This is a genomic window from Nibrella viscosa, assembly GCF_039541875.1.
Taxonomy (GTDB): Bacteria; Bacteroidota; Bacteroidia; order Cytophagales; family Spirosomataceae; genus Nibrella; species Nibrella viscosa.
The window spans coordinates 1-106,167 of the sequence record NZ_BAABHB010000019.1 but is presented as its reverse complement, the minus strand read 5'-3'; the positions used below and the strand labels follow the sequence as shown (position 1 = coordinate 106,167).

Genomic DNA, 106,167 nt, shown 5'->3' with positions numbered 1-106,167 from the left:
TCTGCGGAGTTGCTGGATGAGTGGTCGGTGGCCATTGGTCAAAGCCCTTATTGAGCCTGGTAGCTACTCCATGGCCGCATAGTTACACATGAACAAAGCGCACTACGACACTTTGGAATGCACCCAAATCAAAACGGATCGGTTATTTTCCTTCGCTACCCATTTAGCGAATTCCCAAGTTTTAATCACAGGGGGATATGATGAAAATCAACGCGCCAGCGCAAATGCATGGCTGTATAGATATTCACCTGACAAAAATTAACTCAGATGCGATTGTTTAGTTTGCCCGTACTAATGATTGAGTAAAAGTATGTGCATACAAAGTGGGCTTGCTGCTATAGCGGGGCGGCAGAATTAACTTTGACTATGTGCCAGTATAAGCATCAATTCAGGCATAAGGAAGACATCGATCTTCCTATTAATTTATCAGCAATGCTGATAAATTAATAGTATTATTCGAAAATTATTTCAGTATGAGAAAGATAATAGCGGGCTTCGCAATAAGCTTAGATGGGTACATCGAAGGTTTAAGCGGAGAATACGACTGGATAATAATGGATAAGGATTTTGATTTTGCAGGACACATGGCAAAGTTTGACACTTTCTTTTTTGGAAGAAATTCCTATGAAAAGCTTAGAAAAGCTGGCAGTGTTTCCTTTCCGGGAATTAAAAACTATGTTTTTTCAAGTTCTTTAAACGTAGTTGACAATGACTTTACTGTTTTAAAAGGAGATATTAGAAAATTAGTACTGAACATTAAACAACAACCCGGAAAAGATATTGCTGTATATGGTGGTGCAAATTTGTTAGCCTCTTTGTTGAACGACAACCTTGTTGATGAATTAAATATATCTGTCATTCCTGTAATTCTTGGTTAAGGTAAACCAATGGTTACTGTATTGAACCATAGAGTTCATCTAACGTTACTTGAAACCAAAACATTTTCAAGTGGAACAGTTCAGTTGAAGTATCAAATTAGAAAACGGCAACAACGCAATTAATAATGGGCTACATGAATGGCGATAGATTGAAATTCTTAAAGCTTAATGTGGACATACCGTTTCCGGCAATGTACAGAAGATTTTCACTGTTCTGTTTTGTGTTTTTACAACTCTGTTGCTTTTCTAAAACTAATGATGCCCAACAGGTGATTAATTCAACCGCTTTGAAGCAAGACTTTGACATTTTACGAAAAACGTTGGAAGAAGCGCATCCCGGACTTTACTGGTACACCGACAGCGTTGTCATGGACAAATTTTTCGACAGCACAAAATTATTGCTGAACCGGGACATGACAGAAATGGAATTTTTTAAATTTCTTCTTCCAGTCATTGCAAATATTAAATGCGGACATACAAACCTAAAACCCTCTCACAATGAAGCGGCTTTTCAATTTACACGCATCTTGCCCTTTGACTTATTTTGTCAAGGTGAAAAGTTATACATCCGCAAAGATTTCACTAACAAAGGATATGAAGGAGTAGAAGTGTTGGCGATTAACAATATAGAAACAAAGAAAATAATCCAAACACTGTTAAACAGCATTCCGTCTGATGGATACAACCAAACTTTCAAATATAACCTATTGACGAAAGGTGCCTTTCGAGAGGGTTATGCCTTGTATTATGGTCAACCGGAGAAGTTTACAATTCAAGCCATCGATAACACCAAAAGTAAGTCTTACACTTTTACAGTTACAGCAATATCCCAAAAAGAAATTTCAACGGTTAAGACAAATCCTCCTCCCCCTTTCGACCTTAGATTCCAGCAAAACATCGCTATTCTTTCCATAAACACGTTTGAAATGAATACCAGACAGTTTAGTGATAGTATATCATCCATCTTCCGAAAGATAAAAGAGAAGAACTCCCAACATTTGATTATGGATTTACGGGAAAACGGAGGGGGTAGAAATGATAATGTTTCCTTACTCTATTCATTTATCGCAGTACGGCCGTTTCGTCATTTAAAAAGTGCAGAAATGAAAACTGGGTCGCTTACATATACTTACTTCATAACCAATGCCAGCAGCACAAACAACTCTACTGTTAATAAATCGGAAAATAAATTTCGTTTGGTGAATGATAGGTATGCTGGAACTCAAACAAAAAGTCCTGCGGTTGACAATGGATTTAAAGGAAATATAATCTTGCTGACATCAGGAACAACCTGCTCAGCGGCTTCGGAATTTGTAGCCATTGCCCATTTTCAAAAAAGAGTAGAAATTGTAGGTGAAGAAACAGGTGGTTGTTACTACGGAGCAACCGGTGGTAATTATCTTAATCTTAAACTGCCCAATAGTGGATTGGAAGTAACAATACCTACTATAAGAATATTAACTGCTGTCGACGAGGATTTTAGTCGTCAGCCAAAAGGACGTGGAACAATTCCTGACTATCAAATATCGCTAAATTTAAAAGATATAATCAGCTTGAAGGATAGACAGCTTGACAAGGCTGTTGAGACATTTAAGAATTATAACTACAGCCAACATTAGTATTAGCACAATATGGGCGGAAGAAAGAAAACATCAGCAGTAGCTCCTTATTCAGCACTGGCTCCTGGCATTATGTTCGCTGTTCAGCTTTTGTAAATAAACTTGTACTTTAGTTCAGCATTTGGCGGAAGTACCAGACAGATGAACCTTGAATACCCATACGGCGCCAATACTTGTCCGTTATGCGGCAAGCTTTGTACGAGTTCTCGATATAAAAAATTCAAATACTTAAAAACATGAAAACCAATTTTAAAAAGGACATTTTCACAATTCTTTTTTGGATAGTCGTTTTTGTCATATCAACTTACTTTTTCTTCAATAGTATATCTGATTATTTACTTGGCAAGCTTGAGGCAAGAAGGGCAAGTGAAAAATGGTGGTTAGTCGTTCATTTTACAGGTGCCGCTTGTACATTATTTCTTGGACCTTTGCAGTTTTGGGCACCTTTTAGAAACCGCTTTAGAAACTGGCATCGTATTGCAGGGAAGTTCTACATAGGGGGGTCAATTATAGCTGCAATTATGGTATTCTATTTACTCTCGAATTATCCTTTGCCGGGTGCCATTCCCTCTTTAGGATTACTTGCGATTATCTGGCTCTTTACTACAATTGTGGCTTTTTGGTTTGCAGTTAAAAAAAATTTTAAACAGCATAAGCAATTCATGATACGCTCCTACGTATGTGGACTCGCCTTTGTTTTTATAAGATTATTTTCAACGACTGATAAGTATACAGGTGTGTTTGGTTTTATGGAAAATAAAGAAGTTAGATTTACAGTTTATGAATGGTTATGCTGGGTATATCCTCTTATGATAACAGAGTTTCTTCTAGTTTGGTATCCATTATTATCGAAACAAAAAGAATCAGATGCTAAACCAGGAGCCAACATGGGTATTGCTGCAAGTTGGGCACGACGTTGGAGCAATCGGCTTCGGTTCGCTATGCAGCAGCGGTTTCGGCTTGACGAATAAAGCCAGGCTATTAGTTCTCAACTTCAAATTCAAAATAAAACCAGGCAGCAGTTGCGGGCAGGAAGTCATAAAATATCCCACTTGCAGCAATACCTGTCCATTAGCGGTAATTGAAGACGCAACAAGAGCATCTTAAATCAAAACAATGGAAAATTATATGGACAACCTAAACCTTGACGTAACTAAATTTCTTGACGACTTGCATCACCCTTTGAGAGCCGAAATAGAACTGTTAAGACTAACAATTTTAAACGCTGATGACAGTATAACAGAAAACATAAAGTGGAATGGACCAAACTATTGTTTTGAGGGCGAAGACCGAATAACAATAAGAATTCATCCACCAAAACAGCTTCAATTAATTTTTCACAGGGGCGTCAAGAAACAACCCCAGCCTAAGGACAAAATCATTGACGACAACTCAGGGCTTCTTGCTTGGAAAGAGAACGATAGAGCAATTGCCTCTTTTAAGGATATTGACAGCATAGAAAAATCTAAATTGAAATTGAAAAGCATTATAAATAGATGGATTAGAGCAACAAAGTCAGCCGTAACGAACCGCTAACAAAGTATTTCCATAAGCGGGGGCTGACGCAATGCTATTGAACAGATGGAAATTATTGAACATTAGTAACTCTATTAAACGGTAGTGCTAAAACTCCCGCCATCGCAAACCCCAAAACGTTAGCGGCAACTTGAAACAACCGTTTCCTATTTGAAAGAAATCTACAGTTTTCAAGTTTTTGTTGCAACTTATCTTAAGGTTCTATATACCGTTCCTTGCCGAATGAACATTGTATAAACTTAAATTTAAAGCTATGCACAAGAGCAACTTCTTTATTGGCATTTTCTTGGTATCGTTAGCCACTTTATTGTTGGAGCTATCGCTTACACGGGTAATGAGCGTAGCCTTATGGTACCATTTCGGCTTTTTGGTAATCTCTACTGCACTATTAGGCTTTGGTACTGCAGGTGTAGTACTGGCAAGCTGGAAGAGGTTACGAGAAGAAATGGATTTGAACAACACATCGGCATGGCTGTCACTGCTGTTCGGTGTAATTACGATTCTTTCCTATTGGGTGCTGCAACAAATTCCTTTTAATCCCTTTTCCGTTGCAACTGACAAACGGCAGCTCTATATTATGCCGCTGTATTACATTACTATTTCAGCTCCTTTTTTTGTTTCCGGCTTAATTATCTCTCTGCTTTTTACACGCCTTTCTAAAAACATGAGCCGGTTGTATGCCGTTGATTTAATCGGTGCGGCATGGGTGCATTTCAGAAATACCAACAAAAGGTACTCATTTTATCATTTAAGCCATACAAGACTCTACTTTCAACATAAATAGACACTATTCAGTCTCAAAAAACACTATGAACCCAGCGATTTTAAACGGATTGGGTTATAAATGAATGCATGCAAGAGTGTTGTTGGTAGTTTTGAAATGCACCCACTTGAATTCCGCTTATCGAAAGAGAAGTCGCCCGGCAATGCCGAATCGTTTTTAATGGTAAGGGCCCGCCCAGGCTTCAGTGGCCGCGACGGTGAAGTAGAAATAGAAGCAAAATTCCCTTCGCCACCTGGCTATATGAACAGCACTAAATGGGTGCCTGCTCCGGGCTTTTCCAATAATTAGAAACACAACCGGGTTACCGTTACCATCAAAAAAAAGGATGAAGACCTGCAGTTCTTTATTGATCAGCATAAAATAGCCGAGTACAAGAAAGCAATTCCGGCAGCTTCGTTCTTTAATGCTTTGTCATTTACTCATGGGCGAAGCGATAAAGAGACGGAAAATTTTTTTATCAGCAATATCAAGATTATTAAAGATTAGACAGTCGCCTAAGACTTACGCAAGGGATGTAAAGAAGAACGCCGAAAGCGAAAGACTGATAAACGTTACCATATCTCCTTTGTGGACCGTATTGTTGCGGACTCTACCCTCCAATTTTGTATTTCTGAGGTTCACGCCACCTCTGCCACAGCAGCAAGCTCTCTCCGTCACCCAGGTTACTGTGAACTTTTAAGCCGCCAAAACCTATTTTATTTGCTTCGTCGAGTAGGTTTACGTAAAATACGCTTCATATAGGAATCCTAATCCTTAGCCATAAATCTGCGATGAACAGAAAACGCATGGTCTGGTTGCCAGTTGTAACTCTTGTCATTTTATCAACACTACAGCTAAGTGGCCTTACAGCAGTTGCCCAGGGGCCGGCACAACGGCCCCCACTCCCGCCTATACCGCTGAAAAGCGACACAACTCATACCCTATCTAAACACTTCATACCAGCCGCTGCCGCCAAAAAAGCACCGGATGCCAGGGGATTTATTCAGCGGTGGCTGGTGCTGGAACCGGTCAAGAAAGATATTGTCCGAAATAATATCTTCACGGATAACTACCTCCGAACCACGTTTGCGGCCGATAATTTTTCCCCTGATTACACCGCCGTTCCTAAAAACGGCGCAACGGCAAACGTAGGCAATCAGGAACTGACATGGTATGCGCTGGACAGCAAGGCGTTTAACGTTAATTTGTACCATTTTACCTACGCCCTGAACAAGCCCAGATACGGCATACTGGTCTGGCTGGTCACGGTCATCGATTGCCCCGACGAAATCCAGAACGTCAGGCTGGCGGCCGGCTGTAATTCCGGCAGCATGTGGTGGCTGAATGGTCAGGAAGCCCTGCTGCTGTCCGGTGACCGGGATATGATTGCCGATAATGGTACATCAGCCCGGTTAACGCTCAAGAAGGGCAGGAACATCATCCGCGGGGCCGTCATCAACGGGCCGGGTATGGCTAACTTCTGCGTTCGTTTCGTAGATGAAAAAGGAGCGCCTGTGAAAAACTTCAGTATTCGTTACGAATGAGTGAAAGAGCGGGGTGCGTAGCCTGAAAGAGTGATAAATCTACAACCTTTTACATGAAACGAATGAAAGCCACTGGCCTGATAGTCTTATTCGCTTTATTGATAACCCAAACTGTACTAGCCCAGGTCGGAAGACCCTTTATCCATGATCCCTCAACCGTTGCTGAATGCGAGGGCAAGTACTACACCTTCGGCACCGGCGGGGGTGGATTGATTTCCGACGATGGCTGGACCTGGTACGGGGGCGGGGTCAGACCGGGTGGTGGAGCGGCTCCTGACGTTCTCAAAATTGGGGATCGGTACCTGGTCACCTATGGCGCAACCGGTGGTTCGCCCAGCCACAAAGGCGCTATTCTGACCATGTGGAACAAAACCCTGGACCCAAAATCCCCTGATTTTAAATACTCCGAACCGGTGGTGGTGGCTACGTCGGACGGCTACGAAGAGAACGACGCCATTGACCCCGGTCTGATGCTGGACCCGACGACCGGACGCCTTTGGCTCACCTACGGCACTTATTTTGGTTATACCCGCCTGATCGAATTAGATCCCAACACCGGAAAACTCAAGGCCGGTAATAAACCCGTGGATGTCGCTATCGTCTGCGAAGCCAGCACGCTGGTGTACCGCGACGGCTGGTACTACCTGCTGGCCACGCACGGGAGTTGCTGCGATGGGGCCAACTCTACCTACAATGTGGTGGTGGGGCGTTCAAAAACAATAACCGGCCCTTACCTCGACAATGTAGGCCGAAGCATGCTGGAAGGGGGCGGCAAGATGGTGGTGGCCACCCGTGGCGGCCTAATCGGTCCGGGGCATTTTGGGCATATCGTGCTGGAGAAAGGCGTCGAAAAAATGTCTCTCCATTACGAAGCCGATTTAGCGCAGGGTGGTCGAAGCGTATTAGGCATTCTGCCGGTGGTCTGGAAAGACGGATGGCCGGTTGCCGGAGAAAAATTTAAAGAAGGCACTTACCAAATAGAATCCGTACGGAGAGGCTATGCCTTAGAACTGGCCGTTGATTTTACCCGAATGCCCGTGGCACCACGCGGATTTGGCCAGCCCAACAATGACCCCATCAGGCCCGTTCCGGCTCAGCAATTGGCCGATGTCATCAAAACCTGGCCAACCGGTCCGATTAATTTGCGAATAGGCGACTATATGTCGCGTCCCCACCAGCAATGGACGATTACCGATGCGCCGGATACCACCGGGTATTTAGGCGGTCCCTATTACAAAATTGTCCTGGCGGGAACCGACCGGGCCTTAGCGGCCACGGCCGATGCCGAAGTCATAACTGTACCAGCCTTTACCGGCGCCCCCGAACAGCTATGGCGCATCGACCAACTGACGGATGGCACCTACCGGATAATGCCTAAGGTAGTACCGAATTCAGGAAAGAAATGGGCGCTGGTGTCGTCCGGAGACAGCACCCCGACATTGGCAGCATTTGATTTCAGCAGCGATAATTCCAAATGGAATTTCAGGGAGCACTAATTTCTAAGTACGTAGCCTATGCTTCGCGCGTTATTCACTGACCTGCTCATTCAGAATCAGGTAAGTTGCCATTTCGCATTCACTGAGTTGACCACCGGGAACCTGCATTACAGACTCACGGACGAGGCAGCATCAGCAGGATTCATTTACCGGCACATCGGCGAGACAATGAACCTGTTTGGCTATTTCTTTGGTTTTCCGCCCGATGTACCTAATACAACCATGGGCAAGACCGACACTGGTCAGGGTGAAGACCTGGCCGAAAGCCGCAGGTTGATCGAGAAAGGATATGCGCTCCTGCAGACTATCATCGAACAGACGTCCGACTCAGATTGGCAGAACGTCATTGAGACACCGTTTTTCGGTACCGTTACCAGGGCCAGACTATTTGCCCATGTGCTGTACCATACGGCATACCATGCCGGCCAGATTGGCTTAACGCTTAAGAAAGGAAGGAGTTCCCACTAGCCGATCAAGCCAATCACCTGATCCTGGAAGCCATTGATACGGGTACGCTGGTGCTCACGCGCTACCAGCGGGTAATTATCACGATCAGAGACAAACGATGACCCATATTCTCGATAATCCCATCTGGCATGCCCTGATCACCGGCAATAAACCATTAGCCTATGGAAGCGGGAACGCCAGGTATCTAAAACGAGATGTAGGCATATTTGCCGGACTGAAGACCAACAGTGACAGCGACTTAACTGACCTGCATGCGTTAATGCCCCCGAAAAGCCTGATTGTGCTCTTCACTGCAGATGAACTAACCATTCCCACCGGCTGGCGTGTGGAGCTGACCAAACCCATTTTACAGATGGTCTATCAGCCCCAACAGGCACAATTGGTTAAGGATATTGATCTGGTACGCCTGCGGGATCAGGATATTCCGGCCATGCTGGAGCTGACCGCGCTGACCAAACCCGGTCCGTTTCTTCCCCGCACCATTGAGCTTGGCAATTACGAAGGCATCTTTCAGGATAACAAGCTGGTTGCCATGGCCGGGCAACGCCTGCAACCCGACCCGTATACGGAGATAAGCGCGGTGTGTACGCACCCCGATCATACCGGTAAGGGGTATGCGGCCAGACTGGTCCGCAGCCAGATCGGCCACATAACCGCAGCCGCACACATTCCGTTTCTGCACCTGGATCTGGACAACACTGCCGCCCGCAAGCTGTACGAAAAGCTGGGCTTTCAGACAAGACGGCACATCAGGGTGTATGTTCTTGAAAAGGAACAACCGTAAATGAACAGACGATCCGAGATCCACGACATACCTCACTTACACAAGACAAGACCTTGACGACAGACAACAGCAACGACCAATCGGCAGAAGCTACCCACGACCTGCCTGCACAACCGTTTTATCACGGCACGAAGGCCGATCTGAAGCCCGGCGACCTGATCGAACCTGGTTTCCAGTCCAACTACGGTCAGCGGAAGAAGGCCAGCTATGTCTACCTGACCGCCACCCTGGATGCGGCAGTCTGGGGCGCCGAACTGGCCCTGGGCGATGGTCCGGGCCGGATTTATCTGGTCGGGCCGACCGGCCCTTTTGAAGATGACCCCAACCTGACGGACAAGAAGTTTCCCGGCAACCCAACCAAATCGTACCGTTCCCGGCATCCGCTTCGGGTCTTCGGAGAGGTCACCGACTGGCAGGGGCACTCCCCCGAGCAGCTTACCGCAATGAAGGCGCATCTGGAGCGACTGAAGCAGTTGGGAATTGAGGCCATTGACGACTAAATTCGTCAGCCGTACACCTTATCCCTGGTACAAACGTTTCTGCCGCAACAATCATTAAATCTTATCGAAAATGCAGCCAGTCACTGTTGCCGATATACGAAAAATAGTCGCTTTAGCCGACCTGCCCGACGAACATCTGCAATGGATACTGGACCATTCGGAGTACGGAGAGTATGAGGACGGAACACAACTAAAAAAAACGGGCGACGAGGCCGATGTCATGATCATGGTCCTCGACGGTAAGGTTAGCTTTTACTTTGATCACCACGGCCGTTTGGTGTATTATTTTTATTATGCCAACGATGCGCTAACGGGTGGAGTCGGCGGCTTATTTCCGTATTCCAGAATGAAAGTTTACCCCGGCTGTTCGTTTGCGGTCGGGCATCTGCGCTGCCTCAAACTGCATAAAAATTATTTTCACGAACTGGAGCAGCTCAATCCTGAGTTTATTCAGCGGCTCATCGGTTACATGACGGAACGGGCAAAACTCGTTGCTACCACCAAAACGCAGCATGAAAAAGTAAGTGCCTTAGGACAATTGGCCGCCGGCATCGCGCACGAACTCAACAATCCCGTAGCGGCTATTAACCGGTTTGCCCATGAATTGAACAAACGAATAGCCCGCAACTATGAACTCACAAAAAACCTGCTCTCAGGGCATTTAACACCCGACCATATTCAGCGTATCCAGGCCTGGGCAGAAAAAAAAGAGAGCGATTCCGCTCCAACAATAAAGCGTACGGCTCTTCAACGCATGGACTATGAAGACGAGTTGTCGGATTGGCTGGAAGACAACGGCATTGCCGAAAGAGAGCTGGCCGAAACGTTAGCGGAAGCTGGATTTTCAACAGAAGAACTCGAAAGCATCCACACCGAATTAGGGCACGCGGCATTTATCCAGGTACTACCGTGGCTGGAGAATTTAGTAAGCTCTCATAACATGTTACAGGACCTGTGTGATGCATCCAGCCGCGTCTCGCACCTGGTGGACTCCATCAAAAGTCATGTGCAAATGGACAGAAGCAATGCGTTGCAACCCACCAACATTCACCAGGATATTGACAATACCCTGACAGTTCTTGGGTTCAAAGTCCGTGAAAAAAACATTGAGGTCGAGAAAAAATTCTGTAGTAACCTGCCCTCCGTTCCCGCTTACGTTGGCGAACTTAACCAGGTTTGGACAAACCTGATTGATAACGCCATCTACGCCCTTCCGACAAACGGAAGGCTTACGATTGAAACGTCCTGTGATCCTAAAATCGTGACGGTTAGTATTGTGGATAATGGCGTGGGAATTCCGGAAGAGATCCGGTCGCGAATTTTTGATCCGTTCTTCACCACCAAAAAAGTAGGTGAAGGAACGGGTATAGGGCTGGACATTGTAAACCGGGTTGTTAAACTTCATAACGGTGAGATAACCGTTAATTCAACCCCCGGCCGAACTGAGTTTGTGGTTTCACTGCCCATTGTGCAGCAATAGGCGTCAAACAATACGCAGTTGAGCAACCCATTAACCTGTTTACGATGAAAGCCTTTACAAAAACGAAATACGGAGGTCCCGAAGTGCTTCAACTGGAAGAGGTAGAAAAGCCCTCGTTGAAAGATGGTCACCTCCTGGTAAAAGTTGTCGCGAATTCGGCTAATCCCGCAGACTGGCATATTCTTCGGGGAAAACCGCTGTTTGCCCGATTCACATTTGGCCTGTTCAAACCCACGAATAAAACTCTGGGGGCCGATTTTGCCGGCATTGTTGAGGAAACCGGCCCAGAAGTCCAGCATTTTAAGGCCGGCGACCGGGTATTTGGTGGGACCCTGACCAGTGGTGCCTTTGCGGAGTACACTTGTGTACCAGCAACTGCTTGCGGCCTGATGCCGGCAGGAGCCGGTTTTGCCGGGATGGCCAGTGTGCCCATCGCCGGCGTTACAGCCTTGCAGGCACTCAGTACGCATGGTCAGCTCAAAGCCGGCGAATCAGTGCTCATCAACGGCGCTTCGGGCGGGGTTGGTCATTTTACAGTACAACTTGCCAAAGTCTATGGGGCTCAGGTAACGGCCGTCTGTTCCAGCAAAAACACAGACTTTGTCCGGACATTAGGGGCCGATCACGTTATGGCCTATGATACTGAAAACATCCACCAACACCGGGGGAAATACGACCTCATTATTGATACCCACGGTAATCTTTCTTTTGCCGACTACAAACGCATGGGACAGCGCGGGGTTGTGGTCGGCTTTACCACCATAGGGCATATGCTTGCGTTGCAGATAAACGCCAAATTCAGTACCTTTCCATTAGCCCAATTTACGGCGGAAGCCAACACCAGTGATTTAGAGACCCTGGCCTCGTTGATTCAGACCGGAAAAATTCACGTCCATATCGACAAAACGTATCCGTATCAAGAAATTCCGGAAGCCATACGCTACATTGAAGCCATGCACACCAGGGGAAAAGTAGCGATGGTCTGGGAAAATTCAATCCCTTTTTACGTCACCCACCGCCATGACCGTTAAACTAATTGTTCTGGCCCTGCTCACCGCCGGGGCCGTTCAGGCACAGCCATCTGTTCCTAAACTTCCCTCCTCACCAACAGCTATCGTAGTCGACAGCAAGGATAACCTGGTCATTCACGCCTATATGGGTCGGGTACTCAGGCTGGCACCCGACGGCACCCTGTCAGTTATCACCGACGACATTCAGAAAGGAATGAGAGGAGCCCCCTACCCCAAGTGTTCGGCCATGGCCATCGACAGCCGGGATAATATCTACATGGCCAACAGTGATATCATCTGGAAAATGACGTCCGACGGCAAAGTCAGCCGCTTTGCCGGGGTACCGTTTATGGCCTCCGTCAAGGACGGTCCTATCGCCACGGCTCAGTTTCGCAGCATCGAGTACATCAAGATCGACGCAGCCGACAACATCTACGTGACCGAGCGGGACAACACCAACAAAGACAACCTCGGCGACTTTTACCTGATTCGCAAAATCGATACCAACGGTCTGGTGACCACGCTGCTCAACACCCGCGAAAACCCGGCTTTTAAATCCAAATGGATTGCCGGTATGGGCGTTGATCACAAAGGCACCCTCTACGTGAGTGATGGTGCCGGGCGGTGTATCAAGAAAGTAGAGCCTGACGGTACCATTACCACCGTAGCCGGCCTGTGCGGCAAGCGGGAGTTCCATCCCGTCTACGTGCAGGGCGACATCAGCAAGGCCGAACTAATGGCCCCGGAGGACATTCTCGTCAACCGGAACGGCGATGTTATCTTCGCCGATGGACGCCTGAATCGAATCATCAAAGTAGCCAACGGGGTGGTAGCGACTATTGCCGGCAACAGCGAGATTCAGTCCAACAGCGTTAACATGGGCGGGCGGTCGAAAGAAGGTTACCAGGACGGGAAAGCGCTGACGGCCCTGTTCAACTTTCCGCAACGCTGCGCCATTGCTATCGACAGCCGGCAGAATATCTACATCCTCGACGGCGGCAACAACTGCATCCGGCGCCTATCGGCCGATGGTATGGTTACTACGGTGGCCAGGTAACAAAGTCTAAAGGTAACGAACAGTGTCTCTATACGAAACATCGACAAGTTGACCCAAAAGCGTATGTGCCCCTTTGCCGGAGCATTGCGGACAACAACGTAAAAGTCTATTTAATGCTGAGACGATTGCCGATCTGCTCGTGGTCCGGCGGTTCAAAACGGGTATCCCAGCACCAGATCGCCAGTTACCCCTTTTGTACTGGTTGCCTGGCTAAAATACGACCGGTTTTCATCTGCTCGCTTTTTATTTACACTACACCCATCAGGAATTGGTTTACCCCACCCTTATTACGCCGGGTTTTCCGCTACCGCTGGCGCAAGGGCCTTTTTTGTTTGTATACACCTGCCAGCAAACTTCTCCTGCCCCATTTAAAAAAAGACAACTGCTTCATTTCCTGCCCATTCTTGTATCCTACCTGTTGTTTAGCAAGTTTTTCTTTTTGCCATTCGACCAGTAGGTTGAGGTATACCAATGAAAAGGGCAGGGCTTCGAAACGCCCATATTGATCAATTTATACGCGGTTTATCTATCAGGCATCGTTTATGTTATCCTCTCCCTGACTAGACTCCTCCGGTACCGGAAAAATCCAATGAACCAGTTTTCCAATACCGACCGGGTTAATGTTAACTGGCTCCTATACCTCATCATCTGGATTATAGGGATCTGGATTATTGCCCTCTTTGTTTAGGAAGACACGCTGATTTTTGGGGCTGCTGCCCTGTTTGTGCTGTGGCTGGGTTATTTCGGAATCAGGCAGGTACAGGTAATCAACCATGGCTCCCCGCAACCGCAGTTCGAGCCGTTGCCCGTTGCCGCTACGAAGGAAGAAAGCACCCATAGTGAGCCTGATGATAGTCTAACCACAGATTTTACCGCACCGGCCGATACAACCGGTGTAAAATACCAGAAGTCGACATTGAGTGATCAGCACGCGTCGCTGATTCATGAGCGATTGAAAGTACTGATGGCCGAACAAAAGCCGTATACTAACCCGGATCTCACCCTGACTGATTTAGCCAGAAGCCTGGGGGTACATCCCAACCACCTGTCGCAGGTCATCAATTCAAAAGAAAGCAAACGCTTTTATGACCTGGTGAACGAAAAAGGTTTTTCTGGTGGGACATTCCTGGGGCGGTATTCTGGCTACGGGCTATGCCGGTAAGTATCCGAATGGCCACCAGGGCCATTTTTCGTTGTATGCCAGAGGTAGTTCCGTCCATTGTCAGAATTTTTGTAGATTATGACGCAATGGTACTTCCCGTTTGGTTGGTACGCATTGATGTTGGGTAAAAAATAAAAAAGCGACTAAACCCATTATGCAGAACCCCCATCCTGATTCCCTCGGCGGAAGACGAACGTTTCTATTTTCAGTTTCCCGACTGGTCGGCACCTCCATGGTTCTGACCATACCCGGCATCGGTCTCGCAGCGCGTACGTGGCAGCCGAACGTTCAATATACCGTCAAACAGGTGATTGACACCATACTAAAAGAAATTCCGGGTGCGCCGTTTGCCAATACCGTCGATCAGTTACGATCCGGCCGTATGGATCAGGAGGTTACCGGTATCGTCACCACGATGTTTCCAACCATTGAGGTGATTGAGCAGACCGCTAAGGCTGGTGCTAATTTTATCATTTCCCACGAAACCCCCTTCTACAACAACCAGGACGAAACCGACTGGTTGAAGGATGACGATGCCTACCGGTATAAAACCAACCTGCTGAACAAACACAAGATCGCCATCTGGCGCTTTCACGATTACTGGCATGCGCACAAGCCCGATGGCATTGCCATGGGTAACCTGATAAAGCTGGGATGGGAAACGTATTACGATGCCAGTAACCCCAGATTGCTCACCTTACCCGCCCCTATGTCGTTAAAATCCATAGTAGCCCTTACCAAAAAAAAGCTGGGAATATCGACGGTTCGCATGGTCGGCGATTTAAATCAGAGTTGCCGTACGGTTTATCTGGCCTTTGGCTATATGGATAGTAAACGGCAGATAGCGGCTATCCAACAGTATAAACCGGATCTGATTCTGAGCGGTGAAACCAGGGAATGGGAGACTGTAGAACGGGTAAGGGATGGCTTACAGATGGGGCAGAAAACCTCTTTATTAATTCTGAGTCATGCGGTCAGCGAAGAGGCCGGTATGGCATATGCCGCTACATGGTTACAGCCCAAAATGCCCGCTATTAAGGTAACCCATATTGCGTCTACCAATCCATTTCAGTTTTTATGAGGTTAACTACCGCCACGACCTCGTGTAAAAACAGTAAGGACATCTATGCAGGCGACTATTCATACAGAAAGGCTTTCCCTCCACCTATTGCAAGCAAGTGACGCTGAATTTATTCGAAAGCTTGTTAACACAGCAGGCTGGCTGCGGTTCATTGGAGACAGAAACGTCCATTCCAGCGAAGATGCAATTGCCTATATAGGAAATATAAGCGCAGCGCAGCATTTAACGTATTGGGTGGTTCGCATTAAAGAACGCGATGTTTCTGTCGGTGTAATTACGTTCATAAAACGAACATATCTGGAGCACTTTGACATTGGCTTTGCCTTTTTGCCGGAGTATACCGGGCAGGGCTATGCGTATGAGGCTGCCCGTGAAATATTATCACTGGTAAGCCAACAGCCTGAATATGCTACGGTTCTTGCAACCACTTTACCTGACAATGTTAGCTCCATCAGGTTATTAACAAAGCTCGGACTGCGTTTTTGCAGGAAAATTGACGTGGGGAGTGACCAGTTGCATGTTTATTCAAATGCAATTTGAAGGCAGCGAAGAAAAATCAGCCCAAAGGAAGAATCACCGTAAACGTTGCTCCTACACCGGGTTTACCTTCGGCCCAAATCTTACCGCCATGGTTCTGCGCTACTTTTTTGCAGAGCGCCAGCCCGATACCGGTACCCGGATATGCCTGTTTGCTGTGTAACCGCTGAAACATTGTAAATATCTTCTGGGAAGCATCGGCATTGAACCCGATTCCGTTATCCTGAACGGCGATGGCAACGTACTGCCTGTGGGAGTCCAGATCCGGATGCTCCCTGATTTCCGGTCTACGCAGTTCCCGACAGGTAATCGTAACGATCGGGGCCACATCTGGCTTAGCAAATTTCAGGGCGTTGTTCAGCAGGTTATAAAACACCTGGTGCATCTGCACATTGACAGCCCGGATTGTCGGTAGTGTATCCGATCTGATACTGGCTTTCTTTTCACTGATGACCAGTTCCAGATCCGCCATAACCGCAGCCAGCACGTCGTTCAGATCTACCGGCGAAAGAAGATCCTCTCTGTTCAGACTGGCATAATTTAGAACATCTTTGAGCGCTGTGCTCATGCGACCGGCAGCATCAACAATTTTATCAAACAATTTCTGGGACGATTCCGACAACCGGTCGTAACTGTCTGATTTCACCATACCCGCAAACATGATGATTTTGCGCAGAGGCTCCTGCAGATCATGATGAGAGACGTAGGTGAACTGCTCCAGTTCTCTGGTTTTCTTTTCCAGCTCCAGTTGATTATGCTTCTGCTCGGTTATATCCCGGATAAAGGCGATAAAGGCAATATCACCGTTTTGGTAGGTAGGCGATATCGTTAAGGAGACATAAAACTCCTGACCCGATTTTTTAAGGGCAGTTATTTCAATTGTTTTATTCAATACCGGGCCCTCACCAGAAGCCAGATAATGCTCCATTCCCCTGGCGTGTGCCTCCCGATACTGGGCAGGTATAATGACAAACTGTAAGGGGTGGTTGATTACCTCCTCGGCTCTCCAACCAAAAACGGCCTCTGCTTTAGGGTTCCAGAAACGAATGTGACTCTCTTTATCGATGACCACCACCGCATCAGGTGCATTAATAAGCAATTGCTGTACGTTCTGTTCTCTTTCCTGTAATTCTTTATTTAAATGCTGTAGCTGCGCTTCATTCTGCAGGCGAAGCGTGATGTCCCGGAAAATCCCCCGCGTATACCAGGGTTTCCCACCATCCAGTTTGGCCGTAACAACGCCTTCGACACTGATCAGTCGGCCACTTTTTGTTTTCAGTTTGAACACAATAGGCTGGCCTGAAATGAGGCCTTCGATGACCTGCCTGCGATATTCTTTGTAGCGTGCCCGGTCACGTTCGTCGATAAACGTGTAAAGCGACTTTCCCTGAATTTCGGCCTGGGTATATTCCAGCAGCGTTGTCCACGATTTATTTACATAGATTAGCGTACTATCTAAGTGAACAATTTGAATAAGGTCATGGGCGTGGTCAAAAAGGTCTTTGAGCCACTCATCACTCGACAGACTTATATCCAGTTGGTTATCCATACGTACTCCGGTATAGGACGGGCAAGTTATGCATTTTGGGAGGAAGAGGAGTCCTCGTGCATAAGATTATCCGGCTACAGTCATAAACGCCCCGTGCGTCCTGCACGTAAAATTGCCCGTTTACTAAACCAGCTTTCCAATTCTGCGCCGAAACTGCCATTTTGCAGGATGGTCGGTCAAACGTTGCGTCTATATCGGAATGCGTACCGGGGCTTTTCGCCCTCGGTGTGGCTGCTGGCGGTGGTGATGTTCATCAACCGCAGCGGAACCATGGTATTGCCGTATCTGACGCTCTACCTGACCCAGCACTTGCACTATAGTGTTACCGATGCGGGCATTATCATGGCCGTGTACGGAACAGGGGCCCTGGCCGGCACCTTCCTCGGCGGCCGCCTGACAGATCGCTTCGGCTTCTACCAGATTCAGTTTTTCAGCCTGTTACTGGCTGGAATTTTTCTGCTGGTTCTCCAGTTCGTACACAGCTTTGCCGGTATCTGCGTGAGTGTGTTCCTGTTTACGCTGGTGGGTGATGCCTTCCGGCCGGCCAACTCAGCCGCCATTGCCTGGTACAGCAAGCCCGAAGACCGCACCCGTGCTTATTCGCTCAACCGGCTGGCTATTAATCTCGGCTGGTCCATCGGCGGAGGCATCGGCGGCTATCTGGCTTCTATCGATTACAGCCTGCTGTTCTGGGCCGATGGGCTGACCTGTATTGTAGCAGCCCTGGTGTTACGCAGCAGGTTGCCGGTGCCGACCGGAAAATCGGCAGAAGCGCATGAAGCCGGTGCGGTGCCGGTTTCTGTACGATCTCCTTACCAGGACCGCTTCTTCATGGCCTTTCTGGTCTTTACAACTCTGTTTGCCATGGCGTTCTTTCAGATATTTACCATGGCCCCGCTGTACTATAAAGAGGTACTCCGGTTAAGTGAGCGGACCATTGGTTTGCTGATGACGATGAACGGTCTGATGGTCGCTTTCATTGAAATGGCGCTGATATACGCCCTGGAGCGCCGGTATGGGCCGCGCAAGATGGGACTGATTGCCTATGGTTCACTGCTTACGGGCGTGGCCTATTTGCTTCTGATCGCCGGCCTATGGCCGGGTTGGGCGTTTATTTCTATGATCGTGCTCACCTTCAGCGAGATGCTGGCCATGCCCTTTATGCAGTCTTTTGCCGTGAGCCGGTCCGATGTTCAAAACCGGGGGCAGTATATGGCCTTATACTCCATGTCGTACGCGTTTGCTCAGATCACCGCCCCGGCTATTGGCTCTCAGATTGTGGCGCTGGCCGGTTTTACTACCTTATGGCTCGTACTGACCGGTTTTGCTACTCTTTCCGCTTTAGGTTTCGTGTGGCTGAGCCGGCAGTCACTTACAACGGCTCCAAGCGTTGAACCTTCGGCAGTGTAAGGAAGCGGAATTATTCTGTTTAGAAAAATCCCCTTTTTACCTGTCCGTTTCTGCTGCTAATTTTTAGCTTTGACCCAAAGAGTAACCGAGTTTCCCTAACTTTTACCCTTGATACTGATGAAAACCTTCAATGTAGGCATTATTGGCTACGGCTGGGTGGCGTCGGCCCATATTGCCGCCATCAATGCCAGTCCCCACGCCCAGGTTACCGCCATCTACTCCTCCCGCCCGCTCAACGATGCGGAGGTCAGCACCCAATGGGGATCAACCATCCGCACCTACACCGATCTGGACGCCATGCTGGCCGACCCTGATCTCCACATTGTTTCTATCTGCAGCTACCCGTATCAGCACAAAGACCACGCTATTGCCGCAGCCAGGGCCGGTAAGCACCTGATCATCGAGAAGCCGCTGGCCCTGTCTTGGGAAGACTGCCTGGCGGTAGAGGCCGTCGTGCAGGAAGCGGGCGTGAAAACCTGCTTCTGCTTTGAATGCCGGTATTCGAGTCAGTTCATGGCGACCAAAGCGGTTCTTGACGAAGGCCTGCTGGGTGAACTGCACTACGGTGAAATCGATTACTACCACGGCATTGGCCCCTGGTACAGCCCCTTTCGCTGGAACATCCGCAAAGATGCCGGGGGCAGTTCGCTGCTCACCGCCGGTTGCCACGCCCTCGATGCGCTGCTGCTCTGCATGGGTACCGATGTGGAAGAGGTAACCAGCTACGACACCAAATCGCGGAGCGAGTTCTTCAAGCCCTACGAATACCCTACCACCAGCGTCACTATCCTGAAGTTCCGGAACGGACGCATCGGCAAATGCGCGGCCGTTGTCGACTGCCTGCAACCCTACTACTTCCACACCCACCTCTGCGGGAGTGAAGGCAGCCTGCTCGACAACAAATTTCATTCGATGAAACTGAGCACCAACCGGAATGCCTGGAGTACGCTGGCCATGAACATGCTCGACTCCGGTGATGTCTCCGATCACCCGTACCTGACTCAGTTCAATACGTTCTTCCAGTCGCTGGAAGCCGGGGTAGATATGCCGCTCACTACCCTGAACGAAGCGATGAAAACTCACAAAATCATTTTTGCAGCCGACGAGTCGGCGGCAACCGGCAAGCCCGTGCAGATATAAGCAGACGATCGTATGAAAACGGCCATTGCCATTGCCGCCCATCCCGACGATATCGAGTTCATGATGGCCGGCACGCTCCTGCTCCTCAAACAGGCAGGCTACGACATTCATTACCTGAATCTGTCCGGCGGCAACTGCGGCAGCGTAGAATACGATTCGGAAACCACCCGGACCATTCGGCTGGCCGAGGCAAAACAAGCCGCGCAGGTGCTGGGGGCTCATTTTCACCCGCCGTTCTGCAACGATCTGGAGATTTTTTATGACCTTGAAACGCTGCGCCGGCTGGCCGCTATCATCCGGGAGGTAAAACCATCGGTGGTGCTGACGCATTCGCCGGTGGATTATATGGAAGATCACACCAATACCTGCCGGCTGGCAGTCACGGCCACATTCGCCCGCGGTATGCCCAACTTTACTTCCACACCCGCCCGGCCGACCGATAGTTACGACTGCACCCTGTACCACGCCATGCCGCACGGTCTGCGCGACCCCTTCGGACGGCTGGTGATGGCCGGAGCCTATGTGAATACCACAGCGGTTCACGGCACCAAACTGGAAGCCCTGAAATCCCACCAGAGTCAGCAGCATTGGCTTGATGTGAGTCAGAACCTGAACTCGTATCTGCAAACGATGGAAAATATGGCGCTGGAGGTAGGGCACATGTCCGGGAAATACCAATATGCCGAAGGCTGGCGTCGCCACTTGCATTACGGCTTCTGTGCACCCGATGCCGACCCGCTGCAAGAATTAGGAGACGACTATTCCATCAACCAAGACTTTTATACAACATACCATGCCCCGTAAACTCAGTTCCATTGCCCCTGACTGGTGGGATTATACCACACTGGATACCGCGCTTATCGAAGAAGCGGCCCAGCTCACGCCCGAACAGATGCTTACGCTCTCGCGGCCGGGTTTCACCGTCGTTTTCTACGACACCCTCGAAGAGTTTTATCTGGCCGAAGCACTTGAATACATTACCGCCTGGCAGCAATCGACGCCCGACAATCCGGTTGGTATTTGCGGGCCTATCGGTCCTACCGAGCAGTTACCCCTGGTGGCGCGGCTGGTGAACGAACTGGGCATCTCGCTTAAATCGGCTCATTTCTGGGGCATGGACGAATGGCTTATCGACGGGAAAGAAGCCTCACCCGATCACCCGCTCTCGTTTGAAAAGGCCGACCGGCAACTGTGCTTCAACCGTATCCGCAACGAACTGGTGATGCCGGACGAAAACCTCCATTTCCCCAAAGCCAATACCGAAGCGTACCGAAAAAGCTGGGAGAGTGTACGCTGCGCCGTGATGCAGGGCGGGCAGGGCGACATCAAGCACTGGGCGTTCAATGACCCGCCGAAGCGGGAAGGGCGTTATATTGATAATCCACCCACACCGGAAGAATACCGGCAACTGGCCACGCGGGTAGTCGACCTGCACCCGATTACCATTGCGCAGAACGCCCGCACTTCCGGTGGAGGCAATATCGCGCTGGTTCCCACTAAGGCCATTACCGTAGGCCCGGTTGAAACCTGGAAAGCCGATAAGGTATCTATCTGGCATGCCGGTATGCACGATAACCCGTTCGGACAACGGCTGACTACCTACATGATCTCGCAGGGGATCGTAGACACTTCCGTACCAATGTCACTGCTGGCCCACCACCCCAACGTACAGTTTAATTTCTATCGCCCGGGCATCGGCACCTGCGCCGTTGAAATGCACTAATGCTTGCTAATACTGTTCCGGATTGCCAATCCGGGGCACATAAATTTCATTTCTCATGGATACGCTTGCTAAAGAAATGGCTGCCGATAAGAAGAAGCAGCGAAAGGAACTCTACCAGTTGCTGGGCCGGCTGCCGGATCGCAACCGACCTATTTCTGTAAAACAGGTCTCCCAGCAGGAAACAGATGAGCTGATCACCGAAAAGCTGCTGATGGACATTAACGGGCTGGAGCCGGTGCCCGCCTATTTTACCAGGCCTAAAAACACCCAGGGGAAAGTGCCGGTCATCCTGTTCAATCATTCCCATTTCGGGCAGTACCACGTCGGCAAGGATGAATACGTGACAGGCCGGAAGGAGATGCAGACGCCCCCGTATGCCCTGGCGCTGGCGCGGGCCGGTTACGCCGGCTTATGCCTGGATAGCTGGTGCTTTGGTGAGCGGAAAGGCCGCACCGAGCTGGATATGTTCAAGGAAATGCTCTGGAAAGGTCAGGTGATGTGGGGGATGATGGTGTACGATAATCTCCGCGCTTTGGATTACCTGCAAACCCGCCCCGACGTAGATATGAAGCGGGTTGGGACCATGGGCATGTCGATGGGCAGCACCATGGCCTGGTGGCTGGCAGCCCTGGACGAACGCATCAAAGTCTGCGTCGACCTCTGCTGCCTCACCGACTATCAGGCACTCCTGGACGAAAAAGGGCTATCGCTGCACGGCATCTATTACTACGTGCCCGACCTGCTCAACCATTTCACCACTTCGCAGATCAACGCCCTCATCTCACCCCGCCCCCACTTCGGATTAGCCGGTCGTCTTGACCCACTGACGCCCCTAAAAGGCTTGGAGAAGATCGACAAAAACCTGAAAGAAACGTACCAGCGCGAAGGGGCCCCTGACGCCTGGCAGTTAAAAATCTACGATGTCGGCCATCTGGAGACCGCCGGGATGCGGGACGACATTCTGGCGTTTTTCAAGAAATGGCTGTAGACTGTAGCACGGATTGATAATCCGTGCTACTTCTCAAACTGAAAAATCTGCTCCATCAACACCCACTTTTCGCCGGGTTTGGCGTTTGGGAGGGGTTGCTGGAATTTCCACATTAGTTTCTCCCAGTCCTGTACGTGGGGATTGCCGGCATCCAGTTCGGCTTTCTTCTCGAAGGTAAAATCGTCGTCCGTTTCCAGGATCATAAACATACGGTTGCCGGTGCGGTAAATCTGAAGGTCCAGCACCCCGGCGGCCAGGTCGTTCTGCCGCACTTCCGGCCAGCCTTTGCCAGGGGCATGCCACGCTTCGTATTCTTTAATTAGTTCGGGATCGTCTTTGAGGTCGAGTGCCAGACAAAATCGTTTCATAGGGAATGGTTAGCGTTGAAGTAGATAGAAAAAAATTTATCCGAAATACTGCCGGTAGGATTTGATGGTCTGTTCGGCCGCAGCATCGGGGTCGGGCCAGGGAAAGGCTTCGGCCGAGACGTAACCAGAATACTTAAGCTCGCGCAGAGCCTCCGCAATACCGGCCATGGCTGTATGTCCTCCGCCAATCGGTCGACGGTTGCTGTCGGCAAAATGCACATGACCGATAGCCGTTCCCGCCGACCGAATGCTGTCCGGCATTGAAGCTTCCTCGATGTTCATGTGGAATAAATCGGCCAGGAGTTTGATATTGCGGGTCGATAGGCCGTTCAGCAAAGCAACGCCATCGTTGAGCCGGTTGATGAGGTTGGTTTCGTAGCGGTTCAGGGGTTCGTAGATCAACGGTACACCTTTGCTTTCGGCATAATCGCCCAGGGTATTCAGTCCCTCGGCCAGCCAGTTGAATGCCTGCTCCCGCTCTACGCCGGCGACCACATTACCCTGCATGGAGCCAATAATAGCCGGAGCTCCTACCTGTGCCCCAAACGCAATCATCTCCCGCACAAACGCTACTGCCTGCGCCCGAACAGCCGGGTCAGGATCAGTAAGCGTCAGCCCGTGAATGACCTTGCCGGCTCCGGTACCGACCGCAGCAATCGACAGATTATAACGCTGACATAATTGCTTAAGATGAGAGGGGTCAACCGCATCGGCCGAAGCCGTAAACAGTTCGACGCCGTCGAAACCCAGGCTGGCGGCTTTAGCCATACTCGCTGCCAGATCTTCCCAGTAAATCCAGGGGCCGGTCCTGATCGACGGCACCAGCGCAATAGTCACACAGGATTTCATAGTGCGTTAGGCCCGTTCCAGTTCAACCATGATTTTGGTAATCGGGCCGGGGTTCGCCGACCATTCGGCCAAAGCAGCACCCGCTTCGTCCAGTGATACGGTCCGGCTAATGACGGCATCGACCGGAAAGCGACCGGATTCCAGGTATTGTATCACGTCGGGGAAGTCGCCCAGGCAGTTGCGGGAGCCCAGTATCTCAATCTCTTTCCGCACAAAAGTTCCGGTCTGGTAGGGAACCGGTTGCTTGGCGTAGCCGATGTAAACAACCCGACCAGTATACGCCACTTCATCTACCGCAGCCCGGTACGTAGCCGCATTACCGACGGCCTCAATAACCACATCGGGACCATCGCCGTTGGTAATTTCCATCAGGGCCTCATGCAGGTCGGTTTTGGTAGTATTGATGGTATGCGCAGCTCCCGCTTTGCGGGCAATTTCCATTTTAGAATCGTCGATGTCGATAGCAATTACCTCAGCTCCCCGGCTGACTGAAGCCGCCACGGCACCCAGGCCAACAATGCCGCAGCCAATAACGGCCACCTTCTCCCCCGCAGCCACCCGGCCACGCGCAGCCGCGTGAAAACCAACCGTCAGCGGTTCCACCAGCGCCAGCTCGCGCAGGGACAGTTTGTCTGACGAAAACAGTTTTTCCCAGGGCGCTACAATATACCGGGTCATACCGCCGGGCCGGCGCACACCCATGGTCTTGTTATCCTGGCAGGCATTCGGGCGTCCCTTGCGACAGGCGATGCAGACGCCACAATTCAGGTACGGATTAACGGTGACCCGCATTCCCGGCCGGAAATTATCAGGAACACCCGGCCCGGTCTGCACAATGGTAGCCCCGATCTCGTGGCCCAGCACGTTTGGGTATTCCTGTAATTCGAAGAGACCCCGGAAGCCGTTCAGATCGCCCCCGCAGAAACCCACATGGCTTACCTGCAACAGCACCTCCCCTGCGCCGGGTTGGGGCATGTCAATCTCCTGAACTTCGGTGCGGCCGGGTTCAAGCAACACCAAGGCACGTATTTTCTCCATCAGACAGTCGTTGGTTTAGGAATATTATTGGCGGGTTTGCCTTCAAACCACATCTGGTTTTTCACCGGCGCTACCGCATTTTCAATTTGGTCAAGTAGGCCTTCGGGTATGGTAAAATCCAGCACCCGTACATTCTTTTCGACATAGTCCGGTTCGGCCAGCCCGACAATGGTGGTGGCAATAGCCGGATTGTTGAGCGCGTACCGCAGGGCCACATCACTCAGAGCCACACCATAGTCCTGACAAAGCGCCAGCAACTTCGGCTGCATGTCTTTGATAGCCTGCGGGGCATTATGCCAGGCCGGGATTGGTGCATCCGACAGAATGCGTTGCAGCAAGGGCGCGGCATTCATCAGCCCAAACCCTTTTTCACGAGACAACGGGGCGAGTTCGTCATTGATTTCGTCGTTTAGCAGCGTGTAATGGCCCCAGGAAAGCACCACATCTACCGGTACCGTACGGGCAATCTGCGCCAGATACCGGACAGGCAAGCCTGAGAAACCCACATACCGGGTTTTACCCTGCTCTTTCACTTTCAGGACAGCCGGAATAGCCTCGTTGAGTATCTGCTCCCGATCGCCAAACTCAATATCGTGGACGATGTACAGGTCGACATAATCCGTTTGCAGGCGTTTCAGCGACTCGTCGATGCTGCTGAGGACACGCTGGTAGGAGAAGTCGAATACGCCATTACCGTACCGGCAGCATTTTGTTGACAGAAACAAGTTTTGCCGTTTCGAAAGCAGCGCCTTACCCAAACGTTCTTCGGCCAGGGTATCTCCGTAAAAAGGAGCTACATCGAAAAAGTTGATGCCGTGGTCGATAGCGGTATGCACCGCCCGGATACCCTGCTCCTCCGGGTTAACGGTAAATACATTGCCGAGTGGTGAGGCACCATACCCGATAATGGAAACGTCCATATCGGTTTGCCCCAGTCGTCTATACTCCATTTACGATTGCGAATTGTGGATTTTGGATTGACTGCGTTGCCGGACGTACGGCCTTGATCATCCGAAACGCGACCTGTCACGGTATATCGCGTTGTTACCTGGTAAAGCGCAAAAAGCCGGTTTTATAACCTATCGCAAGGTAATTGTGGGGCTCTTACTGCCCGAACAGCAGGCTGAGCATTCGGGTAAACTCTGCCTGCAACGGTGCTGAAATGCTGATATCTTCCTGCGACAGCGGATGCCGGAAGCGAAGTGTCTGGGCGTGCAGCAGCATGGTATCCATCGCAAAGCGCTCTTTGAACAGCTTATTCTGCTTGTTGCAGCCGTGCGGCCGGTCACCGATAATCGGGTGCAGAATATGCGCCATATGCTTACGAAGCTGATGCATTCGTCCGGTGGTCGGTGTCAGTTCCACCAGCGAGTAGCGGGAGGTGGCGTGTTTACCGAATGGCAGATCAACTTCGGTGCGTTGGCGGGTTTTCAGGACGGTGAAGGCGTCCTGCAGTTCCCCCGCGCCGGCGTTCCGGTCCTCCCTCCTTAACGGGTAGTCAATTTCCTGATAATCGGCGGTGTAGCCGCGAACGATGGCCAGGTAGGTTTTGTGTACCCTGCCCTCGGCAAAGAGCGTTTGCATGATGGCGTTCATGGCTTCGCTGAGCGCAAAGAGGAGTACCCCGCCGGTTTTCCGGTCGAGCCGATGGACCGGATACACACGTTGGCCTAACTGGTCGCGGAGCAGTTGAACAGCAAATTCACTGGCATCACTAGCAATGGGAGAACGGTGAACCAGCAAGCCATGCGGCTTATTGATGGCAACTAAATCGGCAGATTGGTACAGTACGGAAAGCGACAAGCAGAATATGGTTTCGGTGATATTTCGGTTAAAGAAACCGATTTACAGCCCTTAAGTTCCCTCCTCCAACCGCAGGGTATCAAACATCCAGCGGATCTCGGAGAACGATACGTCTTCGCCCAGGCCGCTCTTGGCTTCACTCAACGAAGCCGGTTTGTGTTCGTCCAGATAGGCCCGGATATGGTCGGCCTTCTGGCGGGGAATCAGGTCATACACCGACAAATCACCGGTTTTGATGTACCGGCCCAGATGGCTCTCGATGGTTGATACGGTGAGGGCCCGTTCGGCGGCAATGTCGGCGACGGACTTACCGGCTTTAAACGCATCGAAGCTCACCTGAAACGTACTGCCTTTGGCGGGTTTCTCCGGCTTCTCGGCTTTCTGCCGTTTAGCCGAAGCCGGCGACTCCTCTTTGGTGACCCCGTTGGCGGTACACCAGTCGCGGATCAGTTGCAGCAGGTCATCGCCAAACTGACGGGTTTTAGTCTTGCCGAAGCCTTTTACCGCCTGCAATTCCTCCAGCGTCTGCGGCAGTTGGCGCACCAGTTCCTGCATGGTTTTGCGGGGCAGCACCATATAGCCCGACACATCACTCTCGGCTGCCAGGGCATCACGCCATTTCACAATAAGCTTGTAGAGCGCCGGGTGGGCAATTTCGTCCGATGCCGACGTTTGTTCGGCTTCCGGTACTTTGCCGATATTGGATTTAAACGTCAGCTCGGCCTGATTTCGGGCTTTCAGATAAGCCAGCGCCCGGAAACCGTCCTGGCAGTTTTCAAAGCAGGTCAGCTTGACGAACAGTTCTTTTTCCAGCTCCCGCAAAGACTCCAGCAACGCTTCCCGAACCTGTTTGTTATCACACTCGGTCGGCAGCCGGTGCAGGCTTTGCAGCAGATCGGTCCAGAGCAGTTCTTTAAAGTAGCCACCCGCTTTGGTCAGCCGCTCCTGCAAAGCCGCGTTCTCCTCGGGGGCTATACCGGCGGCAAAATACTGCGCCAGGCTGTTCTGAAAACGCCCGGTTACGTCCAGCACTTTTTCGCGCAGCACCGTGCCGATTCGCGCCAGCTCCGTCACCAGTTGGGCATCTACGCTGCTGGTATGCTCCTGCACCAGTTTCTGGGCTCGCTGGTAGGGGTAGGAAGTCGGCCGGAACGAAAATAGTTCGGTCAGCAGGTTTTCCTGAAACAGACGCCGGGAATTTTCCAGCTCCTGCTCTGAGGGGGTTTTCGTCTGCACCTCCTGGTGAAAATCGTCCAGCACCGACTCCGATTTGATGCTGTTGAGAGGAATGGGCGAGGTCAGCACAATGCCCTCCAGCGTTTTGCAGCGGCTGAGGGCCACGTATACCTGCCCGTGCGCAAAGGCGGCTCCGGCGTCGATAATGGCCCGCTCAAACGTCAGGCCCTGGCTTTTGTGGATGGTGATGGCCCAGGCCAGCCTCAGCGGGTACTGCCGGAAGGTACCCACGACTTCGGCGTTAATTTCTTTGGTTGCCGGGTCCAGGCTGTATTTATGATTGCTCCAGTCGACGGGCAGCACGGCAATCTCGTCGGCACTGTCGGCCGATTTCACGAAGATGACATCCTCCGCAATCTCGGTAATCCGGCCCAGCTTGCCGTTGTAGAACCGTTTCTCCCGCGACATATCGTTCTTGATAAACATCACCTGTGCCCCTACTTTCAGTTCCAGTTCGGCATCGGCCGGGTAGGCGTGGGCGGGAAAATCGCCGTCGATACTGGCCTCAAAGCGGACCAACGGCGTAGCCAGTTCCTGCAACCGGCGGCTGTTGATCTGCTGGGCTGATGCGTTATGCGTCGACAGGGTGATGTATGCGTCCTCCTCAGCAGGTTTGAAGTTGGGAAGGTGCCGCCGGTTCAGTTCTTCTAATTGCGGGGCGGTGATGTTTTTTTCCCGGACACCGTTCAGTATTTCGATAAAGCGGTTATCCGACTGTCGGTAGATATGCGTCAGTTCGATGGAGACATACGGCGTATTCTGCAACGCCTTGCTGCCGAAGAAATAGCCGCTGCTGTAGTGCGGACTCAACAGCGCCCACTCCTCATCGCGGATCACGGGCGGCAATTGCTGCATATCGCCGATCATCAGCAACTGCACCCCGCCAAACGGCTCCGGGCGGTGCCGGAACCGGCGCAGCACCTCATCGATACCGTCCAGCACATCGGCCCGCACCATACTAACCTCATCGATCACCAGCAGATCGAGAGTTCTCAGCAGATTGATCTTATCCCGGCCAAACTTCCGGGCCTCCCGCTGCGCCCCCGGTATCAGCGGACCAAATGGTAATTGAAAAAACGAATGAATGGTCACGCCCCCGGCATTGATGGCCGCTACGCCCGTAGGGGCTACTACCACCAGCCGCTTGGCCGTCTGCGTTTTAATGGCGTGCAGAAAGGTTGTTTTGCCGGTACCCGCTTTGCCGGTCAGGAAAATGTTGCGGTTGGTGTACAGGACAAAGTTGCGGGCGAGATCAAGTTTGGGATTTACGGGGGCAGCCATTATCAATTGGTATCGTTCGTCACGTTGAGACGTTAAAAGTCACTTTCAGGCCACAATCGCTTGAATTTTTACGATTGTGTCTACCAAATTTACGCATTTACCATGACTTTAGCACCTCCGCTACGGCAATCCCCAGGTAGCTGCCGATGGCGTTGCCGAGCGATCCGACCAGCACCGCCGGTAATTGCAGATCCGGTCGTTGCAGACTGCGGGCCAGCGCCAGCGCCGAGGTAGCGCCACCGATATTGGCCTGCGAAGCAATACCCAGCACATCCCAGTCCTGCCGGAACAAAGCCCCGATGCCGAACAGGATCAGCGCGTGAATACTTACCAGCAGACAGATCATGCCGAACAGCACGCCCGCCAGTTGCCCATCGCGCAGCAGGGCCGCAATATCGCAATATGCACCAATCACGGCCAGAAACAGGTAGACGCCAAAAAGGCCCAGCAGCCGGCTACCCCGCAGTTTATTCACCCACCGAAACTGCGCCAGCACCAGGGCAAGGGTGGTCAGGATCAGCACAAAAGGAATGGCCGAAACGAGAGCCGCCAGCCGCTGCGACAGGAAAATAGCGCCTACGCCCAGCGCCAGCAGGACCCCCAGATCTCTGGGGTTGAGGTCTTCGGTATCGTTGTACTGTTTTTGGGCTGCGCCGGGAATCGACGTAAACGTTGAGGGTACATGCCGGCGGGGCCTTACCCGCTGCAAATACTGCGGCAGAGCCAGCGTAGCCACCATCCAGACCGCCGTCAGGATATTATCGGCTGCGGTGGCGGCCGTGAAGAGCGTACCGGCTTTGGCAACCTGATAGTGCAGCGCCACGGTATGAAAATTGATACTGCCACCGATGTAGGTACCGGTAAACATCCCCGCCAGCGCATAATACAGCGTCCCCACCGTTTCAGGACCGGCAAACAGCCACATACTCGCCACCACCCCCGTTATAGTCCCCACCGCCCCGACCAGAAACATCGTCAGCATGGGTAAGCCTACCAACCGCAGATCTTTCAGGTTGACATTCAGCAGCAGCACAAAAAGCGAGAACGGAGCCAGATAGCTGAAAATGCCGTCATACAGGGGCGTATCGGTGGTGGGAATCAGGCCGAAGTTGGCTTCAATGGCGGTTAGGATAATCACCAGCAGCGCGGTGCCGAGGTGGCGGAGGAAGGGTTTGGTACTCAGCCATTCGCAGATGGCCACGTTCAGGCAGAGAACGAACAGAATAAACAGCGAGTCGGTCACGGCAGGTTACAATAGGTAGTTGGCAAAGCCGTTCAAGTTAGCGCCAAATGCGCAAAACCTCCTACCTTTGCCCCTCATATTCATTAAAACAACCGGGCGCTATTGAGTGCGTTTAACCTGGCGCGTCAGAAAATCACTCTTTCACTCATTCACTCATTCACTCATTCACCACTGTGAAACTCTGGCAAAAAGAAAATACCTCCACCGAATCCACGGCGGCATCTGAGCAAATTGAACGCTTTACCGTTGGCCGCGACCGCGAGATGGACCTTTACCTCGCTCCCTTTGACGTGCTGGGCAACCTGGCGCACGCCCGGATGCTGGAAACGATTGGACTCTTAGAGGGGGAGGAGTTAAGAATTATGAGTGATGAGTTAAGAGTTATTTTCGAAGAGATCCGGGAGGGGCGGTTTCAGATTGAGGAGGGGGTGGAGGATGTGCATTCGCAGGTGGAGCTGATGCTGACCCGCAAACTGGGCGATGTCGGCAAGAAGATTCACAGCGGCCGCTCGCGCAACGATCAGGTGCTGGTAGACCTCAAGCTGTTTACCCGCGACCGGCTCTGGCAGGTGGCCGAAGCCACCCGGCGGGTATTCGACCGGCTCATTATGCGGTCGGAGCAGCACAAGGCTGATCTGCTGCCGGGATACACGCATTTGCAGATCGCCATGCCGTCGTCGTTCGGCCTCTGGTTCGGGGCGTATGCCGAAGCATTGGCGGATGATATGCTGACGCTGCAAACGGCTTTCCGGCTGGCCAACCGCAACCCGCTGGGCTCCGGGGCCGGCTACGGCTCATCGTTCCCCCTCAACCGTACGCTGACCACCGAACTGCTCGGTTTCGAAGGTATGCACGTCAACGTGGTGTACGCCCAGATGAGCCGGGGCAAAACGGAGCAGACGGCGCTGACCGCCCTGGCCGCCGTGGCGGCTACGCTCTCGCGGATGGCCATGGACATCTGCCTGTACAACAGCCAGAACTTCGGTTTCCTGACCCTGCCCGACGCGCTTACCACCGGCAGCAGCATTATGCCACACAAGAAAAATCCGGATGTAGCTGAACTCCTCCGCGCCAAAACCAACCGGATGAAAGCCCTGCCGATGGAGGTCACGCTGGTGATGAGCAACCTGCCCTCCGGCTACCACCGCGATATGCAGATCCTGAAAGAAGTGCTGATGCCCGCCTTCGACGATATGCTGGAATGCCTGGACATTACCGACTTCATGCTGGAACACCTTCAGGTCAAAACCAACCTGCTCGATGATGCCAAATACGATTTGCTGTTCAGCGTGGAGCGCGTGAACGAACTGGTGTTGCAGGGTGTACCGTTCCGGGAGGCTTACCGGATTGTGGGCAAGGAAATCAACGACGGCACGTATACGGCCTCGCGGCAACTGAACCACACCCACGAAGGCAGCATCGGCAACCTGGGTAACGAGCAGATTGTGCAGCAGATGGAATCGGCCATGCAGGGCTTTGGCATGGAGCGGGTAAACAATGCTGTTGCCCGGTTGCTGGCATAAAAAATACAGCGGACGAAAGGGTTCGTCCGCTTTAGTAAACAATACGTTAGCCTGCCGGCTACTCCACCCGGTAGGCAATCAGCTTGTTACCGAGGAACGTCGGCACCACCAGCAGCTTTTTACTGCGGACATACTCCATATCGGCCGAATTTATTTTCTGCTCGCGGGTATCCAGTAGTTGCAGCTTCTGCCCGTCGGCGGTGATGTGAAAGATCTGCCCGGCCCAGTCCGATACAAAGAAATTGCCTTTACCGTCGGTCACAATGCCGTCTGTGTTTCCCATGCCGTCGGCAATGGTCATCATGGTTTTGGTATTGAGGTCCAGCGACCGCAGCGCCCCAATTTTGGTACTGCCGACCATCATCCGGTTTTTGTCTACCGCCAGCAGGCCGTTGGGCCGGTTGAGCTGTTCACCTTCCATCCAGACTTCCCACATATTATCTTTCAGCCGGTAAATCTTGTCGTTACGATTATCCGACACATAGACTGTACCGTCTTTGGCCACCGTTACATCGTTCAGAAATGCGCCCTTGCCCACGGCGTCGAACGTTTTTTCCGCCTGCCCGTTAGCCAGATTGATAACCACCAGCCGGTACACATCGGTTACGTACAGTTTACCATCGTGAATACCCATGCCCTTCGGCGCATTCAGGCCGGAGGTCCAGCGCAGGTTTTCAATTTTGCCGTCCAGTGACACTTTAGAGATAAAGCCGTTACCGTCCAGCTCATCGGCTTTACCGTTGATGTTGGCCACGTACAGCACCTTCCCTTTTTCGTCGTACAGCACCGATTCCGGTACGCGCAGGGTAGTATCGGTCTCCCAGGCCTTCACTAGTTTTACGGGTTTAGGTTTACCGGTGGGCAGAAACGCCATCAGGCCGCAGGCAAGCAGACCTGTCAGCAAGGCAACAGTCATATGTGATTTTCGCATGATCGAAAGGCTTTGGGAAGCAAAAAAATAGCAATAAACCAGCAGTTGCAAATTATTTGGTCAAAACCTACGCTGCACCAAAGAAAACAACTGCCTTTTTAGATTTTTCTAATGATTTCCCAAGTATGAAGAAAAACTAGTGAACAATCTGACAATGAGGGTGTTTAGATACGCACAACCTCAAATACCTTTTTATCAGTGTTATGGAGAACTATGCAACAGCAATTGCACGGCCCCATCGGCCTGCTATGCCCCTTAAAGACAGTATCCGGGACATGATCCGGCTGCAGCGCGACTATGACCTATCCGATGAGCTTTTCTGGGAGGTATTCAACAACCGGGTCTTGCTAAACAAAAAAATTAACGTTGAGGAGTTTCTGCGGGATGTCTACGGCCAGGGTGGCCTGGCATAAATGGTTGATTAGTTAATTGGTTCATTGGTTAACCTGTCGACGAATGAACCAGATAACCAATGAACCAATTAACTAATCAACCAACTCAACTCAGCTTCACCGAAAACAAATCCTTCGTCCGCCCATACACATACGCTACCACGAGTAGCGTAACCACCCCGCCCAGCATCACCGAGGGTACCGTACCGAACAGCCGGGCCGCTACGCCGGATTCAAACGCTCCAATTTCGTTAGACGAACTGACAAACATGCCGTTGACGGCCGCTACCCGCCCCCGCATATGATCGGGAGGAAATACCTGTAAAATGGTTTGTCGGATCACTACGCTGACGCTGTCGAATGCCCCCGTCAGGGCCAGGGCCAGCAACGAGAGGTAAAAGTTAGTTGAAGCTGCAAACACCAGCGTAAATACCCCAAAACCGGCCACGGCCAGCAGCATGTTGCGCCAGGCATTTTGCGTAGGCGGGTACCGGGCCATCAGCAGCATGGTTACAATAGCCCCGACTGATGGTGACGCCCGCAGGAAGCCCAGTCCTTTGGCTCCTACTTGTAAAATATCTTCGGCAAAAACCGGCAGAATGGCGATGACACCCCCAAACAGCACCGAGAACAGATCGAGGGAGATGGAGTAAAAAATAATCTTGTTATCGAATACGAACCGGAAGCCTTCTTTCAGACTGCTCAGCAGATTGCCCTGTGGCGTATCGCTGACCGGTACCGGCCGGCTCCGGATCATCGACAGCAGCAGGTAACAAACGCCCAGCATCCCAATCACCACCAGCAGCGAGTTGTCGAGGCCCAGCCAGTAGTACAGAAAGCCCGCTACGCCCGGCCCCACAATGGCCCCCGCCTGCCAGAACGAACTGCTCCAGGTAGAGGAGTTTGGGTACAACGCACGAGGCACCAGAAACGGCTTCAGTGACGAACTGGCCGGCGAGTAAAAACCTTTGGCCGCGCCAATCAACATTAGCACGCCGTATATAATGGCCAGCCGGGCAGCCTGCGAAAACCGGACCACCACCGTCGGCTGAAACACCAGATACAGAATAACGGAGCCCAGCAGGATTACGATCAGGCTGTTTTGCAGGATGCGCTTCTTATTACGACGGTCGGCCAGGTGCCCGCCAAACAAGGCGATGGCGATAAACGGCAGGGCTTCGGCCAGACCAACCAGCCCCAGCGCCAGCGGATCGCGGGTGATCCTGTACAGTTCATAACCCAGAATTACTTCCTGAATGAGCAGGCCGGCGGTAATGAGGAAACTGTTGGCAACAAAATAGCGAAACTCGGGTATGCGTAAGGCCGCGTATGGATCGTGCGGTAATTCAGTGTAGGTCATTCTAAACGGAAATGGGCCGGCAAGGTAAACAATCCGCCGGCACGCGCTTTCCCTTGTAATCAGAATCCCGAAAAATCAGTTCATTACTACCGGGAAAGTACTGTAAATTGGCGCATTAGTACCGCCCTGAGGCTATCAATAGCGGTTGATCAGATACCAGATATACAGTAATGACAGGAGCAGCGTCAGTACCGCAATCTGGAACCAGGTTCTAAACCGGCGTCTGCTTTGCGTAGAGCCGTCTAAGGAGAGTAATCCGAACGATAGCGGGATACCAGCTCCAATCAGCGAACCTACACAAAGAAGGAGGCCAAGTATATGCATTTGGATCAGACCCGAATGTAAATTTCCCATTTGACGATAACTGTTAGCATAAGTAACCAACAGGTACAAACTTTTTTTTGGATCTGATCCTGACGGGAAATCACCAGAACAGGTTCAGTTATTCGGCCTTCCGTTCAGGGTGGCCCGGATTTGTTTGCCAATCTGTTTGTAGCGGCTGCGGGCGTCGGTCATGGGTACCCCCGGCGGCATGTCGGGGCGTTTGTGACCGGTAAAAACCAGCCAGGCGTTTTTCATCATTGTCTGCCGCTCGCCCACCAACTGCCTTATAGTTTCTCCCCTGGGGTGTACCGCTACACTCGACTGTAGGGTAGCCGTGTCCGGAATAGGTTCGCCCAGGTACTGGAGTACCGCTTTCGCCATCAGCCAATGGCCTTGTTCTCCGGGATGTACCCCATCATTGGCCAGTTTAAATCCCGGATCGGTTTTGCGTTGCTCCTCCAGAAAGCGGGTCATGGGAAAATGGATGTCTGCCACCTCCCACCGCAGCGAGTCGCGCTGGGCCAGCAGCCAGTCGGCGTACCTATCCAGCGTGCGGTTATAGCCCTGTGTTCCCAGTGTTTTGTCATCATGCACCGGTGGGGTCAGCAACACAATCCGTTTGGCACCGCTCCGTTTCAATTCGGCATGCAGCCACAACATGCCCTCCCGGTAGGCTGTAAACCGGTCATCGGCCAGGGGCATATAAATCCCATCGTTCATGCCATAGCAGGCAAAGACTACATCGGGCCGGGTCTGGGCCAGCACCCGGTGCAGCCGTTCGCGCAGGTTGGGCCGGGGAAAACGGCCGTCGGCGTGGCCGGGCTCGCTCAGGCCGGACACCGTTTCACTGGGCAGACCGGCATTGATGAATTCATAATGCGAATCGGGGTGGTGCGTGAGCCAGTATGCTTCAATGGCCGCGACATAGGTACCCGCATACGTAATGCTGTTGCCCAGGAACAGGATGCGTTTGGTTCCTTTGGGGAAAGGCCCGGCCTGTGTCGGCAAAAAAACCAGCAGGCCGGGAACGGTCAGCGCCAGAAAAGCATTTTTTTTTGCAGCGGACATCCGGATGTATACGAGGAGTAGCAATAAAAAATGGTGCATTGGTGTTATCTGGTTGTGAGTTTGACATGCGTACAGTATATGATCCAACCGCTTTTGGTTTCGTTTTTAGTCTTTGCAGGCACTTCTTTTGTGCCTCCTGCCGTACCCACTCCCACCGCCGATGTCTGGGCTCTGCCAGCCGGTAACGCTGGTACTAAGCCGGCACCTGAGAGTGATTACAGTGTTATCGATAATTATGCCCGGAACACGCCCGAGCAATTTACAAAGGATCTGAACACCCTTAGTGTATACCTCACCTCGCCGGCCCGCAGCGATCTGGCCAAGGCCCGCTCGGTATACGCCTGGATACTCAGCCACGTGCGGTATGATGATGCCGTGTACTCCGGTCGCCGGTATCATTCCGAGGAAACGTACGCCAACGGAGTGCTGCGCAGCCGCCGGACAGTCTGCACGGGTTTTGCACTGCTGTACAAACACCTGCTCCGCCGGGCGGGCGTGGAGGTGGTCAGCGTTAAAGGGTACGCCCGCTCCGACGATGCTCAGGCCGGTGTGCCCGTCGGCCCTATCGACCACGAGTGGAATGCCGTAAAACTCGACGGCGACTGGTATTTGCTGGATCTCGCCTGGGCCGGCACGACCATGAAAAACGGCAAACCGAATGATTTTTACTTTCTGACGGAACCCCAGCGTTTTGTGGCGGCCCACTTTCCTGCCGATCCGCGCTGGCAGTTGCTGGGCTCGCCCGTATCCAAAGCGGAGTTCGACCGGTATCCGAAACTATACGATGCGTATTTCCGGCTGGGTTTTGATGATGATTTTCCCAAAGAAGGACTTATCCGTTCCGCCGAAACTGTTTCGCTGACGCTGACTAATCCCGAGCAGCCCGTTGAGTTCATGTGCTCCTACAGCCGGCCGGGCAACGGCACGGCGCATAACCTGCCGGTGTCGATTCGCCGGAGCGGCAATGCATACACGCTACAGGTGAAAATGCCGGCCGGCAAATCCACGCTTTATGTCTTTGCCAAACCCAAAAAGGCTTCTTTTGAACGGGTCAAGTCCTACGAAGGTATTGCCTCCTTTACGGTACTAAACGGCTAGCCTCCCCCGCAAAAAAAGAGCCCCGAATGTATTCGGGGCTCTTTTTTGTTACATACTATTTACTGATCAGCGTCTGCGCCGGGGAGTAGTTGTTCTCCGCTGCGGAGTTGCTCTGCGCTGTAACTGCGTCTGCGGCAGAAGCTGCGGAGCCGGTACCGTCATAGTGTTGGTACCCAGGTAGTCCAGCGTATAATCGTTGGTCCGGTTGAAATAGTAGAAGTTATACCGCTGCGCCGGAGCAACCGTGGTCTCGCCATTGCAAGGTCTGGTCTGCTCTATGCTGTAGCTGCCCCGGATCTCGTCGAAGACCACTCGTGGCCGCTTGCCGCGCAGGGCCGGATTGTTCTGGGCTGCCTGCTCAATGCGCCGGGCCAGTTCATCCCGGGTTGCCCGTACGGCCGAGTACGCTGCGTCGGTCAGGCGTGCCGTCGGATCAGTGGTTACGTAATCCAGCGTATCGCCCAGTTGAACAGTGATCGTGTTCGTTGTTGAGCTGCCGGTCAGGCCATCCAGACCGAGGCTGTTCCAGTTGTAGAACCGCCGGCGACCCCGTACCGTACCAATCGGCTGCCGCTCCTGACCCGGACAGTTACAGAATACCGTAAAGGTATCGTCGTAGGTCAGGTGGAACTTAAAGGTGAGCTGATCGTAGTTATGCCGGTATTCGCAGCCCTGCGGTGCCAGGAGCGCAAAGCTCGTGGTAGCCACCTCACTCATACAGGCTCCGCATTTGGCCTCCTGCCGGCTGTGAACCGTTACGTAATAGAAGCCCCGCAGCGGCAGCCCGGTCGCGTCGACATGATTAGTCGGGAAGGCCAGCGTTGTGCCGGTGGTGTTGACCGATTCGGCAATGATCCGGTCTGGTGTGCCGGCCAGCGAATCTGATTTGTAATGCAGACGCGCTGTAAAGGTTTCGTTACGCGGATTAACCGTGGTGCTGCGCCAGCTTATGACCGGCAGGATGTTCTGCTGCAGACTGTCCTGGCGCAGTGTTCTGCCAGCCAGCGATACATTATTGAGGCTAACCTGCAGTTCGGGTATCGAGTCGCAGGTTGGGCAGACAACCGGGGCGGTCGGGATCAGCTTCTTCTGAACAAAACCCTTGCGCACACCCAGGCCCACGTTGAAGCCGCCATGACGCCGGAAGTATTCGAGCAGCGAGTTGGGGTTGTTATTATCCGGATTCACAATCAGGTAATTCAGACCGGTATAAAATGCCTGCCCCTGTACACCCAGATGCCAGTTGTTCCGCAACGGGAAATAAACCCCCAGCGAGCCCAGACCCCCAAAATGGTACAGTCGGTCGCTGATGTTGACGTAGCGGAAAAGCCGGTTATTCTGCGAAGGCACATAAGCCGCAATGGTAGCCGCTTCGGTCCGGAAAAGCCCCCCCCGAATGGCAAACTCCAGGAACGAAACACAGCTCGGATTGCGCCGGCTGCGGGCAAACACCCAGGAGAGCATCGGACCAACGGTCAGGAACATATCTTCCGATGGCCGGTTCTTAAACACCAATTGGTTAGCAGGAATACCGGCCTGCACGGCCTGGGCGGTCAGCTCATCACGGTATTGGCGCCGGGTCCAATAATTCTGGTAGCCAAAAGCGGTTCCGAGGCCAAAGCGCAGACGCCGGGTGGACTGCGACAGGAGGTAATCGACGTTTCCTGTCAGGTTAAAGCCCGTACCGTTATACAGCGTACGGTCCCGGAAATTACTGCCGAAGGTATTATCCCAGGTGCCGCAGTAGGCAAAATTAGGACCGGCGAACAGACCAATACGCCAGGGCGACGGCCGCCGAACCAGCATAAAGGTTTGCATTGTTGTGTCGCAATCATCATTTATGGCGATGTTGCTGTTACGGGCCCGGAAATCGGACCTACGGACGGTATCCATGTATACTCCTTTACCCAGACGCCAGATCCTTTCAACGGGCTCACATCGGTCCCGTGCCATTGTGGTTGTGGTGTCGGCCCGTAAATCGGTTGTACGGACAGGGTCTGTCTGTTGAGACAGCGCCGGTAAAGTAAGTAACATACCCATCAAAAATACGCCGTGGGCGGGTCGAAGCAGGGATAATCTCTGCATAAATTGGACGCTGTTTGGTTAATACGTTGTGTCGGTTTACCCCAAAAACTATGCGTAATGAAAAAGGGCAGCTTTTTTTAGCCTATGGCCAAACATTCTTTTTGAACAAAAAAAGCCCTATGTAAAACGCTAACTACCTGACTATCAGCTTATATGAAACATGACGGTTTTCTAATGCACAATATTAGAATTTTGAATCAATCAGCCAAAGAGAAACTCTTAATATTATCATACGGGTAACTATGGAGTAGCGTTAAAGGCGAACATTAATAAACAAGTTACGGTTGGTGTCCATCCGGACATAGGTTTTCGGCTCAATCACAATCGTAGTCTCATCTTCCTCTATAATAACCGGCCCGGATAAGGTGTCGTTGGGTCGAATCCGGTGGCGGTCATAAATCGGGCAGGCACAGGGTACAGGGTCTCCCAGGTAATACACCTGCCGGTATCCTTTCAGGGCCGAAAAATCTTTGCCGCCAATTGAATATTTATTGAAAGCATCCACCCGCCGGGGGCCAAACCTCAGCGCCGGCATACGCACCAGAACCTGCCAGGCAACAGCCTCGATGGTGCGCCCTTCAACAACAAAGCGCCCCCGACGCCGGTACTCGGCAACAAATACCTCCCGGATAGCAGGCAGCGAATCCGGGCCTAGTTCACCGTCGGGCAGGGTCACATACACGACTTCAGCTATACCCAGCAACCGCATAAACCCCGCCCGCTCCACGGTAGCTGCGGCCACATCCAGACCGGCCTGCTGGAGCGCGGCCCGCCCTTCGTCGGCGATCTGCCGGAGCAATTCGTTCAGAAAACCCCAGTCTGTTGTATCCAGCGAACTAAAGTACTCCTGAATGCGCGCTGTCGCTACGGGTGCCACCAGACACCCCAGCGCTGAGGTCACACCGGCCCCGACGGGCACCATCACCTCGGATATCCGGAGTTGCCGGGCCAGTTCGCAGGCATGGACCGGCCCGCCCCCACCGATGGCTACCAGTTCGGCAGGCTCCTGCTCGGGACTCAGTTGAGTTAGAAGTTGCCGGGCCGCAGCGGCAATCTGTTCGTTCACCTGCCGGTGGGCGGCCATCGCAGCTTCTTCGACACTCATGCCCAGCGGCCGGGCAATCTGCTCATTGATGGCCTTGACGGCTGCGGCCCGGTTCAGTTCGATGACCCCACCCAGAAAAAATCGTTCACCCAGGTAGCCCAGCACCAGACTGGCATCGGTTAAAGTGGGCTGCGTGCCTCCTTTATTGTAACAGACCGGACCAAACTCCGGCAACACAATGTCCGGGCCAACCCGAAGTTCTCCCTGCTCGTTCAGGTAAATAATGCTCCGGCCACCCACAGAGACATCAACCACCTCGATCACCGGTTCGATAGCCGACCGGTTACCGGCCCCAGGCTCGTTGGGTGCCAGAGACTTCAGAATGAACTGTGGTTTATGCTGGATGATGAGCGAAAGTTCGGCGTTGGCACCACCAATATCAATGGTAAGCAGGTTAGCGTACCGCCCAATATGGCTGAAAAACGCGCCGGCCATAGCTCCCCCGGCCGAACTGGAGCGAAGCTGGGCCGCCGGCAACTGCCGGGCTTCCTCCGGCGCAACCAGCCAGCCCCCGGCAGTCATGAGCCAGAACTGACCCCGAAAGTCCAGCGCCCGCAGCCGGCTCTGTAAGTTGGCGATATCCAGTTGGTCGACCAGCATTGAGCCCAAATGAATCGCGTGTATTTCTAAAGCCTCCACCTCATTCCGCTCCAGCAATTCATCGAAACCCACCAGCACGCCCTGCGTCAGGTCATCGTGGGTAGTCAGTGTTTTGCCAAAGGCCAGATAACCGCTGAGGGTTTCCAGCAAAACGAAGTCGGTAAACGTATTCCCGATATCAATGCCCAGGTTGTACATGGTGTGTAGTGGGTAAACAAAGCACGCCGTTTATGGGCGGGTATAGCTAACCTGCGAACGACTGATGCGCCAGCGTCCGTCTTCGCCCTTAACCAGATTATTGCTGATGGTGCCGGTACCCGTTTCCGGCTCACGGCCTGCGGGTGTATAGGTATACCCGAAGGTCTCGGTAGCGGTGGCGTTGCGGTTCTCCAGGTCCAGCCGCCGAATCTGATGATTGCTGAGTTTCACCCGACCTGCCTCGGCCCGGTACGTGATGAGCAGGGGCGTCAGGGACTGTAGCGGCCGGCTGCCCATCTGGATGCCGGCATCGGCCGTTACGGTTTCCGGTAAGGCATCCAGCCGGCCTTCGTTCAGTAAGGTTATCCGCCGTTTTAGCAGACTGGTAATGGCATCCCGGTCTTTGTAAGCGGCCGGGGTGGTCGTGGTGGTTACCACTGTCCGGCTGCTCGGGCGCGTCTCTGTCGGTTGAGCTGCGGCCCCGGTCAGGAAGGTCAGCCAGCCGGCCAGGCCAATCAAGAAATTTTTCATAAACTGGTTGTTGTGGATGTCTGTCGTGGCTAAAGGTACTATACTCGACAAACTCACATCTAAAAAGTTTGTTAATGGTGCAGGTTTCAGCCCCGGCAACCGGCCAAAACCAAGGCGCCAGACTCCGTCAGCGGTACCGGAGAGTTGCATCCCGCAGCCTCAGAAATCCATTAAAAATCTGAACAACACCCAATCCGTCCTGTTCAAACCGGAGAGCTTGCCGGTATGGCAAGTCCAGCCAAATTGATTGTCAACCCAAAAATTTCATGTGTTATGAAGAACTTCAATGAGCTGCTCGAGCACGAGCTACAGGACCTGTACTCAGCGGAAACCCAAATTACCGAAGCCCTCCCTATGATGATTCAGCAAGTCAGCAACGACCAGTTGCGGCAGGCCTTTGAAATGCACCTGAAAGAAACCGAAGAGCAGATTCGCCGGCTGGAGCAAGCCTGCCAGATGCTGGGCTGCGAGCCTGAGGGTGAAACCTGCATGGGTATGCAGGGTCTGCTGGAGGAGGCCGAAAGCCTGATGTCGGAAATTGACGATGAGAAACTGCTGGATGCGGCCCTCATCGGAGCCGCCCAGAAGGTAGAACATTACGAAATCGCCGGTTACGGCACTGTTCGGACACTGGCCCAACTGGCCGGTAAGCAGGACATTGCCCAACTGCTGGAGCAAACCCTCCAGGAAGAAAAGAATACCGACGAAAAACTGACCCGCATCGCTACGGACAACGTGAACCAGCTGGCGAAGCAGGCTTAATGCCGTTTGAGGTTTGAGGTTTAACGTGGCTTCGCCTGTTAACCGCCGGGCGGCCCCGCTCAAACGGTAAACCTCAAACCTCAAACGAATAAAGCTGCTGCCCGGAACGTATTGCAATGCGCGTCGACAATATCAGCCAGGCGGGGAGAGTAGCCGCCACCCATAGAGACAGCAATGGGCAGGCCGTAGCGCCGGGCCTGTTCAAACACAAAGACATCGCGCTGCCGGGTTCCCTCTTTCGATACCTTCAGTTTTCCCAGCCGGTCGGTCTCCAAAATATCTACTCCGGATACATAAAACAGAAAATCAGGTTTTTCGCGCTCGATCAGGCCAGGCAGCGTTGCGTATAGGGTACTCAGGTATACCCCATCGGCGGTACCGGTCGGCATGTCAATGTCCAGGTCAGATGTTTCTTTTCTGAGCGGGTAGTTATCGCGACCGTGCATGCTGAAGGTAAACACCCGTCGGTCGTGCCGGAACATCACAGCCGTGCCGTTGCCCTGATGCACGTCCAGATCAATCACCATGATTTTCCGGACCTGCCGGGTCTCCAGCAGAAAATAAGCCGCTACGCCTATATCATTGAGCAGACAGAACCCTTCGCCCCGGTCGGGGTAGGCGTGGTGCGTACCGCCGGCTACGTTCAGCGCAATACCGTGCACCATAGCCAGCAGGCTACAGTCGATGGTTCCCTGGGTAATCACCCACTCCCGCTCAATCAGGCCCGGCGACAGCGGAAAGCCGATCCGGCGCACCATAGCTGCCGGCAGCGTCTGTTTTTTTAGCTGCTCCACATACGCCGGGGTGTGTACCCCCAGCACCCAGCGATCGTCTACCGGCGCCGGCGCAAAGAAATTGTCGGGCGTACAGGTACCCTCATACAGGAGTTGTTCATAGATCAGTTCGTACTTACCCATAGGAAAACGGTGGTGTTCGGGCAAAGGATGGCGGTAGACCGGCGAGTAAGCAATGCGCAGCATGAAGTCTGGTATCCGTTAGATAGGTTCTCTGATGAATAACCGGGAAAATCGTAAATCTGTTGCCAGGATCATGTACATTGCTCATCTTTCACGGATATAGATGAGGACAGTTATCGTAACGGGCGGAGGTCAGGGAATCGGCCGCATTACGACGGATTTTTTAGTTACGCACGGGTACCGTGTGGCCGTCTGGGAGGCCGATACCGACGCGCTGTCTGACCTGCAGCAAACCCCGAAAGCCGCAGCCGGACAGGTGCTGGCGCTGCCCTGCGATGTTTCGTCGGAAGCGCAGGTCCGTAAGGCAACCGAACGCACCATCGACCATTTTGGCCGCATTGATGCGTTGATCAATAATGCCGGCATCCAGGACGACAAACCCCTTGGCCTGCTCTCGCTCGACGAGTGGAACCGGGTGCTGGGTGTGAACCTGACCGGCGTTTTTCTCTGCACCAAATACGCGGCTCCGCACCTGGCAGAGCAAAAAGGCAGCGTGGTGAATATCAGTTCGACGCGGGCGCTGCAGTCGGAGCCCCAGACGTTTGCTTACTCGGCCTCCAAAGGAGGCATTCTGGCGCTGACGCACTCCCTGGCGGTTAGCCTCGGCCCCGATATACGGGTCAACTGCATCAGCCCCGGCTGGATCGATGTATCGGCGGTAAAGAAATCGGCGAATGCCAAACCCGAAAAGCTGCGGCCCGACGATCACGCCCAGCACCCGGCAGGCCGGGTGGGCCGCCCGGATGATATAGCCCGAATGGTCCTGTTCCTGATCAGCGAAGAAAATTCGTTTATCACCGGTCAGAACTTTATTATTGATGGTGGCATGACGCGCAAGATGATTTACGTGTGAAACACCTGGTCTTTTTTAGAGGTTTTAATAGTACTTTTTCTTTAATCTTCGTCAACACATGAACATAGCTACGTCTACTCCAGAAGATTTGCTACCGTATGAATTACTCGACGTTCAGGTCCAGTCCCGGCCACAAGCCGGTCAGTCCCTGCTTTGGGTACAGTTTCTCTGCTCGCGAAATAACCAGCCTGATCAAAAGAAAATGCCTCCGCTAACCTGGTTTGACGCCAATCAGTTACAGCAGTTTGTGCAGCAGTTAACGATTGATTCGCACCCCGAAAAGGTACAGGTTGACTTGCCCGATGCCGGTCTCCGGCTTACCAGCACGGGTGTAGCCGACACTACGATCCGCATTGAGCCCCTCCCTAAGGCGAAGGGAAATTTTGTTCCTTTTGCCATCCGGACGTCGGGCGTGGGTATTCGGCGGTACGCCCGGCTCCTGTACCAGCGTCTGTGGGAAGCCTTCTGTGGCTGATTCGCCGATCAATAGTTTTTCTGCCTCTTTTTCTGGCGGTATCGTTACTACGGAAGACATCTCAGGTCGGGATGTCTTCTTTTTATGGATAGGGCATTAACATGGAAACAGGTCATCAGAACACAATCGCGTCGGCCGCCGACCGGCGTTACACCCAATACCCGACCCCGCTGGCGGGCGAAGGTCAGAAGCTGACCAGGGAAGAAAAAAAAGATTTGTCCCGGCTGATCGACGAGGAGCGGTACCCGGGCAATATCCCCGGCCCGGAGACCACGCCCGGCACCGGCACCAGTCTGGGTAATAACGACGGCACGCAGGTCCTGCCAGACAGCAACGACATCGGCGAAGCAGCTCCTGGAGGCAATAACTTCGGCGAACGGCCGCCCGGCTACAATGATCAGGAACGCTGGAACGGCCGGTAGCCTGCCGCATAAAAAGAAAGGCACTTCGTAGAGAAGTGCCTTTCTTTTTATGCGGTTGCTTGTAGCTTACACGCCTGTCATACCACCCAGAGTCGGATCATTGCTGCTGGTGTTAGAGCCACCATACATACCCCGCTCCCGGTCACGATCACGATTCATATCGTCGGTGTCGCTATAGTTACCGCTGTACGACGATCCCGTTGAATAACCGGCGCGGTTTACGTTCGAATCCATATCGCTACTGCGGTTCATGTTGCTGTCGGAGTTCCAGTTAGTCCCCCGGTTCATATCGGTTTCACGGCCGCTGTAGGCGGTACCACCCATACTTCCGGCAGTTGTGCCGGCGTACATATCCCGGTCGTAATCGGTATGGCTGCGGCCGTATTCGCTTACATCCCGACCTTCGGCCTTCGCCTTCTCGTTGATGAATGACTCGGCAATTTCGGTCAGTTTGCGATCGGTATTCTTTTCTTCCCGCAGGGTTTCTTCCAGCAGGTTGGCAGCCTCGTTGTATCCCAGCAAACGAGCCATTGTATGCAACGAACCGTAGGTAGCAATTTCGAGGTGCTCTACCTTCTGGGCGGCCACAATTAGGGCTGCGTCGCGGCTCAGCGAACCAGATTCTGTAGCCGCAATCATTGTCTGCGCATCATCGACCAGACCATCAATGGCATCACTTTCCAGATCGTCTACTTCAACGCCGATACTGTCGAAAACCCGCTCCAGCCGGTTAATCTGATTTCGTGATTCTTCCTGGTGCTGCAAAAACGCGTTCCGTACCACATCGGTCGTAGCCGCATCGGCCTGCTCACCCAGTGCATCTACGGCCTGTTTTTCGCAATAATAAGCAGCCTGAAGCTCGTGGATGAACACGCCCCGTAAGCCGTCATCGATGTTACTATTACCTCCCGAGAAAAAATCTGCGATTTGCTTTCCTAATGATGCCATACTCGTTGTTAAGTTTTGGGGTTCAAAAACTATTGCACTCAGACAAGCCAAAATCTGTGCCAGATTAATATATGCTGATTCTGTGGATTTTATAGATTTTGTTATACGGCCCCTGTCTATCTTTTTCCACATCTGACGGTTATCTATGTCATCAATTCCCCATGCCAACCTTTAGAAATATGGGCCATAAGCTTAGCTTACGGGATTATAGTCTGTTCACTGTCAACTACTTACATATTAATATCTGAACCTTAAGGCAAATATCCCAGACTGCCCAGGTAGTATAGGCCGGGCTGGCGGGGCAACTCCTTTTTTGTTTTTGGCCCCGGTAATCGGGTTAGTTGACAGGTGTATGGTTTGTGGCGTATCTTCACCCCAGTCAATGCGCGGTGGAGGGCTCTACCCACAAAACAGACAGGCATTCCGTTCAGTTACTATAACACCACCTGAACAGGTTTGACCATTACACGCCTACCATGATTTTGATTGTCGATGACAGGCCGGAGAATATTCTTCCGCTGAAGAAGATTCTTGAACTGCACGGTTTTTTGGTTGATACGGCCGAATCCGGCGAAGAAGCCCTGCGGAAAATCCTGAAAGCGGCCTATTCGGTGATCATCCTGGATGTTCAGATGCCGGAAATGGACGGCTTTGAAGTTGCCAACGCCATCAGCGGCTTCAGCAAGGCGCGGGATACGTCTATCATCTTTCTCTCGGCGGTCAACACCGAAAAGAAGTTTATTACCAAGGGCTATACCGCCGGCGGCATCGATTACCTGACTAAACCCGTTGATCCCGATATTCTGGCGCTGAAAGTAAAAACGCTGCACAAGCTCTACGAGCAGCAGCAGGAGCTCCGCATGGTGCAGGATTCGCTCCGGCGGGAAATTGACATCCGGAAACAGGCACAGGAGCAACTGGCCGGTCAGTTGCGGGAGCTACAGGCCATTCTGGCGTCGCTGCCCGAAATAGCCTTTACCGTCACACCTGACGGCCGGATCGAGTACGTCAACGAACACTGGTATCGCTACGCGGTTGATGCAGCTACCTTTCCGGTGACCCACCCCGACGATAACCTGCGGATGGCGTTGGCTAAGGCCCTGACCGGCGGCACCGGGTTTGTGCGCGAGGTACGACTACGAGATCACCATTCCGGTGAATACCGGCACCACCTGCTACGCCTGATGCCAATCCGGCAGCATACGCAGCAGGTGTCCCGCTGGATCGGTACCTTCACCGATATTCACCCCCAGAAGCAGGCCGCCGAACTGCTGGAGCAGGAAGTGGCCCTGCGCACCCGCGAACTGCTGCTCAATAATGCTGAACTCGAACGGACCAATCACGAGCTACAGCAGTTTACCTGGGTGGTGTCGCACGATCTGAAAGAGCCCCTGCGGAAAATTCAGCTCCTGAACGACCATATTCGGGAGAAGTACCTGAAAGAAAACAACGAGGCCGTCTCCTACCTGGAACGCGTTATCCGGTCATCGGCCCGCATGGCCCGGCTGATCGATGACCTGCTGGCGTACACGCATTTATCGGCACCCGAGGTGTTCAGGCCCACCGACCTGAACGCCCTGCTGGCCGAACTGCTGCTCGACTTCGACGAGCCAATCCGCCGAAGCGGGGCAGAAATCATTATCGGCAAGCTGCCGGTAATCGATACCATACCGGTTCGCATCCGGCAAGTCTTTCAGAACCTGATCAGCAACGCGCTGAAGTTTGTCCAACCCGGTCAGCCGCCTGTTATCCGGATCCATGCCGAACGGATTGCGACCAAAGCAATCGACGGGGAGTTGGCCGCTACCGGTCCGTTTTGCCGCATTGTGGTGCAGGACAACGGCATTGGCTTCGACGAAAAGTTTCTGGACCGGATTTTTGTTATCTTCCAGCGCCTGCACAGCCAGACCAGCTACGAAGGGACCGGTATCGGGCTGGCCATCGCCAAAAAGAATATGGCGAAGCACCAGGGGCTGATCTCGGCGCAGAGCCGTCCCGGCGAAGGCGCTTCGTTTATCCTGATCTTACCCGTCCGACAAACCGATCCGGCTCAACACCCATAACGCTACGGAACCACCTACTCATGGATTCACCATCGACCCCAAACTTTGTTATCCGGCAGTTGCAGTTCGTCTTTGTCGTATCCACGATCCTGCTCCTGATCAGCCTGGTAGCTTCGTTTTACAGCATCCGGAAACTGATCGATAACTCCCGGCTGGTCAATCGCACGCAGCAGGTGCTGCTGGAATCGGAGAACGTTATTTCGTACCTGAAAGATGCTGAAACCGGCCAGCGCGGCTACCTGCTTACCCTCGACCCTACGTTTTTACAATACTATCAGGGCAGCTACGGCCGAACCACCGGTAGTTTCAACCGGGTCAACCAATTAACAAAGAACGATCCGCAGCAGCAGCAGAATCTGGCGCAGGTCCGGAACCTCTACGAGAGCCGCTATGCGCAGCTGGAACGGGTGATCAAGTTCCGGAGAAACCAGGCTACCCGAAACGATACCGCTATCCTCCGCCGGGAACTCATCCGGGGAAAACAGATCATGGATGAGCTCCGGGTGGTCATAAACCGCATCAAAGCGCAGGAACTGAACCAGTTGCGGACCCGCACGGCGCAGCAGGAGTTTTATAGTACCTACACGCCGGTGGTGCTGCTGGTTTCGGCCATTATCTCTATGCTAATTACGGCCTTTGCCTTCCTGCGCATCAAAAAAGACCTGGATCACCGCATTGCCCAACAGAAACTGGCCGAGGAAAAATACATTGAGACTGCCCGGCGGATTTCTCAAATGGAGGGCGTTACCCGCACCATAGCTTCCGGCGACTACAGCGTCCGCAGTCAGGATGATCGCGATGATGAACTGGGGCGTATTTCGATCGCGCTGAACCAGATGGCCAAAGCCCTGGAACAGACGTTTACCGAACTGCAAAACCGGGAGTGGCTGCAAACCGGCTCCGTAACCCTGAGCAACGCCATCCGGGGCGAGCGCAACCCCGAACGGCTGGCCGGCCGCCTGATCGATACGCTGGCCAATTACCTCAACGCGCCGATGGGAACGGTGTATCTGACCCAGAACGACAGCGATCAGTACACCCTGGCCGGCAGTTACGCAGTCCGCCAGGCTCCGGCCCTCATCCGAACCGGCGAAGGCCTGGTAGGCCAGGCCATTGCCCAGCAAAAACTAATTGTGGTCGATGACCTGCCGGCCGATTACCCCCGCATCAGCTCCTCCCTGGGCGAAACCCGCCCGACAGCCGTGGCCATTACCCCGCTGGTATACGGCAACGACTGCCTCGGGGCGGTAGAGCTGGGGTTACTCCGTAAACCGTCTTCCCTGGAGATAGCCCTGCTGGAAAACAATCAGGAGTCACTCGCCATTGGGCTCAATGCCGCCCTGAGCTACGGCAGGCTCCAGCATCTGCTGAACGAAACCCAAACCCAGGCCGAAGAACTACAGGCCCAGCAAACCGAACTGGAAGCCGTCAATGCCGAGCTGGAAGCCCAAACCCAGCGACTCCAGATTTCGGAAGAAGAACTGCGGGTACAGCAGGAAGAGTTGCAGCAAGCCAACAGCGAACTGGAAGAGCGCGGCTCTATGCTGGAAGAAAAAAATAAAGAGATCCAGAAAAAAGCCGGCGAACTGGAGCAGACCAACCGCTACAAATCGGAGTTTCTGGCCAATATGTCGCACGAACTCCGAACGCCCCTCAACTCCATTCTGCTGCTGAGCCGGCTGCTGGCCGAAAACGCCGACGGTAACCTGAATGCCGACCAAACGGAATACGCCAGAGTGATTCAGGCGTCGGGCAACGGACTGCTCAGCCTGATCGACGAAATTCTGGATCTCTCCAAGATAGAAGCCGGCCAGATGAAACTGGATTACCAGGATGTGCCGGTGACCGACCTTACCGATGAGCTAAACGCCCTGTTTGGGGTGATGGCGCGGGAAAAAGGCCTGGCCTTTTCGATAAGCGTTAATCCCGATATGCCCGCTACACTGCTAACCGACCGGCAGCGGCTGGGGCAGATCCTGAAAAACCTGCTGGCCAACGCCCTGAAATTTACGGCCGCCGGCAGCGTAACGCTCCGAATGCGCAGGCATCCTCACCAGGCCGGTCAGCTGAGCTTTACGGTAAACGATACAGGCATTGGCATACCACCCGAAAAACAACCCCTCATTTTTGAAGCGTTTCAACAGGCCGACGGCTCAACGAAGCGAAAATACGGCGGCACAGGCCTGGGACTCTCCATCAGCCGGGAACTGGCCAAGCTGCTCGGGGGCGATATTACCCTGACCAGCGAACCCGGTAAAGGCAGCGAGTTTACGCTGCACCTGCCCGTATCCAGCCTGAACCCGGCCCGGCCGGTCAACACGGGTACGTACGCGGAACGCCCCCCCCAGCCGGCTACCGATCTCCCCATCCCCACCATTCAGCCGGCCCCGGCCAAGCCGGATCGTTACCTCTCGACCGTGATTCCTCCACCCGTTCCCGACGACCGTGCCACCCTGACTGAGCAGGACAAAACCATCCTGATTATTGAAGATGATCCGTACTTTGCCCGGACCCTGCTCGACTTTGCCCGGCAGAAAGGCTACAAAGGCATTGTGGCCGTCCGGGGCGACGAAGGATTACAACTGGCTAATGAGTACCAGCCGAAGGCCATTCTGCTGGACATTCAACTACCGGTGATGAGTGGCTGGGAAGTAATGGATGCCCTGAAAGCCAACCGGCAGACTCGCCCCATTCCGGTCCACATCATGTCGTCGCACCGGCTTAAAAACGAAAGCCTCCTGAAAGGTGCCGTCGATTTTATGGATAAACCGGTAGGCGTTGAGCAGTTGCAGACTGTTTTTCAGAAAATTGAAGATGTGCTGAGCCGGAGCCCGAAAAAAGTGCTCATTGTGGAGGATAACCCCAAACACGCTAAAGCCCTGGCTTATTTTCTGGAGACCTTCCGGATCACGACGGAGCTGAAAAGCAACGTTACCGAAGGCGTAAACGCCCTACAGAATCAAAATGTCGACTGCGTGATTCTCGACATGGGTATCCCCGACAGCAATGCCTACGAAATGCTGGAAGAAGCCAAACAGAACCCCGGCCTGGAAAACCTGCCCATCATTATCTTCACTGGCCGCAGTCTGTCGATGGCCGAAGAACTAAAGATAAAAAAATACGCCGATTCAATTGTCATCAAAACCGCCCACTCCTACCAGCGTATGCTCGACGAAGTGTCGCTGTTTCTGCACCTGGTCGACGAACAGAAACAGCCCGACGGCGGCAACGGACTGCCCGACAGACTGGGTGCCCTCAGCCAGGTCCTGAGCGGCAAAACAGTGCTGATTGCCGATGATGACGTACGAAACATTTTCTCGCTGACGAAGGCGCTGGAGCAGTACGGCATGACGGTGGTTGCGGCCCTGGACGGTAAAGAAGCCTTGCAGAAACTGGACGAAAACCCACGAATTGACGCGGTACTGCTCGACATGATGATGCCCCAGATGGACGGCTACGAAACGGCCCGGCAGATTCGGCAGCAGCCCCAATACCGGTCGCTGCCGGTCATTGCCGTAACGGCAAAAGCAATGACCGGCGACCGCGAGAAGTGCGTTGAAGCGGGCGCGTCGGACTACATAACCAAACCAGTTGATATTGACCAGCTTATTTCCCTGCTGCGGGTGTGGTTGTATGAGCGGAGGTAAGGAAAAAGGAGGACAGGAGAATGGGATTATGGTTATGATTGGGGATCAGGAACTTGATTTAGTGCTGACTGACTTACTGGATTTGTATGGGTACGATTTCACCCAGTACGCAAAGGCATCGCTCAGGCGCCGGATTACGCGGCTATGGTCGCTGGACCGGTTCCCAAGTTTTGCCGAGCTGCGCCACCGGCTACGGTCAGACCCGGCGTACGTAAGCCGGTTTGTGGCCGAAATTACGGTCCATGTCACCGAGATGTTCCGCGACCCCACCTTTTACAAAGCGCTCCGGACCGATGTACTCAAAACGCTGGCCGCCAAACCCTTCATTCGCATCTGGCATGCGGGCTGCTCCACCGGCGAAGAAGTTTACTCTATGGCCATTCTGCTCAGCGAGGCTCAATTGCTGGCCAAATCCCTGCTGTATGCTACCGACCTCAACGCAGCCGTACTGGAAACTGCCCGCCGGGGCATTTACCCGCTGCAGCCTATGAAGCAGTATTCTGAAAACTACCTGCTCTCGGGCGGCACCGCCGATTTTTCCTGCTACTATACCGCGCAATACGGGCATGTGAAGTTCAGCGACGAACTGGCGGAGCGAATGGTTTTTTCGACCCACAATCTGGTATCGGACCGCTCCTTTAACGAGTTCGACCTGATTCTGTGCCGTAATGTGCTGATCTATTTCGACAAAACCCTGCAGGATCGCGTTCTGACTTTGTTTGACGAAAGCCTCAGTCCCCTGAGCTACCTGGCGCTGGGCAGCAAGGAAACCCTGAAGTTTTCGGGCATCGAGCCCAGATACAAGCAGCTCAATCGGGAAAAGATCTGGCGAAAAATCGGGTAAAAACGGTTTGTCAGGCAGAACCGGCTTATCTTTAGCGGGTAATTTCTGTCCATCGTCGCTACCAATAGCCCCAATCTTTGCCAAGAAGCTATGGTTCAGATACCATGCCAGCGTATATCTTTCTTCTTTAGTGTATGCCTGCTGCTGGTAGTAGCAGCCTGTCAGGAAAAGCCTTTTACCTTAGGGCAGGGAGCGCCCCAACTTGTCGGCACCTGGCGGCTGACAGAGCGGGCCGACTCCCGCGACACTTTGTTTACGGTCCGGAGTGTACCTGCCCTGCCGGTTCAGTCGATCACTTTTACCGCCGACGGCGCGGTCAGCAGCCAGGGCAAAGAGCTGGAGTATTACCGGCCGGCCCGCTACTATCGACTGGAAACCGGCCCGACCTCTTCACTTATCCGGTTCTATATCGGCCAGAACCACGCCAACTTCACTCAGGCCCTCTCCCTCCGCAGCGATACCTTAGACTTACTGCCCCTTTGCGAGCGGCCGTGCTACCTGCGTTTCGTGCGCAGCCGGTAATAGCAACCTGAACGAACCGGCTAAACACACAAAAGCCCCGGCACTTGCCGGGGCTGTCTGGTGACCCATAGGGGAATCGAACCCCTGTTTCATCCGTGAAAGGGACGTGTCCTAACCGCTAGACGAATGGGCCCTTTCTTAAGTGTGCAGCAGGCAGGTGTTGTACTCGAGAATAGCTGGCTGCCTACTGCACACCGCCAGTTATTCTGGTGACCCATAGGGGAATCGAACCCCTGTTTCATCCGTGAAAGGGACGTGTCCTAACCGCTAGACGAATGGGCCTTTTCAAGGTCCGCAGCCTTTGGGTTGCAGTGGGCAGAAAATCTGCCGGATGCCCCGGATCTGCGTCGGTTATGACCGTTTTTTCAAACGTGGTGCAAAGGTACGGGCATTTTCGTTAAATGCAAATACCTTCCTAAAAAAACTAGCCCAATAAGCCTTAAAAACCGCTTTTGTACTATTTTTGACAAATTAAAACGGATTGACTGTTAACATGTTCATAGTAACCCACTGCATGAAAAAAAACGCGCTGTTTTTGCTTTTTACCTTTATCTGCATCCAGGCCTGGGCACAATCCGGCTTACTGTCGCCGGCCCAGTTTCTGGGTTACCCAGTCGGCAGTAAGTTTACCCCCCACCACCGGGTTCTGGCCTATGCCGAGCAGATTGCCCGGCAGGCGCCTAATCGCGTGAAGCTCCTCCCCTACGGTACTACCTTTGAGGGGCGACCGCTGGTAGCCGTAATCGTAGCGTCGGAAGCAAACATGAACCGGCTGGAAGAGATCCGGACCAATAACCTGAAACGCATCGGCCTCCTGGATGGTCAGCCAACCTCAACTCCGCAACCGCCCATCGCCTGGCTGAGCTACAACGTGCACGGTAACGAGGCCGTCAGCTCCGAAGCCTTCATGGAGGTGCTGTACGGACTGCTGCAAACCAGCGATGCCGTAGCGCAGAAGATCCTGAACACCACCGTAGTCATGCTCGACCCTGGCCTTAACCCCGACGGCCACGACCGGTACGTGAACTGGTACAACCAGATGGTGGGCCGCAACCCGAATCCGACGCCTTTTGCCCGCGAACACCAGGAGCCGTGGCCCGGTGGCCGTTATACCCACTATATCTTCGACCCCAACCGCGACTGGGCCTGGCAAACGCAGGAGGTTACCCAGCAGCGTATGGCCCTATACCAGCAGTGGATGCCGCAACTGCATGGCGATTTTCACGAAATGGGCCCCGAAAGTCCTTATTATTTTGCCCCCTCGGCCAAGCCTTTTCACGAAGATATTACACCCTGGCAGCGCCAGTTTCAGGATATTATCGGCCAGTACAATACCCGTTATTTCGACCGCAACCACTGGCTGTACTATACCCGCGAACGCTTCGACCTGTTTTACCCCAGCTACGGCGATACCTGGCCTACCTATAACGGAGCCATCGGCATGACATTTGAGCAGGGTGGTGGCGGCCGCGCCGGTCTGGCTCTCGAAAAGAACGACGGCGATACCCTGACCCTCCGGCAGCGCATAGACCACCATGTTGCCGCCAGCATCGCTACGCTGGAATCCGTAGCCGACCGTCCCGATCAGGTGGTGAAGGAGTTTGTCAGTTATTTCGATAAGTCCCGCAACACGCCCATCGGTGCCTATAAATCGTACGTGATTAAAGCCAACGGCGACGAAGGTCGCATGAAAGCCCTCCGCCAACTGCTCGACCGCAATCAGATCCGTTACGGCTACGCCGGCAAATCGCAGACGGCGCCGGCGTTTAACTACGCGACGCAAAAAAACGAGAAGAGTGTTACGGTAGCGCCGGAGGATCTGGTTATCAGTGCCTACCAGCCTAAATCAACCCTGCTGAAGATCCTGTTTGAGCCGGCCTCCAAACTGGAAGATTCCGTTACGTACGATATTACGGCCTGGTCCATTCCGTATGCGTTCGGCGTTGGGACTTACGGCCTTACTTCCCGGATAGATCCCGTAGCCAGTGCGCCGAAGTTGGCAGTTGCCGTTGCGCCTTCGGTCAGCAAACCCTACGCGTATGTAGCCCGGTGGCAGTCGCTGCCATCGGTGCAGTTGCTGGCCGGCCTCCTGAAGCAGAAAGTGCGGGTTCGGGCGGCCGAAAAAGAGTTTGAAGTCAACGGACAGACCTACCCGGCCGGTACGCTGATTCTTACCCGAACCGGTAACGAACGCCTGGGCGACCGCTTCGACGCCGTTGTGCAGCAGGCAGCAACGGAGGCCGGCATCCCGGTAACGCCAATTGCCTCCGGCTATGTTACCAAAGGGTCTGACTTTGGTTCGGGCTCGGTGCTGTCGCTGAAAAACCCCCGCGTGGGCATGGTGGTAGGCGAAGGCACCTCGCCTACCGATGTCGGTGAGGTCTGGTACTACTTCGATCAGGAGCTTAATTATCCGGTCACGCTGATCGACGGTCAGAGCCTGGCAAACGTAGACTGGCGTAAACTGGATGTGCTGATTTTGCCGTCGGGCAGCTACGCCCGCATTCTGACGGAACGGACCATGACCTCCCTGAAAGACTGGGTACGGTCTGGAGGGAAGCTGATTGCGCTGGAGCGGGCGGCTGCCTACCTGGCCGGTAAGCCGGATTTTGAGCTAAAGGAAAAAGAGGACCCGGAGGAAAAAAGCAAAGGACGGGCTGGCAGTACGGCCAACCGGAAAGCCAACCCGGTCGATTCGTTAAAAATTTACGGCGACCGGGAACGCAGCGCCATCTCCGACGAAACTCCCGGCAGTATCTACCGCCTGAATCTGGACACGACCCACCCGCTGGCCTTTGGTCTGACCAACGGCTACTACGCCCTGGTGCAGGATGCCTACAATTTCGACTTTCTGAAGTCGGGCTGGAATGTGGGCTACCTGAAAGACAACAATTACGTGGCGGGTTTTGCCGGCCGCAATGCGAAGGAAAAGCTGAAGAATACCCTGATTATGGGTGAGCAGCCCCTGGGACGGGGTTCTATCATCTACCTGGCCAATGATCCCTTGTTCCGGGGTTTCTGGTACAATGGCAAGCTGCTGTTCGGCAACGCTGTCTTTATGACCGGCAACTAATTTTATAGTCCATATCTTTTAACGTAAAGACCGGCTGCGGGAGTGTCGGTCTTTATTTTTTACCCAAATACCGTAAAAACTCCATTAACTTTGCTTATCCAACTATAACCTAACCAATATTACCCTGGTGAAATGTTTACGTGTGCTACTCGCGCTTCAGTTGATTAGCCTTTCTTTAGTTGCTCAAAAGAAAAACGAATCGTATCAATACCACATTCGAAAGGCCACCTCACCTATCAAAATAGATGGGGTGCTGGACGAACAGGCCTGGCGCGATGCCGATGTAGCCTCGGACTTTTACATGGTCCTGCCAATGGACACCAGTGCCGCCAAGGTGCGCACCGACGTTCAGATGACCTACGACAACCAGAACGTATACATCACCGCCATCTGCTACCACGCCCTGCCCGGCCCCTACATGGTTGAATCGCTCCGGCGCGACTGGAACTTCGGCAAAAACGACAATTTTATCTTCTTCATTGACCCCTTCGACGACCAGACCAACGGCTTTACCTTCGGGACCAACGCGGCCGGGGCGCAGTGGGATGGATTACTCTTTGAAGGCGGACAGGCCAACCTGAACTGGGATAATAAGTGGACGTCGGTGGTGAAGAACTACGACGACAAATATATTTTTGAAGCGGCCATTCCGTTCAAGACCATCCGCTACAAAAAAGGCATTACCCGCTGGGGTATCAACTTCAGCCGGCTCGATCTGAAAACAACGGAGAAATCGAGCTGGGCACCAGTACCCCGGCAGTTCCCGACGGCTTCGCTGGCCTATACGGGTATTCTGGTCTGGGATCAGCCCCCGCCGAGCGCCGGCCCCAATGTTTCCATTATTCCCTACGCCCTGGCCGGCGTATCGCGGGAGTACAGAATGGACCGACCCAGCGAATACCGCCGGGATGTGGGCGTCGATGCCAAGGTCGCCGTCACCTCCTCGCTGAACCTGGACCTGACGGTGAACCCGGACTTCTCGCAGGTCGATGTAGACCGGCAGGTAACCAATCTCGACCGCTTCGAGTTGTTCTTTCCCGAACGGCGGCAGTTCTTTCTGGAGAACGGCGATATGTTTACCAACTTCGGCTACGCCACCATTCGTCCGTTTTTTTCCCGCCGGATCGGCCTGGGTGTTCCAATCCGGTTTGGTGCCCGGCTCAGCGGGAAGCTGAACAAAGACTGGCGCATCGGGCTGATGGATATGCAGACCGGCCGTGTTGACGAAACGGGCCTGCCCGCCCAGAACTTTGCCGTGTTCGCGCTGCAACGGCGCATATTTGCCCGGTCAAACATCGGAATCATCGGCATAAACAAAGAGTCTGTCGACTACACCCCGCAGGCCGACAAACCGCAGTACTCGCAGTATAACCGGAATTTCGGCTTTGAGTACAACCTGGCATCGTCAAATAACAAATGGACCGGTAAGGCGCTGGTGCTGCGCTCATTCAGCCCCGGCCCGTCCGGCAACGATTATGTCCACGCCGGTAACCTGCTCTACAACAGCCGGAAACTCACTCTGGGCTGGCAGCACGAATACGTAGGGCGAAACTACACGGCCGAAGTGGGCTATGTACCCCGGCGCGGCTACGTGAAGATAAACCCAACGGCAAGTTATCTGCTGTTCCCGAAAGGAGGCATTGTGCTTAGCCACGGGCCCCGAATCAGCTCCACCTACTTCTTTAATGAATCCATGAAGCAGACCGACAATGAAACCTTCCTTGCCTACACGGTCGGTTTCCGCAGCCGCAGCTCGTTTGTGACCTGGGTTGCCCACGATTATGTCAAACTGTTACAGCCCTTTGACCCGACCAATACCGGACTGGATACCCTGGCCCGCGGTACCGAGCACCGCTGGAATGCCTGGGGCACCGAGTTTGTCTCGAAACCGCAAAGCGTATTTACCTACGCCTTTTCTACCCGCTACGGAGGCTATTATGCCGGTGGTACGCGGTTGAACCTGACCTCAGAGGTAGGGTATCGGTTCCAGCCGTTTGTGAGCGTAGCCGTAAGCTCCAGCTATAACGACATCCGGCTGCCGCAGCCCTGGGGTAACCGGACCTTCTGGCTGGTTGGACCGCGGATAGACATCACCATGACTAATACGCTGTACTTTACGGCCTTTATGCAGTACAACGAGCAGGCTCGGAACGTAAATCTGAACACCCGGCTTCAGTGGCGATACAAACCGGCCTCCGACCTGTTTATTGTGTATACCGACAACTACCTGCCCGGCTCCTTTGCTGTAAAAAATCGCGCACTGGTGATCAAATTCACCTATTGGTGGAATGTGTAACCCCAATTGGGTAATAGGTTTCACAGTATGTAGCGCAACTCCCGGATATTTTGTTGATTTAACCGGAGGATAAGCCCGTCATTCGAGCATTTTGCAAAATTGGCACACCATTTGTAATGTAGTAAGCAAACGCCCAGAGACGCACTGACCACCTGGTTACACGCAACGGGCCAGCAAACAGAAACCAAATCGATCGGCCGATGGATAAAATCCGAAGACCAATTGATCGTAATACAACAAATACTCAACGCCATGAAAAATTTTGCAAAATGCCTGATTCCTTATTTATTATCGCTCATTCTGTTCTTTCTGATGAGCAGTTGTGAAGTGGTTGGTGGAATCTTTAAAGCAGGTGCCTATACCGGAATTATTGCAGTCCTTGTTGTCGTTTTCTTAATCATCTGGGCCGGCTCCCGTCTGTTTGGTGGCCGGAGAAGACTTTAAGCGATAGATACCCGACTCAAAACAGAAAGCCCCGCCTGATGAAGCGGGGCTTTCTGTTTTGATAGCCTACCTGAGGTCAGGCTACCAGTTCCACCAGTTTATCGTGCTGAATTACGGCTTTCAGCTTTTCGCCCAGCTCGTCGGAAGCCTTCATCAGCGGCAGCCGCACATCTGAGTGGATAAGCCCCATAATCTCCAGAATTTTCTTGATACCAACGGGATTGCCTTCTTCGTACAGCAGCGGATCAACGCGGAGAAAATGCCCCAGTTCCTGACGGGCAAAGGCAAAATCACCCCGCAGGGCAGCCTCGATCATTCCCGAAAACTTCGCCGGGAAGGCGTTGGCAATAACCGACATGACCCCTACCCCACCGATGCTGATGATGGGTACGGCCTGCACGTCGTCGCCCGAAATGAGCAGAAAATCGGCCGGCTTGTCGCGGGCGATCTCCATGCACTGCTCAATCACACAGGACGCTTCTTTTACGCCGATGATGTTCGGGTGTTCGGCCAGGGTGCAGATGGTCTCCGCCGATAGGTTGATACCCGTCCGGGGCGGGATATTGTACAGGATCACCGGCACCGGGCTGGCATCGGCCACCCGTGTAAAATGCTCGATGACACCCCGCTTACCCGGCTTGTTGTAATAGGGGCAGACCGACAGAATAGCGTCAATGCCGTCGAAATCTGTATCCTGTATGGTCGCTACCACATCGGAGGTGACGTTTCCGCCGATGCCGTACACGATGGGCAGCCGTTTATAGTTTTTTTCTTTGAGGAAATTCAGTAGCTGTTTTTTCTCCGATTTGGTTACGGTCGGGGATTCACCGGTTGTGCCCTGCAGCACAAAATATTTGACTCCACCGTCGGAAACGTGCTGGATCAGCCGCCCGAAGCCGTCGAAGTCAACAGAATGATCGGCCTGGAACGGGGTAACAATAGCCACCCCGACGCCGTGGAAACGAGTATCCATGTAACTTGGATGAAAAATGAAAACTGGGTTTGTTTAGACAAAGTTACGAAATCATTGCTATAAACTCCTGCTCCCCAATCATATTCACCCCTAACTTACGGGCTTTATCGACTTTGGACGGGCCGGCATTTTCGCCCACGATCAGGTAACTGAGCTTTTTGGATACGCCACTGAGCAGCTTGCCGCCATTGGCCTGGATGCGCTCTTCCAGCTCCTCCCGGCTGAAATGGGCGAACGTACCGGTATATAAGAAGGTCTTACCATCCAGTTTACTGCTCTCGGGCTCCACAATTTTTCGGTCGGCTGCAAATTGCAGGCCCGCCTGCCGCAGCCGCTCCACGAAGCGCTGGTTGTCCGGGTCGGCAAACCAGGCCACAATACTCTGGGCAATACGCGGCCCCACCTCCGGCACGTTCACCAGCGTTTCGTACGGGGCCGCCATCAGCTCATCCATACTGCCGAAATAATCGGCAAGCTTCTCGGCGGTGGTATTACCCACGTACCGGATACCCAGGGCAAATAAAACATTCGGGAACGGCTGCTGCCTGGAGCGTTCGATGGCGGTCAGGATATTCTCTACCGTTTTCTCCCGGAAGCTCACCACGCGGATTTTGCCGGACTCCTCATCGGTATAGGCTTTCTCCAGGCCCAGCAGCTTTTCGGTCGTGAGATCATACAGGTCGGCGGGGTTTTCGAGCAGGCCTTTGTCAATAAGCAGCTCGATCTTCCCCTCGCCCAGGCTTTCGATGTTCATGGCCCGACGCTGAATGAAGTGCTCCAGCCGGGCCTGCCGCTGCGGAGGACAGCTCTTTTCGTTGGGGCAATAAAAATGCGCTTCTCCCTCCTTCCGCACCAGCGGGGTACCGCAGGCGGGGCAGTGCGTCGGGTAGTCGATGGGGACGCTCGCGGCCGTGCGTTTTGCCAAGTCAACGCCGGTCACTTTGGGTATAATCTCCCCGCCTTTTTCGATAAATACGGTATCGTTGAGCATCACACCCAGCCGCTGGATCTCGTTGGCGTTGTGTAGTGACGCCCGTTTGACCACCGTGCCGGCCAGCAGCACCGGCTTCAGGTGCGCTACCGGCGTAACGGCCCCCGTGCGGCCCACCTGGTACGAAACGGAATTGAGCGTGGTACTGGCCGCCTGCGCTTTATATTTGTAGGCGATGGCCCAGCGGGGGCTTTTGGCCGTAAAGCCCAGTTCGCGCTGCTGATCGTAGCGGTTCACCTTAATCACAATGCCGTCGGTGGCCAGCGGTAGCGAATACCGGTTGGTCTCCCATTCCTGAATATACGCCATCACCTCCTGAATGGTACGGCAGGTGCGCCAGGTTGGCGAGACGTTGAATCCCCATTGGTTCATGGCCACCAGGCTCTCCTCATGCGTCTGAAAGATCTCCGGCTCCGACAGAAAGCTGTACAGGTAACAATCGAGCCGGCGTTTGGCAACGATGGCCGAATCCTGCTGTTTGAAGGTCCCCGAAGCAGCATTGCGCGGATTGGCCAGCAGCGGCTCGCCAATGTCTTCCCGCTCCTTATTGATCCGCTCAAACTCCGCCAGGGGCAGAAACCCTTCGCCCCGTACCTCAAACAGCGGGGGTATTTTGTCGCCGTGTATGCGTAACGGTAGCGTCCGGATGGTCCGGATGTTGTGCGTAATATCGTCGCCCCGGACACCGTCGCCCCGTGTGGCCCCCTGCACCAGCACGCCGTTTTCGTAGGTCATGCTGAGGGCTACTCCATCAAATTTCAGTTCACAGACGTAGGTATAAGGCTGGTCGTTGAGTCCTTTTCTGACCCGGTTGTCAAACTCCACCAGTTCGACTTCCGAATAAGTGTTGCCCAGCGACAGCATCGGGAAGCGGTGGTAAACCGTCGGAAATTCTTTGCTGACGGTCCCGCCCACCCGCAGCGACGGCGTATCGGGCCGGCGGAACTCCGGGTATTGGCGTTCCAGGCCGATGAGTTCTTCCAGCAACGTATCGAACGTGTAGTCGTCCACTTCCGAGATACTGTTCTGATAATACTGATAATTATAGTAGTTGATTTTGTCGGTTAATTCGTGGATGCGTTCCTGAGGAGACATAAAATCGGTGACCAAAATGATACACAAAACAGCGTGTAAAACGGTTTTATTTCAACTATCGGCCAAAAAAACTTAGTTTTACAGGATAGTAACCGCTGAATTATGAATAAACCCATCATTGCTCCTTCTATTCTGGCCGCCGATTTTGCCAATCTGCAACGGGATATTGACCTGATCAACCGGAGTGATGCCGGCTGGATTCACGTTGATATCATGGACGGAGTTTTTGTACCCAATATATCGTTTGGTCTGCCCATTGTAGATGCGGTACGCCGACTCGCCCAAAAGCCCCTGGACGTTCACCTGATGATTGTGCAGCCGGAGCGATACCTGGAAGCCTTTGCCAGGGCCGGGGCCGCTACCATTACGGTGCATTACGAAGCCTGCACTCACCTGCACCGGACACTTACCCAGATCCGGGAGCTGGGCTGCCGGGCCGGCGTGGCCCTGAACCCGCACACGCCCGTACCCTTGCTGGAAGATGTGCTGGAGCAAATCGACCAGGTGCTGCTGATGTCGGTAAATCCGGGCTTTGGTGGACAGACATTTATTGAGCATACCTACCGGAAGATTGCCCGCCTGAAACACCTGCTGACGACGCACCGGCTACCGGCCCTGATTGAAGTCGACGGCGGGGTGGGTCCTGATAATGCCGGGCGGCTGCTGGATGCCGGTGCCGATGTGCTGGTGGCCGGTACGTCGGTTTTTAAAGCAGATGATCCCATGGCGGCCATCCGGGAACTGGGCGAGTACCCGAAACCCGCGCTGGCCTAAGCTGATATTGATTTTTAGCCATACTAGGCTGCCTACCTTATGAAAACAGTATATCTGGCTGCAGCAGTGGGATTTAGCCTGCTGATTACCGCCTGCCGTAACCATCAAACAAACCAGTCTGATGCACTGGCATCGACGCTGCCCGGTCAGCATGAGCCGACGGGGCCATCCACACCGGACTGGGCCAAAAACGCCACCATTTACGAGGTAAATGTCCGCCAATTCTCCCCTAAAGGCACGTTTGCTGCCGTAGAAGAACACCTGCCCCGGTTGAAAGAGCTTGGGGCCGACATTATCTGGCTCATGCCTATTTACCCAATCGGGACTGAGAAACGATTGGGCCGACTGGGAAATCCGTATGCCGTCGCCAACTACACGGCTGTCAATCCTGATTTTGGGACTATGGCCGATTTCAAATCACTTGTCCGGCGGGCGCATGACGTAGGCTTACGGGTAATTATCGACTGGGTGCCCGACCATACCAGTTGGGATCATCCCTGGATAAACGAACACCCGGACTGGTATGTGCAGAAGAATGGCCGGATTATCTCGCCTGTCACCAACGAGGGCAAGCCCACCGGCTGGAATGACGTGGCCCAGTTGAACTACAATAACCCGGATTTGCGGGCGTCGATGATCAAAGCTATGCAGTTCTGGGTTAAAGAAGCCGATGTGGATGGGTTCCGGCTCGAAGTAGCCGGCATGGTTCCCAATGATTTCTGGCAGGAAGCCCGTGCGGCCCTGGACCGCCTAAAGCCGGTCTTCCTGCTGTCGGAGTGGGATAACGACCCGGCGCATTTCAAATGGTCGAATGCCAATTACGGCTGGAACCTGTATCATTTACTGAAGGATATTGCCGCCGGCAAACGCCCGGCTGCGGCAATCGATACCCTGCTCAACCATAATCAAAGAAACTACCCGGCCTGGTATTACCAGATGCACTTTATCCATACCCACGACGAAAATTCGCACCGGGGTACGCTCCAGGAAACATTCGGTCCGGCGGCCGATGTCTTTGCTGTACTGACGGCCACTCTGGAAGGCATGCCGCTGATCTATAACGGCATGGAATCAAATCTGAATAAACAATTGTCGTTTTACGATAAAGACACCATTCCCTGGGACACGTATTCGAAAAGCCGCTTCTTTAAAACGCTTTTCACCCTGAAACACCGGAATAAAGCGCTCTGGAACGGGCTGGCAGGGGGGCAGGCCATTAAAATTCCGACCAGCCAGGACGATAAAGCCTATGCATTCTACCGGCGGAAAGACAACGACTGGATCACCGTCATCCTGAATCTCAGCGACCAGCCCCTGACCATTCGGCTGAACGGCGAAGGCTACGAGGGCCGGTACACCGAAGTCTTTACCCGCCAGCCGGCCGAACTAAAACCCCAGATGACCGTTTCACTCAAGCCCTGGGGATATCAGGTGTATACGAATTAGTTGGTTCGTTCGTTCGCCAGATAACTGGTCAATTCGGGTATAACCCGTTAACCAATGAACTCATGAACCAATCAACAGGCTCAAGAATGCCGTTGCATCATGCGTATGTTTTTGCTGTTACTGAGTGTTTATCTGTATTCGGGTGATATCCATAGCCAGGCTCAGCCAATTCACTGGGCCAGTCAGGTCGTAGATTTCTCGTCGGAAAGCAAAGGCGAACCCTTTAGTCAGCAGTATCGGGCTACGCAGGTGCTGGGGCGACCCAATAAACTGCCTAACCTGGGCGAAAGCCCCTGCGCGTGGTCACCCGCCAATCCGGAGAGCCCCGCCGAGGAGTGGATACGCGTACGGTTTGACAAAGCCGTGGCGATCCGGCAGGTGGTTGTGGCAGAAAACGTTAATCCGGGCAGCGTTACGCAGGTGATGGTGTATGACCGGAATGGCCGCGAACATACCGTTTACCAGAATGCCAATCCCGCCCCCCGAACCGACCCCCTGCTGCGCATCCTGTTGCCGGATTCGTCGCTGGTTGGGCAGGAGGTTAAAGTAGTAATCAATCCCGGAAAGCTGAAGGGGCCAAACCAGATCGATGCCATCGGCATTACCAGTGCGGCCACTCCGGTAACGGTAGCCATTCCCCTGGCCAAAGATACCCCCAAAGACCTACAGAAGGAGAACCTGGGCAAAAATATCAATTCGGCGGGTGAAGAAGTGGCCCCCGTGATTACCCCCGACGGTCGTACGCTGTACTTTACCCGGCGCTACCACCCGAAAAACATCGGTTCTGCCGAATTTCAGGACATCTGGTACTCGCGGCTGGTCGCTAAAGATGAATGGGGTGAAGCCGTCAATCTGGGTCCACCCATCAACACCCCCGATCACAACGCCATCAGCGGGATTTCGCCCGACGGCCGCACCATGTACCTGACCAATATTTACAAGCCCGACGGTACGCTGGCGTTTGGCATATCCCGGTCGGTCAAGACCAAAAATGGCTGGTCGACCCCGGTCGAGTGCAAAATCAAGAACAATTATAATATCCACAAGCGGGGCAATATGGAGTTTACCGTGGCGCCCAACGGCCGGGTTATGGTGATTGCCGTGCAGCGGAAAGATTCGTACGGCGACAAAGATCTGTATGTAACCTTTCTGCTGCCCGACCAGACCTGGAGCGAGCCGAAGCATATGGGGCCTATTCTGAACACGGCCGACTACGAAGGAACGCCCTTTATTGCCTCCGATTCCAAGTCGTTGTACTTCTCCTCGTCGGGGCACCCCGAGTACGGCGACGGCGACGTTTTTGTAAGCCGCCGGCTCGATAGCACCTGGACCCAGTGGTCGCTGCCAGAAAACCTGGGGCCCCAGATCAATACGCCGGAGTGGGACGGCTATTTTACCATTCCGGCCTCCGGTGATTTCGCCTACCTGAGTTCCAAACAAAACTCCCTGGGCAACAACGATCTGTTTCGGCTGAAGCTACCGCCCAGCATCAAACCTGAACCGGTTGCTATTGTATCCGGGCAGGTGCTGGATGCCCTAAGTAACAAGCCGGTCTCGTCGGAGGTGGTCACCACCCTGCTCGGGAGCAGCACCGAAATCACGCGGGTGGATTTTGACGCCGAAACCGGTGAGTACAAAATGGTGCTTCCCGTGCAGAAAGCGTATAGCCTCACCGCCCAGAAAGAAGGGTATTTTCCGACCCGTGAGATCCTCGACCTCAGCCGGGAAAAACGCTTCCGCGAAATACGCCGGAACCTGTACCTGTCGCCGGTCAAATCCGGGCAGAAGATGGTGCTCCGGGAGGTGCTGTTTGAGCAAAGCAAAGCCGACCTGCTGCCCTCCTCCTACGCCGAACTGGACCGCCTGACGGTGCTGATGAACGAAAACCCGGTGATGGAGGTGCTGGTAGAAGGGCATACCGACAACCAGGGCGAATGGGAGTTGAACATGAGACTGGCTGAAGACCGGGTACAGATGGTAAAATCGTACCTGACCGGCAAAGGTATAGCCGCCGACCGGATACAAACTAAAGCCTGGGGACCGAGCAAACCGATTGCCAGCAACCAGACCGAAGAAAAACGTAAGCTGAACCGACGGGTCGAATTTACGATTCTGAAAATGTAACCTGCCCGCCCTGCCCTACTCTATGTTGCTGGTGATAGTCCGGGATACACTCCACCAAAAAGGTGACGCACGCCGTACCTACCTGTTTATGCCGATGCACAGCCCGTCAACTTTTACCTGCCCGGGGAGGCTGGGTTTATCCAGCGCGTTGACCTGGATGAGCCTGATAGCGTTTTACTGATTAGAAAAAAACAAAGGAACGAATTTTGATATTTGATTGTAAAGGCGACACATTAAGGTATTAAACGGCTACAGATTTGCGAACAAAGCCTTTAATTTTGCATGTCTGTACCCATTTAGCAACTTCGTAACTTTCCTGTTATTGACCATGGTATTAAAAAATAAATCGGTGCTGCTGCTCTGTTTAATACTTGCCCTCGCTTTCGGACTAAGAGTATACAAATCGGGGGCCTATGGTCTTTACCTCGACGAGAAATACACGATGGTCATCTCGCAGGGCGTTTCCATGGAAGGCGCAAATCAGCACGATGTTTTTTTTACGCCGGGTAAAACCTATTTCTCACCCCAGGAATTCTGGAAGAAAAAGACGATCGATGATTATATCGAGGCTATTATCCGGTGTGATATCGGCAATAGTCCGGCTTATTATGTGGTATTGTGGGGCTGGTTGGAGCTATTTGGCCTCAGCGACTTCTCAGCCCGTTTCCCGTCGGTATTGTTCAGTACGCTGCTGGTAGGGCTGGTTTATGTGTTTGTCCGCCGGCATTTACGCTCCGAACCGCTGGCCTTGCTGAGTGCCTTTCTGGCCGCTATTGAGCCGTTCTTTATCGCATACAGCCATATGGCCCGCAACTACTCCATGAGCTTTTTTCTGACGCTGCTGGCCACGCATCTGTTTCTGCTGATTCTCAACAAAGAGAAGAACCGGGAGAACCCAACCGGTCTGTTGCTCAGCTACGGCCTCACGTTCGTCTTGTCGCTTTTGTCGCATTATCTGACCATCACGGTCTTTCTGTGCCACGGTCTTTACTTCCTGCTGTATGTCCGGAAAGTACGGCTTTGGCTGTTGTTTGGGCTGACCGCCCTAGTGGGTCTTGGGATCGTGTCGCTTTGGTTTATTTACGGCGGAGGGGTGTATACCTTCCAGACGCTGGCCTATCAGGCGAATCTGTACCGGACCGTGGCCCTCACAAACCCCACCAACAACGGGTTCGGCATTATTCTGCCGGCCACCCCGCTCAACGTAGCCGAACGCTCGCTGCCGCTCTGGAGTGATCTGTTCATTATCTCCAACGGACTGGGGCATGCCAAATTTCTGGGCTACCGCAATCTTACGCTGGCGGTGGCATTAGGGTTGATAGCTTTCTGGCTGTTTCGCCGGTACTCGGGCAGCCGAAACCTTCCCCGCTGGGTTCTGCCGGCTTTTACGGCGCTGCTGGTTGCCGGAATGCCGTTTTACACGGTACCGCGCCTGCAGTATATTGTTGTTGCGCTGGCCCCCACGCTTTTTTACCTGCTGGTTATTTACATCCGGCAGTCTGTGAGCAGAAGCGAGCGCCCCCTGCTGGTTTTTCTGCTTTTACTGGCTACCGTACCCACCCTTTTTCTGCTGCTGATGTCGTTCCGAAACGGGCATACCTACGGTATTACGCAGCGGTATTCAGGCTTCTCCTTTCCGTATACGGTCATTCTGGTATCCATGATCCTCTACCAGGTAAACCGGCTTCAGAACGGCTTCAAATGGGTAATAGCGCTTGTTCTTTGCATTCAGGCGTATCTGGTGGCCGAACTGTTGCACGCTATTTACAGGGATCGTGACCCGAAATACACGTATTTTGCGAAACCACGAACGCCGAACCCCTACTACCTGTCGGCCCGGCGCATTCAGGAAAACTACGCACCCGGCGACACGGTGCTGTACCCCTCGATCCGGATGCATCCCCGCGATGAGGTTGAAAAAACGTACTGGCCATATTCCATTCAGGATGCCCAGTTGACTAATCTGTATCTGCCGAAGGAGGCCGATTACATCCAGCGGATGGATACGACCCAGACCGACAGTATTATTCTGATAAAGGGCCGGTCGGGCAAAAAAATTACCATTTTTGATTTTCAGGGAACAACCTATCGTTACTAAAGTCGTGACTGATTCAAGCCATACCGAAGACATGAACGTGCTGAGCGGGCAACTGCGCCTGAAAGTGCTCAGCCTCTATAACCAGGCCAATGCCGGGCATATTGGTTGCTCCCTGAGTTGCATTGATCTGATGATTGCTTCGTTGATCTGCCGCAAGCGGGAACAGGATACGTTTATTCTGTCGAAGGGCCACGCAGCGGCCGCTTTATACGCCTGCCTGAATTATACCGGCGAGATCTCCGATGAAACCCTGGAAACCTATTACCGCAACGGCACGGCGCTCCCGGCCCACCCGGCTCCCAACCAGTTTGCCGGCATACCCTTTGCTACCGGCTCGCTCGGTCACGGCCTGCCCATTGCGGCCGGCATTGCCCATGCCGGCCGGCTGCTCGGTCAAGACAACCGCGTATTTGTGCTGATGTCGGACGGAGAAACCAACGAAGGCACTACCTGGGAAGCCACTCATTTTGCCATGCAGCATAAGCTGGATAACCTGATAGTGCTGATCGACAAAAATGGACTGCAGGGTTTCGGCTACACCCAGGAAGTACTAGGCGACACGGCAGCTGCCGAAACGTGGCAGGCCATCGGCTTCGACACCATTGAGGTCGACGGACATAACGTTGAAGCCCTGTTGCAGGCAATCGACCGGCAGGCGGCTAATCTGAACGGCCGGCCCAAAGCAATTATTGCCCATACCATCAAGGGTAAAGGTGTTTCCTATATGGAAGACAAACTGGAATGGCACTACCTGCCCATGACGCCGGCGCAGTACGAACAAGCCTGCGCTGAAGTAGCTGAGCGCTATAGTCATAAAGTTTCCATCTAATAAACAGAGGAGTCTACGGGAGGAAAATCTGGCAAATTCATGACATCGGCAAGATAAGAGTTCGTGAACGGCACCAGCCAGATATGCAGCTATACTATGCCGATGACCTAACGTTACCGTACGCGCTAAAAATCCGATTGTTCTTACTATTTACTCTGATTTGCTTTATTATTGCGCCCTAATCACACTAAAACGTTCAAACTTGCTACTTGCCAAAATACGTCAGCTAAACGGTCCTATCTTCGTCTTTGGTGCCAGTGGATTTATCGGCACCAACCTGTTCAATGATCTTTTTCAGGCGCGGCCGGGCAATGATGTTTACGCGCTGACCCACGATGCCACCCGGGCCTGGCGGTTGAAACTGCTGAACGTGCCGCCTGAGAATATTATTCACTGCGATATTCTTTCCGATAATTCGGTGCGGGATGTGTTCGAGCGGTATAAGCCCCGAACCATTTTTAACCTGGCGGCTTACGGCGCGTATAGCAAGCAGAAGAACGTTAACCTCATTTACGAAACCAACGTTTTGGGCACGGTCAATATTCTGGAAAATTGCACCACCGACATGGTCTATATCCATGCCGGCAGTAGTTCGGAATACGGGTTTAACTGCACCGCGCCAAAAGAAACCGACCGGGTAGAGCCCAACAGCCATTATGCCGTATCCAAAGTATCGGCGGCTTATACGCTGGAATACTACGCCCGCGTCCATAATCTCAACACGCTCAACCTGCGGCTGTACTCCATTTACGGCGGCTGGGAAGAACCCGACCGCCTGATTCCCCGGCTGGTCGAAGAAGCCCGCAAAAGCGATTTCCCGCCCCTGGTATCGCCCGACATCAGCCGCGACTTTGTGTACATCGACGATTGCGTGGAAGCCTTTGTCGACGCTGCGCTGAAGGTAGGGCCGGCCATTCGGGGTCGATCCTATAATATCGCTACGGGTCGCAAAACCACTATGCGGGAGCTGGTAGACCTCACCATTGCCGAATTTCAGATTCCGAAGGCCCCCCAGTGGGGTAGCATGCACAACCGCAACTGGGACCTGAGCGACTGGTACGGTGACCCGTCGGCGGCAGCCGCCGACCTGGGCTGGCAAGCCCGGACGCCCCTGCAAGTGGGACTCCGCCAGACGGCCGACTGGCAGATCCGCCACGAGTACGAGCGTAAGATCATTCCGGCTTTCAAAAATCCGGCGCTAAACCCGGTTATTTCGCCCATTATCGCCTGTTATAAAGACGCTCAGGCTATCCCGTACATGTACGAACGGCTGGTAAAGACGTTTAACGACATGAAGGTCCGGTACGAAATTATCTTCGTTAACGACAACTCGCCGGACAATACCGATGAGGTACTGGAAGCCATCTGCGCCAACGACCCGAATGTGATTGCCATCAAACACTCCCGGAACTTCGGTTCGCAATCGGCGTTTCTGAGCGGGATGGAAATTGCAACGGGCGATGCCGTGGTGCTGATGGACGGCGACCTGCAGGACCCGCCCGAAGTGATCCCCCAGTTTTATGAACAGTGGATGCAGGGACACGATGTGGTCTACGGCGTTCGGGTACAGCGGGAAATGGCCCCCCATGTCCATTTCTTCTATAAAACCTTTTACCGGCTGTTCCGCAAAATGTCGTACATTAACATTCCAGTCGATGCCGGCGACTTCTCGCTGATCGACCGTAAAGTAGTAAAAGAGCTGGTGAGCCTGCCCGAAACCGAGCAGTTTCTGCGTGGTCTGCGCGCCTGGGTTGGTTTCAAGCAAACGGGTGTCAATTACGTCCGGCCCGAACGGATGTTTGGCGTATCGACCAACAACTGGACCAAAAACATCTGGTGGGCCAAAAAAGCCATTTTTTCCTTCAGCTTTGCCCCACTGGAGGCCATGTCCTACGCCGGTTTTCTGCTCACGGGTTTGTCGGTGGTGGGTATTTTCATCCAGATTCTGGCCCGCTTCTTTCTACCCAATCCGCCGAGGGGGGCAACCACCATTATCATTTTGGTGTTATTCTTTGGAGGACTCAACCTGCTGGCCATCTCGTTTCTGGGTGAATACATCAGTAAGATTTTTGAGGAAACCAAGAAGCGGCCCAAGTTCATCAGAACGATGGTCCGGATCGGCGACCGGGTCTACAACACCTCAGATAAGATTTCCGCCATACTGGCTCAGCGGAAACGTTAATAGTAAGTCCATAACGTTACAAACTCAAAACATACAGGTATGGAGTTCAAGGCAGAAGTGAAACAAAATGTGGATGTGTTCAATCAGAATGTCCGGGAAAACGGCGGCTTTCTGTACACCACCAATGCGTCTTTTTCCTCGTACGTTGCCAACAAGCGTATTTCGGAGGCTATTTTCAACCACATAAAACCGGAATACAAAACGCTGCTGGATATTGGCTGTGGCGACGGAGCCTATACCAACGAGATCAAACAGAATTTTCCGCATCTGGCCGTTGAGGGGTTCGACCCGGCGGCCAAGGCTGTTCAGGCCGCTTCGGAGAAGTACCCCGATGTAACGTTTACGGTCAGTAATATTCTGGACGATAGCCTGGCGGCACCGGCTAAAAAGTACGACGTGGCCGTAATCCGGGGGGTACTTCACCACCTGACCGATCAGGAGAAAGCCATCCGCAATGCGTTTAAGCTGAGCGATAACATCATCATCATGGAGCCTAACGGCAACAACCCGGTTCTAAAGGTTATCGAAAAAACGTCGAAGTACCATATCGAGCACGAGGAGCAGTCTTTTCTGTCGACCACGCTCAGAAAGTGGATACGCAATGCCGGCGGAGAAGTAGTGGCGTTTGATTATGTCGGGTATGTTCCGTTTTTCTTCCCCACCGGTCCGGCAAAGCTTATTTATTTCTTCCAGCCTTTTCTGGAAAAGGTCCCGGTCGTTAAACATTTCTTTTCGGCGCAGTTTATCATTAGTTGTCGCAAACGGCCATGAGAAAGGAATTTTCAGCGGGTATCGAACGGATTGCCCGGGCAGATGAGCGAGTGGTCTTCATCACCGGCGATCTGGGGTACAACGCGCTCGAAAACCTGGTAGACAGTATGGGGCCGCGCTTCATCAACGCGGGCGTGGCCGAGCAGAATATGGTTGGCGTAGCGGCCGGTATGGCCTACAAAGGGTTCAAGGTATTTGTGTATAGCATTGCCCCGTTTGCCGTGTACCGGTGCCTGGAGCAATTCCGCAACGATGTCTGCCTCCACAAAATGCCGGTGTTTCTGGTCGGCAACGGCGGGGGCTACGGCTACGGCATCATGGGCTCCACCCACCACGCCATTGAAGACCTGGCCTGCCTGAGCAGCCTCCAGCATGTAAAGACCTATGTACCGGCGTTTGCCGACGAGATCGACCCGATGCTCGATACCATTGTGGCCGAAGCCGGTCCCAGCTATCTGCGCCTGGGGGTAGGTCCCAAAACACCCGAAGGTACCGACACCTACGGCTCGTTCCGCCATATTGTACGCAGCACCAACCCGCTGGGTACTATTGTGGCGCTGGGCCCGGTAACCGCCAATGTCCTGAACGCGCTGGAGAACGAAGCGCTGGCGGGCCTGTTTGATGTGTATACCGCCACCTGCCTGCCGCTGGACCTCCCGGTCGACCTGGCCCGGCGCTGGAACGGCCGCCCCATGCTGGTGGTCGAAGAGCATGTATCTATCGGTGGGCTGGCCCAGCAGCTTTCGGTACAACTGCTGCAAAACGGCATAATACCGGCTCGGTTTATAAGTTTAACGGCTCAGGGCTACCCAAATGGCCTCTACGGCGACCAGAAATTCCATCAACAGCAGTCCGGACTCGATCCGGCCACTATCGCCCGGCAACTTACCACGTTTGTCCAGGCTTCATGAAACCGGCCATTCACACCCCAACACCCAGCGCCGGCAGACGCGGTGGCACCGGGCTACCAGCAGCCGTTCCCATCCTGTCGCGGCCGGGCGTGGGCTGGCTGTTGCTGCTTTTACCGGTGGTGGCTTTCGGTGTGTTGTGGAGCCGCTATGCCGTGAATGTCCCGAAATGGGACGATCATGCCCTGAGGGCCTTTCTGATCCAACTGGCCGGCGAGCCTACGCCGGCCGGAAAAGTCTACCAGTTTTTTCGCCAGCATAACGAACACCGGATCGTATACGATCGACTTATCACCTGGCTGGATTACCAGCTTGTGGGTGAGCTGCGGTTTACCCACCTGATGGTAGTGGGTAACCTCAGCCTGCTGCTCCTGTTGCTGGTGCTGTACAAGGTGCTGAGCAGGGAACTGCCGGGGCGTGCGGGTACTACGCGCTGGTACGCGGCTCCGGTTGCCTTGCTGCTTTTCAACCTCTCACACTGGGAAAACATGTTCTGGGGCATGGCCGCGCTGCAGAACTTTACGGTGGTAGCCTGGGTACTGGCCTGTCTGTACCTGCTCGCCTACACCCCCTACCGGCCGGCGGCCTTCGGGCTGGCCGTGGCCGCTACCCTGACCAGCGGCAACGGCCTGATTGTCTGGCCGGTTAGTCTGGCCATGCTCATCGTGCAGGCAGTAGAAGGGCGTGAAACCCGACGGACCGTAGCCGGCTGGATGGCCGGCACCCTGGTAGTGACCGTCCTGTATTTCCTGGACTACCAGCGACCAACGGGCAACCCGCCCGCGCAGTTCGGCATGATTCAACTGCTGAAAGGCTGGTTTGCCTTCAACGGAGCCGCTGCTGAAGCGTTTCCCCTCGGGCTTCCGGCGTATCCGCTCAGTATACTTCTGGGAGGGGTGCTGACGCTGGTGAGTGCGGGTATATACGTATTCATACTAAGCCGCCGACTTACCCGCCCGCGCCCGATTTCTCCGCTCGATTATTTCTACGGCGGCAGTGTTGCCTTTCTGCTCGGGACCGGGGCCATTGTTGCCTGGTCGCGGGTGGGCTTTGGAACCGAACTCTTAATCACCAGCCGGTATAAGATTTACGCCCTTACGCTGCTGGCTGTCCTGTACGTTTACTTTGTCAGCCGGGCTCCGCACCGGTGGCGGGCTCCTGTCGGGCTGGCGGGCCTCGGATTTGGCACCGTGCTGGCCTGGGCGGCTTATCTGAGTTATCTGGATGAAACGGTGATGTGGCGACGCTGGTTTTTGGCCAGTCAGTTCAACTGGTCGTACGAGACCAACACGCCCCCGCCAACCCGGCCGGCGGGCCTGTACCAACCGGCGTTTTACGAAAACTGCCTGGCGCAGGTCATGCAGCCCGCGACGGCACCGGCCATCGCTATCGATACGGTGTTCCGTACCGGCCATTCGATCATTGTCCAGAATACGTCGCAGCCCGCCACCCCTAACCCCAACCATGAGCAATATGTGCGGTTATGGTCGCCCCAGCGCACGTACCTGTTCAGCACGGGCCCGGTTCAGAACCAAAACTGGCGGGTGCTGTTCGGGCTGGCCCCGGTTTTTTCGGCCGGTTTTCAGACGGTGATTCCAGATATGGAGCCCGCGCCGGGCGTGTACCAACTGGAAGTCATTACGGCTCGGTCCGGCGAAGCCTGTCAGGCTCACCCCACCGGTCGTACGCTGAGGATCACACCTTCGACCAGCACGCCGGTTGAGAAAAACTGGTAACGCCTATGGCTGCGCTCCAACGTATACCGGTGTTCCTGCTTATGCTGCTGCCCGTGGCGGTGGTTGGGGTAGCGGTGGCTTATTACGCCGTTAACTTCCCCTTTCGGGACGACTATGCCCTGCAGGATCAACTGCTTCGGTTCCGGCCACAGGATTCGCCGGCCCATGCCTTCCGCTACCTGGCGTACCCGCATCAGGGGCAGCTTATTGTGCTGACGCGGCTGGTATTTCTGGTTTGTCTGATCGTTGGTGGTACACTCAACTACTACGCCCTGGCCCTCATCGGCTTTGGCTTTCTGGTGGGTATCCTGGTTATTCTTTATATCGCTTTCCGACGGGCCGGACTGCCGCCGGTCTACTTTATACCTGTTCCGTTCTGGCTGTTTTCGCTGCAAAGCTACGAAACGCTGCTGTGGCCAACGGCGGCTATTCAGACCTACTCGCAGATGGTCCTGGTGCTGATTACGTTTTACCTGCTGGCCCGTGCAGGCCGCCAGATCAGGCTGGTGGCACTGGTGCCGGCGGTGCTGGCGTTGTTTTCGGGCAGCAGCGGGCTGGTGGCGCTCATTGCCTGTATGCTGGTGTTGTTCCGGCAGAGACACTGGCGGTCGGCCGCCATCTGGGCAGTCACTCTCATTCTCTGCCTGGGCGTTTACCCGTCCACCTCCGCGCTCCCGCCGGTCAACATGCCCGCTCCGGCGGTGTCGCTGTCTGCCCGCATCGAGTCTTTTTTGTATACGGTTGGCTCGTTTGCCGATCTGACCGCCGGACTTCCCGGCCGGGATCATCAGCAGGGATTGTCAGTCGGGATGGGTATCGTGCTGGTAATGGGCTGCGGCTATTTTCTGGTCAGGCTGGTGATAAATGCCTTCCGCCGGCAAAACCTTCCGTTCTGGGATGATTTTTTCCTGGCATCCTCGCTCTTCCTGCTCATGCTGGCGTTAACCAGCATACCGGTCAGCCCCGGCGCTCCGGCCATCGGGCTACCCGGACAGAACCGGCTCACGTCTGCCCTGCTGGTGAGCGTTGTTTACCTGTACAGCGTATATCGCTGGCGGTTTTATGCGTTCCGGCGGTGGGAGGCCATCTCCGTTACGCTCAGTACCGTGGTGTTGAGCCTGCTGTCCAGTTACTGGAGCCTGGAGGGTATCGTGTACCAGCACCGCCAGACCCTGGTCTCGTATGTCAACTGGCTACAGAACACGCCGGCCGGACAGCAGCAGGTAATCCGGACCATTCATGACCCCTCGGCTACGCCGTTCTTCCAACAAATAGCCCGGCTTACCGGTCCGGCCGCGCTGACGGTCGACGCCGGCACCCGGCTCGACAGCCTGCGGGAAGAACCCGACCAATACGTGTTTGTCCAGGAAGGCACCGCCAGCCCGACCCCAACCCACCCCGATAATGGCACGTACATTCTGTTGACCAGTCCGGACCGGCAGTATCTGTTTGCCGCCTGGCCGGCCAAGCCCGTCCGGGTACCAGCCAGTCCGGAGGCCCCCCGCTCCACCCCGAACCTGTTCTACGCTCAGATTCCAAAAGAAAATCTCCGGCCAGGACGTTATCGGATCGGGTTTCTGACCAACGAGCCGGCGAATGCCCGGCTGAATATGACAAACCAGTACATTCTGTTCAGCCCTGCGGACCAACCACCCAACGGCCAGTCTGCGCAACCGGTGGCCGTGCAGTAAACCGGTTTCGCGCTTTCGTATTACTTTCGTGTATGCAACCAGCTTCTACCATCGTCGGTATTGATACCGTCAAAAAAGAGAAAAATTACCTTGTCCAGCTCGATGGTCTTCGGTTTATTGCCGTTACCCTGGTGATGATCGACCACTGGCTGGGCGAAGCAGTGCCGCTCCCCTTCGGCTATTTTGGGGTGAACCTGTTCTTTGTCCTGAGCGGTTTTCTGATTACCCGTATCCTGATTATCAGCAAACAGCACGATGAGCGGCTGGGCCGATCCCACCAGCACGCCCTGAAAGCGTTTTATATCCGGCGCAGCATCCGGATCTTTCCCATCTACTACATCACTATTCTGGCCCTGGCGGCTGTCGGATTTCCGGCGGTGCGGGAACACCTCGGCTGGCTGCTGACCTACACCACCAATATCTGGATTGTAATTCACCAGACCTGGCTGGGTGCTATTGATCACCTCTGGTCGCTGGCGGTAGAGGAGCAGTACTACATCTTCTTTCCGTTTCTGATCTTTTTTATTCCCAACCGGCATTTTCTGCCGATGCTGGCAGGGCTCATCGGCCTGTCGTTTGCTCTACGGGTGGCGCTGTTTGTAACTAATGCCCCCTGGATGGCGCAGTTTGTGCTGATGCCTACCTGTCTGGACGCTTTCGGCATGGGCGGTATACTGGCTTACCTGATGATCTACCAGCGTGAGCGATTCAACCGGCTCGTCAGCAGTAACGCGCTGCTGATTGGCAGTTTGCTGCTGTATGCGGTAAATTTATACTTGCTGAAAACCCTGGAACCGGCCCGTAACGTAGTAACCGACGTGACCGACCGGTTCTTTACTTCGCTGTTCTGCTTTTTTCTGATCGGCCGGGCTGTAGTCGGCTTTGGGCAGCCGGTCAGGTGGGTGCTGGAGAACCGGGTGAGCAACTACCTGGGTCAGATCAGCTACGGCCTCTACCTGTTTCACAACCTGGTGTTCAACTACTACCACACGCCGGCCTCTTATCCGACGCTGCGCGTCTGGCGCAAACTGGTGAGTTACCTGCCGGTGCTGCAGGATTCGCTTCCCCTTCAATTTCTTTATTTCTACCTGCTTACGGTCGGCGTAGCGGCCCTGTCGTGGCACCTGGTCGAAAAGCCGGTTAATTCGCTGAAGGATCGCTTTACGTATTGATTTGGGATGTCGGATTTTGGATTGGGGATTTGGGCAGTGCCACATAATGGGGCAGAAGCGGGTTAAAATGGGTACTGGTGCATCCGGCATTTGACCCGCCAAACGCCCGGTTCGCCCAGCCTTTTCCGGCATTCGACCTGAACGTTTTTCGGGGGCCGGAAAAGGCATGCAACTTTGTCTCAGTCAAACACACAAACACAAAACAACTGAGACCATGAAGAAGATAATTGCCCGTGTGACGATCCAACTGATGCTTGGACTGGTAGCCGGTACTGCATCGTTTGCCCAATCAACTGACAATCCGACTCCGGACGTCGTTATTACATCTGCTAACCAGAAACTGCAACTGTACGTAGCGCCCCAGACCTCCACCGCTACCATCAAACTGCACGATAACGTAGGCCACCTGCTGTACATTAACACGGCCAATGCCGCCAAAGGCGTACGGCAGACGTTCGACCTGACCAACCTGGAAGCAGGCACCTACCGGCTGAGCGTGGTGAAAGACGGCCAGACGGTGGAGAAAACCGTAGTGGTTGAAAACGTCCCGGCTCAGAAGCAGGTTACGCTACAGGCCTAAAGCCTGACCCGTCTGCCCCCATTAGCCACGGAACCGGAAATTTCTGCCGGTTCCGTTCATTGTTTCTTTTTAGTTCGTAGCTTATGCCGACCAAACGATCCCGCCTGATGGAGTCTTCCGTCCCGCTCAACCTGAGCCTGAGCCAGAAAGTCCGGCTAGCTACCACCGTATTTGCTATTTACTGGCCCATCCGGCTCTACATCAACATCGACCGGTGGGACTGGTTTACGTTCCGCTACGTCTGGGTGCTGTGGCTGCTGGAGATTCCGCTCACGATCCTCTTCATTACGGGCTGGTTAAGCGTGACCGAATGGCTGGAAGAAAAATTTACCAGCCGAACCCGACGGGATTACCTCATCGACGTTAAATGGCCGGCTCAGTTAGCCACGTTTCTGATAGCGGGGGCGCTGGCCGTGATGTTCAATGTAGGGTTTCATCTGCTCCTGCGTCAGCTCGACAAGGCGGTTGGCCGGGGGCCGCAGGGCGTTCGGACCGTTGCGATGCGGACCGTGCCGGCACCGGATCAGCGGTCGCCCGCTACCCGAAGCAACGACCGGAACCGGCGCGACCGGGCCAACAACGGCCTCACGGTGCTGGCTATGCTCATGGCGTTTTACCTGTCGGCCAACCGACGGGGGTACCGCGAGCTGGCCCAGCTCCGCATCAACGCCGAGCAACTGAAGCGGGAGGCTACCCAGGCACAGTTTGTGGCCCTGCGCAATCAGGTAAACCCCCATTTTCTGTTCAACAGCCTCAGCATTCTGGCCTCTCTGGTCGAGGTAGACCCGAAGCTGTCGGTGCGGTTTATCAAGCAGCTCTCCAAAGTGTACCGCTATATTCTGGATCAGCGCGACAGCGAACGGGTGAGCCTGAAAACTGAACTGGATTTTCTGGACGCCTACAACTTTTTGCTGAACATCCGCTTTGAAGGAAAACTGCAGATCCTCAACAAGGTACCGGAATTGGAAGCGAGCCGCTACGGCATTGCTCCGCTGACCCTGCAACTGCTGGTCGAAAACGCCGTAAAACACAACCAGATGTCGGTAGAGCAACCGCTGGTGGTTACCATTGAAACCGCCGGCGATTACCTGCTGGTGAGCAATCCGCTACAGCGCCGGCCGCAGGCAGAAGACTCAACCGGCATGGGGCTGGAAAATATCACCAACCGCTACCGGCTGCTGACCGACCGGCCCGTCAGCACCGGCGAAGAAGACAATTGCTTTGTAATCAAATTACCGCTGCTCCCATGAATGTTGTTATCATTGAAGATGAATCCCTGACTGCCAAACGGCTGGAGAAACTGCTGGCCGACTACGACCCTGCCATCCGGGTAGTTGCCAGAATTCCCTCCGTGGCCAAAGCCGTCCAGTGGTTTACCGATGAGGCCGGGGAGAACCTGCCGGATCTGGTCTTCATGGATATACACCTGGAAGACGATATTGCGTTCCGGATCATTGAACAGACGAAGCTGAAGGTGCCCATTATCTTCACCACCGCCTACGACAACTATATGCTTCAGGCCTTTAAAGCCAACAGCATCGATTACCTGCTGAAACCCATCGACGAAGATGAACTGGCTGCAGCTATCGACAAGTTCAAATCCCTGCGGCAATCCGCCCCGCCCGCAGCCAATGGCCAGCCGGATTACTCCGTCCTGATGAGTCTGCTGAACAAGGCCGGGAAACCCGAGTACAAAGACCGGTTTATGGTCACCATCGGCACCAAAATTCGCAGCATCAGCACCACCGACATCGCTTATTTCTCCTACGAAGACAAAGCCACCTGGCTCACCACCCACGATGGCCAGCATATTTCCATCGAATACAGCCTGGATAAACTCATTCCTTTGCTCAACCCGAAAGACTTCTTCCGGGTGAACCGGGCCTTTCTGGTTTCGCTGATGGCCATTCGGAACATTCATACCTATTCGGGCAGCAAGCTCAAGGTGGAGCTTAAGCCAACCCCGCGCGAAGAAGTGTTTGTCAGTGGCGATCGCATCACCGATTTTAAGGAGTGGCTGGGCAAATAAACCCGATTTTCCGGCCGGGCATTCACCACCCGATTTTCCGGATTTAAACAGCAAAAACCGGCACTCGCCAACCTTCATTTAGACCGCCTTTGTACCGGCTGTACTTTTGGTTCATCAAATCGCAACACAAACCGATCATGAACACACATACAGCCCTCGCCTACTCCCGGACCCTGCTGGCCTCCCTTTTGCTGGTCAGCAGCCTCTCAACCGGATATGCTCAATTCGGTCCCGGTGGCCCTGGTGGTTTTGGCAGTCAGCCGGAAAGACAGAAAAAAGAGTTTACCGGCGTAGTGGAAGAAACGCCTAAAGGCAACGGCAAAATCGCCGGCCTGCTGATGGACTCCACCACCAACAAGCCCGTCGAGTTTGCCACCGTTGCCCTCGTCAGCGTGCAGACCGGCAAACCGGTCGATGGTACCACCTCCGACGACAAAGGCAAATTCTCCCTCTCCAAACTGGCTCCCGGCGAATACCGGTTGCAATACTCCTTCATCGGCTACAAGACCAGCGACTCCCGTGCTTTCGTCATCGGCAAAGGTACCGAACTGAATATGGGCACAGTTCAACTCGCTCCGGATGTGCGGATGCTGAGCGAAGTGGTAGTAACCGGACAGGCGGCCGTGATCGAAGAGAAAGTAGACCGGCTGGTGTTTAATGCCGACAAGGACATGACCGCCAAAGGGGGCGATGCCTCCGATGTACTCAAGCGCGTACCGATGCTGTCGGTAGACCTGGACGGTAACGTGTCGCTCCGGGGCAGCAGCAATATCCGGGTGCTGATCAACAACAAACCCTCAACCATTGTGGCCGCCAACGTGGCCGACGCCCTCAAGCAACTACCCGCCGACATGATTAAGAGCGTGGAGGTGATTACCAGCCCCTCGGCCAAGTACGATGCCGAAGGAGCCGCCGGGATCATCAACATCATCACCAAAAAGAACACCCTGCACGGCCTGACGCTGAACGTAGATGCCGGTGCCGGTATCCGGGGCTCCAACCTGGGCCTGAACGGCTCGTACCGCCAGGGCAAATTAGGCATCACCCTCGGCGGTTTTGGCCGGGCTATGTACAACGGAGCTTCCTCTACGCTGAACCAGACCACCTTAGTGGGTTCGCAGTTGCTGCGCACCAGCCAGCAGGGCTCGGCCTTCGATACGCCCTTGTTTGGGCAATACACGCTTGGTTTCGATTATGACCTGGCCAAAAATCAGTCGCTGTCGGCCAACGTTCGCTTTGGCACCCGCAACTTTGTGCAGCAGCAGAATCAGTTGACCAATACCTACCTCGGCGACTCGTTGCTGCGGATCACTAACCGCAATGTCGACCGGAGAGACCTCTCGAACTCCGTCGATGTGAACGTCGATTACATCCGCACGTTCAAACCCCAGCAGGAATGGAGCATCTCCACGCAGTACAGCCGCACGGGGCTAACCAACAATTTCTACGCCGACTGGCTGAACGGCACCGGCGAACTGACCAACCGCCAGCGCAACATCAACAACAACACGAATAGTGAACTAACCTTCCAGACCGACTACCAAACACCCATCCGGAAGAATCAACTGCTGGAGTTTGGCGGCAAGGCCATCATGCGCCAGGTCGACAGCCGGTTCCAGTACCAGATTGCCACGCCGACCGGAGGCTACCTGTTCGACCCCTTCAATCCTTCCGGTTCGCTGAACTACCAGCAGAACATTGGGGCCGGTTATATTTCATATACCTACGTAACGCCGAGCAAATACAGTTTCAAAGTAGGTACCCGCTACGAGCATACGGACATCATGGCGCAGTCGAACGAGAACACCACACTGAACATTCCGTCGTACAGCAACCTGGTGCCGAGCATCAATATCTCGAAGAGTCTGTCGGGCGGTACCACGCTCAAAGCGGCTTACAATCGCCGTATCCAGCGGCCGGGTCTGCAGCAGTTGAACCCGAACGTGAATTTCGCCAACCCGCAGATGATTATGGTGGGTAACCCGACGCTGAAGCCGGAACTGACCGACAACGTCGAGCTGAGCCTGAGTACCAGCATCAAAAAGACCTACCTGAATGCTTCGCTGTTCGGGCGGTTGACCAACAACGCCATCACGATGGTTCGTTTGCCCTCGGATACCTTAACGGGTGGAATCATCACTACCTTCCAGAACATCGGGGTGCAGCGGACGGTCGGTGCCAATGTGTTCTTCAACACCAACCTTACGCCGAAGTGGAGCGTCAACGGCGGGCTGGACAGCTACTACGTGTATATGCAGGGCATGACGGCCGGAGCGGATGGCAAGTCGGTGCAGATCAGCAATACGGGCGTGAGCGTCGGCGGACGGCTGATGAGCCAGTTGCAGCTCAACAAAGGCTGGAGTGCGCAGGCGTTCAGCTTCTTCCGGGGGCCGATGCCGCAGCTGCAAGGCACCATGGGCAGTATGTACATGTACTCGCTGGGCGTACGCAAAGACTTTGCCAACAAGCGGGGCACCATCGGGCTCGCGGCCGAAAACTTCCTGGGTGGCGTAACCATGCGCACCACGCTGGAGTCGCCGGTCCTGTCGCAGCAATACGTCAACAACCTGCACAACTCCAACGTAAAGGTGACGTTCTCTTACCGCATCGGCAAGATGACCTTTGAAGCCCCCCGCAAGAAAAGCCGCTCGGTGAATAACGACGACGTAAAAAGCGGTGGTGACGACAAATGATCTTCATGCCATCGTCTAAAATCGGCTGTTGGTCGGGACTTGCCCGGCAACAGTCGATTTGATTTGATTACCAGCTTATAAACCAATAGTATTGTTTGCTAATTCTGTATTAACCGTATTTATGAGAACAACTACCCGATTATCCCGGAAGCGTTGGCCGGCACTGATTCTGCCCGTGGCGCTCCTGTTGGGATTCGCATCCTTTGTGGTGCAGGATGACCCGTCGAAACTGGACGAAACCCGCTTTACGCCCGTAGTGCTGGCGCAGGACCTGGACGAACCGATGGTCTTTGAAGTGGCCAAAGACGGCACTGTCTACATCATCGAGCGCAAGGGTGCCCTTAAGGCGTATAACCCCTCATCTAAATCCGTCGATCTGATCGCCACCATCCCGGTCAATACCAAATATACCTCCAAAGAAGGCAAGGTAACGGAGGCCGAAGAAGGACTGATGGGCCTTACGCTCGACCCTAATTTTGAGAAAAATCACTGGGTTTATCTCTACTACGCCCACCCCACCGAGGCAAAACATCTGCTAACGCGCTGGGAGCTGAAAGACGGCCAACTGGCAAAAAACTCCGAAAAAGTGCTGCTGGCGGTAGACACCCAGCGCGAGGTCTGCTGCCACACGGGTGGCGGTATGGTCTGGGATAAGGCCGGGAACCTCTACCTGACTGTCGGTAACAATACCGGCAACCAGCAGGCGGCCCAAACCGACGAGCGCCCCGGCCGCAGCAGTTGGGATGACCAGGGCCATGCCGGTAACACCAACGACCTGCGCGGTAAAATCCTCCGCATCCACCCCGAACCGAACGGAACCTACACCATCCCGGACGGTAACCTCTTCCCGAAAGCAACCGACCCGTCGGACCGCGCCAAAACCCGCCCTGAAATTTACTCGATGGGGCACCGCAACGCCTGGCGTATTTCCATTGATAGCCAGACCGGCTATGTGTACTGGGGCGAAGTAGGCCCGGATGCCACCAGCGACAGCGAAATTGGCCCGAAAGGCTACGACGAGCTGAACCAGGCCCGCAAGCCCGGCAACTTCGGCTGGCCGTGGTTTGTCGGCAACCGGCAGGCATTCCCAGTCTATGACTACGAAAACAAGAAGCCGCTGGAGAAAAAAGATCCGGATAAAATTGTCAACAATTCACCCAACAACACGGGTCTGCGGGAGCTGCCGCCGGTGGCGCCTTCGTTCGTGTATTACCCCTACGGTGTTTCCGAAGAGTTTCCGCTGGTGGGGACCGGTTCTCGCTCGGCTACGGGTGGCCCAGTGTACCGGCAAGCCGATTTTAAAGGAGCCAAACGTCCCTGGCCGGCTTATTTTGAAGGCAAATGGATTGCTACCGACTTTTCGCGGGGCTGGATTATGCTGATCTCAATGGACAGCGAAGGCAACTACAAATCGATGGAGCGCTTTCTGCCCAGCTACCGGCCCGTTGAACCCATCGACATGAAGTTTGGTCCCGACGGCGATCTGTACGTGCTGGAGTACGGCAGCAACTGGTTCCGGAAGAGCAACAACTCTCAACTGGTGCGCATCGAGTACAACGGCGGCAACCGCAAGCCGCTGGTGCAGGCATCTGCCGGCAAGCCGGGCGGCAGCGTGCCCCTGCAACTGACGCTCTCGGCCGATGGCAGTAAAGATTACGACGGCGACGCACTGAGCTATAAGTGGTCGGTTACCGGTGCCGGTCTGCCCGCCCGTACCTTCAGCGGTCCCAATCCGACGGTAAAATTTGATAAGCCGGGTGTGTACACGGCAACGCTGACGGTGACCGATGCCAAAGGAGCCGCCAACAGCCAGTCGGTGCGCATCATTGCGGGCAACGAAGCGCCGGCGGTTAAGGTTAATGTGGCCGGCAACCAGACGTTCTTCTTCCCCGACCAGCCGATCCGGTACACGGTAGAGGTGGACGATAAGGAAGACGGCAGCCTGAAAAAAGGCAGCATCCCGGCAGAACGCATCGCCATGAGCATCGACTACACGGCAGAAGGCTTCGACTACGCCGAAGTGAAGCAGGGCCAGCGCAGCGTTGATGCCACCACGCAGTATGCCGTAGCCCAGTCGCTCATCAGCAAGAGCGACTGTAAGGTATGCCACCAGGTAGCGACCAAATCGGTAGGTCCGGCGTTTGCAGCCATTGCTACCAAATACCAGGGCGATGCCGGCGCACTCGACCGGCTAATCGGCAAAGTGCGTCAGGGGGGTGTTGGGGTCTGGGGTGAAGTAGCCATGCCCGGCCACCCCGCCATGTCGGTGACCGATACCCGCGCCATTGTCGATTACATTCTGCACGTCAACGACAAAACCCTCAGCAGCCTGCCTTTGCAGGGTGAGCATTCGGTAACGATTCCCAAAGGCGATAACGGCCGGGGCTCGGTGCTGGTGCGGGCCGCCTACACCGACCGCGGTGGCAAAGGCATTCCGGCGCAGACGGCCGAGCACCTGCTGGTCCTTCGCAGTCCGCAGGTAAATGCGGCTTCGGCTCCTATTGTCCAGGGTGTAGAGGTAAAATCTGATCGGGGCGAGAAGATCATGGCCTACCCGAACTCGTACATCGCGTTCCGGCAGGTTGACCTGACAGGCGTAAAACAGCTCGAACTGGCAGCCACGGCTCAGCGCCGGGAAGGCAGCGCCGGCGGCACTATTGAAGTGCGGCTGGGTTCGCCGACGGGACCGGTCATTGGGGAAGTAAACGTGCCGCTGGCTCCGGAAGTGGATATGGCGAAACTCATGGCGCAAATGGAATCCGGCGCTCCGGCCGGAGCAGCTGCAGGCGGAGCCCAGGGAGCGGCCGGAACCGCCGGAGCAGCCGCAGCCCCTAAACCTGCCGCACCGCCAGCCAACCCGTTTGCGCGGCCACCGGTCTTTGTTTCACTGAAACCGACCGAAGGCGCTCAGGACCTGTATTTCGTCTTCAAAAATGCGGAAGCCAAGGCCATTCAGCCCTTGATGGCGGTGACAACTATTAAGTTTATGAATACCGGAAAGCAACAGTAACGGCACTCCCCGCCGGCCGGCAACATTCAACCGTCGGGCCAGGCAGTTAGTGAAAAAGTCCAATGGTACCTTTCGGCGGCAGCCAGTCAGCATACCAGCCAGACAATGGCCGGGCTGCTGATTGGCTGCCGCCAACCTGTTTTCAGGGATTTATCGGATAAAGCTATCCCGCTAAATAAAGTCCTAAGCGAACCGGTCGTCAACGCCCGATAATTGTCTATATTTGTCCGGTTCGTCCGAAAACGCCAACACAACGCTGGCGTTATTTAGTCCTGCTGACTTATTATTTCCGAATCTGCTTATTTCATGAGTCTTTTATTATCGATTGTGATGCCTGCCTATAACGAGCAAGAATGTATTTCTCTCGTTGTTGATCAATGGATTGAGTTACTCGATCGGGAGTTCCCAACCGATGCCACACGCCTGATCGTGGTAAACGACGGATCAAAAGACCGCACCGGCGAGATACTGGATCAGCTCAAAGAACGTCATCCAAAGCTGACGGTGGTACACCAGAAGAACGGAGGCCACGGGAATGCGGTAGTAAACGGCTACCGTCAGGCGGTAGCGCTGGAGTCTGAATATGTTTTTCAGACCGACAGCGACGACCAGTTTGTGTCCGGCGATTTTAAAAAGCTGTGGGACAAACGCCGGCAGTCGCCCTTTATTTTGGGCTACCGCGAAATCCGGCACGATGCTCAGGCCCGGCTCTGGATCACCCGTATCCTGCGGGGCAGCATTGCGGCCATCTACGGCACGTATATTATGGATAGCAATATTCCGTTCCGGCTGATCCGGGGGAGCTTTCTGAAGCAACTGCTGGCCCAACTGCCCGACCCCACTCCGTTTGCGCCCAACATCTTTCTGGCGGTTATGGCCAAAAAGGCGGGCTATAACACCTTTGATATTCCCATCACGCACAAAGAGCGTCAGACGGGTACGGTATCCATTCTGAAGTGGAAACTGCTGAAAGTCTGTATGCTGAGTTTCCGGGAACTGGCCGTGTTCCGGCTGGAGCTGGGCCGTAAGGTAAAAGCCCTGCGCACCCCCGAACCGGTGGCGATCTAGGCCGGCCGGAAAATAGTCTGTGTCGTGGGTTTGGTAGTTGCTCCTGCTTGCCTTGTTTTTACCCTGACACGTAAGGGTAAAAACCGGCCGGAAACGGTTAAAACACCCCCTGTATCAAACCTGTATGTAGCACCGTGACGCGAAAATGGATCTGGATTGGCTTGGGAGGCCTGCTGGTAGTACTGGCGAGCTGGCTGGGCTATCGGGCTTTCCGGCAGCCGGGTAGCGCGATTGATCCGTTTATTCCCGACGATGCCCTGCTGGTGCTGGAAAGTACCGCTTTACAGAACCGGGTGCCCCTCCGGACGCTGCAAACGGAGATGCCGCTGCGGCAGATGCCTGTTTTTCAGGAAGCCGTGCAGCGGCTCGAACGCTTCCTCTATGCCGCCGGAGATACAACCGCCGTGCTCCGCTTTCTGGCCGACAAACCCGTTTATTACTCGCTGCACCCGGTAGCTGGTCAGGCTCTCGATTTTGTATTTTACCTACCCCTCCGGCCCGGTCAGGATCAGGCCTTTCTGAACACGCTGACAACACCCGATCCGCGCCTGGTACGGGTGCTCAGCCACCACTACAACCAGGAATCGATTACCGAACTGCGGAACCTGAAAAATGAAGTATTCGGTTCATACCTGCTGGCCGGCAACTATCTGATCGGCAGCGCGTCGGGTATTCTGATCGAAAACGTAGTCCGCCAACTGCACCAGCCCTTAACGCGCCGGAGCAGGTTCCGGCTGAGCACCGATCATCTGGCCAGTTTTTCGGTACGGCCGGAAGTGCTGCGGGCCTTGTTCAGCAACACGGAGGCTACCGGTTCGCTGGTAAGTCTGTTTCTGCCCGAAGAACTGAATCTGCAGTTCCGGACTTCAATTTCCCGCACCCACCTGATTGGCTACGCCACCGACGAGATTGGTAGCCGGCAGGCGGTAGCCGGCCTGTTTGCCGGTCAGACTCCCCGGCGCATAGTCAGTGCCGGCCTGATTCCGCAGACGACCGCATCGCTCTACCACATCGGCCTCAGCGATGCCGCCCGCTTTGGCCGGAACATGGCGGACCTGCTTAGTGCTTCCTCCAGCCCATCGCTGCAGGAGCGCCTGCAGCGAATCCGGCAACCAGCCGGGGAGATATACCAGCACCTCGGCCAGGATATTGTGCTGTGCCGGCTGGAAGCGCCGGCGGGCGAAATGCGCCAGGTTCTGCTGCTGAAAGCGGCCGACGTCAAAAAACTCTCGGAGGCCTTCCAGCGCACTGGGTATCAGGCCGGGGCTGGTGGTCTGCCCCTGACCCTGAAAACGTTTCTGGGGCATAAAACCCTGCTGCTGGATGTACCGGAACTGCCGGCCTCCCTGTTCAGCAACCTCTTTGCCGGTTTTCGGCAGAGTTGGGTCACCCAGCATAACGACTATCTGGTGGTAGCCAACAGTGAAGAAGCCCTCCAGGATTACCTCCGGCAACTGGAAAGCGGAGCCGTCTGGGCTGCCGATAAGAACCAGGAAACGTTGTTGACTCTGACGCTGCGGCCGGCCAATTTTACAGCGTTTGTGCAGGTGAACCGGGCCGGAACGGTGCTACCCGCCCATTGGCCGGCAGGCTGGCGCAACCTGCTGAACCATGCCGACCCCTCGCTGGGCAATATCGAGCATATGGTGTACCAGGCCAGTTATGGCAAAGAGAAGATTCTGTCGACGCTGGTGCTGGGCCGCACCACCCGCCGGGCCGGCAACAAGGTACTGAACCGGCTCCTGCTCCAGAAGAAATTTATGCTCGATGCCCCGCCGGCAGCCTCGCCCCTGCTGGTTACCCACCGGGCCGATGGCCAGTGGTCGATCTGGGTACAAAACCAGGCTAATCAGTTGGTCGTGCTGACTACCGAAGGCGAAAAGCAGGAGCAGGGCTACCTTACCGGTCCGGTACGCAGCAATATGCTGGCAGTCGATTACCTGGACAATGGCCGGCTTCAATACCTGTTTATGACCGACCGGATGCTGTACGTTGCCGATCCGGGGGAGCAGTCGCTTCGCTTGCGACCGATTCCGCTACCGGCCGGCCTGACCCCTGCCTTCCTTGCGCTTCCGAAAGGTAGCCGCCGGCGTAACCTGGTGGCCCTGGCGGCCCACCGCGATGGCAGTATTTACGCCCTGGACCGGCAAAACAACCGCTTTACCCGGCTGTTTGCTCCCGACCGGCCGGAAGCGCTCCTGCTGCCGTTTCAGGTCAGCAGCACGGCAGACGGTATGGAAGTGCTGGGGCTCCAGCCAAGCGGGCTGCTCAACCGCTGGGTCGAAACCGGCCGGCAGGCCAGCCATTTTCCGGCACGGCTGACCGCCGGCTTCGCGAGCCCGGCCCTGGAACCCGGCCCGGCCGCCGGCATCCGGCTCATTACGGAACAGGGCGAGTTGCTGCGGCTGAACAACAACGGCTTAATTGCCGAGCGGTCGCAGCTTTACCGGCCCGTGCGAAGCGGATCATTCCGGCTCTGCCCCGACGATACCCAGACGAGTTATATTCTACTCCGGACCACCGACACCGAAATAGCCGTGCTGGACCAGCAGGGGCAGCAGCGGTTTGACGTGCGCGGCCTCAAGCCGGGCAACCAGGTTCAATACCACCGCCTGGAAGCCGGCGTAGAACTGATCAGCGTTAAATCCGGACGGTTTACAACCTTATATGCGCTGGACGGACGCGTGATTGGCGACCGGGCCATTCCGAGCGATTTCCCGGTCAGGGTTCAGTTCAGCGCCATTACCAACCAATTGTATGTATTAAGCGGTACCGGCAATACGGTACAGTTGTTCTCGATTCGTTTACGTTAGGCGTATGGCCCGTTTCTTTCGCTACCTCACCTTACTGATTGCCGTGCTCCTGTATGCCGGCGGCTGCTCCCGCGAGATGATGCGCTGGTATTACCAGACCGGTATCGTTCCCGATGATTATCGCTATGGCGACCTGTACCGGCTATCCGGGCTGCCCCAGTTTAAAGAGCCCCAGCCGCCCTGCCCACCCACCAGCGCCCGGCCCCAGGCCGGTGCCGACAGCACCCACCTGTACATCATCGGCGATAGCTTTACCGAAGCCCAGCGCATCAGCCGGCAGGATTTTCCGGTTGGCTACTATCACTACACCCACTGGGAGAAACAAAACCAGGTACAGCCTGACCCAGGCCGGCGCAATGTGCTGCTGCTCGAAACCGTGGAACGGCACTTTCGCGAGCATTTCAGCCGCCCGGTAAACAATCTTGTGGTGGTAACCGATACCAGCCGCCCGCTGCCCCCGCCGGCGGCCCCCTCATGGCACCAGCAGCTCTCCGCGCTGATAAAGTCCACCGGGCTGGAAGAACGCCTGGAGACCATTCTGTTCAGCCATGATTTGTTTTTGTGGTTTAAAGAACAAAAAGCAAGCCTGAACTTCCGGCTTTTCGATCGCTGGGACCCCAAGGTAGGTGTCTCCCGCAACCGGCAGCATGTATTTGTCGGGCTGGATACCGATACCGCCACCATCAGTTCGTCGTTCACCCCCCTGCCGGCTACCGAACTCGACGCTCTCGTCGACAGTCTGAACCGGGTGTACGACCGCTATCGGGCGCTCGGCTTCAACGAGGTGTATTTGTCCATTATCCCCAATAAAGCCAGTGTGCTGGACCCTGGGCAGGGGCCCTATAACCACCTTATTGAACGCGTTCAGCGGCACCCCAAACGCCGTATACCCATCATTGATATATACAGCGTATACACCCGGAGCCGCGAGCCGGTCTACGCCGTCGGGGATTCGCACTGGAACTGCACCGGCCGTGCGCTCTGGCTGCGGGAAGTCACTAAACGGCTGGCCGGCCCGCTATACGGACCAGCCAATAATGGCTGAGGTAAGCGCATACACGATTGAACGGATCGCTTGGCATACGGGCCCAAACGTAATCAGATAATTCTATAGAGTATCGCTACTTAACGGCACCTTTTCTGCTTATTGACTGTACCAAAACTCCCCGATTTTGATGTTGATTCTCCGGTGATGTTTGTTAAAAAACTCCCTGGATAAACCGTAAAATAAGGTGGGGCAACACCGGATGCAATGCGCCTGAACCGGTTTAGTGCGCGTTTATTGTCGTCGGTTTTTAGCTTTACAATGTCCAAGGAAGTTTGCGGTGTTCCTGTTGAAAACCCATATTCCAGGTTTTGGTTACCTACAACTATTGCGAAAAGTAAATCAAATTTCACCTCTTTGAATGCAGGCCATACAAGTAAACTCAGTTAATTGGTTTTGAATAAAATATTTTCAATAGATTTGCGCAAATCATTTTAGTTATCACACAAAAACCTGCTAATTCCATGAAACAAAAAAGGATTCGTTTTTACTCTCCCCAGGAAGTTCAGGAGACAAAAACGAAAGAGACACCAAAGGAAAATGAGTTAATTTGCACCGTTTCCAAGACGGGACGTCTATCAATTTCTCAGAAAGTTCAGGAGGAATTAAGCATGGATACGGCCAATAAAAAGTTTAAAGTAGGCACGGAAGAGCGGAAAAGAGCGTTTAAAACGTTGTTTCTGGTTCCGACGGAGCAGGATGATCCTGAGGCCTTTGAGTTAGCAAAGACCGGCCGGGGTCAAACCATTGCGTTAGCCGGCTTTTTCGATAAAGTAGGACTCGATTACGAGAATACCCAGTATGAGTTTACGATTAAACCTTTTTCGCAGGAAGACGTAAGCGGCTACGAACTAAATTTAACCGGAGAGGGTACACCCCGTCAGAAACCGGAAGGCGGCAGCCGTCGGGGTCGCCGGAAAGCCAGTCAGACCGAAGGTACGGAGGCTTAACCAGGCAAAAGAAAAGCCCCGCCTTTAGAATTTCGGCGAGGCTTTTCTCCGCTGTAATTACGTTACAGGCTCATTTTGTTTGCTGCGCCAGACCAAAGTTTTTCAGATTAGTCAGGGCAATAACATTGATAATCTTCCATTCGCCATTCAGCTTTTCCAGCACCCTCGATTCTTTTGAGGTAGTTTTTCCCTGGCTGTCAAAAAGAGTCTGGTCGTACGAGACAAAGGCCATGTTACCGTTCAGATGAATGGTGTAATTGGCGTTCTGAATACTTACTTTATCCAGCAGTTTTTTGCTTTTAAACTGATTGGCAAATTGTTTCTCCAGGTTACTCCAGCCTTTAATCAGCATAAAATCGCCACCGTATAAGTTAGCTGCAAAATAAATGTATGGCGTATGCGCCCAGGCATTTGCCCATTTGGCTTTATCCCGCGTAAAAAAACCCTGCGTTTCGTTAAGCAACACCTTTTTAATTGCATCCTGATCCGACTGCCCCTGGCTCGGTACCGTAAAGCAACACCATAGAGCAACTACAATAATAAGATTTCTCATGGCAATATTGGCTTGGTATATGATTAAGTTACCGCACCATCTTGTAAAAAGCAAATTTATTATTGTACTATTTCATCGTTATCTACGAAATATTAGCCTATGCGCTCCCTGGCAACGTTCGGCTACGCGGTAGTTTTACCGGCCGGCTGCGGAGCCAATGTCCGGGCAAACTCCGGATATAAAGCCAGCAGCACTTTCTCCGGCGTCAGGGGAGCCGAGAAGGGCAATTCGGTGTTGGGGGCATAGGCCCGGATGGCGTTACGCAGCGCAAAGTAAGCCCCAATGCCGTACATCAACGGCGGCTCACCCACCGCCTTGGAGCGCATAATGGCGTAGTCGCTCCCCGGCGTATCCAGAAAATGCACGTCGATCTCCTTCGGCACAGCATAGATGTCCGGGATCTTGTAGGTCGACAGGGCATTGGACAGTAGTTTGCCGGCGGTATTGTACTGCAGATCCTCCAGCGTCATCCAGCCGATGCCCTGCACAATGGCACCTTCTGCCTGCCCCCTATCTACGAGTGTGTTCATGCTCTTGCCGAAATCATGACTAACGTTTACGTAATCGAAGACATAAGTGCCCCGCAGGCAGTCGAGCGTAACGCCGATGATGGCGGTGCCGTACACATGGTAGGCAAACGGGTGGCCTTTTTCGGTGACCAGATCGAAGTGTATGGCCGGCGTGGCGTAGTGGGCCTGCTCGGTCAGGCTAACCCGCTGCTGATACGCTTCCCAGATCAGCTGCGACCAGGTCAGCTCCGTTGGCTGGTCGGCTACCCATACCTGCTCGTTCTGCAGCCGCACAGATTGCTCTTCACGAACGCCCAGCCGTATACGTGCCACAGCCACCAGCCGCTCGGTGAGTGCGTGGCAGGCGAGTTGCAAGGCTTTGCCATTGAGGTCGGAGGTGGCGCTGGCGGCCGAGGGCGAGGTGTTGGCAACGCGAGTGGTATTGGTTGTCTCCAGTTTGATACGCTCCAGGCTGACCGACAGACACTGGGCCGCCACCTGCATCATTTTCATGTTTACCCCCTGCCCCATTTCAACAGCCCCCGTACTGACACCCACGCTGCCGTCGGTGTAGATGTGAACGAGCGCCCCGGCCTGGTTCATCCATTTTTTGGTGAACGAGATGCCGAAACAGATCGGCATTATGGCCAGGCCTTTTTTGTACAGGGAATTACAGGCGTTAAATTCATCTGCCTCCTGCCGGAGTTGGGCCAGGTTAAAACGCGCTACGGCATCGGTCCAGCAGTGTAGGGCTTCGCAGCCTTCGGCCCGCTGGCCGTAGTGGAACTCGTCGCCTTCCTGCAGCAGATTGACCCGCTGGATATCGGAAGCCGGCACACCCAGCACCTCAGCCGCTTTGGCAATGGCCGATTCGATCACGAACATGGCCTGTGGGCCACCAAAACCCCTAAAGGCCGTGTTGGATGGCAGGTTGGTGCGGCAGCTATAGGCCGTGGCCGTCAGGTTTGGAATGAAATAGGTGTTGTTGGCGTGAAAGAGCGTCCGTTCCATAACCGCCGGTGACAGATCGGCCGATGCGCCGGCGTTCTGGTAAAACGTAACCTGGTAGGCTTTTATCTTCAGGTCTTTAGTCAGACCAATGCGAAAATCGGACGAGTACGGATGCCGCTTGCCGCTCATGCGCAGGTCTTCCATCCGGTGCAGGATGTACTTGACCGGCCGGCGCAGCAGCAGGGTAGCCAGGGCGACCAGGGCGGCCCAGCCGTTGGCCTGATCCTCTTTGCCGCCGAAACCGCCCCCCAGCCGGGTCACGTCGACCTCAATCTGATGCATGGGAACGCCCAGCACCCGCGCTACCGTGCGCTGCACCGCCGTTGGCCCCTGGGTAGAGGAGTACAACTTAATGTGCCCATTTTCGAGCGGTATGGCGTAGGCCCCGTGGGTTTCCAGGTACAAATGCTCCTGCCCGCCCGAATCGGCTCGACCGTCGATGACGAAATCGCAGTCGGCAAAAGCGACTTCGGCCTCACCCAAACGGAACGTGCGGGAGGGTACAATCAGGTGGCCCTGTGCATAGGCTTCACGCGGGTCGGTAATGACCGGCAGCGGATCAATGTCTGCCTTTATTTTATGCACGGCCGCCCTGGCAATCTCATCGGTTTCGGCAATCACTAACGCGATGGGCATGCCCCAGAAATCGACAGTTTCTGCGGCCAGCAGGGGTTCGTCCGGCACGATACCGCCAATCTGGTTTTCACCGGTAATGTCGGCGGCCGTAATGACCCGAACTACGCCGGGCGTATCCAGCGCTTCGGTATAATCGAGGCTCCGGATGCGGCCGTGCGCTACCGGCGACGAATACACGCAGGCGTACAGGGTGCCGGTCACAACGGGCAGATCATCGAGGTACAGGGATTCGCCCCGGACGTGGGTGTTGGCGTCTACAAAGCTCATACGAGTGGGGGCAGATCAGGCTGGGTGGAAAACAAGGTCAGGAAGTGGGCGTAGAACAGCTGCCGGAACAACAGCCGCTTGTAGGTGGCCGAGCCCCGCACATCGCTGATAGGGGCAATCTCCGTTTGGGCAACCTTAATGGCGTTCCGGATGGTATCGGCCGTCAGCGGCTTACCGACCAGAAACGCCGAGGTCAGCGACAGGTACAGCGGCACCGGTGCAACGCCCCCGGCCGATACATGCGCCAGGGTAATCAGTCCCCCGCTGGTTTCGAGCAGCAGGGCCGTGTTGACGCTGGCAATATCCAGATACGTCCGCTTGCTGACCTTCTCAAAATGGAATTTAGCCTGCGCTCCGGGCATCCTGAACGAAACCGATTCCAGCACCTCTTCAGGCGTTTTATCCAACGTTTTGTAGCCCCGGTACAGCTTCCGCAGAGGCAGTGTCCGTTGCTTGGTACCGGAGCGCAGCACCACCTGTGCGTCAAGGGCCAGCAGCCAGATGCTGAGGTCCCCAATGGGCGACGCATTGATGAGGTTACCCGCCACCGTGCCCATGTTTCGGATGGGCGTTGAAGAGATCAGTTTCAGGTAGTCAGGCAGCTTCGGAAAAAGCTGGTTCAGCAATGGAGCATTCAGCAGATCGTCGGCCGTGCAGGACGCCCCGATATAGACGTAATCCCCGGCCTGGTAGATGCTGGTAAGCGCCGGTTTACCGTATAAATGATGAATGGCTGCCTGCCGCATGGCTTCCGGCTTCTGCACGAACAGGTCGGTACCTCCGCCGACCGGAATGGGTGTATGACCGTTCTGGTGCTCCACCGATTCTGCTGCTAACTGCTCCTGTAGCGCCAGCATTCGCTGCGGTATCTGCGCAAAATAAGGGGGCAAAAACCGATTCCCAATCAGCCAGTCAACCGCCCCGTCGGCCGGCCGCTCAGCCAGTTCCCGGCTGATGCGGGCTACGGCACGTTCGATGGATTTGTAGCCGGTGCAACGGCAGATATTGCCGTCGATAGCCGTAATGCCATTCTGGTACGTGGCGGGTTTGGCACTCAGGCTGTAGCCGGTTAGCGAAACAATAAACCCGACCGTACAAAATCCGCACTGCGAGCCACCCTCCTCCACCATAGCCTGTTGCACCGGACTGAGGGAATCGGATAGGTTTAGGCCTTCAATGGTGACAATGTGCCTGCCATGCGCGTTGCCAAGCGGCACCAGGCACGAGGTCATGGACTGGTACCGGAGCCGGTTCTCGTGCCAGTCGCCGACCAGCACCGTACAGGCACCGCAGTCGCCCTCCCGGCAACCTGTTTTGGTGCCGGTCAGGTGACGCGAATACCGAATGAAGTCAAGAAGAACCTGGCCCGAAGGCTCGTTGGTTGCGATTAGTCGATCGTTGAGCAAAAAGCGAATCATACCCTGTCTGAGTCTATACCTCAGAGCAAAATACAATTTTTTCTTTGTTTCACCTAAAGTAATCTCCAAAGTCTTATCGATGGTCGTTTCACCCTCCAGCACGCTAAACTGGTCATCAAACGACTTATGGTAATGCCAGCCATTACCGCCATGCGGCTCCACTTAAACCAGAGCCAGTTGCTGGGTGAAAAAATCATGAATGTCTCCGATATAGCCGCCTATATCGGTTACCAGAACGTCGGCAGTTTCTCCGCCGAATCCAAGAAGCGGTTTGGGTACTCCCTTATCGGCAAGTGACCTTACACCCGCAGGACAAACGTAAAGGCTCCCTCTACAGTGATTTTTTGGTTTGGCGTAGCAGTAGAACGGACCGGGTCGCCGGTCCGGAAAATCTCGGAGAGATGGCCAACATAGGATGTGGGTTATCCCAGTATAAAGAGATCAAATCACATACCTTTCAACGTCCTGCTGGACCTGGCTACTCGCACGCATTATTCCTGTTCTGATTAAAAAAAAACTCAAAAGAAGAAAACTAAGCTCAACAATGACAGCGCTCCAACTATCTTCAAACACCTCCGGATATACAAGCTGGAGGTAACTCTCTCCGCTTACCATCATAAAACTTGGGAGGACAAACAGGACGTAGACAACACTCTGCCAAAAATATAAGCTTAATAACAAGCCAGGCTTAATAGTAACCACCAGTCTGGCCGAATTGTCTCCGGTCGGAATAACATTACCTTTCAGAGAAATAAGAGCCCGGAAAGGCATAAGCAAAAATCTGGAGACATTCATAAACGAGCCTCCATCCGGCGTCATAACTAAACTACCCCTTTTAGATAGCTGTTCATTTAACCGTTTCCGCAGGGTTTCGGCATCACCATTTACTGTGTACGTAACCGTTTTTTTCAGAAACGGCTGGCTCAGGGATTTGATAAAAGAGATCATCTTATTCGTGTGTCAGAGTTGCTATAGATATTTGTCTATCCCGTTTTTCGGTTCAGGTTACCAGCAGGAAGCGTAAATTTTTTTGGATACGGTATAGCAAGTGGAGGGGCATTGGCAATCAGAGAATCCCTCGACAAAGCATATCGTCTTCAACCCGTTGGCTGCGAGCCGCTGGGTCCGCCGTTACAGGCTTACAGAGGAAGAGAGTGCGCTGGTGGAAGCGTAACGTACAACACCCGGAATGGTAACGGGCATCAGGTTCAGATGCTCCTCGATATTGGTTCGGAGGCCATACACGGTGCCGATAGCCATAGCCCACAGGAACGGCAGCACCACGCCCAGCAGCAACAGGCTTCTCACCAGCGGGTGCAACAGGTCGCCGGCGGTGGTCACTGCCGTAACCAACAGATGCAGACCCAGGCACAGCGCCGTCAGAAACAGTAACCCCAGGGCCGGACTGGGCTGAATGGTCACTGCCAGCCGGCTGGTATCATGCAGGCAGGCACCGGACCGCCCCGCTATCCGGCCACGCCCGAAAGGTGCCGACAGGGGTTCCAGCGTAAACCGGACAGAGCCCATAAAGCCGCAACGCTCCGTAGGCAGGGCATTTACCCGCTGTTGCAACACGGCTACCGGCGTGTTTACAACATACACCAGCGTTTCGGCACAAAATGGTTTGATCAGGCGGTGGCGAATAGCGGTAAACATGGCTGGCTGGATTTAGAGGTTGTTGACACCTATATATCCAGCCAGGGTAGAGAGGTTAACGATACGAATCTTAAATTTCTTTGTGTAGAGTCTGGCTTTAGTCTGTTGTTCATCCTGAAACTGCACTCCTCGCCTGGGAGCCGACACACAATGTTCGTGATCGGCAAGGAGGGCGACGAAAGCAAGCTGACAGCTTAGTTACTGAGTTTGCCGCTTCGGCAGAATAATGGTGAATACGGCACCCTGGTTTTCCTGCCCATCAGCAAAAATCAGGCCTTTGTGGTTATCGGCAACCTTCCGGCATAAGGCCAGGCCAATTCCGGTGCCAGGGTATTTATTCTTGGTATTCAGCCGCTGAAAAATTTCAAACACCTGCTCCGAGAACTCCGGCTTAAACCCAATGCCGTTGTCGCGAAATACCAGCTTGACATACTCGTTTTCTGCCGGAAGCTGATAGCCGGCCTGCTCAGCCTGAGCCAGCGGACTGGCGGTAATGGTAATGACTGGTTTTCGATCTGGAGCCGAAAACTTCAGACTGTTCGAGATCAGGTTATGCATAATCTGATTCATCTGCAATTCAACGGCCTCCAGCACGGGCAGGTTATCCGCCACAACCTCGGCGCTTTTCCGGCTAACCTCAACCTCCATATCAGTACAGACATTTTTCAGCACCTTATTGAGATCCACCGGCGTAAACTGGGGTTTATGCCGGGGCTGAGTGAGTCGGGAATACTCAAGCAGGTCTTTGATCTGGGAGCTCATCCGCTGGGCGGCCGCCAGTATTTTATCGAGCCAATCCTGCTGAACAGGTTGCAGCGTAGCCGACACCTGGCTATGCAGCATATCGCCAAACAACTGGATCTTACGCAGCGGCTCCTGCAGATCATGGGAAGCCACATAGGCAAACTGCTCCAGCTCGTAGTTGGATTTGGCCAGTCGCTCATTGGCGTCCTGCAGCTCTCTGGTTCGCGCCTGTACGTTACGCTCCAGCTCTTCGGCACTTTTCCGCAGGGCTTCCTGGGCCTGCCTTTCCCGGGTAATATCGCGCACCTCAATCACGGTTGATACCGGAACGCCATTCTCGAAAATCGGGCTGGCCGCGCAGGAGACGGGAAACGATGTGCCATCTTTTCGGAAAAACACGTCGTGGTGCGCCCGAATGTCGAAGTTTTCCGGCAAGGCCCGGTCAATAGGGCAATCTTCCATGGGATAGTACGAACCATCGGGCCGGTGGTGATGGATCATGTAATGCAGCGGCCGCTGCCGGATTTCCTCGAAGGTGTAACCAAACATCTTCTCCCCTGCCGGATTCATAAAGGTGCAGTAGCCTTTGGCATCCATCATGAACAGGGTTGAGGTCGCATTATCGGCAATGGTCCGGGTCAGTTGGTTCTGATACGACAATGCCTCCTGGGTGAGTTTCAGCTCGGTAATATCCACAATAACGCCTGAAAAGCTGGCGGTCTGCTCTTCATAGTCCACCCGACCTCTGGCGATCACCCACTGCATCTTGCCCGCTGCGTTGATAACCCGATATTCGGCCTCGTACTCGGCCTGGTTAGCCACCGCCTGCTCGATGAGTTGCATCACCCGCGCCCGATCGTCGGGGTGAATAGCGTTTACAAAATTGTCGAGCGGTAACCCGTGGGCGGCCTGTTCTACCTCTACCCCGAAAAGTCGGGCCAGGTTCTGGTCGCCATACACCTTATCCTGGTTAATATCCCAGAACCAGGTGCTCACCAGGCCGGCCGACAAAGCCGCCTGCAACTGGGTCTGCGCCCGGTGCAGGGCGGCTTCTACTTCTTTCCGCTGCGTTACGTCCCGCACGACTGCCAGCAGATGGGGCCGCTCCCTGTACGTAAAAGTGGTGCCTTTCACCTCCACAGCAATAGGCTTGCCGGCCTTGCTGACGTGCGTACTCTCGACGGTATAGAGCTGCGTATCCCGCACGGTGTCGATAAAGTGCCGGAATTTGGGATGGTCGTCCGGGTGAATCAGATCCCAGCCGCTGAGGGCAGTTATCTCCCCGTACGTATAGCCGTGCATGGTACAGGCGGCCGGGTTGGCTTCTACCAGCCGGCCCTCGTAATCGTAAATCAGGATTGCGTCGCTGGTGGCCGAAAAAATGCTTTCGTATTGGACCTGCTGTTCCTTTTGCTGCCGGGCGGCATGGCGCAGCTCGATCTCATTCATCACCATTGTAGCAAAGCGAGTGAGCAATTGGCGATCCGGCTCCGAAAAGCTCCGTACTTCTCTATCCACAATACACACCGTTCCGATCATAAAGCCATCCTGGGTAATGATGGGGGCACCGGCGTAGAAACGCAGGCCAAAATCACCGGCTACCAGCGGATTGGCCAGTAGGCAGGGTTCCTCCAGGGCATTTTCGTAGACGGTCAGCTCCGGACTCAGCACCGCCAGCGAGCAGAGGCTGACGCCCCGGTCTACGGCCTTCACGCCGGGCATGCCCACGTTGGCCTTAAAAAATACCCGCTCTTTATCGACCAGCGAAATTAACGCAATGGGGGCCCGGAAAACCTGTGCAATGATATGAGCAATTGTATTGAACGTTTCTTCGGGAGGAGTATCCAGAATGCTATACCGTTTTAAGGCCTCTACTCGTTCATCATCGTTATCCGGTATAATCGGTTTTCCAAAGGTATTTATCATTCGTCAGCGTAAGGTTTCCGTTGCAAACATACGAGAAGAGCCGTTCAGGGCCATCGACGTATAACCGGTTTGGAGGAGCAGAGGTTCAGAAAACGAGCGAGCGGATGGGCGGAAACAGGTTGTGGTAACCGGCAGTACGATAGTAAATTTGGTGGCGGCTCCGACCTCGGCCAATACCCGCCTGGTAACACCATGCTCTTTAATGATCATACCGTAACTCATGCTGAGCGATCAGCCGAACGCTCAGTGCGTTTCCACATACCGGAGGGGAAGGGCCAGGTTCACGCCCTGCCGGGCGGGTAGCCAGACGTTGATACCCCGGCGAAGCAGGTAGTGATACATCACTCGTCCAGCATGTCGGCGGCCAGGGCGTTTACCGTCTCCCAGGAAAAGGGAAGCCACAGGCCGCTGTTATCGTCGTAAACCTCGGTGGCGGCTGCGCAGGGAAACAGTTTATAGTCGAATTTGGGGTAATTGCTGACCAGGTAGCCGGGGTAATAATACAGTTTCTGCTGCTGCCGGGCATAATTGATTTTCGCCAGCATCAGGTATTTTCCCAGGCTGTATTTGCGATAATCCGGATCGTAGACGTTCATAATACCGGCAATGCTGTCGAACCCATCGTCGAAAATACCAACGGCAATCAGGCGTTCACCGTCGCGCACCTCAACGGCGTAGGTATCAAAGGCATTGTAACGCGACCCGTTCTGAAGCCAGAACTCCACCGACGCGGGCGCATCGAAATCAACCATGCTGCGGTACCGCACAAACAGGGCTTCTACCTCAGTTGTCAGCACAAAGGGGGTAACCGTTACTGAAAATTGCGCATTGCGCCGGAGCAGGCTGTTTTGTTTGGCTTCGAACCGGACAACCGGCAGAAAAAGGCGAAGCCAGTGAACGGGGCAGAGCGTATCATTAACAATCAGGTATCGGCAGGTGAACACCTCCTGGTGCATCCGAAAATAGCCCATACTCAGCCAGAGATCCAGATCACTTCCTGTCATGAAATCCTTTTTTACCGCACCGGCGGCCAACACTCAGCTTTTTGTAGTCAATGCCGTTCCGGGTAGGCAAATATATCTGTTTTGGCTGCTCATTTGTACAGGCGCGTTTATCGATTTCGGCTTAACGTCCGGCACTAAGCCCGGATTAACGCTCCGGCGTGAAAACCGCCCTGCTCACTATGCCCATACTACTGTAGGTAAAAGCCTGCCTGGCCACTCCGCCTAACTTGCTTATCCCCAGGACCAAAAGAGTAGGGAACGTAGTATTCCGGCAGAAGAAAAAAGCGATCTACAGCCTTAAGGTTTATAGGAGTTCTATAGGATCTTCGACAACCCGGAAGTTTTCGTGAAAGTCACGCAGCCGGACCATATCGTCTGCCGATATGGAAAAGTCGAACACATCGAAATTTTCCCTGATCCGGCTCGGCGTTGCCGATTTGGGAATGGTTGACACGCCAAGCTGTAACGCCCAGCGCAAAAGAATCTGAGCCGGTGTTTTACCGTACTGCTCCGCCAGTTGGCGCAGTTTGGGGTCGTCAAAGCGTCGTCCGCGAATCAGGGGCGAATACGCCTGCAGCACAATGTGGTTAGTCTGGCAGTAGGTTAGTTCCTCTTCCAGAAACAGGTAAGGGCTGAATTCGATCTGATTGACGGCGGGCACCAGCGTGGCATGGCCGGCCAGTTCCTTCAGAAAGGGCAGCAGATAATTGGCAACCCCGACAGCCCGCACCCGGCCCTCGGCATACAGTTTTTCTAAGGCATTCCATGTTTGTTTTCGGCTTGATTTTAGGGGCCAGTGGATCAGGTATAAATCGACGTAGTCGCAGGATAGTGCCTTCAGGCTCTGGTCAAACGCCCGCAGGGTTGTGTCGTAGCCCTGGTCGGCATTATCCACTTTGGTCGTCACAAACAACTCGTGGCGGGGGATTCTGCCGGCCCGGATGGCGTTACCCACCTCGACTTCGTTGCGGTACATGGCGGCCGTGTCGATAAGCCGGTAACCGGTTTCAAGCGCGTAGCCAATGGCTTGTTCGGCTTCCCGGCCGTAGACATCGTACACTCCCAGCCCCAACAACGGCATAATTACGCCGTTGTTGAGTGTGGTAAACAGTTGGTTTGCGGCCATCAGGCATCCCAGCGTTCGAGGCCCAGCAATTTTTTTCCCAGCTCGTTCAGTTCGGCGGTCTGGTAGCGGGTTTGCTCCCAGTTGCGCGGATCGCCGGGAAACGCGTAGCCATCCGGAGCCCGGCGCTCACGCCAGGAAGTGATGCGCCACTGCCGCAGTTCTTCGTTGTCTTCCTGAGCCGGCATCATGGAGATATACTGGGCAATGCGAACTTTATCTTTCGTGAGGTTGGGCCGTATACCGTGCGGTTGCGTGCTGTTGAAAATCAGCAGGTCGCCGGCTTCCATTTTGACTTTTACCAGCTCAAAGCCGGTAATGTCCGGTTTAAAATGATCGCGGTCGGCGGGTTGGGTCAGTTTCCAGGTGTCGTAGGTGCGATACAGTTCCGGAATGCACTGGAAGCCCCCCATGTTTTCGTCGGTCTGGTCGGCCAGCGCCAGTACGCCCTGCACGTTCTGCGGCCGGGTCTCGGGGTCATAATCCCAGTGTATGAAGCCTTTGAACTCGTGCCCCGGCCGCATGGGAAAATTCAGGTTGCAACGGTCGATGGTCACCCACAGCTTTTCGGTACCCCAGATGTCGACAAAAGCGTCGTACACCCGCTGCGTCTGGCGGTTATCCCACAGGTACTGGTGGTTGTACACTTCCACCATACCGCTGTTGGTCAGTTCCTTCATCTTCATCTCGGCACGCGGGGGCGCATACCAGGTGTTGGGATCGCTGGGGTCCTTTTCTTCAAACTCCCACAGAAAACTCGCCAGTTGCCCGGCCTGCTCACGGGGAACGGCATTCTTGATGACGATATAGCCGTTTTCGATCCAGAACTGCCAGTCGGCTTCAGACAATACCCGCAGCGGCTTTCCGGCCGAGCGGTCGTTGAGTTTGATGTGGCTGGAGGTAGCCGTTGACGGATTACCGGGAATGTCTTTGTGATTGTTGCCGGGAATCATGGTAGCAACGGCAGGGGCAGGCGTTGTTGTTTCCACAGGTTTATTGCGTTTTTAGGTGAATCTGATAGGACAAATTTAGCGGGTCAGCTACCCTGAAATCTAACCCTATACTAGCCATTTTTTGAACAATATTGATATTTTGTATAGATCTTTAGCGTTGTGTATTATACTTTAGGGTAAAAAGCAATTCAACCTCTACGACAAGACGGTATGAAAGTCCGTTATGAAGACATTCGCCCCGATGCCGATAGCTCGTTCCGGATTTTGATTACGCCTAAACTAAACGATTTTTTCTACTGGCATTTTCATCCGGAGTACGAGATTGTCTACATCGAAGCACCCGAAGGAACCCGGCATGTGGGCGATCATATCTCCCGCTTCCGGCAAAGCGATCTGGTGCTGATTGGCCCCAACATTCCGCACCTGAACTTCGACTACGGCATCAAGGCAGAGTACGAGCAGTTTGTGGTTCAGATGCGGGAGGATTTCCTGGCGAATGCGTTTACGAGCGTGCCTGAGCTTGCGGGCATCCATGCCTTATTTGAGCGAGCCCGGCACGGGGTCTATTTTTTCGGAGCGACCAAAGAGGCCGTTGGTCGGCGGCTCAGGCGGCTGCATACGCTGGCCCCGTATGAGCAGTTTATCGAAATCCTGAATATCTTTCAGGTGCTGGCCACCAGCCCGGAGCAGGACCTGCTGCACTCCAGCCCGGTGGGGCAGCACTACAGCCTCAAAGAGCAGCAGCGACTTAAGCGGGTATACGGCTTTATCGAAGAGAATTATCAGCAGCCGATCGGAGTAGCGCAGATGGCCCAGCTCACGCACCTGACCAAAGCCGCATTCTGCCGGTATTTCAAGAAGATGACCCTGATGACCTTCACGGAGTTTCTTAACCAGTACCGGATTAATCAGGCCAAGAAGCTCCTGCTTCTCGATAAAACCGTAACCGAGGTCTGCTTTGAGGCTGGCTTCGAGAGCTTATCTTACTTTAACCGGACGTTTAAAAAAGTGGCGGGCGAAAATCCCCTGCACTTCAAAAAGCGACATAGCGGGTAAGCTTCCGGCTCAGGCGGCTTATGGCTGGTTGCACGTGTGCTGCGCAGGGACTACATTCACTCTCAATTTCCGTGTGTTTATGAAGCAGTGGTTTTACCTTGACCGATACGACATCCTGGTGATGATTGTGTGTTACCCGGCCGTGTTTCTGGCAAACTATCTGATTCTGGGTCAGCCCTACTTCGACGAATGGCGGATTTTCGTACCGGTGACTCTGGGCCTTACGGTTCTGTATGTGTTCTTTGCCTGGATTATGGACTCCTGGATGAAGTATATGCGCTACCGCTTTACGGAGTTAAACCAGGTGGTTCGCCGGCTCACCTACTGCCTCATCGGCTATATCCTGGTAACGGCCTTGCTGGTTTGTCTTATCTTCTGGGTATACGGAAAACTAAATGTACCGGGTTACCAATTCGACCGTACTGTCTTTGGCTGGGTCCTGCTCATTGGGCTATGCACCAACATCATCTCGGCCGGTATTTCGGAAGCCGCCTATTCGTATGAAAAGTGGCGGGCCAGTGTGGCGCGGGAGTACGAACTGAAGGAACTCCATATGCAGCAGCAGTTAGACGTGCTGAAGCAGCAGGTGAACCCGCATTTTTTGTTCAACAGCCTGAACTCGCTCATCGCCCTCATTGAGGAAGACCCGCGCCAGGCGGGTACATTTGCCGAAGAACTGAGTTCGGTTTACCGGTACGTACTGCGGGCCAACGACCACAACCTCACTGATCTACAGACCGAACTGGACTTTATTCAATCGTACTATCACCTGCTAAAAACCCGCTATGGCCGGGGCCTCGACCTTGTGGTAGCCATTGACGAGCAGTGCGGACACCATAAGCTGCCCCCCCTCACGCTGCAATTGCTGGTCGAGAACGCCGTCAAGCACAACGAAGTCGGTGCCGACCGGCCGCTGCGGATCGAAATCTGCACCGATCAGCAGGCGCAGCTCTCGGTACGCAATACGTTACAGAAAAAGCCGGCCAGGGTCCTGTCCAACGGCGTAGGTCTCAGCAACATCATGGCCAAGTACCGGATGCTGGGCCAGCCCGCTCCGGTTGTGCAGGAAACCAACGGCCTGTTTGTTGTAACGCTGCCGCTGATTAGGGGTACCTAGTACAACGGATCGATTTCTATGATCTAAACAAGTGAAATCGTATAATTTTCGTCATAATTTCTGTTCTGGCGAACACAGGCAAAAATCCGTTGGACAATCTTGTTGCGTACATTGTTGAGTACTAACATTTTG

At 54.0% G+C, this 106,167-nt stretch carries 87 protein-coding genes, 2 tRNA genes and 2 pseudogenes; 60 read left to right on the top strand and 31 right to left on the bottom strand.

Features of this window, described 5'->3' with window-relative positions; all coding sequences use genetic code 11:
- The first annotated feature begins 473 nt into the window (after nucleotides 1–473).
- The 17 genes and pseudogenes from ABD931_RS27595 (at nucleotide 474) to ABD931_RS27520 (ending at nucleotide 15,918) form a co-directional block, all read left to right on the top strand.
- Nucleotides 474–878 carry a dihydrofolate reductase family protein gene (locus tag ABD931_RS27595; protein WP_345271284.1) on the top strand — a complete coding sequence of 135 codons (405 nt, stop codon included), beginning with the start codon at nucleotides 474–476 and terminating at the stop codon, nucleotides 876–878.
- Between the two features lie 125 nt (nucleotides 879–1,003).
- Nucleotides 1,004–2,497 carry a S41 family peptidase gene (locus ABD931_RS27590; protein ID WP_345271283.1) on the top strand — a complete coding sequence of 498 codons (1,494 nt, stop codon included), beginning with the start codon at nucleotides 1,004–1,006 and terminating at the stop codon, nucleotides 2,495–2,497.
- A 236-nt stretch (nucleotides 2,498–2,733) separates the two neighbouring features.
- Complete coding sequence (locus ABD931_RS27585; RefSeq protein ID WP_345271282.1) at nucleotides 2,734–3,468, top strand: DUF2306 domain-containing protein; 735 nt, start codon at nucleotides 2,734–2,736, stop codon at nucleotides 3,466–3,468.
- A 145-nt stretch (nucleotides 3,469–3,613) separates the two neighbouring features.
- On the top strand, nucleotides 3,614–4,033 hold the full coding sequence (locus tag ABD931_RS27580) for a DUF1801 domain-containing protein (RefSeq protein ID WP_345271280.1): 420 nt from the start codon (nucleotides 3,614–3,616) through the stop codon (nucleotides 4,031–4,033).
- Nucleotides 4,034–4,286: 253 nt separating this feature from the next.
- Nucleotides 4,287–4,817 carry a spermidine synthase family protein gene (locus ABD931_RS27575; protein WP_345271279.1) on the top strand — a complete coding sequence of 177 codons (531 nt, stop codon included), beginning with the start codon at nucleotides 4,287–4,289 and terminating at the stop codon, nucleotides 4,815–4,817.
- Between the two features lie 770 nt (nucleotides 4,818–5,587).
- A complete protein-coding gene (locus ABD931_RS27570; RefSeq protein WP_345271278.1) occupies nucleotides 5,588–6,340 on the top strand; it encodes an acetylxylan esterase in 753 nt (250 codons plus the stop codon).
- A gap of 53 nt (nucleotides 6,341–6,393) precedes the next feature.
- The gene (locus ABD931_RS27565; RefSeq protein ID WP_345271277.1) at nucleotides 6,394–7,836 is read left to right on the top strand and encodes a family 43 glycosylhydrolase; all 1,443 of its coding nucleotides are present in this window, start codon (nucleotides 6,394–6,396) and stop codon (nucleotides 7,834–7,836) included.
- 18 nt (nucleotides 7,837–7,854) lie between these two features.
- A complete protein-coding gene (locus ABD931_RS27560) occupies nucleotides 7,855–8,304 on the top strand; it encodes a DinB family protein (RefSeq protein ID WP_345271276.1) in 450 nt (149 codons plus the stop codon).
- A 14-nt stretch (nucleotides 8,305–8,318) separates the two neighbouring features.
- Nucleotides 8,319–8,405: pseudogene (locus ABD931_RS29350) on the top strand (hypothetical protein); the annotation flags it as partial.
- Complete coding sequence (locus ABD931_RS27555; RefSeq protein WP_345271275.1) at nucleotides 8,402–9,088, top strand: GNAT family N-acetyltransferase; 687 nt, start codon at nucleotides 8,402–8,404, stop codon at nucleotides 9,086–9,088. The pseudogene ABD931_RS29350 and the gene ABD931_RS27555, both read left to right, overlap by 4 nt.
- A gap of 53 nt (nucleotides 9,089–9,141) precedes the next feature.
- Nucleotides 9,142–9,588, top strand: coding sequence for an NAD(+)--rifampin ADP-ribosyltransferase (gene arr / locus ABD931_RS27550; RefSeq protein ID WP_345271274.1), 447 nt, complete (start codon nucleotides 9,142–9,144; stop codon nucleotides 9,586–9,588).
- Nucleotides 9,589–9,658: 70 nt separating this feature from the next.
- Complete coding sequence (locus ABD931_RS27545; RefSeq protein WP_345271272.1) at nucleotides 9,659–11,068, top strand: ATP-binding protein; 1,410 nt, start codon at nucleotides 9,659–9,661, stop codon at nucleotides 11,066–11,068.
- 44 nt (nucleotides 11,069–11,112) lie between these two features.
- Nucleotides 11,113–12,099 (top strand): NAD(P)-dependent alcohol dehydrogenase, encoded by a 987-nt coding sequence (locus ABD931_RS27540; protein ID WP_345271271.1) that lies wholly within the window; start codon nucleotides 11,113–11,115, stop codon nucleotides 12,097–12,099.
- On the top strand, nucleotides 12,089–13,135 hold the full coding sequence (locus ABD931_RS27535) for an NHL domain-containing protein (protein ID WP_345271270.1): 1,047 nt from the start codon (nucleotides 12,089–12,091) through the stop codon (nucleotides 13,133–13,135). The genes ABD931_RS27540 and ABD931_RS27535 overlap by 11 nt, the downstream gene beginning before the upstream one ends.
- Nucleotides 13,136–13,859: 724 nt before the next feature.
- A complete protein-coding gene (locus ABD931_RS27530; protein WP_345271268.1) occupies nucleotides 13,860–14,297 on the top strand; it encodes a hypothetical protein in 438 nt (145 codons plus the stop codon).
- Nucleotides 14,298–14,451: 154 nt separating this feature from the next.
- A complete protein-coding gene (locus ABD931_RS27525; protein ID WP_345271267.1) occupies nucleotides 14,452–15,378 on the top strand; it encodes a Nif3-like dinuclear metal center hexameric protein in 927 nt (308 codons plus the stop codon).
- Between the two features lie 45 nt (nucleotides 15,379–15,423).
- A complete protein-coding gene (locus ABD931_RS27520; RefSeq protein ID WP_345271266.1) occupies nucleotides 15,424–15,918 on the top strand; it encodes a GNAT family N-acetyltransferase in 495 nt (164 codons plus the stop codon).
- Between the two features lie 16 nt (nucleotides 15,919–15,934).
- Here the strand turns inward: ABD931_RS27520 and ABD931_RS27515 are convergent, their stop codons facing one another.
- Complete coding sequence (locus ABD931_RS27515) at nucleotides 15,935–17,464, bottom strand: sensor histidine kinase (RefSeq protein ID WP_345271264.1); 1,530 nt, start codon at nucleotides 17,462–17,464, stop codon at nucleotides 15,935–15,937.
- Nucleotides 17,465–17,647: 183 nt separating this feature from the next.
- On the opposite strand from ABD931_RS27515, the gene ABD931_RS27510 reads away from it, so the two are divergent.
- The 5 genes from ABD931_RS27510 to ABD931_RS27490 all read left to right on the top strand — a co-directional run bounded on the left by ABD931_RS27510 (nucleotide 17,648) and on the right by ABD931_RS27490 (nucleotide 22,725).
- Entirely contained in the window at nucleotides 17,648–18,874 is a 1,227-nt protein-coding gene (locus ABD931_RS27510; RefSeq protein ID WP_345271263.1) for an MDR family MFS transporter, read from the top strand.
- Between the two features lie 117 nt (nucleotides 18,875–18,991).
- Nucleotides 18,992–20,014, top strand: a complete 1,023-nt coding sequence (locus tag ABD931_RS27505) for a Gfo/Idh/MocA family protein (RefSeq protein WP_345271261.1) — start codon at nucleotides 18,992–18,994, stop codon at nucleotides 20,012–20,014.
- 12 nt (nucleotides 20,015–20,026) lie between these two features.
- Complete coding sequence (locus ABD931_RS27500) at nucleotides 20,027–20,818, top strand: PIG-L deacetylase family protein (RefSeq protein WP_345271260.1); 792 nt, start codon at nucleotides 20,027–20,029, stop codon at nucleotides 20,816–20,818.
- On the top strand, nucleotides 20,808–21,737 hold the full coding sequence (locus tag ABD931_RS27495; RefSeq protein WP_345271259.1) for a sugar phosphate isomerase family: 930 nt from the start codon (nucleotides 20,808–20,810) through the stop codon (nucleotides 21,735–21,737). The genes ABD931_RS27500 and ABD931_RS27495 overlap by 11 nt, the downstream gene beginning before the upstream one ends.
- 55 nt (nucleotides 21,738–21,792) lie before the next feature.
- Complete coding sequence (locus ABD931_RS27490) at nucleotides 21,793–22,725, top strand: dienelactone hydrolase family protein (RefSeq protein ID WP_345271258.1); 933 nt, start codon at nucleotides 21,793–21,795, stop codon at nucleotides 22,723–22,725.
- 26 nt (nucleotides 22,726–22,751) lie between these two features.
- Here ABD931_RS27490 and ABD931_RS27485 read toward each other — a convergent pair whose 3' ends face one another.
- From ABD931_RS27485 to ABD931_RS27455, 7 genes are all read right to left on the bottom strand, one after another.
- The gene (locus ABD931_RS27485; RefSeq protein ID WP_345271256.1) at nucleotides 22,752–23,093 is read right to left on the bottom strand and encodes an L-rhamnose mutarotase; all 342 of its coding nucleotides are present in this window, start codon (nucleotides 23,091–23,093) and stop codon (nucleotides 22,752–22,754) included.
- 36 nt (nucleotides 23,094–23,129) lie between these two features.
- On the bottom strand, nucleotides 23,130–23,942 hold the full coding sequence (locus tag ABD931_RS27480) for a TIM barrel protein (RefSeq protein WP_345271255.1): 813 nt from the start codon (nucleotides 23,940–23,942) through the stop codon (nucleotides 23,130–23,132).
- 6 nt (nucleotides 23,943–23,948) lie between these two features.
- Nucleotides 23,949–24,980, bottom strand: coding sequence for a zinc-binding alcohol dehydrogenase family protein (locus ABD931_RS27475; protein WP_345271254.1), 1,032 nt, complete (start codon nucleotides 24,978–24,980; stop codon nucleotides 23,949–23,951).
- A complete protein-coding gene (locus tag ABD931_RS27470; RefSeq protein ID WP_345271253.1) occupies nucleotides 24,980–25,930 on the bottom strand; it encodes an aldo/keto reductase in 951 nt (316 codons plus the stop codon). Before ABD931_RS27470 ends, ABD931_RS27475 begins: the two co-directional genes overlap by 1 nt.
- Nucleotides 25,931–26,084: 154 nt before the next feature.
- The gene (locus ABD931_RS27465; RefSeq protein ID WP_345271252.1) at nucleotides 26,085–26,783 is read right to left on the bottom strand and encodes a pseudouridine synthase; all 699 of its coding nucleotides are present in this window, start codon (nucleotides 26,781–26,783) and stop codon (nucleotides 26,085–26,087) included.
- Nucleotides 26,784–26,834: 51 nt separating this feature from the next.
- A complete protein-coding gene (locus ABD931_RS27460; RefSeq protein ID WP_345271250.1) occupies nucleotides 26,835–29,300 on the bottom strand; it encodes an HRDC domain-containing protein in 2,466 nt (821 codons plus the stop codon).
- 97 nt (nucleotides 29,301–29,397) lie between these two features.
- Entirely contained in the window at nucleotides 29,398–30,543 is a 1,146-nt protein-coding gene (locus tag ABD931_RS27455; RefSeq protein ID WP_345271249.1) for a DUF819 family protein, read from the bottom strand.
- Between the two features lie 173 nt (nucleotides 30,544–30,716).
- Between ABD931_RS27455 and argH the strand changes: the two genes are divergently transcribed.
- Nucleotides 30,717–32,066 carry an argininosuccinate lyase gene (gene argH, locus ABD931_RS27450; protein ID WP_345271248.1) on the top strand — a complete coding sequence of 450 codons (1,350 nt, stop codon included), beginning with the start codon at nucleotides 30,717–30,719 and terminating at the stop codon, nucleotides 32,064–32,066.
- Between the two features lie 58 nt (nucleotides 32,067–32,124).
- Here argH and ABD931_RS27445 read toward each other — a convergent pair whose 3' ends face one another.
- Nucleotides 32,125–32,940: an SMP-30/gluconolactonase/LRE family protein gene (locus ABD931_RS27445; protein ID WP_370469362.1), complete on the bottom strand. Its 816-nt coding sequence runs from the start codon at nucleotides 32,938–32,940 to the stop codon at nucleotides 32,125–32,127.
- 305 nt (nucleotides 32,941–33,245) lie between these two features.
- Here ABD931_RS27445 and ABD931_RS27440 point away from each other — a divergent pair, with 305 nt between their 5' ends.
- Complete coding sequence (locus ABD931_RS27440; RefSeq protein WP_345271245.1) at nucleotides 33,246–33,410, top strand: hypothetical protein; 165 nt, start codon at nucleotides 33,246–33,248, stop codon at nucleotides 33,408–33,410.
- Between the two features lie 85 nt (nucleotides 33,411–33,495).
- On the opposite strand, the gene ABD931_RS27435 is transcribed toward ABD931_RS27440, so the two are convergent.
- The 3 genes from ABD931_RS27435 to ABD931_RS27425 form a co-directional block, all read right to left on the bottom strand.
- Nucleotides 33,496–34,749 (bottom strand): MFS transporter, encoded by a 1,254-nt coding sequence (locus ABD931_RS27435; protein WP_345271244.1) that lies wholly within the window; start codon nucleotides 34,747–34,749, stop codon nucleotides 33,496–33,498.
- A gap of 135 nt (nucleotides 34,750–34,884) precedes the next feature.
- Nucleotides 34,885–35,103 carry a hypothetical protein gene (locus ABD931_RS27430; RefSeq protein WP_345271243.1) on the bottom strand — a complete coding sequence of 73 codons (219 nt, stop codon included), beginning with the start codon at nucleotides 35,101–35,103 and terminating at the stop codon, nucleotides 34,885–34,887.
- An 84-nt stretch (nucleotides 35,104–35,187) separates the two neighbouring features.
- Nucleotides 35,188–36,141: an SGNH/GDSL hydrolase family protein gene (locus ABD931_RS27425; protein ID WP_345271241.1), complete on the bottom strand. Its 954-nt coding sequence runs from the start codon at nucleotides 36,139–36,141 to the stop codon at nucleotides 35,188–35,190.
- Nucleotides 36,142–36,219: 78 nt separating this feature from the next.
- On the opposite strand from ABD931_RS27425, the gene ABD931_RS27420 reads away from it, so the two are divergent.
- Nucleotides 36,220–37,239: a transglutaminase domain-containing protein gene (locus ABD931_RS27420; protein ID WP_345271240.1), complete on the top strand. Its 1,020-nt coding sequence runs from the start codon at nucleotides 36,220–36,222 to the stop codon at nucleotides 37,237–37,239.
- A 66-nt stretch (nucleotides 37,240–37,305) separates the two neighbouring features.
- Here ABD931_RS27420 and ABD931_RS27415 read toward each other — a convergent pair whose 3' ends face one another.
- From ABD931_RS27415 to ABD931_RS27405, 3 genes are all read right to left on the bottom strand, one after another.
- Nucleotides 37,306–39,057 carry a hypothetical protein gene (locus ABD931_RS27415; protein ID WP_345271239.1) on the bottom strand — a complete coding sequence of 584 codons (1,752 nt, stop codon included), beginning with the start codon at nucleotides 39,055–39,057 and terminating at the stop codon, nucleotides 37,306–37,308.
- Nucleotides 39,058–39,577: 520 nt separating this feature from the next.
- Nucleotides 39,578–41,227, bottom strand: coding sequence for a hydantoinase/oxoprolinase family protein (locus ABD931_RS27410; protein WP_345271237.1), 1,650 nt, complete (start codon nucleotides 41,225–41,227; stop codon nucleotides 39,578–39,580).
- A gap of 30 nt (nucleotides 41,228–41,257) precedes the next feature.
- Nucleotides 41,258–41,758 carry a nuclear transport factor 2 family protein gene (locus ABD931_RS27405; protein WP_345271236.1) on the bottom strand — a complete coding sequence of 167 codons (501 nt, stop codon included), beginning with the start codon at nucleotides 41,756–41,758 and terminating at the stop codon, nucleotides 41,258–41,260.
- A 273-nt stretch (nucleotides 41,759–42,031) separates the two neighbouring features.
- On the opposite strand from ABD931_RS27405, the gene ABD931_RS27400 reads away from it, so the two are divergent.
- Complete coding sequence (locus ABD931_RS27400) at nucleotides 42,032–42,520, top strand: ferritin-like domain-containing protein (protein ID WP_345271235.1); 489 nt, start codon at nucleotides 42,032–42,034, stop codon at nucleotides 42,518–42,520.
- An 80-nt stretch (nucleotides 42,521–42,600) separates the two neighbouring features.
- Here ABD931_RS27400 and ABD931_RS27395 read toward each other — a convergent pair whose 3' ends face one another.
- On the bottom strand, nucleotides 42,601–43,500 hold the full coding sequence (locus ABD931_RS27395; protein ID WP_345271233.1) for a histone deacetylase family protein: 900 nt from the start codon (nucleotides 43,498–43,500) through the stop codon (nucleotides 42,601–42,603).
- A 100-nt stretch (nucleotides 43,501–43,600) separates the two neighbouring features.
- Here ABD931_RS27395 and ABD931_RS27390 point away from each other — a divergent pair, with 100 nt between their 5' ends.
- The 3 genes from ABD931_RS27390 (at nucleotide 43,601) to ABD931_RS27380 (ending at nucleotide 45,247) form a co-directional block, all read left to right on the top strand.
- Nucleotides 43,601–44,350: an SDR family NAD(P)-dependent oxidoreductase gene (locus ABD931_RS27390; protein WP_345271232.1), complete on the top strand. Its 750-nt coding sequence runs from the start codon at nucleotides 43,601–43,603 to the stop codon at nucleotides 44,348–44,350.
- A gap of 58 nt (nucleotides 44,351–44,408) precedes the next feature.
- A complete protein-coding gene (locus ABD931_RS27385) occupies nucleotides 44,409–44,825 on the top strand; it encodes a hypothetical protein (protein ID WP_345271231.1) in 417 nt (138 codons plus the stop codon).
- Between the two features lie 101 nt (nucleotides 44,826–44,926).
- A complete protein-coding gene (locus ABD931_RS27380) occupies nucleotides 44,927–45,247 on the top strand; it encodes a hypothetical protein (protein WP_345271230.1) in 321 nt (106 codons plus the stop codon).
- Between the two features lie 66 nt (nucleotides 45,248–45,313).
- Here ABD931_RS27380 and ABD931_RS27375 read toward each other — a convergent pair whose 3' ends face one another.
- Nucleotides 45,314–46,195 carry a YciE/YciF ferroxidase family protein gene (locus ABD931_RS27375; RefSeq protein WP_345271228.1) on the bottom strand — a complete coding sequence of 294 codons (882 nt, stop codon included), beginning with the start codon at nucleotides 46,193–46,195 and terminating at the stop codon, nucleotides 45,314–45,316.
- Nucleotides 46,196–46,671: 476 nt separating this feature from the next.
- Between ABD931_RS27375 and ABD931_RS27370 the strand changes: the two genes are divergently transcribed.
- The 4 genes from ABD931_RS27370 (at nucleotide 46,672) to ABD931_RS27355 (ending at nucleotide 53,271) form a co-directional block, all read left to right on the top strand.
- Nucleotides 46,672–48,258 (top strand): hybrid sensor histidine kinase/response regulator, encoded by a 1,587-nt coding sequence (locus ABD931_RS27370; protein ID WP_345271227.1) that lies wholly within the window; start codon nucleotides 46,672–46,674, stop codon nucleotides 48,256–48,258.
- 20 nt (nucleotides 48,259–48,278) lie between these two features.
- Nucleotides 48,279–51,905 carry a response regulator gene (locus ABD931_RS27365; RefSeq protein ID WP_345271226.1) on the top strand — a complete coding sequence of 1,209 codons (3,627 nt, stop codon included), beginning with the start codon at nucleotides 48,279–48,281 and terminating at the stop codon, nucleotides 51,903–51,905.
- Nucleotides 51,906–51,939: 34 nt separating this feature from the next.
- Nucleotides 51,940–52,749, top strand: coding sequence for a CheR family methyltransferase (locus ABD931_RS27360; RefSeq protein WP_345271288.1), 810 nt, complete (start codon nucleotides 51,940–51,942; stop codon nucleotides 52,747–52,749).
- Nucleotides 52,750–52,839: 90 nt separating this feature from the next.
- Complete coding sequence (locus ABD931_RS27355; RefSeq protein WP_345271225.1) at nucleotides 52,840–53,271, top strand: hypothetical protein; 432 nt, start codon at nucleotides 52,840–52,842, stop codon at nucleotides 53,269–53,271.
- A gap of 58 nt (nucleotides 53,272–53,329) precedes the next feature.
- Here ABD931_RS27355 and ABD931_RS27350 read toward each other — a convergent pair.
- Together ABD931_RS27350 and ABD931_RS27345 are read right to left on the bottom strand one after the other, a co-directional pair.
- A tRNA-Glu gene (locus ABD931_RS27350) sits at nucleotides 53,330–53,404 on the bottom strand.
- Between the two features lie 74 nt (nucleotides 53,405–53,478).
- Nucleotides 53,479–53,553: transfer RNA gene (locus tag ABD931_RS27345), tRNA-Glu, on the bottom strand.
- Between the two features lie 232 nt (nucleotides 53,554–53,785).
- Here ABD931_RS27345 and ABD931_RS27340 point away from each other — a divergent pair.
- From ABD931_RS27340 to ABD931_RS27330, 3 genes are all read left to right on the top strand, one after another.
- On the top strand, nucleotides 53,786–56,344 hold the full coding sequence (locus ABD931_RS27340; protein WP_345271223.1) for a M14 family metallopeptidase: 2,559 nt from the start codon (nucleotides 53,786–53,788) through the stop codon (nucleotides 56,342–56,344).
- A 124-nt stretch (nucleotides 56,345–56,468) separates the two neighbouring features.
- The gene (locus ABD931_RS27335) at nucleotides 56,469–58,640 is read left to right on the top strand and encodes a carbohydrate binding family 9 domain-containing protein (protein WP_370469361.1); all 2,172 of its coding nucleotides are present in this window, start codon (nucleotides 56,469–56,471) and stop codon (nucleotides 58,638–58,640) included.
- 252 nt (nucleotides 58,641–58,892) lie between these two features.
- Complete coding sequence (locus ABD931_RS27330; protein WP_345271221.1) at nucleotides 58,893–59,084, top strand: hypothetical protein; 192 nt, start codon at nucleotides 58,893–58,895, stop codon at nucleotides 59,082–59,084.
- A 76-nt stretch (nucleotides 59,085–59,160) separates the two neighbouring features.
- On the opposite strand, the gene dapA is transcribed toward ABD931_RS27330, so the two are convergent.
- Nucleotides 59,161–60,057, bottom strand: coding sequence for a 4-hydroxy-tetrahydrodipicolinate synthase (dapA, locus tag ABD931_RS27325; protein WP_345271220.1), 897 nt, complete (start codon nucleotides 60,055–60,057; stop codon nucleotides 59,161–59,163).
- A gap of 43 nt (nucleotides 60,058–60,100) precedes the next feature.
- Nucleotides 60,101–62,143 carry an NAD-dependent DNA ligase LigA gene (ligA, locus tag ABD931_RS27320; RefSeq protein WP_345271219.1) on the bottom strand — a complete coding sequence of 681 codons (2,043 nt, stop codon included), beginning with the start codon at nucleotides 62,141–62,143 and terminating at the stop codon, nucleotides 60,101–60,103.
- Between the two features lie 102 nt (nucleotides 62,144–62,245).
- Between ligA and rpe the strand changes: the two genes are divergently transcribed.
- The 20 genes from rpe (at nucleotide 62,246) to ABD931_RS27220 (ending at nucleotide 92,062) form a co-directional block, all read left to right on the top strand.
- Nucleotides 62,246–62,917, top strand: coding sequence for a ribulose-phosphate 3-epimerase (gene rpe, locus ABD931_RS27315; RefSeq protein WP_345271218.1), 672 nt, complete (start codon nucleotides 62,246–62,248; stop codon nucleotides 62,915–62,917).
- A gap of 39 nt (nucleotides 62,918–62,956) precedes the next feature.
- Nucleotides 62,957–64,363, top strand: coding sequence for an alpha-amylase family glycosyl hydrolase (locus ABD931_RS27310; RefSeq protein ID WP_345271216.1), 1,407 nt, complete (start codon nucleotides 62,957–62,959; stop codon nucleotides 64,361–64,363).
- Nucleotides 64,364–64,468: 105 nt separating this feature from the next.
- A complete protein-coding gene (locus ABD931_RS27305; RefSeq protein ID WP_345271215.1) occupies nucleotides 64,469–66,487 on the top strand; it encodes an OmpA family protein in 2,019 nt (672 codons plus the stop codon).
- Between the two features lie 328 nt (nucleotides 66,488–66,815).
- Nucleotides 66,816–68,585, top strand: a complete 1,770-nt coding sequence (locus ABD931_RS27300; protein WP_345271214.1) for a glycosyltransferase family 39 protein — start codon at nucleotides 66,816–66,818, stop codon at nucleotides 68,583–68,585.
- A gap of 31 nt (nucleotides 68,586–68,616) precedes the next feature.
- Nucleotides 68,617–69,414 carry a transketolase gene (locus tag ABD931_RS27295; protein ID WP_345271287.1) on the top strand — a complete coding sequence of 266 codons (798 nt, stop codon included), beginning with the start codon at nucleotides 68,617–68,619 and terminating at the stop codon, nucleotides 69,412–69,414.
- A gap of 202 nt (nucleotides 69,415–69,616) precedes the next feature.
- Nucleotides 69,617–71,596: an NAD-dependent epimerase/dehydratase family protein gene (locus ABD931_RS27290; protein WP_345271213.1), complete on the top strand. Its 1,980-nt coding sequence runs from the start codon at nucleotides 69,617–69,619 to the stop codon at nucleotides 71,594–71,596.
- A 39-nt stretch (nucleotides 71,597–71,635) separates the two neighbouring features.
- Nucleotides 71,636–72,367, top strand: coding sequence for a class I SAM-dependent methyltransferase (locus ABD931_RS27285; RefSeq protein WP_345271212.1), 732 nt, complete (start codon nucleotides 71,636–71,638; stop codon nucleotides 72,365–72,367).
- Entirely contained in the window at nucleotides 72,364–73,278 is a 915-nt protein-coding gene (locus ABD931_RS27280; RefSeq protein ID WP_345271210.1) for a transketolase family protein, read from the top strand. Before ABD931_RS27285 ends, ABD931_RS27280 begins: the two co-directional genes overlap by 4 nt.
- Nucleotides 73,275–75,011, top strand: coding sequence for a hypothetical protein (locus tag ABD931_RS27275; RefSeq protein WP_345271209.1), 1,737 nt, complete (start codon nucleotides 73,275–73,277; stop codon nucleotides 75,009–75,011). Before ABD931_RS27280 ends, ABD931_RS27275 begins: the two co-directional genes overlap by 4 nt.
- A gap of 5 nt (nucleotides 75,012–75,016) precedes the next feature.
- A complete protein-coding gene (locus ABD931_RS27270; protein ID WP_345271208.1) occupies nucleotides 75,017–76,702 on the top strand; it encodes a hypothetical protein in 1,686 nt (561 codons plus the stop codon).
- A gap of 32 nt (nucleotides 76,703–76,734) precedes the next feature.
- Nucleotides 76,735–77,874 carry an acyltransferase family protein gene (locus ABD931_RS27265; protein WP_345271207.1) on the top strand — a complete coding sequence of 380 codons (1,140 nt, stop codon included), beginning with the start codon at nucleotides 76,735–76,737 and terminating at the stop codon, nucleotides 77,872–77,874.
- 214 nt (nucleotides 77,875–78,088) lie between these two features.
- The gene (locus ABD931_RS27260) at nucleotides 78,089–78,454 is read left to right on the top strand and encodes a T9SS type A sorting domain-containing protein (RefSeq protein WP_345271205.1); all 366 of its coding nucleotides are present in this window, start codon (nucleotides 78,089–78,091) and stop codon (nucleotides 78,452–78,454) included.
- A gap of 83 nt (nucleotides 78,455–78,537) precedes the next feature.
- On the top strand, nucleotides 78,538–79,704 hold the full coding sequence (locus ABD931_RS27255) for a sensor histidine kinase (protein ID WP_345271204.1): 1,167 nt from the start codon (nucleotides 78,538–78,540) through the stop codon (nucleotides 79,702–79,704).
- Entirely contained in the window at nucleotides 79,701–80,483 is a 783-nt protein-coding gene (locus tag ABD931_RS27250; RefSeq protein WP_345271203.1) for a LytR/AlgR family response regulator transcription factor, read from the top strand. Before ABD931_RS27255 ends, ABD931_RS27250 begins: the two co-directional genes overlap by 4 nt.
- Before the next feature lie 137 nt (nucleotides 80,484–80,620).
- A complete protein-coding gene (locus tag ABD931_RS27245) occupies nucleotides 80,621–83,176 on the top strand; it encodes a TonB-dependent receptor (protein WP_345271202.1) in 2,556 nt (851 codons plus the stop codon).
- A gap of 121 nt (nucleotides 83,177–83,297) precedes the next feature.
- The gene (locus tag ABD931_RS27240; protein ID WP_345271200.1) at nucleotides 83,298–86,186 is read left to right on the top strand and encodes a PQQ-dependent sugar dehydrogenase; all 2,889 of its coding nucleotides are present in this window, start codon (nucleotides 83,298–83,300) and stop codon (nucleotides 86,184–86,186) included.
- Nucleotides 86,187–86,492: 306 nt separating this feature from the next.
- On the top strand, nucleotides 86,493–87,254 hold the full coding sequence (locus ABD931_RS27235) for a glycosyltransferase family 2 protein (RefSeq protein ID WP_345271199.1): 762 nt from the start codon (nucleotides 86,493–86,495) through the stop codon (nucleotides 87,252–87,254).
- 134 nt (nucleotides 87,255–87,388) lie between these two features.
- Nucleotides 87,389–90,067 (top strand): hypothetical protein, encoded by a 2,679-nt coding sequence (locus tag ABD931_RS27230; protein ID WP_345271198.1) that lies wholly within the window; start codon nucleotides 87,389–87,391, stop codon nucleotides 90,065–90,067.
- A 4-nt stretch (nucleotides 90,068–90,071) separates the two neighbouring features.
- A complete protein-coding gene (locus tag ABD931_RS27225; RefSeq protein WP_345271197.1) occupies nucleotides 90,072–91,112 on the top strand; it encodes an alginate O-acetyltransferase AlgX-related protein in 1,041 nt (346 codons plus the stop codon).
- A gap of 464 nt (nucleotides 91,113–91,576) precedes the next feature.
- Entirely contained in the window at nucleotides 91,577–92,062 is a 486-nt protein-coding gene (locus ABD931_RS27220; RefSeq protein WP_345271196.1) for a hypothetical protein, read from the top strand.
- Nucleotides 92,063–92,132: 70 nt separating this feature from the next.
- Here the strand turns inward: ABD931_RS27220 and ABD931_RS27215 are convergent, their stop codons facing one another.
- The 3 genes from ABD931_RS27215 to ABD931_RS27205 form a co-directional block, all read right to left on the bottom strand.
- Nucleotides 92,133–92,615, bottom strand: coding sequence for a hypothetical protein (locus tag ABD931_RS27215; protein ID WP_345271195.1), 483 nt, complete (start codon nucleotides 92,613–92,615; stop codon nucleotides 92,133–92,135).
- Between the two features lie 122 nt (nucleotides 92,616–92,737).
- Complete coding sequence (locus tag ABD931_RS27210; protein ID WP_345271194.1) at nucleotides 92,738–95,038, bottom strand: xanthine dehydrogenase molybdopterin binding subunit; 2,301 nt, start codon at nucleotides 95,036–95,038, stop codon at nucleotides 92,738–92,740.
- Nucleotides 95,035–96,456 carry an FAD binding domain-containing protein gene (locus tag ABD931_RS27205; RefSeq protein WP_345271193.1) on the bottom strand — a complete coding sequence of 474 codons (1,422 nt, stop codon included), beginning with the start codon at nucleotides 96,454–96,456 and terminating at the stop codon, nucleotides 95,035–95,037. Before ABD931_RS27205 ends, ABD931_RS27210 begins: the two co-directional genes overlap by 4 nt.
- Before the next feature lie 132 nt (nucleotides 96,457–96,588).
- On the opposite strand from ABD931_RS27205, the gene ABD931_RS27200 reads away from it, so the two are divergent.
- Nucleotides 96,589–96,753 (top strand): helix-turn-helix domain-containing protein, encoded by a 165-nt coding sequence (locus tag ABD931_RS27200; RefSeq protein WP_345271192.1) that lies wholly within the window; start codon nucleotides 96,589–96,591, stop codon nucleotides 96,751–96,753.
- Between the two features lie 144 nt (nucleotides 96,754–96,897).
- Here ABD931_RS27200 and ABD931_RS27195 read toward each other — a convergent pair whose 3' ends face one another.
- The 4 genes from ABD931_RS27195 to ABD931_RS27180 form a co-directional block, all read right to left on the bottom strand.
- Nucleotides 96,898–97,404 (bottom strand): hypothetical protein, encoded by a 507-nt coding sequence (locus tag ABD931_RS27195; RefSeq protein WP_345271191.1) that lies wholly within the window; start codon nucleotides 97,402–97,404, stop codon nucleotides 96,898–96,900.
- 183 nt (nucleotides 97,405–97,587) lie between these two features.
- Nucleotides 97,588–98,112, bottom strand: coding sequence for a hypothetical protein (locus ABD931_RS27190; protein WP_345271190.1), 525 nt, complete (start codon nucleotides 98,110–98,112; stop codon nucleotides 97,588–97,590).
- 198 nt (nucleotides 98,113–98,310) lie between these two features.
- On the bottom strand, nucleotides 98,311–100,782 hold the full coding sequence (locus ABD931_RS27185; RefSeq protein ID WP_345271189.1) for a PAS domain S-box protein: 2,472 nt from the start codon (nucleotides 100,780–100,782) through the stop codon (nucleotides 98,311–98,313).
- Between the two features lie 341 nt (nucleotides 100,783–101,123).
- Nucleotides 101,124–101,786 (bottom strand): GNAT family N-acetyltransferase, encoded by a 663-nt coding sequence (locus tag ABD931_RS27180; protein ID WP_345271188.1) that lies wholly within the window; start codon nucleotides 101,784–101,786, stop codon nucleotides 101,124–101,126.
- Here ABD931_RS27180 and ABD931_RS27175 point away from each other — a divergent pair.
- Nucleotides 101,785–102,012 carry a hypothetical protein gene (locus ABD931_RS27175; protein WP_345271187.1) on the top strand — a complete coding sequence of 76 codons (228 nt, stop codon included), beginning with the start codon at nucleotides 101,785–101,787 and terminating at the stop codon, nucleotides 102,010–102,012. The two genes, ABD931_RS27180 and ABD931_RS27175, sit on opposite strands and share 2 nt — an antisense overlap.
- 78 nt (nucleotides 102,013–102,090) lie before the next feature.
- Here ABD931_RS27175 and ABD931_RS27170 read toward each other — a convergent pair whose 3' ends face one another.
- Both ABD931_RS27170 and ABD931_RS27165 read right to left on the bottom strand, forming a co-directional pair.
- The gene (locus tag ABD931_RS27170; protein WP_345271186.1) at nucleotides 102,091–102,912 is read right to left on the bottom strand and encodes an aldo/keto reductase; all 822 of its coding nucleotides are present in this window, start codon (nucleotides 102,910–102,912) and stop codon (nucleotides 102,091–102,093) included.
- Nucleotides 102,912–103,862: a phytanoyl-CoA dioxygenase family protein gene (locus ABD931_RS27165; RefSeq protein ID WP_345271285.1), complete on the bottom strand. Its 951-nt coding sequence runs from the start codon at nucleotides 103,860–103,862 to the stop codon at nucleotides 102,912–102,914. The genes ABD931_RS27170 and ABD931_RS27165 overlap by 1 nt, the downstream gene beginning before the upstream one ends.
- Nucleotides 103,863–104,072: 210 nt before the next feature.
- Here ABD931_RS27165 and ABD931_RS27160 point away from each other — a divergent pair, with 210 nt between their 5' ends.
- A complete protein-coding gene (locus tag ABD931_RS27160; protein ID WP_345271185.1) occupies nucleotides 104,073–104,918 on the top strand; it encodes an AraC family transcriptional regulator in 846 nt (281 codons plus the stop codon).
- 79 nt (nucleotides 104,919–104,997) lie between these two features.
- Nucleotides 104,998–106,035, top strand: a complete 1,038-nt coding sequence (locus ABD931_RS27155) for a sensor histidine kinase (RefSeq protein ID WP_345271184.1) — start codon at nucleotides 104,998–105,000, stop codon at nucleotides 106,033–106,035.
- Nucleotides 106,036–106,058: 23 nt separating this feature from the next.
- Here ABD931_RS27155 and ABD931_RS29405 read toward each other — a convergent pair.
- Nucleotides 106,059–106,167 (bottom strand): annotated as a pseudogene (locus ABD931_RS29405) (IS110 family transposase); the annotation flags it as partial.

Bases quoted from the DNA above. Each gene is read 5' to 3' on its own strand.
- ABD931_RS27255 (WP_345271204.1), top strand. From the start codon at position 78,538: ATGCCGACCAAACGATCCCGCCTGATGGAGTCTTCCGTCCCGCTCAAC.
- ABD931_RS27360 (WP_345271288.1), top strand. From the start codon at position 51,940: ATGATTGGGGATCAGGAACTTGATTTAGTGCTGACTGACTTACTGGAT.
- ABD931_RS27365 (WP_345271226.1), top strand. From the start codon at position 48,279: ATGGATTCACCATCGACCCCAAACTTTGTTATCCGGCAGTTGCAGTTC.
- ABD931_RS27595 (WP_345271284.1), top strand. From the start codon at position 474: ATGAGAAAGATAATAGCGGGCTTCGCAATAAGCTTAGATGGGTACATC.
- ABD931_RS27235 (WP_345271199.1), top strand. From the start codon at position 86,493: ATGAGTCTTTTATTATCGATTGTGATGCCTGCCTATAACGAGCAAGAA.
- rpe (WP_345271218.1), top strand. From the start codon at position 62,246: ATGAATAAACCCATCATTGCTCCTTCTATTCTGGCCGCCGATTTTGCC.
- ABD931_RS27400 (WP_345271235.1), top strand. From the start codon at position 42,032: ATGAAGAACTTCAATGAGCTGCTCGAGCACGAGCTACAGGACCTGTAC.
- ABD931_RS27390 (WP_345271232.1), top strand. From the start codon at position 43,601: ATGAGGACAGTTATCGTAACGGGCGGAGGTCAGGGAATCGGCCGCATT.
- ABD931_RS27170 (WP_345271186.1), bottom strand. From the start codon at position 102,912: ATGGCCGCAAACCAACTGTTTACCACACTCAACAACGGCGTAATTATG.
- ABD931_RS27570 (WP_345271278.1), top strand. From the start codon at position 5,588: ATGAACAGAAAACGCATGGTCTGGTTGCCAGTTGTAACTCTTGTCATT.
- ABD931_RS27265 (WP_345271207.1), top strand. From the start codon at position 76,735: ATGCAACCAGCTTCTACCATCGTCGGTATTGATACCGTCAAAAAAGAG.
- ABD931_RS27260 (WP_345271205.1), top strand. From the start codon at position 78,089: ATGAAGAAGATAATTGCCCGTGTGACGATCCAACTGATGCTTGGACTG.
- ABD931_RS27500 (WP_345271260.1), top strand. From the start codon at position 20,027: ATGAAAACGGCCATTGCCATTGCCGCCCATCCCGACGATATCGAGTTC.
- ABD931_RS27250 (WP_345271203.1), top strand. From the start codon at position 79,701: ATGAATGTTGTTATCATTGAAGATGAATCCCTGACTGCCAAACGGCTG.
- ABD931_RS27305 (WP_345271215.1), top strand. From the start codon at position 64,469: ATGTTTTTGCTGTTACTGAGTGTTTATCTGTATTCGGGTGATATCCAT.
- ABD931_RS27545 (WP_345271272.1), top strand. From the start codon at position 9,659: ATGCAGCCAGTCACTGTTGCCGATATACGAAAAATAGTCGCTTTAGCC.
- ABD931_RS27415 (WP_345271239.1), bottom strand. From the start codon at position 39,057: ATGCAAACCTTTATGCTGGTTCGGCGGCCGTCGCCCTGGCGTATTGGT.
- ABD931_RS27270 (WP_345271208.1), top strand. From the start codon at position 75,017: ATGGCTGCGCTCCAACGTATACCGGTGTTCCTGCTTATGCTGCTGCCC.
- ABD931_RS27395 (WP_345271233.1), bottom strand. From the start codon at position 43,500: ATGCTGCGCATTGCTTACTCGCCGGTCTACCGCCATCCTTTGCCCGAA.
- ABD931_RS27285 (WP_345271212.1), top strand. From the start codon at position 71,636: ATGGAGTTCAAGGCAGAAGTGAAACAAAATGTGGATGTGTTCAATCAG.
- ABD931_RS27505 (WP_345271261.1), top strand. From the start codon at position 18,992: ATGAAAACCTTCAATGTAGGCATTATTGGCTACGGCTGGGTGGCGTCG.
- ABD931_RS27215 (WP_345271195.1), bottom strand. From the start codon at position 92,615: ATGAGAAATCTTATTATTGTAGTTGCTCTATGGTGTTGCTTTACGGTA.
- ABD931_RS27175 (WP_345271187.1), top strand. From the start codon at position 101,785: ATGAAATCCTTTTTTACCGCACCGGCGGCCAACACTCAGCTTTTTGTA.
- ABD931_RS27330 (WP_345271221.1), top strand. From the start codon at position 58,893: ATGAAAAATTTTGCAAAATGCCTGATTCCTTATTTATTATCGCTCATT.
- ABD931_RS27495 (WP_345271259.1), top strand. From the start codon at position 20,808: ATGCCCCGTAAACTCAGTTCCATTGCCCCTGACTGGTGGGATTATACC.
- ABD931_RS27575 (WP_345271279.1), top strand. From the start codon at position 4,287: ATGCACAAGAGCAACTTCTTTATTGGCATTTTCTTGGTATCGTTAGCC.
- dapA (WP_345271220.1), bottom strand. From the start codon at position 60,057: ATGGATACTCGTTTCCACGGCGTCGGGGTGGCTATTGTTACCCCGTTC.
- ABD931_RS27180 (WP_345271188.1), bottom strand. From the start codon at position 101,786: ATGACAGGAAGTGATCTGGATCTCTGGCTGAGTATGGGCTATTTTCGG.
- ABD931_RS27535 (WP_345271270.1), top strand. From the start codon at position 12,089: ATGACCGTTAAACTAATTGTTCTGGCCCTGCTCACCGCCGGGGCCGTT.
- ABD931_RS27405 (WP_345271236.1), bottom strand. From the start codon at position 41,758: ATGAAAAATTTCTTGATTGGCCTGGCCGGCTGGCTGACCTTCCTGACC.
- ABD931_RS27160 (WP_345271185.1), top strand. From the start codon at position 104,073: ATGAAAGTCCGTTATGAAGACATTCGCCCCGATGCCGATAGCTCGTTC.
- ABD931_RS27240 (WP_345271200.1), top strand. From the start codon at position 83,298: ATGAGAACAACTACCCGATTATCCCGGAAGCGTTGGCCGGCACTGATT.
- ABD931_RS27565 (WP_345271277.1), top strand. From the start codon at position 6,394: ATGAAACGAATGAAAGCCACTGGCCTGATAGTCTTATTCGCTTTATTG.
- ABD931_RS27195 (WP_345271191.1), bottom strand. From the start codon at position 97,404: ATGATCTCTTTTATCAAATCCCTGAGCCAGCCGTTTCTGAAAAAAACG.
- ligA (WP_345271219.1), bottom strand. From the start codon at position 62,143: ATGTCTCCTCAGGAACGCATCCACGAATTAACCGACAAAATCAACTAC.
- ABD931_RS27410 (WP_345271237.1), bottom strand. From the start codon at position 41,227: ATGTACAACCTGGGCATTGATATCGGGAATACGTTTACCGACTTCGTT.
- ABD931_RS27185 (WP_345271189.1), bottom strand. From the start codon at position 100,782: ATGATAAATACCTTTGGAAAACCGATTATACCGGATAACGATGATGAA.
- ABD931_RS27560 (WP_345271276.1), top strand. From the start codon at position 7,855: ATGCTTCGCGCGTTATTCACTGACCTGCTCATTCAGAATCAGGTAAGT.
- ABD931_RS27490 (WP_345271258.1), top strand. From the start codon at position 21,793: ATGGATACGCTTGCTAAAGAAATGGCTGCCGATAAGAAGAAGCAGCGA.
- ABD931_RS27210 (WP_345271194.1), bottom strand. From the start codon at position 95,038: ATGAGCTTTGTAGACGCCAACACCCACGTCCGGGGCGAATCCCTGTAC.
- ABD931_RS27385 (WP_345271231.1), top strand. From the start codon at position 44,409: ATGAACATAGCTACGTCTACTCCAGAAGATTTGCTACCGTATGAATTA.
- ABD931_RS27205 (WP_345271193.1), bottom strand. From the start codon at position 96,456: ATGATTCGCTTTTTGCTCAACGATCGACTAATCGCAACCAACGAGCCT.
- ABD931_RS27540 (WP_345271271.1), top strand. From the start codon at position 11,113: ATGAAAGCCTTTACAAAAACGAAATACGGAGGTCCCGAAGTGCTTCAA.
- ABD931_RS27460 (WP_345271250.1), bottom strand. From the start codon at position 29,300: ATGGCTGCCCCCGTAAATCCCAAACTTGATCTCGCCCGCAACTTTGTC.
- ABD931_RS27190 (WP_345271190.1), bottom strand. From the start codon at position 98,112: ATGTTTACCGCTATTCGCCACCGCCTGATCAAACCATTTTGTGCCGAA.
- ABD931_RS27470 (WP_345271253.1), bottom strand. From the start codon at position 25,930: ATGGAGTATAGACGACTGGGGCAAACCGATATGGACGTTTCCATTATC.
- ABD931_RS27275 (WP_345271209.1), top strand. From the start codon at position 73,275: ATGAAACCGGCCATTCACACCCCAACACCCAGCGCCGGCAGACGCGGT.
- ABD931_RS27425 (WP_345271241.1), bottom strand. From the start codon at position 36,141: ATGTCCGCTGCAAAAAAAAATGCTTTTCTGGCGCTGACCGTTCCCGGC.
- ABD931_RS27300 (WP_345271214.1), top strand. From the start codon at position 66,816: ATGGTATTAAAAAATAAATCGGTGCTGCTGCTCTGTTTAATACTTGCC.
- ABD931_RS27440 (WP_345271245.1), top strand. From the start codon at position 33,246: ATGCCCCTTAAAGACAGTATCCGGGACATGATCCGGCTGCAGCGCGAC.
- ABD931_RS27485 (WP_345271256.1), bottom strand. From the start codon at position 23,093: ATGAAACGATTTTGTCTGGCACTCGACCTCAAAGACGATCCCGAACTA.
- ABD931_RS27155 (WP_345271184.1), top strand. From the start codon at position 104,998: ATGAAGCAGTGGTTTTACCTTGACCGATACGACATCCTGGTGATGATT.
- ABD931_RS27295 (WP_345271287.1), top strand. From the start codon at position 68,617: ATGAACGTGCTGAGCGGGCAACTGCGCCTGAAAGTGCTCAGCCTCTAT.
- ABD931_RS27590 (WP_345271283.1), top strand. From the start codon at position 1,004: ATGGGCTACATGAATGGCGATAGATTGAAATTCTTAAAGCTTAATGTG.
- ABD931_RS27475 (WP_345271254.1), bottom strand. From the start codon at position 24,980: ATGGAGAAAATACGTGCCTTGGTGTTGCTTGAACCCGGCCGCACCGAA.
- ABD931_RS27380 (WP_345271230.1), top strand. From the start codon at position 44,927: ATGGAAACAGGTCATCAGAACACAATCGCGTCGGCCGCCGACCGGCGT.
- ABD931_RS27580 (WP_345271280.1), top strand. From the start codon at position 3,614: ATGGAAAATTATATGGACAACCTAAACCTTGACGTAACTAAATTTCTT.
- ABD931_RS27355 (WP_345271225.1), top strand. From the start codon at position 52,840: ATGGTTCAGATACCATGCCAGCGTATATCTTTCTTCTTTAGTGTATGC.
- ABD931_RS27225 (WP_345271197.1), top strand. From the start codon at position 90,072: ATGGCCCGTTTCTTTCGCTACCTCACCTTACTGATTGCCGTGCTCCTG.
- ABD931_RS27430 (WP_345271243.1), bottom strand. From the start codon at position 35,103: ATGGGAAATTTACATTCGGGTCTGATCCAAATGCATATACTTGGCCTC.
- ABD931_RS27220 (WP_345271196.1), top strand. From the start codon at position 91,577: ATGAAACAAAAAAGGATTCGTTTTTACTCTCCCCAGGAAGTTCAGGAG.
- ABD931_RS27200 (WP_345271192.1), top strand. From the start codon at position 96,589: ATGCCAGCCATTACCGCCATGCGGCTCCACTTAAACCAGAGCCAGTTG.
- ABD931_RS27585 (WP_345271282.1), top strand. From the start codon at position 2,734: ATGAAAACCAATTTTAAAAAGGACATTTTCACAATTCTTTTTTGGATA.
- ABD931_RS27340 (WP_345271223.1), top strand. From the start codon at position 53,786: ATGAAAAAAAACGCGCTGTTTTTGCTTTTTACCTTTATCTGCATCCAG.
- ABD931_RS27245 (WP_345271202.1), top strand. From the start codon at position 80,621: ATGAACACACATACAGCCCTCGCCTACTCCCGGACCCTGCTGGCCTCC.
- ABD931_RS27445 (WP_370469362.1), bottom strand. From the start codon at position 32,940: ATGGCGTTTCTGCCCACCGGTAAACCTAAACCCGTAAAACTAGTGAAG.
- ABD931_RS27165 (WP_345271285.1), bottom strand. From the start codon at position 103,862: ATGATTCCCGGCAACAATCACAAAGACATTCCCGGTAATCCGTCAACG.
- ABD931_RS27375 (WP_345271228.1), bottom strand. From the start codon at position 46,195: ATGGCATCATTAGGAAAGCAAATCGCAGATTTTTTCTCGGGAGGTAAT.
- ABD931_RS27310 (WP_345271216.1), top strand. From the start codon at position 62,957: ATGAAAACAGTATATCTGGCTGCAGCAGTGGGATTTAGCCTGCTGATT.
- ABD931_RS27420 (WP_345271240.1), top strand. From the start codon at position 36,220: ATGATCCAACCGCTTTTGGTTTCGTTTTTAGTCTTTGCAGGCACTTCT.
- ABD931_RS27435 (WP_345271244.1), bottom strand. From the start codon at position 34,749: ATGACCTACACTGAATTACCGCACGATCCATACGCGGCCTTACGCATA.
- ABD931_RS27525 (WP_345271267.1), top strand. From the start codon at position 14,452: ATGCAGAACCCCCATCCTGATTCCCTCGGCGGAAGACGAACGTTTCTA.
- ABD931_RS27555 (WP_345271275.1), top strand. From the start codon at position 8,402: ATGACCCATATTCTCGATAATCCCATCTGGCATGCCCTGATCACCGGC.
- ABD931_RS27515 (WP_345271264.1), bottom strand. From the start codon at position 17,464: ATGGATAACCAACTGGATATAAGTCTGTCGAGTGATGAGTGGCTCAAA.
- ABD931_RS27370 (WP_345271227.1), top strand. From the start codon at position 46,672: ATGATTTTGATTGTCGATGACAGGCCGGAGAATATTCTTCCGCTGAAG.
- ABD931_RS27520 (WP_345271266.1), top strand. From the start codon at position 15,424: ATGCAGGCGACTATTCATACAGAAAGGCTTTCCCTCCACCTATTGCAA.
- ABD931_RS27280 (WP_345271210.1), top strand. From the start codon at position 72,364: ATGAGAAAGGAATTTTCAGCGGGTATCGAACGGATTGCCCGGGCAGAT.
- ABD931_RS27480 (WP_345271255.1), bottom strand. From the start codon at position 23,942: ATGAAATCCTGTGTGACTATTGCGCTGGTGCCGTCGATCAGGACCGGC.